At 75.7% G+C, this 114364-nt stretch carries 105 protein-coding genes and 1 pseudogene (1 of these 106 only partly in view); 44 read left to right on the top strand and 62 right to left on the bottom strand.

From position 1 onward, the window contains the following. Nucleotides 1–3 precede the first annotated feature (3 nt). From WJX68_RS02055 to WJX68_RS02035, 5 genes are all read right to left on the bottom strand, one after another. Complete coding sequence (locus WJX68_RS02055; protein ID WP_340285812.1) at nucleotides 4–846, bottom strand: SGNH/GDSL hydrolase family protein; 843 nt, start codon at nucleotides 844–846, stop codon at nucleotides 4–6. Between the two features lie 88 nt (nucleotides 847–934). Beyond that, a complete protein-coding gene (locus WJX68_RS02050; protein ID WP_340285811.1) occupies nucleotides 935–2131 on the bottom strand; it encodes a hypothetical protein in 1197 nt (398 codons plus the stop codon). An 11-nt stretch (nucleotides 2132–2142) separates the two neighbouring features. Further along, nucleotides 2143–3084 carry a DUF389 domain-containing protein gene (locus WJX68_RS02045; protein WP_340285809.1) on the bottom strand — a complete coding sequence of 314 codons (942 nt, stop codon included), beginning with the start codon at nucleotides 3082–3084 and terminating at the stop codon, nucleotides 2143–2145. 2 nt (nucleotides 3085–3086) lie between these two features. Continuing rightward, a complete protein-coding gene (gene aspS / locus WJX68_RS02040) occupies nucleotides 3087–4931 on the bottom strand; it encodes an aspartate--tRNA ligase (RefSeq protein ID WP_340285807.1) in 1845 nt (614 codons plus the stop codon). Nucleotides 4932–4989: 58 nt separating this feature from the next. After that, the gene (locus tag WJX68_RS02035) at nucleotides 4990–7044 is read right to left on the bottom strand and encodes an intein-containing Rv2578c family radical SAM protein (RefSeq protein WP_340285806.1); all 2055 of its coding nucleotides are present in this window, start codon (nucleotides 7042–7044) and stop codon (nucleotides 4990–4992) included. A gap of 541 nt (nucleotides 7045–7585) precedes the next feature. Here WJX68_RS02035 and WJX68_RS02030 point away from each other — a divergent pair. Then, on the top strand, nucleotides 7586–9034 hold the full coding sequence (locus WJX68_RS02030) for a YibE/F family protein (protein WP_340285804.1): 1449 nt from the start codon (nucleotides 7586–7588) through the stop codon (nucleotides 9032–9034). A 32-nt stretch (nucleotides 9035–9066) separates the two neighbouring features. Here WJX68_RS02030 and WJX68_RS02025 read toward each other — a convergent pair whose 3' ends face one another. From WJX68_RS02025 to WJX68_RS02005, 5 genes are all read right to left on the bottom strand, one after another. Next, nucleotides 9067–10008 (bottom strand): zinc-binding dehydrogenase, encoded by a 942-nt coding sequence (locus WJX68_RS02025; RefSeq protein WP_340285802.1) that lies wholly within the window; start codon nucleotides 10006–10008, stop codon nucleotides 9067–9069. Beyond that, nucleotides 10008–10910, bottom strand: a complete 903-nt coding sequence (locus tag WJX68_RS02020) for a dioxygenase family protein (RefSeq protein ID WP_340285800.1) — start codon at nucleotides 10908–10910, stop codon at nucleotides 10008–10010. The genes WJX68_RS02025 and WJX68_RS02020 overlap by 1 nt, the downstream gene beginning before the upstream one ends. After that, the gene (locus WJX68_RS02015) at nucleotides 10907–11701 is read right to left on the bottom strand and encodes a citryl-CoA lyase (protein ID WP_340285797.1); all 795 of its coding nucleotides are present in this window, start codon (nucleotides 11699–11701) and stop codon (nucleotides 10907–10909) included. The genes WJX68_RS02020 and WJX68_RS02015 overlap by 4 nt, the downstream gene beginning before the upstream one ends. Further along, nucleotides 11698–12849 (bottom strand): CaiB/BaiF CoA transferase family protein, encoded by a 1152-nt coding sequence (locus WJX68_RS02010; RefSeq protein WP_340285795.1) that lies wholly within the window; start codon nucleotides 12847–12849, stop codon nucleotides 11698–11700. The genes WJX68_RS02015 and WJX68_RS02010 overlap by 4 nt, the downstream gene beginning before the upstream one ends. Nucleotides 12850–12921: 72 nt before the next feature. After that, nucleotides 12922–13731 carry an IclR family transcriptional regulator domain-containing protein gene (locus WJX68_RS02005; protein ID WP_340285792.1) on the bottom strand — a complete coding sequence of 270 codons (810 nt, stop codon included), beginning with the start codon at nucleotides 13729–13731 and terminating at the stop codon, nucleotides 12922–12924. Nucleotides 13732–13909: 178 nt separating this feature from the next. On the opposite strand from WJX68_RS02005, the gene WJX68_RS02000 reads away from it, so the two are divergent. Next, nucleotides 13910–15337 carry an amidohydrolase family protein gene (locus WJX68_RS02000; RefSeq protein ID WP_340285790.1) on the top strand — a complete coding sequence of 476 codons (1428 nt, stop codon included), beginning with the start codon at nucleotides 13910–13912 and terminating at the stop codon, nucleotides 15335–15337. 23 nt (nucleotides 15338–15360) lie between these two features. Here WJX68_RS02000 and WJX68_RS01995 read toward each other — a convergent pair whose 3' ends face one another. Both WJX68_RS01995 and hisS read right to left on the bottom strand, forming a co-directional pair. Next, on the bottom strand, nucleotides 15361–15918 hold the full coding sequence (locus WJX68_RS01995; protein WP_340285788.1) for a class I SAM-dependent methyltransferase: 558 nt from the start codon (nucleotides 15916–15918) through the stop codon (nucleotides 15361–15363). A gap of 4 nt (nucleotides 15919–15922) precedes the next feature. After that, nucleotides 15923–17224, bottom strand: a complete 1302-nt coding sequence (hisS, locus tag WJX68_RS01990; RefSeq protein ID WP_340285785.1) for a histidine--tRNA ligase — start codon at nucleotides 17222–17224, stop codon at nucleotides 15923–15925. 126 nt (nucleotides 17225–17350) lie between these two features. On the opposite strand from hisS, the gene WJX68_RS01985 reads away from it, so the two are divergent. Next, on the top strand, nucleotides 17351–18190 hold the full coding sequence (locus WJX68_RS01985; protein ID WP_340285784.1) for a peptidylprolyl isomerase: 840 nt from the start codon (nucleotides 17351–17353) through the stop codon (nucleotides 18188–18190). Nucleotides 18191–18239: 49 nt separating this feature from the next. On the opposite strand, the gene WJX68_RS01980 is transcribed toward WJX68_RS01985, so the two are convergent. The 8 genes from WJX68_RS01980 to ruvC form a co-directional block, all read right to left on the bottom strand. Then, complete coding sequence (locus WJX68_RS01980) at nucleotides 18240–20528, bottom strand: RelA/SpoT family protein (RefSeq protein ID WP_340285882.1); 2289 nt, start codon at nucleotides 20526–20528, stop codon at nucleotides 18240–18242. Nucleotides 20529–20651: 123 nt separating this feature from the next. Beyond that, complete coding sequence (locus WJX68_RS01975; RefSeq protein WP_422785636.1) at nucleotides 20652–21185, bottom strand: adenine phosphoribosyltransferase; 534 nt, start codon at nucleotides 21183–21185, stop codon at nucleotides 20652–20654. Nucleotides 21186–21232: 47 nt separating this feature from the next. Then, on the bottom strand, nucleotides 21233–22393 hold the full coding sequence (gene secF / locus WJX68_RS01970) for a protein translocase subunit SecF (protein WP_340285783.1): 1161 nt from the start codon (nucleotides 22391–22393) through the stop codon (nucleotides 21233–21235). Next, entirely contained in the window at nucleotides 22390–24156 is a 1767-nt protein-coding gene (secD, locus tag WJX68_RS01965; RefSeq protein ID WP_340285782.1) for a protein translocase subunit SecD, read from the bottom strand. The genes secF and secD overlap by 4 nt, the downstream gene beginning before the upstream one ends. 164 nt (nucleotides 24157–24320) lie before the next feature. Beyond that, nucleotides 24321–24701, bottom strand: a complete 381-nt coding sequence (gene yajC / locus WJX68_RS01960) for a preprotein translocase subunit YajC (protein ID WP_340285781.1) — start codon at nucleotides 24699–24701, stop codon at nucleotides 24321–24323. A gap of 364 nt (nucleotides 24702–25065) precedes the next feature. After that, nucleotides 25066–26154, bottom strand: coding sequence for a Holliday junction branch migration DNA helicase RuvB (gene ruvB / locus WJX68_RS01955; RefSeq protein WP_340285780.1), 1089 nt, complete (start codon nucleotides 26152–26154; stop codon nucleotides 25066–25068). Beyond that, nucleotides 26151–26759, bottom strand: a complete 609-nt coding sequence (gene ruvA / locus WJX68_RS01950; RefSeq protein WP_340285880.1) for a Holliday junction branch migration protein RuvA — start codon at nucleotides 26757–26759, stop codon at nucleotides 26151–26153. Before ruvA ends, ruvB begins: the two co-directional genes overlap by 4 nt. Nucleotides 26760–26921: 162 nt before the next feature. Continuing rightward, nucleotides 26922–27596, bottom strand: a complete 675-nt coding sequence (ruvC, locus tag WJX68_RS01945; protein WP_340285779.1) for a crossover junction endodeoxyribonuclease RuvC — start codon at nucleotides 27594–27596, stop codon at nucleotides 26922–26924. 167 nt (nucleotides 27597–27763) lie between these two features. Here ruvC and WJX68_RS01940 point away from each other — a divergent pair, with 167 nt between their 5' ends. From WJX68_RS01940 to WJX68_RS01930, 3 genes are all read left to right on the top strand, one after another. Next, a complete protein-coding gene (locus WJX68_RS01940) occupies nucleotides 27764–28918 on the top strand; it encodes an alpha/beta hydrolase (RefSeq protein WP_340285778.1) in 1155 nt (384 codons plus the stop codon). 3 nt (nucleotides 28919–28921) lie between these two features. Continuing rightward, nucleotides 28922–29479: a molybdenum cofactor biosysynthesis protein gene (locus WJX68_RS01935; RefSeq protein ID WP_340285775.1), complete on the top strand. Its 558-nt coding sequence runs from the start codon at nucleotides 28922–28924 to the stop codon at nucleotides 29477–29479. Between the two features lie 137 nt (nucleotides 29480–29616). After that, nucleotides 29617–30177, top strand: coding sequence for a hypothetical protein (locus WJX68_RS01930; protein ID WP_340285773.1), 561 nt, complete (start codon nucleotides 29617–29619; stop codon nucleotides 30175–30177). An 18-nt stretch (nucleotides 30178–30195) separates the two neighbouring features. Here the strand turns inward: WJX68_RS01930 and polA are convergent, their stop codons facing one another. Together polA and WJX68_RS01920 are read right to left on the bottom strand one after the other, a co-directional pair. Beyond that, nucleotides 30196–32997: a DNA polymerase I gene (gene polA / locus WJX68_RS01925; RefSeq protein ID WP_340285772.1), complete on the bottom strand. Its 2802-nt coding sequence runs from the start codon at nucleotides 32995–32997 to the stop codon at nucleotides 30196–30198. A 99-nt stretch (nucleotides 32998–33096) separates the two neighbouring features. Next, complete coding sequence (locus WJX68_RS01920) at nucleotides 33097–33846, bottom strand: YebC/PmpR family DNA-binding transcriptional regulator (RefSeq protein ID WP_340285771.1); 750 nt, start codon at nucleotides 33844–33846, stop codon at nucleotides 33097–33099. Nucleotides 33847–34145: 299 nt separating this feature from the next. Here WJX68_RS01920 and WJX68_RS01915 point away from each other — a divergent pair, with 299 nt between their 5' ends. Further along, on the top strand, nucleotides 34146–34412 hold the full coding sequence (locus WJX68_RS01915; protein WP_340285770.1) for a DUF1490 family protein: 267 nt from the start codon (nucleotides 34146–34148) through the stop codon (nucleotides 34410–34412). A gap of 97 nt (nucleotides 34413–34509) precedes the next feature. After that, nucleotides 34510–36738, top strand: a complete 2229-nt coding sequence (locus WJX68_RS01910; RefSeq protein ID WP_340285769.1) for a heavy metal translocating P-type ATPase — start codon at nucleotides 34510–34512, stop codon at nucleotides 36736–36738. Nucleotides 36739–36777: 39 nt separating this feature from the next. Here WJX68_RS01910 and WJX68_RS01905 read toward each other — a convergent pair whose 3' ends face one another. The 4 genes from WJX68_RS01905 to pdxT form a co-directional block, all read right to left on the bottom strand. Then, nucleotides 36778–37851: a WD40 repeat domain-containing protein gene (locus WJX68_RS01905; protein ID WP_340285767.1), complete on the bottom strand. Its 1074-nt coding sequence runs from the start codon at nucleotides 37849–37851 to the stop codon at nucleotides 36778–36780. Continuing rightward, nucleotides 37848–38867 (bottom strand): CobW family GTP-binding protein, encoded by a 1020-nt coding sequence (locus WJX68_RS01900; RefSeq protein WP_340285766.1) that lies wholly within the window; start codon nucleotides 38865–38867, stop codon nucleotides 37848–37850. The genes WJX68_RS01905 and WJX68_RS01900 overlap by 4 nt, the downstream gene beginning before the upstream one ends. 52 nt (nucleotides 38868–38919) lie before the next feature. Continuing rightward, on the bottom strand, nucleotides 38920–39396 hold the full coding sequence (locus WJX68_RS01895) for a hypothetical protein (RefSeq protein ID WP_340285765.1): 477 nt from the start codon (nucleotides 39394–39396) through the stop codon (nucleotides 38920–38922). A 99-nt stretch (nucleotides 39397–39495) separates the two neighbouring features. Next, the gene (gene pdxT, locus WJX68_RS01890) at nucleotides 39496–40119 is read right to left on the bottom strand and encodes a pyridoxal 5'-phosphate synthase glutaminase subunit PdxT (RefSeq protein ID WP_340285764.1); all 624 of its coding nucleotides are present in this window, start codon (nucleotides 40117–40119) and stop codon (nucleotides 39496–39498) included. A 123-nt stretch (nucleotides 40120–40242) separates the two neighbouring features. Here pdxT and WJX68_RS01885 point away from each other — a divergent pair, with 123 nt between their 5' ends. Then, the gene (locus WJX68_RS01885; protein ID WP_340285763.1) at nucleotides 40243–40407 is read left to right on the top strand and encodes a hypothetical protein; all 165 of its coding nucleotides are present in this window, start codon (nucleotides 40243–40245) and stop codon (nucleotides 40405–40407) included. Continuing rightward, complete coding sequence (locus tag WJX68_RS01880; RefSeq protein WP_340285762.1) at nucleotides 40392–41114, top strand: hypothetical protein; 723 nt, start codon at nucleotides 40392–40394, stop codon at nucleotides 41112–41114. The genes WJX68_RS01885 and WJX68_RS01880 overlap by 16 nt, the downstream gene beginning before the upstream one ends. A 5-nt stretch (nucleotides 41115–41119) precedes the next feature. Here WJX68_RS01880 and WJX68_RS01875 read toward each other — a convergent pair whose 3' ends face one another. The 3 genes from WJX68_RS01875 to WJX68_RS01865 form a co-directional block, all read right to left on the bottom strand. Next, nucleotides 41120–42526 carry an NAD-dependent malic enzyme gene (locus tag WJX68_RS01875; protein WP_340285760.1) on the bottom strand — a complete coding sequence of 469 codons (1407 nt, stop codon included), beginning with the start codon at nucleotides 42524–42526 and terminating at the stop codon, nucleotides 41120–41122. A 61-nt stretch (nucleotides 42527–42587) separates the two neighbouring features. After that, nucleotides 42588–43853, bottom strand: coding sequence for a DUF4032 domain-containing protein (locus WJX68_RS01870; RefSeq protein ID WP_340285759.1), 1266 nt, complete (start codon nucleotides 43851–43853; stop codon nucleotides 42588–42590). Beyond that, nucleotides 43854–44879, bottom strand: coding sequence for a LacI family DNA-binding transcriptional regulator (locus WJX68_RS01865; protein WP_340285758.1), 1026 nt, complete (start codon nucleotides 44877–44879; stop codon nucleotides 43854–43856). It lies immediately after the preceding gene. Between the two features lie 223 nt (nucleotides 44880–45102). Between WJX68_RS01865 and WJX68_RS01860 the strand changes: the two genes are divergently transcribed. Genes WJX68_RS01860 through WJX68_RS01845 form a run of 4 tightly spaced genes read left to right on the top strand, consistent with a single transcriptional unit; the run spans nucleotide 45103 to nucleotide 49471 of the window. Next, entirely contained in the window at nucleotides 45103–46398 is a 1296-nt protein-coding gene (locus WJX68_RS01860) for an extracellular solute-binding protein (RefSeq protein WP_340285757.1), read from the top strand. Next, nucleotides 46395–47363, top strand: a complete 969-nt coding sequence (locus WJX68_RS01855; protein ID WP_340285756.1) for a carbohydrate ABC transporter permease — start codon at nucleotides 46395–46397, stop codon at nucleotides 47361–47363. The genes WJX68_RS01860 and WJX68_RS01855 overlap by 4 nt, the downstream gene beginning before the upstream one ends. Continuing rightward, nucleotides 47363–48196, top strand: a complete 834-nt coding sequence (locus WJX68_RS01850; RefSeq protein WP_340285755.1) for a carbohydrate ABC transporter permease — start codon at nucleotides 47363–47365, stop codon at nucleotides 48194–48196. Before WJX68_RS01855 ends, WJX68_RS01850 begins: the two co-directional genes overlap by 1 nt. Before the next feature lie 36 nt (nucleotides 48197–48232). Continuing rightward, nucleotides 48233–49471, top strand: a complete 1239-nt coding sequence (locus WJX68_RS01845) for an ABC transporter ATP-binding protein (RefSeq protein WP_340285753.1) — start codon at nucleotides 48233–48235, stop codon at nucleotides 49469–49471. A gap of 74 nt (nucleotides 49472–49545) precedes the next feature. On the opposite strand, the gene WJX68_RS01840 is transcribed toward WJX68_RS01845, so the two are convergent. From WJX68_RS01840 to WJX68_RS01830, 3 genes are read right to left on the bottom strand one after another with little or no spacing between them, the layout of a single operon-like run. Then, on the bottom strand, nucleotides 49546–51009 hold the full coding sequence (locus tag WJX68_RS01840) for a DUF2867 domain-containing protein (protein WP_340285751.1): 1464 nt from the start codon (nucleotides 51007–51009) through the stop codon (nucleotides 49546–49548). A 50-nt stretch (nucleotides 51010–51059) separates the two neighbouring features. After that, complete coding sequence (locus WJX68_RS01835; RefSeq protein WP_340285748.1) at nucleotides 51060–51368, bottom strand: AzlD domain-containing protein; 309 nt, start codon at nucleotides 51366–51368, stop codon at nucleotides 51060–51062. Further along, nucleotides 51365–52051, bottom strand: coding sequence for an AzlC family ABC transporter permease (locus tag WJX68_RS01830; protein ID WP_340285746.1), 687 nt, complete (start codon nucleotides 52049–52051; stop codon nucleotides 51365–51367). The genes WJX68_RS01835 and WJX68_RS01830 overlap by 4 nt, the downstream gene beginning before the upstream one ends. A gap of 54 nt (nucleotides 52052–52105) precedes the next feature. On the opposite strand from WJX68_RS01830, the gene WJX68_RS01825 reads away from it, so the two are divergent. Further along, nucleotides 52106–52672: a helix-turn-helix domain-containing protein gene (locus WJX68_RS01825; RefSeq protein WP_340285743.1), complete on the top strand. Its 567-nt coding sequence runs from the start codon at nucleotides 52106–52108 to the stop codon at nucleotides 52670–52672. Here WJX68_RS01825 and WJX68_RS01820 read toward each other — a convergent pair. The 8 genes from WJX68_RS01820 to thrS all read right to left on the bottom strand — a co-directional run bounded on the left by WJX68_RS01820 (nucleotide 52669) and on the right by thrS (nucleotide 61728). Further along, nucleotides 52669–54240: a glycoside hydrolase family 16 protein gene (locus tag WJX68_RS01820; RefSeq protein ID WP_340285742.1), complete on the bottom strand. Its 1572-nt coding sequence runs from the start codon at nucleotides 54238–54240 to the stop codon at nucleotides 52669–52671. The two genes, WJX68_RS01825 and WJX68_RS01820, sit on opposite strands and share 4 nt — an antisense overlap. 558 nt (nucleotides 54241–54798) lie before the next feature. After that, complete coding sequence (gene pdxS / locus WJX68_RS01815; protein ID WP_340285740.1) at nucleotides 54799–55716, bottom strand: pyridoxal 5'-phosphate synthase lyase subunit PdxS; 918 nt, start codon at nucleotides 55714–55716, stop codon at nucleotides 54799–54801. A 16-nt stretch (nucleotides 55717–55732) separates the two neighbouring features. Next, complete coding sequence (locus WJX68_RS01810) at nucleotides 55733–56317, bottom strand: NUDIX hydrolase (RefSeq protein WP_340285738.1); 585 nt, start codon at nucleotides 56315–56317, stop codon at nucleotides 55733–55735. Beyond that, entirely contained in the window at nucleotides 56314–57426 is a 1113-nt protein-coding gene (locus WJX68_RS01805) for a glycosyltransferase family 4 protein (protein WP_340285737.1), read from the bottom strand. Before WJX68_RS01805 ends, WJX68_RS01810 begins: the two co-directional genes overlap by 4 nt. Then, the gene (locus WJX68_RS01800) at nucleotides 57423–58409 is read right to left on the bottom strand and encodes a phosphatidylinositol mannoside acyltransferase (protein WP_340285736.1); all 987 of its coding nucleotides are present in this window, start codon (nucleotides 58407–58409) and stop codon (nucleotides 57423–57425) included. Before WJX68_RS01800 ends, WJX68_RS01805 begins: the two co-directional genes overlap by 4 nt. Further along, nucleotides 58402–59016 (bottom strand): phosphatidylinositol phosphate synthase, encoded by a 615-nt coding sequence (gene pgsA / locus WJX68_RS01795; protein WP_340285735.1) that lies wholly within the window; start codon nucleotides 59014–59016, stop codon nucleotides 58402–58404. The genes WJX68_RS01800 and pgsA overlap by 8 nt, the downstream gene beginning before the upstream one ends. Before the next feature lie 90 nt (nucleotides 59017–59106). Further along, nucleotides 59107–59664 carry an HIT family protein gene (locus WJX68_RS01790; RefSeq protein WP_340285734.1) on the bottom strand — a complete coding sequence of 186 codons (558 nt, stop codon included), beginning with the start codon at nucleotides 59662–59664 and terminating at the stop codon, nucleotides 59107–59109. Nucleotides 59665–59673: 9 nt separating this feature from the next. Then, nucleotides 59674–61728 carry a threonine--tRNA ligase gene (gene thrS, locus WJX68_RS01785; protein WP_340285733.1) on the bottom strand — a complete coding sequence of 685 codons (2055 nt, stop codon included), beginning with the start codon at nucleotides 61726–61728 and terminating at the stop codon, nucleotides 59674–59676. A gap of 126 nt (nucleotides 61729–61854) precedes the next feature. Here thrS and WJX68_RS01780 point away from each other — a divergent pair, with 126 nt between their 5' ends. The 3 genes from WJX68_RS01780 (at nucleotide 61855) to WJX68_RS01770 (ending at nucleotide 66358) form a co-directional block, all read left to right on the top strand. Continuing rightward, entirely contained in the window at nucleotides 61855–62250 is a 396-nt protein-coding gene (locus WJX68_RS01780; protein WP_340285732.1) for a nuclear transport factor 2 family protein, read from the top strand. A gap of 1440 nt (nucleotides 62251–63690) precedes the next feature. Further along, nucleotides 63691–66054 (top strand): transglycosylase domain-containing protein, encoded by a 2364-nt coding sequence (locus tag WJX68_RS01775; RefSeq protein WP_340285731.1) that lies wholly within the window; start codon nucleotides 63691–63693, stop codon nucleotides 66052–66054. A 91-nt stretch (nucleotides 66055–66145) separates the two neighbouring features. Further along, nucleotides 66146–66358 carry a hypothetical protein gene (locus WJX68_RS01770; RefSeq protein WP_340285729.1) on the top strand — a complete coding sequence of 71 codons (213 nt, stop codon included), beginning with the start codon at nucleotides 66146–66148 and terminating at the stop codon, nucleotides 66356–66358. A gap of 9 nt (nucleotides 66359–66367) precedes the next feature. Here the strand turns inward: WJX68_RS01770 and WJX68_RS01765 are convergent, their stop codons facing one another. After that, a complete protein-coding gene (locus tag WJX68_RS01765; protein WP_340285727.1) occupies nucleotides 66368–67261 on the bottom strand; it encodes a LysR family transcriptional regulator ArgP in 894 nt (297 codons plus the stop codon). Nucleotides 67262–67335: 74 nt separating this feature from the next. Between WJX68_RS01765 and WJX68_RS01760 the strand changes: the two genes are divergently transcribed. From WJX68_RS01760 to WJX68_RS01740, 5 genes are read left to right on the top strand one after another with little or no spacing between them, the layout of a single operon-like run. Beyond that, nucleotides 67336–67932 (top strand): LysE/ArgO family amino acid transporter, encoded by a 597-nt coding sequence (locus tag WJX68_RS01760; RefSeq protein ID WP_340285725.1) that lies wholly within the window; start codon nucleotides 67336–67338, stop codon nucleotides 67930–67932. A gap of 43 nt (nucleotides 67933–67975) precedes the next feature. Continuing rightward, the gene (locus WJX68_RS01755; protein WP_340285723.1) at nucleotides 67976–68812 is read left to right on the top strand and encodes a helix-turn-helix domain-containing protein; all 837 of its coding nucleotides are present in this window, start codon (nucleotides 67976–67978) and stop codon (nucleotides 68810–68812) included. Then, nucleotides 68809–69195 (top strand): VOC family protein, encoded by a 387-nt coding sequence (locus tag WJX68_RS01750; protein WP_340285721.1) that lies wholly within the window; start codon nucleotides 68809–68811, stop codon nucleotides 69193–69195. Before WJX68_RS01755 ends, WJX68_RS01750 begins: the two co-directional genes overlap by 4 nt. Continuing rightward, on the top strand, nucleotides 69192–69587 hold the full coding sequence (locus tag WJX68_RS01745) for an MmcQ/YjbR family DNA-binding protein (protein WP_340285720.1): 396 nt from the start codon (nucleotides 69192–69194) through the stop codon (nucleotides 69585–69587). Before WJX68_RS01750 ends, WJX68_RS01745 begins: the two co-directional genes overlap by 4 nt. Nucleotides 69588–69596: 9 nt before the next feature. Further along, nucleotides 69597–70373, top strand: coding sequence for an alpha/beta fold hydrolase (locus WJX68_RS01740; protein WP_340285719.1), 777 nt, complete (start codon nucleotides 69597–69599; stop codon nucleotides 70371–70373). A 28-nt stretch (nucleotides 70374–70401) separates the two neighbouring features. Here WJX68_RS01740 and WJX68_RS01735 read toward each other — a convergent pair whose 3' ends face one another. Together WJX68_RS01735 and WJX68_RS01730 are read right to left on the bottom strand one after the other, a co-directional pair. Then, on the bottom strand, nucleotides 70402–70827 hold the full coding sequence (locus tag WJX68_RS01735) for a TIGR03668 family PPOX class F420-dependent oxidoreductase (protein ID WP_340285718.1): 426 nt from the start codon (nucleotides 70825–70827) through the stop codon (nucleotides 70402–70404). Continuing rightward, entirely contained in the window at nucleotides 70827–71711 is an 885-nt protein-coding gene (locus WJX68_RS01730; protein ID WP_340285717.1) for an SMP-30/gluconolactonase/LRE family protein, read from the bottom strand. Before WJX68_RS01730 ends, WJX68_RS01735 begins: the two co-directional genes overlap by 1 nt. 81 nt (nucleotides 71712–71792) lie before the next feature. On the opposite strand from WJX68_RS01730, the gene WJX68_RS01725 reads away from it, so the two are divergent. Genes WJX68_RS01725 through WJX68_RS01715 form a run of 3 tightly spaced genes read left to right on the top strand, consistent with a single transcriptional unit; the run spans nucleotide 71793 to nucleotide 73659 of the window. Next, nucleotides 71793–72779 (top strand): pirin family protein, encoded by a 987-nt coding sequence (locus WJX68_RS01725; RefSeq protein WP_340285716.1) that lies wholly within the window; start codon nucleotides 71793–71795, stop codon nucleotides 72777–72779. A 47-nt stretch (nucleotides 72780–72826) separates the two neighbouring features. Beyond that, nucleotides 72827–73180 (top strand): ArsR/SmtB family transcription factor, encoded by a 354-nt coding sequence (locus WJX68_RS01720; RefSeq protein ID WP_340285879.1) that lies wholly within the window; start codon nucleotides 72827–72829, stop codon nucleotides 73178–73180. After that, a complete protein-coding gene (locus WJX68_RS01715; protein WP_340285715.1) occupies nucleotides 73177–73659 on the top strand; it encodes an SRPBCC family protein in 483 nt (160 codons plus the stop codon). Before WJX68_RS01720 ends, WJX68_RS01715 begins: the two co-directional genes overlap by 4 nt. On the opposite strand, the gene WJX68_RS01710 is transcribed toward WJX68_RS01715, so the two are convergent. Continuing rightward, the gene (locus WJX68_RS01710) at nucleotides 73623–74435 is read right to left on the bottom strand and encodes a helix-turn-helix domain-containing protein (protein WP_340285714.1); all 813 of its coding nucleotides are present in this window, start codon (nucleotides 74433–74435) and stop codon (nucleotides 73623–73625) included. The genes WJX68_RS01715 and WJX68_RS01710 overlap by 37 nt on opposite strands. A 132-nt stretch (nucleotides 74436–74567) precedes the next feature. Between WJX68_RS01710 and WJX68_RS01705 the strand changes: the two genes are divergently transcribed. Genes WJX68_RS01705 through WJX68_RS01690 form a run of 4 tightly spaced genes read left to right on the top strand, consistent with a single transcriptional unit; the run spans nucleotide 74568 to nucleotide 80034 of the window. Next, nucleotides 74568–75521 (top strand): VOC family protein, encoded by a 954-nt coding sequence (locus WJX68_RS01705; RefSeq protein WP_340285712.1) that lies wholly within the window; start codon nucleotides 74568–74570, stop codon nucleotides 75519–75521. Beyond that, on the top strand, nucleotides 75518–76141 hold the full coding sequence (locus tag WJX68_RS01700; RefSeq protein ID WP_340285710.1) for an alpha/beta hydrolase: 624 nt from the start codon (nucleotides 75518–75520) through the stop codon (nucleotides 76139–76141). Before WJX68_RS01705 ends, WJX68_RS01700 begins: the two co-directional genes overlap by 4 nt. Before the next feature lie 10 nt (nucleotides 76142–76151). Further along, on the top strand, nucleotides 76152–79223 hold the full coding sequence (locus tag WJX68_RS01695; RefSeq protein ID WP_340285708.1) for an SNF2-related protein: 3072 nt from the start codon (nucleotides 76152–76154) through the stop codon (nucleotides 79221–79223). After that, on the top strand, nucleotides 79216–80034 hold the full coding sequence (locus tag WJX68_RS01690; RefSeq protein WP_340285707.1) for an SWIM zinc finger family protein: 819 nt from the start codon (nucleotides 79216–79218) through the stop codon (nucleotides 80032–80034). The genes WJX68_RS01695 and WJX68_RS01690 overlap by 8 nt, the downstream gene beginning before the upstream one ends. Before the next feature lie 177 nt (nucleotides 80035–80211). On the opposite strand, the gene WJX68_RS01685 is transcribed toward WJX68_RS01690, so the two are convergent. Continuing rightward, nucleotides 80212–80544 carry a DUF3817 domain-containing protein gene (locus WJX68_RS01685; protein WP_340285705.1) on the bottom strand — a complete coding sequence of 111 codons (333 nt, stop codon included), beginning with the start codon at nucleotides 80542–80544 and terminating at the stop codon, nucleotides 80212–80214. Between the two features lie 149 nt (nucleotides 80545–80693). Here WJX68_RS01685 and WJX68_RS01680 point away from each other — a divergent pair, with 149 nt between their 5' ends. Genes WJX68_RS01680 through WJX68_RS01670 form a run of 3 tightly spaced genes read left to right on the top strand, consistent with a single transcriptional unit; the run spans nucleotide 80694 to nucleotide 83209 of the window. Continuing rightward, nucleotides 80694–81305 carry a TIGR03086 family metal-binding protein gene (locus WJX68_RS01680; RefSeq protein ID WP_340285702.1) on the top strand — a complete coding sequence of 204 codons (612 nt, stop codon included), beginning with the start codon at nucleotides 80694–80696 and terminating at the stop codon, nucleotides 81303–81305. 21 nt (nucleotides 81306–81326) lie between these two features. Further along, complete coding sequence (locus tag WJX68_RS01675) at nucleotides 81327–82241, top strand: TIGR03854 family LLM class F420-dependent oxidoreductase (protein ID WP_340285701.1); 915 nt, start codon at nucleotides 81327–81329, stop codon at nucleotides 82239–82241. Nucleotides 82242–82294: 53 nt separating this feature from the next. Then, nucleotides 82295–83209, top strand: a complete 915-nt coding sequence (locus WJX68_RS01670; protein ID WP_340285700.1) for a TIGR03854 family LLM class F420-dependent oxidoreductase — start codon at nucleotides 82295–82297, stop codon at nucleotides 83207–83209. A gap of 9 nt (nucleotides 83210–83218) precedes the next feature. On the opposite strand, the gene WJX68_RS01665 is transcribed toward WJX68_RS01670, so the two are convergent. Together WJX68_RS01665 and WJX68_RS01660 are read right to left on the bottom strand one after the other, a co-directional pair. Then, the gene (locus tag WJX68_RS01665) at nucleotides 83219–84934 is read right to left on the bottom strand and encodes a hypothetical protein (protein ID WP_340285699.1); all 1716 of its coding nucleotides are present in this window, start codon (nucleotides 84932–84934) and stop codon (nucleotides 83219–83221) included. Nucleotides 84935–84978: 44 nt separating this feature from the next. After that, nucleotides 84979–85740, bottom strand: a complete 762-nt coding sequence (locus tag WJX68_RS01660; protein WP_340285698.1) for an SDR family oxidoreductase — start codon at nucleotides 85738–85740, stop codon at nucleotides 84979–84981. 38 nt (nucleotides 85741–85778) lie between these two features. On the opposite strand from WJX68_RS01660, the gene WJX68_RS01655 reads away from it, so the two are divergent. Next, complete coding sequence (locus tag WJX68_RS01655) at nucleotides 85779–86270, top strand: DUF309 domain-containing protein (RefSeq protein WP_340285697.1); 492 nt, start codon at nucleotides 85779–85781, stop codon at nucleotides 86268–86270. A 70-nt stretch (nucleotides 86271–86340) separates the two neighbouring features. Beyond that, complete coding sequence (locus WJX68_RS01650) at nucleotides 86341–87873, top strand: GDSL-type esterase/lipase family protein (RefSeq protein WP_340285695.1); 1533 nt, start codon at nucleotides 86341–86343, stop codon at nucleotides 87871–87873. Between the two features lie 4 nt (nucleotides 87874–87877). Here the strand turns inward: WJX68_RS01650 and WJX68_RS01645 are convergent, their stop codons facing one another. The 3 genes from WJX68_RS01645 to WJX68_RS01635 form a co-directional block, all read right to left on the bottom strand. Beyond that, complete coding sequence (locus WJX68_RS01645) at nucleotides 87878–88957, bottom strand: dipeptidase (RefSeq protein ID WP_340285694.1); 1080 nt, start codon at nucleotides 88955–88957, stop codon at nucleotides 87878–87880. Nucleotides 88958–88964: 7 nt separating this feature from the next. Then, nucleotides 88965–90086 (bottom strand): NDMA-dependent alcohol dehydrogenase, encoded by a 1122-nt coding sequence (locus tag WJX68_RS01640; RefSeq protein WP_340285693.1) that lies wholly within the window; start codon nucleotides 90084–90086, stop codon nucleotides 88965–88967. 119 nt (nucleotides 90087–90205) lie between these two features. After that, nucleotides 90206–90988 (bottom strand): decaprenylphospho-beta-D-erythro-pentofuranosid-2-ulose 2-reductase, encoded by a 783-nt coding sequence (locus tag WJX68_RS01635; RefSeq protein WP_340285692.1) that lies wholly within the window; start codon nucleotides 90986–90988, stop codon nucleotides 90206–90208. Between the two features lie 128 nt (nucleotides 90989–91116). Here WJX68_RS01635 and WJX68_RS01630 point away from each other — a divergent pair, with 128 nt between their 5' ends. The 4 genes from WJX68_RS01630 (at nucleotide 91117) to WJX68_RS01615 (ending at nucleotide 94221) form a co-directional block, all read left to right on the top strand. Next, the gene (locus tag WJX68_RS01630; RefSeq protein ID WP_340285691.1) at nucleotides 91117–91755 is read left to right on the top strand and encodes a nicotinamide mononucleotide transporter family protein; all 639 of its coding nucleotides are present in this window, start codon (nucleotides 91117–91119) and stop codon (nucleotides 91753–91755) included. A gap of 23 nt (nucleotides 91756–91778) precedes the next feature. Continuing rightward, on the top strand, nucleotides 91779–92621 hold the full coding sequence (locus tag WJX68_RS01625; RefSeq protein WP_340285689.1) for a shikimate dehydrogenase: 843 nt from the start codon (nucleotides 91779–91781) through the stop codon (nucleotides 92619–92621). A 324-nt stretch (nucleotides 92622–92945) separates the two neighbouring features. Beyond that, a complete protein-coding gene (locus WJX68_RS01620; RefSeq protein WP_340285687.1) occupies nucleotides 92946–93332 on the top strand; it encodes a DUF3253 domain-containing protein in 387 nt (128 codons plus the stop codon). 40 nt (nucleotides 93333–93372) lie between these two features. Beyond that, complete coding sequence (locus WJX68_RS01615) at nucleotides 93373–94221, top strand: methyltransferase domain-containing protein (RefSeq protein WP_340285686.1); 849 nt, start codon at nucleotides 93373–93375, stop codon at nucleotides 94219–94221. Here WJX68_RS01615 and WJX68_RS01610 read toward each other — a convergent pair. The 5 genes and pseudogenes from WJX68_RS01610 to WJX68_RS01590 all read right to left on the bottom strand — a co-directional run bounded on the left by WJX68_RS01610 (nucleotide 94191) and on the right by WJX68_RS01590 (nucleotide 100044). Then, nucleotides 94191–94793, bottom strand: coding sequence for a class I SAM-dependent methyltransferase (locus WJX68_RS01610; RefSeq protein ID WP_340285684.1), 603 nt, complete (start codon nucleotides 94791–94793; stop codon nucleotides 94191–94193). The genes WJX68_RS01615 and WJX68_RS01610 overlap by 31 nt on opposite strands. Nucleotides 94794–95715: 922 nt before the next feature. Continuing rightward, a pseudogene (locus WJX68_RS25285) lies at nucleotides 95716–96441 on the bottom strand (maleate cis-trans isomerase family protein); the annotation flags it as partial. Between the two features lie 164 nt (nucleotides 96442–96605). Then, entirely contained in the window at nucleotides 96606–97157 is a 552-nt protein-coding gene (locus WJX68_RS01600; RefSeq protein ID WP_340285683.1) for an ACT domain-containing protein, read from the bottom strand. A gap of 83 nt (nucleotides 97158–97240) precedes the next feature. Beyond that, complete coding sequence (locus WJX68_RS01595) at nucleotides 97241–97885, bottom strand: response regulator (protein ID WP_340285681.1); 645 nt, start codon at nucleotides 97883–97885, stop codon at nucleotides 97241–97243. Beyond that, nucleotides 97873–100044 carry a sensor histidine kinase gene (locus WJX68_RS01590; RefSeq protein WP_340285680.1) on the bottom strand — a complete coding sequence of 724 codons (2172 nt, stop codon included), beginning with the start codon at nucleotides 100042–100044 and terminating at the stop codon, nucleotides 97873–97875. Before WJX68_RS01590 ends, WJX68_RS01595 begins: the two co-directional genes overlap by 13 nt. A 138-nt stretch (nucleotides 100045–100182) precedes the next feature. Here WJX68_RS01590 and WJX68_RS01585 point away from each other — a divergent pair, with 138 nt between their 5' ends. Next, on the top strand, nucleotides 100183–100557 hold the full coding sequence (locus WJX68_RS01585) for a hypothetical protein (protein WP_340285678.1): 375 nt from the start codon (nucleotides 100183–100185) through the stop codon (nucleotides 100555–100557). Nucleotides 100558–100618: 61 nt separating this feature from the next. Here WJX68_RS01585 and ilvD read toward each other — a convergent pair whose 3' ends face one another. Next, nucleotides 100619–102289 carry a dihydroxy-acid dehydratase gene (gene ilvD / locus WJX68_RS01580; protein WP_340285677.1) on the bottom strand — a complete coding sequence of 557 codons (1671 nt, stop codon included), beginning with the start codon at nucleotides 102287–102289 and terminating at the stop codon, nucleotides 100619–100621. Between the two features lie 178 nt (nucleotides 102290–102467). Here ilvD and WJX68_RS01575 point away from each other — a divergent pair, with 178 nt between their 5' ends. Next, nucleotides 102468–102953, top strand: a complete 486-nt coding sequence (locus tag WJX68_RS01575; RefSeq protein WP_340285676.1) for a L,D-transpeptidase — start codon at nucleotides 102468–102470, stop codon at nucleotides 102951–102953. A gap of 73 nt (nucleotides 102954–103026) precedes the next feature. Here WJX68_RS01575 and WJX68_RS01570 read toward each other — a convergent pair whose 3' ends face one another. The 3 genes from WJX68_RS01570 to WJX68_RS01560 all read right to left on the bottom strand — a co-directional run bounded on the left by WJX68_RS01570 (nucleotide 103027) and on the right by WJX68_RS01560 (nucleotide 108379). Next, a complete protein-coding gene (locus tag WJX68_RS01570) occupies nucleotides 103027–104838 on the bottom strand; it encodes a DEAD/DEAH box helicase (RefSeq protein ID WP_340285674.1) in 1812 nt (603 codons plus the stop codon). A gap of 283 nt (nucleotides 104839–105121) precedes the next feature. Beyond that, nucleotides 105122–107650 (bottom strand): Tex family protein, encoded by a 2529-nt coding sequence (locus WJX68_RS01565; RefSeq protein ID WP_340285672.1) that lies wholly within the window; start codon nucleotides 107648–107650, stop codon nucleotides 105122–105124. 66 nt (nucleotides 107651–107716) lie between these two features. Further along, a complete protein-coding gene (locus WJX68_RS01560; RefSeq protein ID WP_340285671.1) occupies nucleotides 107717–108379 on the bottom strand; it encodes a TetR/AcrR family transcriptional regulator in 663 nt (220 codons plus the stop codon). A 302-nt stretch (nucleotides 108380–108681) separates the two neighbouring features. On the opposite strand from WJX68_RS01560, the gene WJX68_RS01555 reads away from it, so the two are divergent. Next, the gene (locus WJX68_RS01555; protein ID WP_340285670.1) at nucleotides 108682–109362 is read left to right on the top strand and encodes an MmpS family transport accessory protein; all 681 of its coding nucleotides are present in this window, start codon (nucleotides 108682–108684) and stop codon (nucleotides 109360–109362) included. A 6-nt stretch (nucleotides 109363–109368) separates the two neighbouring features. Here the strand turns inward: WJX68_RS01555 and WJX68_RS01550 are convergent, their stop codons facing one another. Beyond that, a complete protein-coding gene (locus tag WJX68_RS01550) occupies nucleotides 109369–110580 on the bottom strand; it encodes a cytochrome P450 (RefSeq protein WP_340285669.1) in 1212 nt (403 codons plus the stop codon). Between the two features lie 129 nt (nucleotides 110581–110709). Here WJX68_RS01550 and WJX68_RS01545 point away from each other — a divergent pair, with 129 nt between their 5' ends. Beyond that, a complete protein-coding gene (locus tag WJX68_RS01545; protein WP_340285667.1) occupies nucleotides 110710–111759 on the top strand; it encodes a YncE family protein in 1050 nt (349 codons plus the stop codon). On the opposite strand, the gene WJX68_RS01540 is transcribed toward WJX68_RS01545, so the two are convergent. Together WJX68_RS01540 and WJX68_RS01535 are read right to left on the bottom strand one after the other, a co-directional pair. Then, complete coding sequence (locus WJX68_RS01540) at nucleotides 111743–112318, bottom strand: TetR/AcrR family transcriptional regulator (protein WP_340285666.1); 576 nt, start codon at nucleotides 112316–112318, stop codon at nucleotides 111743–111745. The genes WJX68_RS01545 and WJX68_RS01540 overlap by 17 nt on opposite strands. Further along, complete coding sequence (locus WJX68_RS01535) at nucleotides 112315–112860, bottom strand: DUF4334 domain-containing protein (RefSeq protein ID WP_340285664.1); 546 nt, start codon at nucleotides 112858–112860, stop codon at nucleotides 112315–112317. Before WJX68_RS01535 ends, WJX68_RS01540 begins: the two co-directional genes overlap by 4 nt. A gap of 215 nt (nucleotides 112861–113075) precedes the next feature. Here WJX68_RS01535 and WJX68_RS01530 point away from each other — a divergent pair, with 215 nt between their 5' ends. Next, a protein-coding gene (locus tag WJX68_RS01530; protein ID WP_340285663.1) for a serine/threonine-protein kinase crosses the window boundary here: on the top strand, nucleotides 113076–114364 show its 5' portion. Its footprint extends 88 nt past the window's final position; only the first 1289 of its 1377 coding nucleotides appear in the window; its start codon is at nucleotides 113076–113078; its stop codon lies off the right edge, out of view.

Raw genomic sequence — 114364 nt, 5'->3', positions numbered from 1 at the left:
TGCTCAGGCGGCGGCCCGGCGGGTCCGGGCGCCGTCGACGAGCCCGCGCACCATGACCGGCCCGAGGTCGCGGCCGCGGCGCACCAGCCACGGGACGCCCTGCACCACCAGCCAGGCGCCGCGCTGCCAGGCGGTGGTCTCGCGGCCGCCGGCGGCGTCGAGCCCGACCTCGGCGGGCACGGCGAACCCGGCGTCGGCGAGCAGCGCGGCGAAGCCGCGGGCGAGCAGCCGGTGCCCGAGCTCGGAGGGGTGCAGCCGGTCGACGCTCCACGCGGCCGGGTCGTAGCTGCCCGCCGAGTCGAGGTCGAGCACGCCGACGCACGCCCGCCCGGTCCGCGCGACGGCGTCGGCGACCGCGCCGTCGACGGCCGCGTTGAGCGCGGCGATCCGCCCGGCCAGTGCGCGCTGCAGCGGGCCGGGCAGCGGCCACATCCGGGTGTGGTCGTGGAAGCGCAGCAGCAGCACGGTCGTCCCGCCACCGAGCAGCGGCTCCAGCACCGCGGCGGCGTCGCGGCGCAGGGCGCGGGGGTCGAAGTCCGAACGCAGCGTGTCGTTCATCCCGGCGCACAGCACGACGACGTCGGGCCGGCCGGTCACCGCGGGCAGCTGGTGCACCCGCACGTCGGCCATCCGGGCGCCGGTGCGGGCGTGGTTGGACAGCAGGACCGGACCGGGGCGGCGGGGGTCGCCGAGGGCGTCGCGCAGCAGCGGGCCGAACCCGCGCCAGCCGCCCCCGGGCACCGGGTCGCCGAGACCGACGGCGGTCGAGTCCCCCAGCAGCACGAGGTGGCGGACCCGCCGGCGGACGGGGTCGGCGACGGGACGGGACGCGGTCGTCGGGCGCACGACCCCACCGTCGCCCGCCGTGGTGGCCGCGCCCGTGTGCCCCCGGTGACGGCTCCCGTACCGGTACGGGAACTCTCGGGGACGCCGCTCAGCCCGCGCCGCCCCGGAACGCGGGGAACACCGGCAGCGTCGAGGGTGCGTCGGGGAACCGCGCGTCCAGGGCCGCGACGACGGCGTCGGCCAGCGCCGCGGTCGCGGGCCGGGCGCTCGCCGCGGCGGTGTCGTGCAGGCGTCGCCAGTAGTGGCGCAGCGCGGTCGAGATCCGCGGCGAGCGCCCCGCGTCGGGCCCGATGGGGCCGTCGCGGCGCTGCACCCGCGGCAGCAGCATCCAGGTCGACCACCACACCCACAGCAGCTGTGCGTCGGCGAGGCGGGACTCCAGGACCTCCGGGTCGTCGAGCTCGGGCCACACCGGTGCCACCTCGGCGCGCCAGGCGTCGAGCATGGCCGCGGCGACGGCGTCGGGCAGCGCGAAGCTCGACGAGCAGGCCGGGAACGGGACGCGCACGTAGGCGGCGTCGAGGACGACGTCGCGGAAGCAGCCCCACTCGAAGTCGACGAACCGGACCCCGCGGCTGGTGACCAGGTTGTTGTCCGGGCAGGTGTCGGACGGGCTGAACGCCCGGAACCCGGTGCCGCCGAGCAGGCGCACCCCACCGTGCGCCTCCAGCGCGGCCAGCTCCCCCACCTCGACGCCGAGGGTCTCGCCGAGCAGCCGGGGCAGCCCGGCGAGCGCGGCACGGGCCTGGTCGGCGATCGGGTCGCGGCGGGCCCGCTCCCCCAGCCGCCGCAGCAGCGCACCGAAGTCGCCCTCGCGCCCGGCGGTGGCGGCCTGCATGCGGCCGAGCCCGCGGGCCCAGCCGAGCAGGCAGGAGCGGGCGCCGGCGGGGTCGGGGGCGAAGAGCTTGTCGGCCAGCGTCAGGCTGCGGCCCAGGTCCTCCAGCACGAGCAGCCGCTGGTCGGGGTCGTGGGCGATGATCACCGGGCTGGGCCGGACGTCGGTCGGCAGCGCCGTGAACAGCTGGCAGGACGCGACCTCGTAGCGGAACGGGTCGGTCGCCGGGTCGGTGCCGGGCTCCGGCGGCGCGTAGTGCTTGACCACCACGCTGCGCCGGTCGGAGAACGGGTTCTGCGCCATCCGGGCCCGGGCGACGACGGAGCGGCCGCTGCCGCCGAGGTCCTCCGGCTCGAAGAGCTCCACCTCCGACCCGGCCCGCCGCGACAGCAGCCGGGCGGCCCCGGCGACCGCCACGACCGCGCCCGGAGTCGCCTGCCGATCGCTCATCGCCCGCGACCCTACCCGTCGGAGAGCGCCCGGTCCGCGCCCCGACGACGCGACCGCGACCGCGCCAGCAGCAGCACGAGCGCGGCCGCGACGACGACCCCGACGACGTTCACGCCCAGCTGCAGCACCGACTGCCCGGCCTCCGACCAGCGTCCCTCGATCGCCGCGACCGAGGCGAACGCGGCCGCGGGCACGGTGGTGACCGAGATGAACACGCCCACCAGCACCGAGGACTTCGCCGAGGTGAGCGACAGCATCCCGGCGGCACCGGCGAGCAGCGCGACGAGCAGCGAGAACGGCCCCACCTCGTAGATGAAGTCGACCTGGTCCAGCGCGTCGAGCGCGTCGGCGGTGAGCCAGCCCGCCGCGTCGAACAGCAGGGTGGCGAGGGCGGTGACCAGCATCGCGAGCGGGAACCCGGCCGCGAGCGCGACCGCCCCGCGGGTGACGAGGTCACGGCGGCGCAGGACGAGCCCGACCGCGACGGCCGCCATCGGCCCGAACTCCGGCCCGAGCACCATCGCCCCGACCACGGTCACCGGGGAGTCGGTGACGGCGCCGATCGCGGCGAGCAGGCAGGCGATCGTGAGGAAGGTGAGGAAGCTCAGCGACAGCCGCGACTCCTCGCCGGTCCGGTTGATGAGCTCGTCCCAGACGACGGCGTCGGCGCCGTCGCCGGGGGCGGCCTCCTCGGCGGCGTCGGCCCGGTCGGACAGCACGGTGTCGAGCTGTTCGAGGGTGATGCCGCCGTCGTGGTCGATGCCGAGGTCGGCGAGCCGGCCGAGCAGGTCGTCGGCGCACTCGCGGGCCACGTCGGCCTCCACGAGGTCGCCGGCCGGGTGCACCGCGACGCCGGGGTGGACCACCAGGTGGGCCACCCCGGGCTCGTCGCGCAGCACCCCGGTGACGTCGGCGGTCCGCCCCTGCGGGCAGACCACGCGCAGGTGCAGCACCGCTACGCGGCCGGGCCGGGCTTCTCCGGCGCACCGCCGCCGGTGGTGGCCGGCTTCCCGGGCGCGGCGCCGCCGGGCGCGGCGGCGGCCGGCTTCGCGTCGACGCCGGCCTCCTTGCGCTGGGCGGCGGTGATCGGCGCGGGCGCGCTGGTCAGCGGGTCGAACCCGCCGCCGGTCTTCGGGAAGGCGATGACCTCGCGGATCGAGTCGACGCCGGCGAGCAGCGCGGTGATCCGGTCCCAGCCGAAGGCGATGCCGCCGTGCGGCGGCGGGCCGTAGGCGAAGGCGTCGAGCAGGAAGCCGAACTTCTCCTGCGCCTCGTCCTCGGTCAGGCCCATGACCTCGAAGACGCGCTTCTGCACCTCGGCGGAGTGGATACGGATCGAGCCGCCGCCGATCTCGTTGCCGTTGCAGACGATGTCGTAGGCGTAGGCCAGTGCGTTGCCCGGGTCCTTCTCGAAGGTGTCGATCCACTCCGGGGTGGGCGAGGTGAACGCGTGGTGCAGCGCGGTCCACGCGCCCGCGCCGACGGCGACGTCGTCGGTGTCGGCGGCCGACTCGAACAGCGGCGCGTCGACGATCCAGACGAACGACCAGGCGGACTCGTCGATCGCGCCGGTGCGCCGCGCGATCTCGCCGCGGGCGGCGCCGAGCAGGGCGCGGGCCTCCGACGGTGTGCCGGCGGCGAAGAAGATGCAGTCGCCGGGGTTCGCGCCGACGGCCTCGGCCAGCCCGGCGCGCTCGGTCTCGGACAGGTTCTTGACGACCGGTCCGCGCTCGTCGACCCGGCCGTCCTCGCCGATGAGCACGTAGGCCAGCCCGCGGGCGCCGCGCTGCTTGGCCCACTCCTGCCAGCCGTCGAGCACCTTGCGGGGCTGGGAGGCCCCACCGGGCATGACGACGGCGCCGACGTAGGGGTTCTGGAAGACGCGGAAGCCGGTGCCGGCGAAGTAGGACGTGAGCTCGGTCAGCTCGATGTCGAAGCGCAGGTCGGGCTTGTCCGAGCCGTAGCGGGCCATCGCCTCGGCGTAGGGCATCCGCCGGATCGGGGTCTCGATCTCGTGGCCGACCAGGCGCCAGAGCGCGACGAGCACCTTCTCCGCGAGCGCGATGACGTCGTCCTGCTCGACGAAGCTCATCTCGATGTCGAGCTGGGTGAACTCCGGCTGACGGTCGGCGCGGAAGTCCTCGTCGCGGTAGCAGCGCGCGATCTGGTAGTACCGCTCGAGCCCGCCGACCATGAGCAGCTGCTTGAACAGCTGCGGGCTCTGCGGCAGCGCGTACCAGGAGCCGGGGCGCAGCCGGGCGGGCACGAGGAAGTCGCGCGCGCCCTCGGGCGTCGAGCGGGTCAGGGTCGGCGTCTCGACCTCGATGAAGTCCTCGCCGGCCAGGACGTCGCGGGCGGCCTTGCTGACGTCGCTGCGCAGCCTCATCGCCGCGGCGGGGCCGGGGCGGCGCAGGTCGAGGTAGCGGTGGGTCAGGCGGATCTCCTCGCCGACCCCGGTGTGCTCGTCGACCGGGAAGGGCAGCGGCGCGGACTCCGACAGCACGGTCAGCCCGGTGACGGTGACCTCGATGGCGCCGGTCGGCAGGTCCGGGTTCTCGTTGCCCTCGGGACGCCGGACGACCTCGCCGACGACCTGCACGCAGAACTCCGACCGCAGCCGGTGCGCCCGCTCGGCCATCTCGCCCTCGCGGAACACGACCTGCGCCGATCCGGAGCGGTCACGCAGGTCGATGAAGATCACGCCGCCGTGATCGCGGCGGCGAGCCACCCATCCGGCGAGGGTCACGGTCTGGCCGGCGTGCTCGGCACGGAGGGTGCCGACGGGGTGGGTTCGCATCACGGCGGACAAGGCTATCCGCAGCCCCCCGGGCACCCGCGAGCAGGTTTCCGGCGGGTACTCACAGCAGGCTCAGCTGCCCGCCGGCCGGGCCGGGGGCGGCGGGCGGCGGCGCCTGCTGCCGGGTCCGTCCCGGGTCGCGCGGGTTCGGTTCCGGGCGGTCCAGCCCGTGCCGGGCCAGCAGCGGTGCGACGCGGCGGGCCAGCGCCTCCCGGTACCCGCGGCCGGCGTACGCCCCGCCGCGGTAGAGCCGGGCGTAGCGCTCCACCAGGTCCGGGTACTCGCGGCCGAGCCAGGCCAGGAACCACTCCCGGGTGCCGGGCCGCAGGTGCAGGGCCAGCACCGTGGCGCGCGCGGCCCCGGCGGCGGCCACCTCGGCCAGCAGCGCGTCGAGCGCCTCCTCGGAGTCGGTGAGCCAGGGCAGCACCGGGGCGAGCATCACCCCGCAGGGCAGCCCGGCGTCGGTGATCCGCCGGACGAGGTCGAGCCGGGCCCGCGGGCTCGGCGTCCCGGGTTCCAGCCGGGCCTGCAGCTCCCGGTCGAGCAGCGCGACCGACACCCCCGTCCCGACCCGGACGTCGCGGTGCGCGGCGGCGAGGTCGGGCAGGTCACGGGTCAGGACGGTGCCCTTGGTGAGCACCGAGAACGGCGTGCCCGAGCGGGCCAGCGCGCCGATCACGCCCGGCATCAGCCGGTAGCGGCCCTCCGCGCGCTGGTAGGGGTCGGTGTTGGTGCCCATCGCGACGTGCTCGCGCCGCCACGACGGCCGGGCCAGCTCGCGCTCCAGGACCCGCGCGACGTTCACCTTCACCACGATCTGCGAGTCGAAGTCCGCGCCCGCGTCGAGGTCCAGGTAGGTGTGGGTGTTGCGGGCGAAGCAGTTGTGGCTGACCACCCCGGCGGCGACGAAGTCCCCGGTGCCGGTGGTGATGTCGAACATCGGCCGGATCGTGCCGGTGTCGCGCACCGACAGCACGCGCGGCGCCCCGGCGGGCGGTTCCTCGACGCGGGCGCCCCCGACGTCGCGCACCCGGGCCACCGCCGGGTCGGTGACGGCGACCAGGCGCAGCTGCTCGGCGGCCCCGCCCAGCACCCGCAGCGCCCGCACACCGGGCCGCGCCGACGGCTCGGAGGCGACCCGGAACCCGAGCCGGCGCAGGGCGGCGACGCAGGCGCGGGCGAGCTCCTCGCAGCCGGGGACGATCCGCAGCACGCCCGCGCCGACCTCGCCGCACGCGTCGACGATCCCGCCGACGAAGCCCGCCGACCAGCCCGGGCCGGGCCGCTCGGGCCACGCCGCGGGCGACGCGGCCGCACCGGGGACACCGGCCGGCCCGGGGACACCGGCCGCCCCCGGGACACCGGTGACCGCGGGCCGGGCACCGGCGCCGACCGGCCGGGCCACGGTCAGCAGGTGGTGGGCACGGGCGAGCGCCTCCATCTCGACCCAGCCGGTCGGGAACGGCTCGGCCCGCACGCGGCCGCGCACCGCGTCGGCCCGGACGAGCCCGCAGAGCCACCCCTCGGCCCAGCCGGCGGGCCGTGGGCCGTGCCCGGGCATCGCGGCCGCCCCGGGTCCGACCAGGGCGGCGCCGGGCCGCAGGTGCGGGCGTGCGGCCGAGGCACGGCAGCGGCCCGGCCGGACGTGGGCCCAGCCGTCGGTGGTGAGGAAGCGGTGCTCGGCGGAGGTGACCAGCACCGTGCCGTCGTCGAGGGACACCTCCTGGGCGCGGCGCCGGGTCGACCAGTGCGCGAGCACCGGGGTGCGGACGAAGCGCCGCCGGCCCCGCCCGTCGGTGACGGTGCCGACGACCTCGTCACCGGGGCGCAGCGCGGCGATCGGGCGGGAGCGCCCGTCGGCGGTGAGGACCGGGGTCTCGCCCGCGAGGCAGTACGTGCAGGCGTGGGAGCAGCCGCGGTACGGGTTGAGCGTCCACCCGAAGGGCACCGGCGACGACGACGGCACCCGATTCAGCGCCGACCGCGCCTCGACCTCGTGGAAGACCGCGCCCGCGAACTCGGGCGTGCGCACCGAGCGCAGCAGCCCCTGCATGCCGGGCAGCGCCGCGGCGCCGCCGATCCCGTCCGCACCTACCTGCTGTCCGCTCCACCGCACCCCGTCATTCGAACATGGGTTCGATGCCCGGGCAACCGGTCGTCGCCGGGCGGTCGCGTCCCGGCGAACGGCGAGCCGGACAGGCAAGATCGTTTGCGAGGATGCGGGGGTGCCGTACCCGCCCGACCCGCGCGATCCCGCCGCCCCGACCGGCGGGCGCCGCGCCGTCCCCCGCACCGGCGGGCGACGGCGCGCCGAGGACCGGCCGGGGGCGCAGGACCGGCCGGACGACCGCGCGGAGCCCCCTGCGGCCGGAGGGCCCCGGGGCGGGCCGGCCGCCGGTCGGGCCGACGACGCCCGCACCGGCGGGCACCGGACGCCCGGGCCCCCGCACCTGCGCGGACCGCACGGCACCCCACCGGCCGGCCCGCCGCCCCCCGCGCCGCCCACGGCACGGGCAGGCGCACCGACCACGGCGCCGGCCACCGGACCGGCCACCGGACCGGCCGGCCCGCCGACGGGCCGGTCCCCCGCCGCCCACCGCGCCGGCCGGGGCGGCGCCCCCGAGGGCCGGCCCGCAGCCGTCGGTCGTCCGGCCCCGGTGCCGCGGACCGGGGAGCGGACCGGGGAGCGGACCGGGGAGGGGACCGCTGCCCGCCGGCGGGCCGAGCGCCGGGAGCAGGCCCGGGACCGGCCCGACCCCACCGACCGGCGCGACGACGCCGTCCACCCGGGCCACCCCGGCGGCTGGGGCGACTGCCCGGGCGAGACCGACCTGGGCACCCCCACCGGCCCCCCGCAGGACGCGCCGGACGCCACCACGGGACCGCGCCGCACCCGGCGGGGCCGTGCGCGGCCGCCGTCCCCCGGCGGCGACGGTGGCGGTGGGCACGGCCACGGGCACGGGCACGGGCACGGCGCCGCCACCCCGGCCGGGCGCCGCGTCCGGAACCTGCTCGTCGCCCTGCTGGTCCCGTGCGCGCTCGCGACGCTGGCCGGGGTGGTGCTGCTGTGGCCCGGCCCCACCCCGACCCCGGACGTCCCGCCGACCCGCCAGGTGCACGGCACCGTCACCGCGACGCAGGTCGCCGACTGCTCCCCCGGCTCCGGGGACCGCCGGTGCACCGGGGTGACCGTCGCGCTGTCCGACGGCCCGCGCGCCGGCCGCGACCTGGTCCAGCTCGTGCCGGACGAGCCGTCGACGCCCCGGTTCGCGGTGGGCGACCCGGTGACGCTGGCCTGGTCGGGCGCCGACCCCGACGACGCCGGCGCGTACCAGATCGTCGACTTCCAGCGCGGCGCACCGCTGGTGTGGCTGGCGGTGGTCTTCGCGCTCGCGGTCGTCGTCCTGGGGCGGCTCAGCGGGTTCGCGGCGCTGGTGAGCCTGGCGCTGAGCTTCGTGATCCTGCTGCTGTTCGTGCTGCCGGCGATCCTGTCCGGCGGCCCGCCGCTGGCCGTCGCGGTGACCGGCGCCTGCCTGATCATGTTCGTGGTGCTGTACCTGACCCACGGGTTCACCGCGCGCACGTCCTGCGCGGTGCTCGGCACGCTGGCGTCGCTGGCCCTGATCGGTGTGCTGGGCTACCTGTTCACGGCGGCGTCGCGGCTCACCGGCCTCGACGACACCACGGCCAGCCTGATCGGCACGCTCGGCCCGGGCGTCCCGATCGACCCGCGCGGGCTGGTGCTCGCCGGGCTGGTGATCGGCGCGCTCGGGGCGCTCGACGACGTCACCGTCACCCAGGCGTCGGCGGTGTGGGAGCTGGGCGCGGCCAACCCCGATCTCGGTGTGCGCGAGCTGTTCGCGGCCGGCATGCGGATCGGGCGCGACCACGTCGCGTCGGCGGTGAACACCCTCGTGCTGGCCTACGCCGGCGCCGCCCTGCCGTTGCTGCTGCTGTTCACCGTCGCGGCGGGCGGGGTGGGGCAGGTGCTGACCAGCCAGGACGTGGCGACCGAGATCGTCCGGACGCTCGTGGGCAGCATCGGGCTGGTCGCCGCGGTCCCGGTGACGACCGGCCTCGCGGCCCTGGTCGCGGCCCGGCACTGAGCGCCCGCGCGGCGGCCCGGTGCCCGGCCCGGTCAGGGGACGAGCACGATCCGGCCCCGCGCCCGTCCGGCGGCCTGGCGCGCCCAGGCCGCGGCGCCGTCGGCCAGCGCGACGCTCTCGTGGTCGACCCGCAGGGCCCCGTCGACGACCGCGCGGGCGACCGCGACCAGGTGCGCGGCCCGCTCGTCGCGGGTCAGGGCCGCGTTGGTGTAGCCGAGGACCCGCAGCGAACGGCTGCGCAGCGTGCCGGAGTCCAGCGACGTCCGCTCCCCCGCCGAGGAGCCCAGGTTGACCAGCCGGCCGCCGTCGCGCAGCGCGCGGGCGGCCGCGGCGGCGGGCTCACCGTAGAGCGGGTCGACGACGAGGTCGGCCGGTCCGCCCGCGTCGAGCAGCGCCGCGGTCAGCGCCGCCGGGTCAGCGGTGATCGCGACGACGGCGTCGGCGCCCGCCGCACGGGCACGTGCCCGTGCCCCGGCGGAGCGGGCCGCGGCGACCACCCGGCCGGCGCCGCGCAGGCGGGCGAGCTGTACCGCGGCCTGGCCCACGACCCCGCCGGCGCCGAGCACGACCACCGTCTCCCCCGCGGCGAGCCCGCCGGTGTCCAGCGCCCCGGCGGCGGCGACCGCGGACAGTCCGGCCGCCGCGACGGCGACCGGGTCGGCGCCCGCGGGCAGCGCGACCAGGTCCTCGGCGGGCACCGCCGCGACGGCGGCCATGCTGCCGTCGCCGGGCGCGGTCCCGGCCGGGGTCGGGAACCACACCGGGCGCCCACCGGCCAGGCCCACGCCCGCGACACCGGGCACGTACGGCGTCGCGGGCACCCCGAAGTAGGACCGTCCGCCCGCGCACAGCAGGTCCAGCGGGGTGATCGGGGCGGCGAGCACCGTGACCCGCACCCGGTCGCCGGCGTCGGGCTCGGGGACCTCCACGACCGACGGCGCCGCGCCGGCGGTGTGCACCCGCAGGGCGCGCACTACCCGGCCGGCTGCAGCACGAAGTCGTAGCGGGCCTCCAGCCACGGCGTCCCGCAGTGGCCGCCGTCCGGGGTGGGTCCGGGCTCGTGGCGGGTGAAGCCGACGACCAGCTCGCGCTTGACGCCGAACACGACGTCGGAGTCGAGGTACTCGGTGCCCTCCCGGAACAGGTGGGTGATCAGCGGCTCGAACCCGGGCACCGCCAGCAGGAAGTGGATGTGCGCCGGCCGCATGTGGCTGATGTCGGTGCGCCCGATCAGCTCGCCGACCGGGCCGTCCGTCGGGATGGCGTAGCCGAGCGGGGCGATGGTGCGCAGGCAGTAGCGGCCCTGGTCGTCGGTGGTGTACTTCGCGCGCAGCCGGGCCTCGTCGACGTCGAGCTGGGCCTCGTAGGTGCCGTCCGCGTCGGACTGCCACACGTCGAGGACGGCGCCGGGCACCGGGGAGCCGTCCAGGGCGGTCACCGTGCCGTGCACCCAGAGCGGCTCGCCGGGCAGGCCGTCGGACATGTCGGCGCCGGACCCCAGCTCCGGCGAGCCGTCGATGTGGAACGGGCCGAGCACCGTCGCCGGCGTCGCGGCCGGGTCGAGACGGTGGTTCTGCTGCACGACGAGCATCGACAGGCCCAGCACGTCGGAGGCGAGGATGAACTCCTCGCGCTTGTCGTCGGAGATCTGCCCGGTGGCGGTCAGCCAGCGCACCGCGGCCATCCACTCGTCCTCGGTGAGGCGGGTCTCGCGCGCGAAGTCGTGCAGGTGGCGCACCAGCGCGGTCAGCAGCTCCGCGGTGCGCGGGTCGTGCGCGGTGGCCCACCGCGCGACGGCGGCGTCGGTGATCGTGTCCTCGGTGACCGTGACCGGTTGCGTCGTTCCTGTCGTCGTTCCTGTCGTCGTTCCTGTCACTGCTGCTCCTCCGGTGAGTAGGGCGTCGGCTCGACGGACCGGTTGTGCAGGTCCACCGACAGGAAGATCTCGTTCGCGACGGGGTTGCGCAGCTCCTCCGCGAGCTGCCCGATCAGCCCGGCGGTGCGGGCGAGCAGCGCGAAGCCGCGCAGCAGCTCCAACGGCAGGCCCAGGTCGGCCAGCGCGGCGCCGCAGACCCCGGCGCCGTTGAGCGGCAGCGTCCGGCCCAGCACCTGCGGGTGGACGCGGCCGATCGCGGCGAACAGCTGCAGGTGCGGCCCGAGCTGCCCCTCGTCCGCCGCGATCGCGAACAGTCTCGGGGTACGCGGGTCGCCGTCCTTGTGCACGTGGTGGCCGAGCCCGGGGACGAAGCGCCGCGCGGCGCGCTGCGCGGTCACGACGTCGAGGGCGACGGCGTCCCAGCCGGCGTCGTCTGCGGGGTGCTCGGCGGGCAGGTGCTCGTGCAGGAACCGGCCGCAGTCCTCGGTGACGCCCAGGAAGCGCGACCCGCCGCCGAGCAGCCCGGCGGCCAGCGCGCCCTGCACCGAGTCCGGCGCGGACAGGTGGGTGAGCCGGGTGACGATCGCGGTGGGGGTGAAGCCGTGGTCGGCGAGCGCGGCGAGCACCGCCTCGAACACCCGGGTCTGCCCCGGGGTGGGACGGCGCTGGGTGGCGAGCCAGAACGCGAGCTCGCCGAACCCGACCTCGCCCATCACGTCGCGCGCGAGGTCGTGGCCGAGCAGGGTGATGGTGTCGCGGCTGGACGCGCCCAGCGCGGTCGGATAGGTCATGAGTCGAGCCACTTCCGCAGGTCGGCGCCGTGCTCGTCGAGCTGCGGCGGGGGGAGCCGGTAGACGGCGGGGGTGGCGGAGAACCGCACCGGGTGCCGGGTGGTGGGCACGGCGCGCCCGCCCTCGCCGACGGTGACGACCGGGTCGAGCCCGAACCGCTCGGCCATGGCGAACCCGCCGTCGATGGTCTGGATCGGCCCGGACGGCACGCCCGCCTCGGTGAGCAGCTCGAACCACTCGACCGCACCGCGGCCCGCGAGCCGCTCGACGAGCAGCGGGCGCAGCTCCGCGCGGTGCACCGTGCGGTCGGCGTTGCGGGCGAAGCGCTCGTCGTCGGCGAGCTCGGGGACGCCGAGCACCGCGCACAGCTTGCGGAACTGGCCGTCGTTGCCGGCGGCGACGATCAGGTCGTCGTCGGCGGTGGGCATCGGCTCGTAGGGGAACACCGAGGGGTGCGCGTTGCCCATCCGGTAGGGCACGGTGCCCGCCGCGACCCAGGCCGCGCTGTGGTTGACCAGCCCGGTCAGCGCGGAGGACAGCAGGTTGACCTCGACGTGCTGGCCCTGCCCCGTCCGGTCGCGGTGGCGCAGGGCGGCGAGCACGCCGATCGCGGCGTGGTTGCCCGCCATCACGTCGAACACCGAGATCCCCGCCCGGTACGGCGGCCCGTCCGGGTCGCCGGTCAGGCTCATCAGCCCCGACACGGCCTGCACCATGAGGTCGTAGCCGGGCACGTGCGCGCCGGCGCCGGAGCCGAACCCGGAGATCGAGGCGTAGACGACGCCCGGGTTGGTCGCGGCGACGGTGTCGAAGTCCAGCCCGAAGCGGGCCATCCCCCCGGGACGCAGGTTCTCGACCACGACGTCGGCGCGCCGCGCCAGCTCCGCGGCGGCCGCGCGGTCGCCCTCGTCGCGCAGGTCGAGCGCGATGGAGCGCTTCCCGCGGTTGATGCCGAGGTAGTAGGTGGCCTCGCCGTCGCGCTCGGGCGGGCTCCAGGTCCGGGTGTCGTCCCCGGCGGGGCCCTCGACCTTCACGACGTCGGCGCCCATGTCGGCCAGCAGCATCGTCGCGTACGGACCGGCCAGGACGCGGGAGAAGTCGGCCACGAGGACGCCCGCCAGGGGCCCGCCCGTTCCGGGATCCGTCATCGATCCTCCAGATCGAATCGCGATACGGACGACTGTCCGCCTGACGATCGTGGCCCGCCGGCGGAGTGGCGGTCAAGCCGACGCCGGCACCGTCACGTGCGGCACGGCGGCGAGGCGGGCGAAGTCGGCGCTGATGTCGCCCGCGGTCTGCAGCAGCAGCGGCAGGTGGTGCTCGAGCAACGTCTCGAGCGAGGTCTCCGCGGCGTGGCAGTTGACGTTGACCCCGGCGATCACCCGGCCCTCGCCGTCGCGCAGCGGGGCGGCGACCGAACGGATCCCGGCCGCGAGCTGCTCGTCGGTCAGCGCCCAGCCCCGGGCCCGCACCTCGCGCAGCTCCGCCTCGCGCTCGGCCCGCGACGGCGAGCACCGCGGGGTCAGACCGGAGCGCGTCGGCTCGGCCAGCACCCGCTCGCACTCCGCCGGGTCGAGCGCGGCCAGCTGGACCTTGCCCAGCGACGTCGACGCCGCGGGGAACCGGGTGCCGATCTGCACCGACAGCGCGACGATCTTCGGCACGGCGACCCGGGCCACGTAGACGATGTCGCTGCCGTCGAGCTGGGCGATCGAGCACGACTCGCGGGTCCGCCCGACCAGGCGCTCCAGGTGCGGGCGCGCCACGTCCCACAGTCCGGTGGAGCGGACGTAGGTCACCCCGAGGTCGAGCACCCGCGGGGTCAGCGCCCAGCCGCGCGCGCACGACCGGACGTAGCCGAGCTCGGTCAGCGTCAGCAGCACCCGGCGCACCGTGGGCCGGGCCAGGCCGGTGGCCGCGGCCAGGTCGGCGAGGGTCTCCTCCGGGTACCCGGGCCGGAACGCGGTGATCACCTCCAGCCCGCGGGCGAGTGCGGTGATGAAGTCCGGGCCGGTCCCGTCGCGTGGCATGGGCCCACGGTAGCGCCTGGCGTCCGCGGTGCGGACGCTCCGATCGTGGCCGGTCGACGACGGGCCGGCGAGGGGGCCGTACGGCCGTTGACACCGCAAGGAGGGTGCGCGACAGTGACCGCCTTCCCCCGTCCGACCGCAGAGCGGACGCATGTCCGGCAATCGAAGGAGAGCGCCGATGAGCGGGTCGACCGTCTTCCGCAACGCGACCGTCCTGACCGTGGACGCCCGGCGGAGCGTGCTGCCCGGCCACGACGTGCTGGTCGTCGGGGACCGGATCGCCGCCGTCGGGGCCGGCCTCGACGTCCCGGAGGGCACCGAGGAGATCGACGCGACCGGCGGGATCGTCATGCCGGGGATGATCGACACCCACCGGCACATGTGGCAGACCTCGCTGCGCGGCTACGGCGCCGACTGGACGCTGACCCAGTACTTCGTGTGGAACTACCTGGAGTGGGGGAAGATCTTCCGCCCCCAGGACGTGTACGCCGGCAACCTGCTCGCCGCCCTGGAGGCCCTCGAGGCCGGGGTCACCACCACCGTCGACTGGTCGCACGGGCTGCAGACCCCGCAGCACGCCGACGCCGCCGTCGACGCGCTGCGGGCCACGGCGGGCCGGTTCGTGCTGGCCTACGGCAACATCCAGGACGCCCCGGCGGGCTGGACCGCCGACCCCGGCTTCCGCGAGTTCGTGTCACGCCGGATCACCCCCGGCGACGACATGCTCGGCTTCCAGCTCGCCTTCGACGTGACCGGCGACCCCGCGTTCCCCGAGCGGCCGGCGTTCGAGGTCGCCCGCGAGCTCGGGGTGCCGGTCACCACGCACGCCGGGGTGTGGGGCGCCACCAACGACGACGGCATCCGGCTCATGCACGAGCACGGCTTCATGACCCCCGAGACCGTCTACGTCCACGCCGCGACCCTGTCCACCGACTCCTACCAGCGGATCGCCGCGACCGGCGGCTCGGTGTCGGTGTCCACCGAGAGCGAGCAGAGCGCCGGGCAGGGCTACCCGCCCACCTGGGCGCTGCGCGAGCACGGCATCGACGTCTCCCTGTCGATGGACACCTCGATGTGGTGGAGCGCGGACCTGTTCTCCGCCATGCGCGCCACCCTGGGGGCGGACCGCTCCCGCGAGCACCTGGAGGCGCACGGGCGCGGGGACACCGTGACCCACTCCGCGCTGCGCGCCGAGCAGGTCGTGGAGTGGGCGACCCGGGGCGGGGCGCGGGCGATCGGGCGCGAGGCCGACCTCGGCTCGGTGGAGGTCGGGAAGAAGGCGGACCTGGTGCTGCTGCGCAACGACCACTCGCCGGTGTCGTTCCCGCTGCTGAACCCGCACGGCCACGTGGCGTTCCAGGCCCAGCGCGCCGACGTGCACACCGTGCTGGTCGACGGCCGGGTCGTGAAGCGCGACCACCGGCTCGTCGGCGTCGACCTCCCGGCGGCCCGGGCCGCGGTGGAGGCCACCGTGTCGCACCTGCGCTCCACGATGGGCGAGGACGCGTGGACCGCGGGGATGAACCCGGAGATCCCCGAGACGACGGTGCTGGACAACCCCTACACCTACACCGACTACCGAAGCGCGGCCACGCACGGCGGCTGAGCCGGCGCGCGGGAGGGCGCGGGTCAGCGGCGTCGGGCCAGCAGGTGCGCCTCGCCGGCGCCCTCGTGGTGGGCGATCACCTCGAGCTCCCCGGCGAACGCGGTGGTCAGCTCGCCCGGCGGGGCACGGAACGGGCCGCCGGCGTCGCCGACCTCGGACAAGACGGTGACGGCCAGCAGCCCGCCCGGGGCGACGGCGTCGGCCAGCGCCGGGTAGAGCGCCGGGTCGCGGAAGCGCTGGCAGACCACGACGTCGTACGGGCCGGTCTCGTCGGGGAAGCCGTCGGCGAAGCCGCGGTCGAGGTCGGCCTCCACCCAGCGGACCCGCCCGGGCGGCTGCGACGACGCGACCAGCGCGGCGCCCGCGGCCAGCCCGGCCGGGGACACGTCGACGGCGACGACGTCCAGACCGCGCCCGGCCAGCCAGGCGGCGACCGTCCCGCGCCCGCAGGCGACGTCGAGCGCCTTCCCGGACGGCGGCAGCAGCTGCTCGTGCCCGCGCAGCGCGTCCGGCGGGGCCGGGACCCCCGCCCCCGCCGCGCGGTGCCGGTCGTCCCAGCGCTCGCGGTCGGCGACGGCCACCGGATCAGCCGGCCAGCGCGGTCACGACGGCGTCGGTGACCGCGTCGAGCGGGACGTCCTGCTGCTCGCCGGAGGCGAGGTCCTTGAGCCCGACGGTGCCGTTGCCGAGGTCCCGCTCCCCCAGGACCAGCGCGAACCGCGCGCCGGACCGGTCGGCGGACTTCATCGCGCCCTTGAGGCCACGCCCGCCGTAGGACAGGTCGACGCGCACCCCGCGGGCCCGCAGCGCCGCGGCGACGGTCACCAGGCGGCGCTGCGCCGTGTCGCCGAGCGCCACGCCGAAGACCTCGACGCGGGCGTCGCTCCACGGCTGCACGCCCTCGGCCCGGCACGCGAGCAGCGTGCGGTCGACCCCGATGCCGAACCCGACGCCGGACAGCTCCGGGCCGCCCAGGGTGGCCATCAGGCCGTCGTAGCGGCCGCCGCCGCCGATCCCGGACTGGGCGCCGAGCCCGTCGTGGACGAACTCGAACGTCGTCTTGGTGTAGTAGTCCAGGCCGCGCACCATCCGCGGGTTCGCCGTCCAGGCGACGCCCAGGTCGTCGAGGTGGCCCAGCACGCGGGCGTGGTGCTCGGCGGAGGCGTCGGACAGGTGGTCCATGAGCAGCGGCGCGTCGGCCATCGCGGCGCGGACCTCGGGGCGCTTGTCGTCGAGCACGCGCAGCGGGTTGATCGCCGCGCGGGCCCGGGTCGCCTCGTCGAGGTCGAGCCCGGCCAGGAACGCCTGCAGCCGCTCGCGGTAGGCGGGCCGGCAGTCGGCGTCGCCGAGGGAGGTGATCTCCAGCCGGTAGCCGGTGAGCCCGAGCGCCCGGAAGCCCTCGTCCGCGATCGCGATGACCTCGGCGTCCAGCGCGGGGTCGTCGACGCCGATCGCCTCGACCCCGACCTGCTGCAGCTGGCGGTAGCGCCCGGCCTGCGGGCGCTCGTAGCGGAAGAAGGGGCCCGCGTAGCGCAGCTTGACCGGCAGCCCCTGCTTGTCGAGGTTGTGCTCGATCACCGCGCGGACGACGCCCGCGGTGCCCTCGGGACGCAGGGTCACCGACCGGTCGCCGCGGTCGGCGAAGGTGTACATCTCCTTGGAGACGACGTCGGTGGACTCCCCCACCCCGCGGGCGTAGAGCCCGGTGTCCTCGAACACCGGGAGCTCGATGTGGCCGTACCCGGCGCGGGCCGCGGCGCCGGCGAGGGTGTCCCGGACGTGGACGAACCCGGCCGACTCCGCCGGGTAGTACTCCGGGACGCCCTTCGGCGCGGCGAACGGCTCCGGTCTGCGTGCCCGGGTCGCCTGCGGCTCGGTCGCGGTCACTGCGGCGGTTCCTCCCTGTAGTCCAACCGGCCACCAGCCTAGAACCGGCGTCTCTCAGCTTTCGTCGCAGGGCGCCCCGATACCCTCGCCGCGCGTACGAGTGATCAAGTCAGGGAGTAGGGCGACGTGGCGACGAACGAGCAGCGCCGGGAGGCGGCCAAGCGCAAGCTGGCGGCACAGCAGGTCCACCGGGCCGAGCGGGACCAGAAGCGCAAGCGCAACACGGTCGTCGCGGCCGTGACGACGGTCGTGGTCGTCGCGCTGGCCGCGGTCGGCATCTACCTGGTCACCACCGCGTGGGACGGGTCCGGCGACACCGCGCCGAGCGCCGCCCCCGCGGCGACCGGCCCGGACACCGCGGGGCGGCCGACGGTGCCGCTGCCGCAGCGGCCCACCGCGCTGCCCGCCTCGGTGAACTGCACCTACCCGCCGGACGGCGCGCCGTCCAAGCCCGTGTCCCCGCCCGCGGACGGGCCGGTGTCCGCGCAGGGACAGGTCGCCGCGACGCTCGACACCGGCGCCGGCCCGATCGACCTCACGCTGGACCGGGCGCTCGCCCCGTGCACCGTGAACAGCTTCGTGCACCTCGTGCAGGCCGGGTACTTCAACGGCACCAGCTGCCACCGCCTCACCACCGACCCGGGCCTGCAGGTGCTGCAGTGCGGCGACCCGACCGGGCAGGGCACCGGCGGGCCCGGCTACTCCTTCGCCGACGAGGTGTTCGACGGCCTGACCTACGGCCGCGGCCTGCTCGCGATGGCCAACGCCGGGCCGAACACCAACGGCAGCCAGTTCTTCATGATCTACGGCGACGCGCAGCTCCCGCCGAGCTACACCGTGTTCGGCTCGATCGGGACGCAGGGCCTCGCGACGGTCGACGCGGTCGCGAAGGCGGGCGTCGCCGGCGGCGGTGGCGACGGCACCCCGGCCACCCCGGTGGAGATCCGCACCGCCACCGCGGGCTGACCCGCACGCGAGGCGGTGCCGGGACCCCCCGGCACCGCCCCGCGGCCGGTCAGGCGGCCGAGGTGACCCGGTAGACGTCGTAGACGCCCTCGATGTTGCGCACGGCCTGCAGCAGGTGCCCGAGGTGCTTGGGGTCGCCCATCTCGAAGGAGAACCGGGAGATCGCGACCCGGTCGCGCGACGTCGTCGTCGTCGCGGACAGGATGTTGACCTTCTCGTCGGCGAGCACCTTCGTGACGTCGGAGAGCAGGCGGTGCCGATCCAGCGCCTCCACCTGGATCGCGACGAGGAACACCGACTCCGGCGACACCGACCACATGACGTCGACCAGGCGCTCGTCGCGGGCGGTGAGGTCACCGGCGTTGGTGCAGTCGGTGCGGTGCACGCTGATCCCGCCGCCGCGGGTGACGAACCCGAGGATCTCGTCGCCGGGGACCGGGGTGCAGCACCGGGCGAGCTTCACGTAGAGGTCGGCCATGGCCTCGCCGTCCGCGCCGGTGACGACGACACCGGCGTTGCCCGACGGGCGGCGGTGGCGGACCGTCGAGGGCGTCGCGCGCTCGGCGAGCTCCTCCTCGGCCTCCTCCTCGCCGCCGAACCACGCCACGAGGCGCTGCACGACGTGCTGGGCGCTGGCCTGGTGCTCGCCGACCGCGGCGTAGAGCGCGGAGACGTCGGAGAAGTGCATCTCCCGCGCGATCGCCGACATCGCGTCGCCGGAGATGAGGCGCTGCAGCGGCATCCCGGTGCGCCGCGCCTCGCGGGTGATGGCCTCCTTGCCCTCCTCGACGGCCTCCTCGCGCCGCTCCTTGGCGAACCACTGCTTGATCTTGGCCTTGGCCCGCGGGGACTTCGCGATCTGCAGCCAGTCGCGGCTCGGCCCGGCGTCCTCGGCCTTGGAGGTGAAGATCTCCACGACGTCGCCGGAGGACAGCTGCCGCTCCAGCGCGACGAGCTTGCCGTTGACCCGCGAGCCGATGCAGCGGTGCCCGACCTCGGTGTGCACCGCGTAGGCGAGGTCGATCGGGGTGGACCCGGTGGGCAGGGTGACGACGTCGCCCTTGGGGGTGAAGACGAAGATCTCCCGCGCGGCGAGGTCGAAGCGCAGCGAGTCGAGGAACTCGCCCGGGTCGGCGGCCTCGCGCTGCCAGTCGAGCAGCTGGCGCATCCACGCCATCTCCTCGACCTCGACCTCCTTGTTGCCGCCGCCCTTGACCTCCTTGTACCGCCAGTGCGCGGCGATGCCGTACTCGGCGGTGCGGTGCATCGCGTGGGTGCGGATCTGCACCTCCAGCGGCTTGCCGTCCGGCCCGATGACGGTGGTGTGCAGCGACTGGTAGACCCCGAAGCGGGGCTGGGCGATGTAGTCCTTGAACCGGCCGGGCATCGGCTGCCACAGCGCGTGCACCATGCCGATCGCGGCGTAGCAGTCGCGCACCTCGTCGACGAGCACGCGGACGCCGACGAGGTCGTGGATGTCGTCGAAGTCGCGGCCCTTGACGATCATCTTGCGGTAGATCGAGTAGTAGTGCTTGGGCCGTCCCTCGACCTTGGCCGGGATCCGCGCCGAGTCCAGCTGCGCGGACACCTCGTCGATGACCTGGCGCAGGTAGGTGTCGCGCGACGGCGCCCGGTCCGCGACCAGCCGCACGATCTCCTGGTACTTCTTCGGCTGCAGGATCGCGAAGGACAGGTCCTCCAGCTCCAGCTTCACCGTCGCCATCCCGAGGCGGTGCGCCAGCGGGGCGAACACCTCGAGGGTCTCGTTGGCCTTCTTGACCTGCTTCTCCGGGCGCAGGAAGCGCATCGTGCGCATGTTGTGCAGCCGGTCGGAGAGCTTGATGACCAGCACCCGGGGGTCGCGGGCCATCGCGACGACCATCTTGCGGATGGTCTCGGCCTCCGCGGCCGTGCCGAACTCGACCTTGTCGAGCTTGGTGACGCCGTCGACCAGGTGCGCGACCTCGTCGCCGAAGTCGGCGCGCAGCCGCTCCAGGGAGTAGTCGGTGTCCTCGACGGTGTCGTGCAGCAGCGCGGCGACCAGCGTCGTGGTGTCCATGCCCAGCTCGGCCAGGATCGTGGCGACCGCCAGCGGGTGGGTGATGTAGGGGTCCCCGGACTTGCGGGTCTGGCCGTCGTGCTTGTCCTCGGCGACGTCGTAGGCGCGCTGCAGCAGCACCAGGTCGGCCTTGGGGTGCAGCGACCGGTGGACCGCGGCCAGCGGTTCCAGGACCGGGGTGACGATCGCGACCCGCTGCGGTGTCATCCGGCGCGCGATGCGCGCGCGGACGCGGCGGGTCGCGGACGGGCGGGGCGGCTCGTCGTCGGCAGGCGTCAGCGGCCGCGTGGCCGGGTGGGTGCTCGTCCGGTCGACCTCGGTCACCGCACCTCCTGCTCGTGCTCCGGTGGTGGGGAGGGGCCCCGACGCCGAGGATAGTCCGCGATCGGGGCCCCGTCGTCGTCAGGCGTTCAGCAGGGCGTCGATCCGCAGGTCACCGAGCTTCGCCCGGCCGTGCAGCGCGGTCAGCTCCAGCAGCGTCCCGAAGCCGACGACCTCGGCCCCGGCGTCGGCCAGCAGGGCGCAGGTCGCGGCCGCCGTGCCGCCGGTGGCGAGCACGTCGTCGACGACGTAGACCCGGGTCCCCGGCTCGACGACGCCCGCGGGCAGCTCCAGGGTGGCGCTGCCGTACTCCAGGTCGTAGCTGCGCGAGGCGGCCACCGACGGCAGCTTGCCCGCCTTGCGGACCGGGACCGTGCCGACGCCGGCGACGATCGCGACGGCCGCGCCCAGCAGGAACCCGCGGGCCTCGACGCCGACGACGAGCTCGGCGTCGCCGGTGGCCGCGGCCAGCTCGGTGGTGACGGTCGCGAAGGACTCCCCGTGGGCCAGGATCGGCGTGATGTCGCGGAACAGGACGCCGGCCTGCGGGTAGCCCGGGACCGAGCGCACCCGCTCGGCGACGCGCAGCAGGTCCTCGGCGGAGTCGCCGGTGATGCCGGGACCGACCCGGATGCCGCCCGCGACGGCGGGCTCGCCCGCGCTCACCGCCGCTTCCTGCCCGTCTTGCCGGTGGGACGGGCGCCGGGGCGCGGCGCGGCGGGTGCGGACGAGGAGCTCACGGCGGCGAGGGTATCCGTGGCCGGATCGTCCTCGTCGCCCGGTGCGGCGTCCCCGGACGGCGACGCGGAGCGGGCCCGGCGCGCGGCGACCCGCGCGGCCTGGTCGCGGATCCGCTTGTCCCGCAGCTTGATGTCGACCAGCACCGGGGTCGCGAGCAGCAGCGAGGAGATGACGCCGGAGATCATGCCGACCAGCTGGACGAGCGCGAGGTCGGCCAGCGTGCCGACACCGAGCAGGCCGACGCCGATCACGAGCAGGCCGAGCACCGGCAGGATCGCGATGAGCGAGGTGTTCATCGACCGCATCAGGGTCTGGTTCAGCGCCAGGTTCGCGGCCTCGGCGTAGGTCCGGCGGGTCAGCGTGAGCAGGCCGCGGGTGTTCTCCCGGACCTTGTCGAACACGACGACGGTGTCGTAGAGCGAGAAGCCGAGGATGGTCAGCAGGCCGATCACGGTTGCCGGGGTGACCTCGAGCCCGATGATCGAGTACACGCCCGCGGTCACGACGATGTCGTTGACCAGCGCCACCAGCGCGGCGGCGGCCATCGCCCGCTCGAAGTAGAACGCCAGGAACAGCGTGACGAGCACGATGAACACCGCGAGCGCGATGAGCGCCTGGGTGGTCACCTCCCCGCCCCAGGTGCCGGAGACCTGCGAGTCGCTGATCGCGGCGGCGCTCGGGGTGCCGTCGGCGCCGAGCGGCCGGAGCTGGGTGAACAGCGCCTCGCGCAGCGGCACGAGCTGCTCGGCGCTCAGCGGGACCGACTGCACGACGATCGACGCCGACCCGCCGGTGCCGACGGACTGGGTGACCTCCGGCGCGGTGCCGATGACGCCCTCGTAGACGCGGTCGACCTGCTCGGTGGTGATGGTGCCGTTCGCGCCGGCGGCGGGCAGCTGGATCTGCGAGCCGCCGGTGAAGTCGATGCCGAGGTTGAAGCCCCGGATCAGCAGCGACAGCACGCACACCGCGACGAGCACCGCGAAGCCGATGTACCAGACCTTGCGGCGGCCGATGATGTCGACGCTCGCGGTGCCGGTGGTGAGCCGGGTCCAGCCCGACAGACGCTCGGGGGCCGTCACGCGCCCGCTCCCTTCGAGGTGGTGCTGCTCCTGCGGTCCCCGGCCCGTTGCCCGACCGCGGGTGTGGACCGCCGGTGGCGGGCCCCGATCCGGTCGACCGCGGCCAGCCCGGACAGCCCGGGGCGGCCCAGCGACCGCGACCGGGAGATGATCACGACCAGCGGGAACGTCACCAGGAACACCACCACGAGGTCGAGCACGGTGGACATGCCGAGGGTGAAGGCGAAGCCGCGGACCTCGCCCACGGCGAGGACGTAGAGCACCGCGGCGGCCAGGAAGCTGACCGCGTCGGCGGTGAGGATCGTGCGCCGCGCCCGCTCCCAGGACCGCGGGACGGCCGAGCGGAACGTGCGGCCCTCGCGCATCTCGTCCTTGAGGCGTTCGAAGAAGATCACGAACGAGTCGGCCGTGATGCCGATCGCGATGATGAACCCGGCGACGCCGGCGAGGTCGAGGGTGAACCCGATCCAGCGCCCGAGCAGGATCAGCACCGCGTAGACGACCAGGCCCGACAGCGCCAGCGACAGGATCGTCAGGATGCCGAGCAGCCGGTAGTAGAACAGGCAGTAGGCGAAGACCAGGGCCAGGCCGACGGCGCCGGCGATCAGGCCGGCCTCCAGCGAGGCGAGCCCGAGGCTGGCCGAGACGGTCTGGGCGTTGCCGGAGTCGAACGACAGCGGCAGCGAGCCGTAGCGCAGCACCTGCGCGAGCTGCTGGGCGCGGTCCTGGTTGAACTGCCCGGAGATCTGCGTCTGACCGAAGATCGGCTGGTTGATCGTGGGCGCGGAGACGACGTCGCCGTCGAGGACGAACGCGACGTTCTTGCCGACGTTGTTCGTCGTGTACTGGCCCCAGGTGTCGGCGCCCTGCGGCTTGAAGGTCAGCCCGACCACCCAGCCGACGCCCTGCTGGTTCTGCTGGGCCTGGGCCGAGGCGATCTCGGTGCCCTCCAGGAACGACGGGCCGAGCAGGTACTTGGTCTGCTTGTCCTCGCTGCAGGCGACCAGCGGCCTGGTCGGGTCGTCGTAGCCCTGCAGCGGGTCGGGGGCGTTGCAGTCCAGGGTCAGCAGCGCCTGCAGCTGGGTGGCCTGGTCGGTGCTCTGGCGGGTCGCGCGCAGCGCGGTGACCTCGGCGGCGACCCGGGGGTCGTCCGGGGAGAGCCCTGCCGGGTTCGGCGTGGCCGACGGCGCGGGGGCCGGGGACGGCTCGGGGCTCGGCGGCGGGTCCTGCAGCGGCGAGGTCTGCGCGAGCGGCGCGACGGCGCGGCTCTGCTCCCCCATGCCCTGCGGCTGCGCCGGGGCGGGGCTCGCGGGCGCCGGGCTCGCCGGGGCCTGGCCGGCCTGTCCCGGCTGCTGCTGCCCGGCCGCCTGGTTCGCCGGGACCGGGCCCTGCAGGACCTCGCGGAAGCGCAGCTGCGCGGTCTGGCCGAGCGAACGTGCCTGCTCGCCCTCGTCGCCGGGGACGGTGATGACGATGTTGGTGCCGTCGAGCTGCACCTCGGCGCCGCTGACGCCGAGGCCGTTGACCCGCTGCTCGATGATCTCCTGGGCCTGGACCAGCTGGTCACGCGGCGGCGGCTGCCCGTCGGTGGTGCGGGCGGTGAGCGTGACGCGGGTGCCGCCCTGCAGGTCGATGCCCAGCTTCGGGGTGAGGTTGCCGCCCCCGGTGAGGAACACCAGTGCGTACAGCACCACGACGACGCCCGCGAAGGCCGTCAGGTAGCGCCAGGGGCGCACGTGCTGCTGCCCCGACGACGTTGCCACGTGATCGTTCTCCTGATCCGACTCGTGCGGCCGCGGCCGGCCTCACGGTCGGTCGCCGCCCCGCCGGGCCGGCGCGGCGCACCCGACGTGGTCGGTGCCGCCGAGCCGGGCCCGGCGCGGGCGCCGCGGCCACCGGAGCGGGCCCCGTGGCCCGCCCGGTGCGCTCAGTGGATGGTCGGCTTGTTCTCCGACTGCTCCGGCTGGTCCTGCTTCTCCGGCTCGGTGGCCTCCTCGGCCGCCTCGTCGGTGCTGACCTTCTCCCGGACCGCCGCACGCAGCCACGTGGTGACCACGCCGTCGGCGATCTCGAGGTCGATCGTGTCCTCGTACGAGGCGTCGACGATGGTGCCCCGCAGCCCGGACGTGGTGACGACGACGTCGCCGTCCTCCAGCGCCTGCTGCATGGCCTGGGTCTCCGCCATCTGCCGGCGCTGCTTGCGGCCGTTCAGGAACAGCGGCACGAACAGCAGCAGGATGATGAGGAAGGGCAGCAGCGAAAAAATGCTCGAGCCGCCACCGGCCTCCTGGGCGAGGATGTCAGTCATCGTGCGGGGTCTCCGTCTCGTCTCGTAATCGTGAGTGTGCCAGCCGGGACCGGCGCCTCCGGTCGGCCCCCTCCCGGCGGCCGACCGTTCGTCGCAGTGCGGCAGGTCGAACGGGTGCGACCGGGTGCCGCCGGGTCACCCGGAGGTCCACCGGCCCGCCCCGGAACGACCCGGACGCCCGGATCGTTCCGGACCCGGCGCCCGGACCGGCCGCCGGACCGCGCGGTGTCCGGACGGCCCCGCGCGGTGTGCGGGCACCAGGGTGCCCGCCGACCCGGCCGCGGGGTGCCCGATCCGTGCGGTCCGTCCGGATCCTCCCATGTGTCACCCGGACGCCCGCGCCCGCGTCACCGGGGCCGCGCGCTCAGAACAGCGGGTCCACCCGGTGCCCGGCCGGGGCGTCGGCGGGCGGGGTCAGCCCGAGGTGGGTCCAGGCGAGCGGGGTGGCGACGCGCCCGCGCGGGGTGCGGGCGATCATCCCGGCCCGCACCAGGTACGGCTCGCAGACCTCCTCCACCGTGCCCGGCTCCTCCCCCACCGCGACGGCGAGGGTGGACACCCCGACCGGCCCGCCGTGGAAGGAGCGGACCAGGGCGCCGAGCACCGCGCGGTCGAGGCGGTCGAGACCGAGCTCGTCGACGTCGTAGACGGCGAGCGCGTCGCGCGCGACGTGCCGGTCGACGATCCCGTCCGCGCGGACCTCGGCGAAGTCGCGGACCCGGCGCAGCAGCCGGTTCGCCACGCGCGGGGTGCCGCGGCAGCGCCCGGCGATCTCCGCGGCGCCGTCGGCGCGCAGGTCGATGCCGAGGATGCCGGCGGCACGGTGCAGGACGCGCTCGAGCTCGGCGTCGTCGTAGAACTCCATCTGGCCGGTGAAGCCGAACCGGTCGCGCAGCGGCCCGGTCAGCGACCCGGCCCGGGTGGTCGCCCCGACCAGGGTGAACGGCGCGACGTCGAGCGGGATGGAGGTCGCGCCCGGGCCCTTGCCGACCACCACGTCGACCCGGAAGTCCTCCATCGCCAGGTAGAGCATCTCCTCCGCGGGGCGGGCGGTGCGGTGGATCTCGTCGATGAACAGCACGTCGCCGGGCACCAGGTTCGACAGCATCGCCGCGAGGTCCCCGGCGCGTTCCAGCGCGGGCCCGGAGGTGAGCCGGATCGCGGCGCCCATCTCCTGGGCGATGATCATCGCGAGGCTGGTCTTGCCGAGCCCGGGCGGGCCGGCGAGCAGGATGTGGTCGGGCGGGTCACCGCGGCGGCGCGCCCCCTCCAGCACCAGCTGCAGCTGTTCGCGCACCCGGGGCTGGCCGACGAACTCGTCGAGCGAGCGGGGCCGCAGCGACGCCTCGACGTCGGTGTCGCCGTCCTGGACGGCCCCGTCGACGGCGCGCGCCTCGACGCCGAGGATCTCCTCGGTCGCCGCGTCGTACGGGTCGCCCGGCCCGGCGGTCATCGCGCGCGGCCCAGGCTCGACAGCGCGGTGCGCAGCAGCGCACGGGCGTCGGTGCCGGGAGCCTGGGCCAGCACCGCGTCGACCGCCTGCTCGGCGGGGCGCTGGGTGAACCCGAGCCCGAGCAGCGCCTCGACGACCTGCTCGCGCACCCCGAGGACGGGGGCCGGCGCCGCCGGGGTGACGGCGCCGGCGGGCACCGCGGCTGGCACGGTCACCTTGTCGCGCAGCTCGACCACCAGGCGTTCGGCGCTCTTGCGCCCCACGCCGGGGATGCGGGTCAGCACGGCGAGGTCGCCGTCGGCCAGCGCCCGGCGCAGGGTGTCGGGCTCGAGCACCGCGATCGTGGCCAGCGCGAGCCGCGGCCCGATCCCGGACACCGTCTGCAGCAGCAGGAACAGCTCGCGCTCCTCGGCGTCGGCGAACCCGAACAGGGTCAGCGACTCCTCGCGCACGACCAGCGTCGTGGCGAGCCGGGTCTCCTCGCCGCGGCGCAGGCCGCCGAGCGTCACCGGCGTCGCGTACACCGCGAGCCCCACCCCGCCGACCTCGACGACGGCGTGGTCCAGCCCGATCTCCAGCACCGGCCCGCGCACCGAGTGGATCACCGGCGTGCCCCCTTCCACGAACGACCGTTCGAGACGCTACCGGGCGGGACCGGTGCCGCCGCACCCGACACACGCGTCGGGCCCGGGCGGTCCGCCGGGGGCCGCACCATGCCGGCGGACGGTGCGGCGACGGACCGGCGGGGACGGACCGGCGGGGACGGATCAGCGGAAGCGGGGCCGGGCGCCGCCGACCGCTCCCCAGCCGCCCGCGGAGCGCGCCTGCGCGCCGGCACGGGCCGCGGCCCACTGCTCGGCCGCGCTCGGGCGGTCCCCGCCGGCGTCGCGGCGGGCCTGCTCCAGCCGGGCGCGGTGGGTCGCGGCGAGCTCCTCGGCGCGGGCCTGCGCGGCGGCCATCCGGTCGATCATCGGCGAGCGCCAGCAGTGGCAGATGGCCAGCGCCAGCGCGTCGGCCGCGTCGGCGGGCCGCGGGGGCGCGTCGAGCCCGAGGACCTTGGTCACCATCGCGGTGACCTGCGCCTTCCCCGCGCGCCCCTCGCCGGTGACGGCGGCCTTGACCTCGCTGGGGGTGTGGAAGGCGACGGGCAGCCCCGCCCGCGCGGCGACCAGCGCGACGACCCCGCTGGCCTGCGCGGTGCCCATCACGGTGCGCACGTTGTGCTGGCTGAACACCCGCTCGACGGCGACGACGTCGGGCCGGTGCCGCTCCACCCAGCGCTCGACCTCGTCGGCGACGGCGAGCAGCCGCCGTTCCAGGGGCTCGTCGGGGCCGCTGCGGGCCACGCCGACGGCGACGAACCCGACCGACCGGCCCCCGCCCGCCTCGACGACGCCGATGCCGCACCGCGTCAGTCCGGGGTCGACCCCGAGCACCCGCACCGCGCCCCCCGCTCCGCCGCCGCTCCGCCGCGCGTGCCGCACAGCTGTTCGAGCACCGTACCGGCGGGCGCGCCGGCGACCGCGCGGGCACGCCGCGACGGGTGATCCTCCGCCGGCGCGCGGCGGGCCCCGCCGGGCGCCGGCGCGCGGGATGACAGGGTGCGCGGGTGACGTCGTTCCTCCGGGTCCTCGCGTGGGTGTGGGCCGCGCTGCTGCTGGTCGTGCTGGTCGGCACGTTCCGCCCGCAGACCCCGGTGCTCGGGTTCGCGGGCTCGTTCGTCAGCGGGCAGTACCCGCTGCACGTCGCGCTGGCCGGGGTGCTGGGGATCGCGTTCGGGCTGGCCGCGCGGGCCGCCGGCGCCCGCTGGAGCGGCTGGGCGACGGCGGTGCTGGCGCTGACCGCCGTGGTCGGCTCGGTGACCGTGCTCGCCGCGCAGGGCCGCGCCGCGTCCGACGAGGGCGTCCGGCTGGACTGGACGGCGGCGCTGACCGAGCTGGGGCAGCCCTCGGGCGCACCGGACCGCTCGGTCGAGTTCGCCCCCGGCCGCACCCTGGACCTCTACCTGCCCGGCGGCGCCGGCCCGCACCCGACGATGGTCTGGGTGCACGGCGGCTCGTGGACCGGGGGCGACCGCACGGACCGCACCGCGCTCGCCCGGTGGCTCGCCGAGCGCGGGTGGGCCGTCGCGGCGATCGACTACCGGCTGCCCCCGCCCGAGCCGGTCGGCCGCGACCAGCAGCGCGACGTCGCCTGCGCGGTGGAGTGGGTGCGCGCGCACGGCGGCGCCGCGTCCCTCGACCCGGCCCGGCTCGTGCTGGCCGGGCAGTCCGCGGGCGCGACGCTCGCGCTCAGCACCGCCTCGGGGCTGCTCGACGGCACGCTGGCCTGCTCCGGGGCGCCCGCCGCGTACGGGGGCACCGGCCCCGCCGGAGCGCCGCCGCCCACCCCCGGGCCGCCGCCGGTCGGGGTCGTCGCCTTCTACCCGCCGGTGGACCTCACCCTGGTCGACCCCGACCTGCAGCGCACCCTGTTCGGCGGCACCGCGGACAGCGCGCCGGGCCTGCTGCGGCTGCTCTCCCCCGCCGAGCAGGTCCGCCCCGGCCTGCCGCCGACACTGCTGCTGCTCGGCTCCGCCGACCACTACGTGGTCCCCGACCGCGTCACCGCCTACGACCGGTCGCTGCGCGCCGCCGGAGTCGACGGCCGCCTGCTGACCGTCCCCTACGCCGACCACGTCTTCGACCGGCCCTTCGGCAGCCCGGGCGCCCAGCTGACCCGCGAGGCCGTCATCCGGTTCCTGACCGGCCTGAACCCGGGCTGAGCGGTGCGCGTCACGGTCACCGCGCTGGTGGTCTCCCCGCAGCACGCCTACGAGGGGCGGCCCGCCGACGGTCCCCGGCCCGACCCGGTGGCGCCGCTGCGCACCGAGATCGAGATCCGCGCCGGGTACGGCGTCGTCGGCGACCGGTACGCCGGCCGGGCCGCGCACGCCCGCGCCGCCGTCACCGTCCTCGCCGCCGAGTCGCTGGACCACGTCGAGCGGGTCCTCGGCCGCCCCGCGACCGCGGAGGCGGCCCGGCGCACCATCGTGCTGCGCGGCGCCGACGTCGACGCCCTGGCCGCGCCCGGGCGCGGCGGCACCGGCGCGCTGTTCAGCCTCGACGGCGGCGCGGGCCCGGTCCGGTTCCGCGCCCACCGGGCGGCCGCGCCCTGCCGGTGGATGGACGCCGTGATCGGCGACGGCGCGTGGGCGGCGCTGCGCGGACGCGGCGGCATCCGCTGCGCCCCGCTCGACGACGGCGTGCTCCGCCTCGGCCCGGCCGAGCTCACCGTGCTGGAGCCGGCCGCGCCCGCGCCGCCGCGGGCCCGGCCCCGCCCCTGACGCCCGGCTCTCCTGGTACCGCCGACCGCCCGCCCGCGACCGCCCACCGGGGCGGTCGCACCGTCCGTCGTCACGACGTAACAGCAGGTCGGAGCCCTGCGACCTCCCGGGCATCGGCCGCACGGGAGGTGACGCCGATGTCCTACGTGCCCCATCCCCGCGAGCCCCTGGACCACCGGCCCGCCGACGCGGTCCCCACCGGCGCGGCCGGCGCTGTCGTCGTGCACCGCGGGCTGCCCGGTGACCGGGCGACCTGGGCGCGCCGCGCCGCGGTCGTCGCCGGGCTCCTGGTCGCGCTCGCCGACGCCGAGGGCGGCGGGCTCGTGCTGCCCGCCCCGCTGGCCGGGCGCCGGACGCTGCGGGCCTGGTCGCGGGCCGCGGAGCGGGCGGTCGCCGCGGCCGGGGACGCCGACGCCGTGGTCGTCGTGCACCTCGCCGACGCCGACGTCCTCGCCGCGGCCGGCGGGGAGCTGGCCGCGGTGCTGCGCCGCGAACGCGAGGCCCGCCGCGGCGGGACACCCGCCGGGCCCCCGGTGACGGAGCTGGCCGCCGTCCTGCACGGCCAGGCCCGCCGCCAGGACCTCCCGGTCGAGCAGCTCGTCGCCGAGCTCGGCCGGGCCGCCCGCGTGCTGGCGCCGGCCCACCTGCGCCACGGCGTGCCCGCGACGGCGCCCGCGACCCGGGCCGCCGCGGGCTGACCCGCGACGGCGCCGGGCTCAGTGCGCGGCGGCGTCCCAGCTGCGCCCGGACCCGACGGAGACCTCCAGCGGCACCGACAGGTCCGCGGCGGCGGCCATCTCCCGGCGCACCAGCGCCTCCAGTGCCTCGCGCTCGCCGTCGGCGACCTCGAGGACGAGCTCGTCGTGGACCTGCAGCAGCATCCGGCTCGCCAGTCCCTCGGCCCGCAGCGCCCGGTGCACCCCGAGCATCGCGACCTTGATGATGTCCGCGGCGCTGCCCTGGATGGGGGCGTTGAGCGCCATGCGCTCGGCCATCTCGCGGCGCTGCCGGTTGTCGCTGGTCAGGTCGGGCAGGTAACGCCGCCGGCCCAGGATGGTGGCGGTGTAGCCGTCCTTGCGGGCCTGGTCGACGACACCGGCGAGGTAGTCGCGGACCCCGCCGAAGCCGGCGAAGTAGTCGTCCATGAGGCCCTTGGCCTCGTCGGTGGAGATCCGCAGCTGCCCGGACAGCCCGTAGGCCGACAGGCCGTACGCCAGGCCGTAGTTCATCGCCTTGATCTTGGCGCGCTGCTCGACCGACACGTCGGACGCCTCGACCCCGAACACCCGGGCGGCAGTCTCGGCGTGGAAGTCGTGGCGGGAGCGGAACGCCTCGATCAGCGCCGCGTCCTCGGACAGGTGCGCCATGATCCGCATCTCGATCTGGCTGTAGTCAGCGGTGAGCAGCTCCGTCCAGCCGTCGCCGACGACGAAGGCGTCGCGGATCCGGCGCCCGGCCGCGGTGCGGATCGGCACGTTCTGCAGGTTCGGGTCGGTCGAGGACAGCCGGCCGGTCGCGGCGATCGTCTGCGAGTAGGTGGTGTGGATCCGGCCGTCCTCGGCGACGGACTTCATCAGCCCGTCGACGGTGACCTTGAGCCGGGTCGCGTCGCGGTGCTGCAGCAGGAACTGCAGGAAGGGGTGCCCGGTCTGCTCGTAGAGGCTCGCCAGCGCGTCGGCGTCGGTGGTCCAGCCGGTCTTGGTGCGCTTGGTCTTCGGCATCTCCAGCTCGTCGAAGAGCACGACCTGCAGCTGCTTGGGCGAGCCGAGGTTGATCTCCTTGCCGATCACCTCGTAGGCCTGCCGGGCGGCCTCGCGGACCTGCCCGCCGAAGTCGGACTCCAGGTCCGACAGCGTCTCGCCGTCGACGGCGATGCCCGCGGCCTCGCAGTCGGCCAGCACGAACGCCAGCGGCAGCTCCAGGTCGGCCAGCAGCTCGCTGCCGCCGCGCTCGGCCAGGTCGGCGTCGAGGGCGTCGGCCAGCTCGGCGATCGCGGAGGCGGCGAGCATCTCCTGGGCCGCGGCCTGCGCGTCGGCCTCCTCCTCGCCGCCCAGCAGCGAGAGCTGGCCGTCGGCGGGCTCCTCGGTGCGCAGCTCGCGGCGCAGGTAGCGCAGCGCGAGGTCGGCCAGGTCGAAGGTGCGCTGCCCGGGCCGGGCCAGGTACGCCGCGAGCGCGGTGTCGCTGCTCAGCCCGGCCAGGCTCCACCCGCGCGCACGCAGGGCGTGCAGCACCGGCTTGACGTCGTGCGCGGCCTTCGGCACGTCCGGGTCGGCCAGCCACTCGCCGAGGGCGGCCTCGTCGTCGGGGGTGAGCCCGGTCAGCGTCAGGTAGCCGGCGGCCGGGACGCCCGCCGCGGCGCCCGCGGCGCGCTGCTCGACGGTCGGCTCGCCGGTGGCCAGCGCGATGCCCGTCAGGTCGCGCCCGGCGACGGGGCCGCTCACCCCGGCGAAGGCGAGCGCGACGCGACGGCCGTCGCGGGCGTGGGTGTCGAGCCAGGAGCGCACCGCGCCCGGCGCGACGACCTCGCCGGAGACCTCGAACCCGGACTCGGCCTCCGGCTCGGCGGAGGACAGGGTCGAGAACAGGCGCTCACGCAGCACCCGGAACTCCAGCTCGTCGAACAGCCGGTGCACGGCGTCGCGGTCCCAGGGGCGGACCTCGAGCTGCTCGGGGCCCGCGCCGAGGTCGACGTCGCGCACCAGCTCGGTGAGCTGGCGGTTGAGCAGCACGTTCGCCAGGTTCGCGCGCAGGTTGTCCCCGGCCTTGCCCTTGACCTCGTCGACCCGGTCGGTCAGCTCCGACAGCGACCCGAACTCCCGCACCCACTTGGCCGCGGTCTTCTCCCCCACCCCGGGGATGGAGGGCAGGTTGTCCGAGGGGTCCCCGCGCAGGGCGGCGAAGTCCGGGTACTGGGTCGGGGTCAGGCCGTAGCGCCGGTCGACCTCGGCCGGGTCGATGCGGCCCAGGTCGGACACGCCGCGCTTGGGGTAGAGGACGGTGACGTCGTCGGTGACGAGCTGGAAGGCGTCCCGGTCGCCGGTGGTGATGAGCACCTGGAAGTTCTGCGCCTCGGCCTGCGTGGCGAGGGTGGCGATGAGGTCGTCGGCCTCGTAGCCCTCGACGGCGAACACCGGGATGTTGAGCGCGGCCAGGACCTCCTTGATGAGGTCGATCTGGCCGCGGAAGTCGTCCGGCGTGGACGAGCGGTTGGCCTTGTACTCGGCGTAGCGCTCCGAGCGGAAGGTCGTGCGGGACACGTCGAAGGCCACCGCGAGGTGGGTCGGCTCCTCGTCGCGCAGCAGGTTGATCAGCATCGAGGTGAAGCCGTAGACCGCGTTGGTGGTCTGGCCGGTGCCGGTGCGGAAGTTCTCCGCGGGCAGGGCGAAGAACGCCCGGTAGGCCAGGGAGTGACCGTCGAGCAGCAGCAGGCGCGGCCGCTCGGGCGCGTTCTTCCCCGCCGCGGCCGAGGGCTTCTTCGCCGTGGCCGATGACCCTGTGCTCTGCGTCGCGGTGCTCATCGGCGGCGAGTCTAGAACCGACCCCCGACAGCGAACGCGGCCGCGCCCCGGGTCGGGACGCGGCCGCGTGCGGACCGTGCGGGTGCGGCCCCGCCGGGCTCAGCCGACCTCGGCCATGACCTCGTCGGACACGTCGAAGTTGGCGTAGACGTTCTGGACCTCGTCGGAGTCCTCGAGCGCCTCGATCAGCTTGAAGACCTTCCGGGCGCCCTCGGCGTCCAGCTCGACCTGCATCGACGGCACGAAGACCGCCTCGGCGGAGTCGTAGTCGATCCCGTCCTGCTGCAGCGCCGTGCGCACGGCGACCACGTCGCCGGGCTCGGAGACGACCTCCCAGCTCTCGCCGAGGTCGTTCACCTCCTCCGCGCCGGCGTCGAGGACGGTCGTCAGCACGTCGTCCTCGGACAGGCCGGCCTTCGGCAGCACGACGACACCCTTGCGGGTGAACAGGTACGCGACCGACCCGGGGTCGGCCATGGTCCCGCCGTTGCGGGTCATCGCCGTCCGGACCTCGGTCGCCGCGCGGTTGCGGTTGTCGGACAGGCACTCGACGAGCACCGCGACACCGTTGGGCCCGTAGCCCTCGTAGGTGATCGACTGGTACTCGGCGCCACCGGCGTCGGCACCGGACCCGCGCTTGACGGCGCGGTCGATGTTGTCGTTCGGCACCGAGCTCTTCTTCGCCTTCTGGATGGCGTCGTAGAGCGTCGGGTTGCCGTCGGGGTCACCGCCGCCGGTCCGGGCCGCGACCTCGATGTTCTTGATCAGCTTGGCGAACATCTTGCCGCGGCGGGCGTCGATCACGGCCTTCTTGTGCTTGGTCGTCGCCCACTTGGAGTGACCGCTCATCGGCTCGTCTGCCCACCTCTCGTGACTCGGGTCGCACGCGCGGCGCGCGACCGGGGCAGGCCTGTCGCCCCCGCAGCACGGGCTGCGGACGGGCGGACCTGCGGGAACCCCGGCGATGCTACCGACGATCCGCACCCGCGCCGGTGCGGGCCCGCCGCCACCCCCGTCCACCTGACGCATGCGTGATCGACTATGGTTCGACACCGGAGGGCCCCGGGCACCCCGGGAGGACTACTCTGACAACCGTTTTCGATGCCCGCCGGGCGTCGGGCGAGAGGAGCGGGACCGTGTTCGGAGCAGTGGCAGGCAGGGCGGTCGGGCTGGTCGTGAGCGGCCTGGCCGGTGCCGTCGCCTACGACGGTGTCAAGAAGGTCGCGCGCTCCGGCGCCGTCCGCGAGGCCGCCGTGTCGGTCACCACCTGGGGTCTCAAGGGCGCCCGCGCCGCCGAGGTCGGCGCCGAGAAGGCCCGCCTCGCGACCGCCGACATCGTCAGCGAGGCCCGCGGCCGCATCGGCGAGGAGGCCCCCGCGCCCGGCAACGGCCACGGGCACGGCCACGAGCACTGAGCCCACCCCGCCCCACCGCGCCCCCCGCAGCGTCCCCGCGCGCGGCCCCGGCGCGGCGGCGCACCGACTCCTCCGGCAGCAGACGAGGCGAGCACCCGTGAGCACCGACACCGCCGGTACCGGCGTCACCGTCCTGAGCGACGCGGCCGGCCGCGTCCGGTTCGCCGTCCCGGCCCTGCGCGGGCGCACGGCGCTCGCGGTCGCCGTCGAGGACGAGGTCGACCACGTCGGCGGGGTGCGCCAGGTGCACGCCTACCCGCGCACCGGCAACGTCGTCGTCTGGTACCGGCCCGGCTGCGACCGCGTCGAGCTCACCGAGGCGATCGGCAAGGGCGTCGGCGCCGACCCGGGCGCCACCGCGGCCCGCACCCCGCGCTCGGCCGACCAGCACAACGGGGAGCTGGCCCGGCTCGTCGTCGGCGGGGTCGCGCTGGCCGCGCTCGGCTTCCGCCGCTACGCGCTCGGACGCCCGCCGCTGCTCGGCCCGACCAGCCGCACCGTCGCCACCGGCGTCACCATCTTCACCGGCTACCCGTTCCTGCGCGGTGCCCTGCGCTCGCTGGCCGGGGGCCGCGGCGCGGGGACCGACGCGCTGGTGTCCGCCGCGACCGTGGCGAGCCTGGTGCTGCGGGAGAACGTCGTCGCCCTCACCGTCCTGTGGCTGCTCAACATCGGCGAGTACCTGCAGGACCTCACACTGCGCCGCTCCCGGCGCGCCATCTCCGAGCTGCTCACCGGCGCCACCACCCGCACCTGGACCCGGCTGGCCGACGGCACCGAGGTCGAGGTCGACATCAGCGACCTCGTCGTCGGCGACGAGGTCGTGGTGCACGAGCGGATCGTGCTGCCGGTCGACGGCGAGGTCGTCGACGGCGACGGCGTCGTCGACCAGGCCGCGATCACCGGCGAGCAGCTGCCGGTCACCGTCACCGCGGGCGACACGCTGCACGCCGGCTCGGTGCTGCTGCGCGGCCGGATCGTCGTGCGGGCGACGGCGGTCGGCCAGGACACCGCGATCGGCCGGATCATCGACCGGGTCGAGCAGGCCCAGGGCGACCGGGCGCCGATCCAGACCGTCGGAGAGAACTTCTCCCGCCGCTTCGTCCCGGCGTCGTTCCTGCTGTCCGCACTGACCCTGGTCGCGACCCGCGACGTGCGGCGCGCGATGACGATGCTGCTCATCGCCTGCCCGTGCGCGGTCGGGCTCTCCACCCCGACGGCGATCTCGGCGGCGATCGGCAACGGCGCGCGCCGCGGCATCCTCATCAAGGGCGGCGCCCACCTGGAGGCCGCGGGCCGGGTCGACGCCGTCGTGTTCGACAAGACCGGCACCCTGACCCAGGGCCGTCCGGTCGTCACCAACGTCATCTCCTTCCAGGACGCCTGGACCCCCGAGCAGGTCCTGGCCTACGCCGCGTCCTCGGAGATCCACTCCCGCCACCCGCTGGCCCAGGCCGTCATCCGCTCCACCGAGGAGCGGCGCATCGAGATCCCGCCGCACGAGGAGTGCGAGGTCCTGCTCGGGCAGGGCATGCGGGTGCAGGCCGACGGCCGGGTGCTGCTGATCGGCTCGCGCGACCTGCTGCGCGCCCAGGGGGTGTCCGTCCCGCGCAAGGCCGCGGACTGGGTGCGCAGGCTGCAGAAGGCCTCGGAGACCCCGCTGCTGCTGGCCGTGAACGGCGAGCTGGTCGGGCTGGTCTCGCTGCGCGACACGGTGCGGCCCGAGGCGCGCGCGGTGCTGGAGAAGCTGCGGGCCGACGGCGTCGCCCGGATCGTCATGCTGACCGGCGACCACCCGCAGACCGCACGGGCGGTGGCCGAGGAGCTCGGGATCACCGAGTACCGCGCCGAGGTCATGCCCGAGCAGAAGCAGGACGTGGTCCGCGCGCTGCAGGAGCAGGGCCACACCGTCGCGATGATCGGTGACGGCACGAACGACGCCCCCGCGCTGGCGCTGGCCGACATCGGCATCGCGATGGGTGTGTCCGGCACCGACGTGGCGGTGGAGACCGCCGACGTCGCGCTGGCCGCCGACGACCTGGACGCGCTGCTGGACCTGCGCGACCTGGGCCGGCGCTCGATCACCCTGATCCGGCAGAACTACGGCATGTCGATCGCGGTCAACGCGGCCGGGCTGCTGGTGTCCGCCGCCGGGGCGATGTCGCCGGTGGTCGCGGCGATCCTGCACAACGCCTCCAGCGTCGCCGTCGTCGCCAACAGCTCCCGGCTGATCCGCTACCGGATCCCGGCCGGCGACCCCCGGGGCACCGGGACCCCCACGGTCGTCGACGGCGAGGTCGTCGCCGTGGCCGCCCCGGGCGCCTGACACCGCGGGGCGCCCCCGCGCGCCACCGGGTGGGACCGCTCAGGCCGGGGCCAGGGTGTCGACGCGCCCGCACCGGCGCCCGACGTGCACCACGGGTGCGGTCCGGGTGCCGGACACCGTCAGCGCCGTGACCGCCTCCCCCGGGTCGGCCGCGTCGCCCGGGTCGCCCGGGTCGCCGGCGGCGCCGCGCAGCCCGCCGACCGGCTGCGGCCGCGCACCGGGCCGGACCGTCGCGTCCAGGCGCCAGAGCAGCACCGTGCCCGCCTCGTCCCCGCTGACGAGCAGGTGCCGGTCCCCCGGCGCCCACGCCAGTCCGGTGACCGGTGCGCCGTGCCCGTTCAGCACGGCGGCCTCGCGGCCGGTGGGGCCGGCCCCGGAGAAGTCCCAGCAGGTCACGACGTCGCCGGAGCAGCACGCCAGCCACCGCCCGGTCCCGGCGAACGTCGGCAGCGACACCGTCGTCGGGAAGCCGGACATACGGAAGTCGCTCCCGTCGTCGACCTTCCAGCCGTGCAGGGTGGCGTCCTGGCTGCCGCCCACGACCCACCTCCCGCTCGGGCTCGCCGCCAGCCCGGAGATCGACCCGGGCGCGGCGAGCGTCGCGGTGACCCGGTCGGTCGACGGCTCCAGGATCGTCACCCCGCGGTAGGCGGCGGCCGCGACCCGCAGCCGGCCCCGCGGCCAGACCACCGCGGTGACCGTGCTGGACAGCCGCGGCGAGCTCCACCGGACCACGCCGTCGCGGTCGAGGAGCCGGACGTGGCGCCCGTCGCCGACCGCGAGCGCCCCGGACCGGTCGTCCCAGGCCGCGGTGGCCGACCAGCCGCAGTCCGCGGACGCCACCCGCGCGCCGTCGTCGTCCCAGAGCCGGCGCGAGGCCATGCCGTGCGCCCCGACGCGGCGGCCGTCCGGGCTCGCCGACACCGTGAGCAGGGCGTCGTCGAGCCGGTCGGCCCACCGCGGCGTGCCGTCGGCACCGAGCACGCGCAGCTCGCCCTCCGAGCCGCCGGCGGCGATCCCGCCGCCGGGCAGCGCGGCGAGCGCGACGACGGGCTCCCCGGCGGCGCTGCGCCACAGCGGCCGCAGGCCGGCCCGGCGCAGGATCGCGCTCACGCCGGCACCCCGGCGCGCAGGCAGGCCCGGAAGTCGCGCTCGAGCGCGGCGCGGTCGAGGTCGCGGCCGATGAAGACCATCCGGTTGCGCCGGGACTCCCCCGGCCGCCACGGCGCGCCCAGCTCGCCGTCGTGGAGCATGTGCACGCCCTGGAACACGTAGCGGCGCTCGGAGCCCGCGAGGTTGAGGATGCCCTTGCTGCGGAACAGGTCGGTGCCGCGGCGGGCGAGCAGGTCGCCGAGCCACTCGTTCAGCCGGGCCACCTCGACCTCGCCGTCGGCCTCGATGCCGACGCTGGTGACGCTCAGGTCGTGCTGGTGCTCGGCGTCGGGGTCGAGGAACTCCGGCTCGTCGGCGAGCACGGCGTCGAGGTCGAACGCGCGGACGTCGAGGATCTCGCCGAGGTCGACGTCGCCGTGCCGGGCGGGCAGGATCCGGACGCCGGCGTTGATCGCCCGGATCCGCCTGGTCACCTCGGCCAGCCCGGCCTCGTCGCTCAGGTCGGTCTTGTTCAGCACGATCCGGTCGGCGAAGGCGATCTGCTCGACGGCCTCGTTCTCCACGCCCTCGGGCTTGACCTCGTCGAGGTGGGACACGACGTGCCGGGCGTCGACGACGGTGACGATCGCGTCGAGCCGCAGCCGGGCCCGCAGCACGTCGTCGACGAAGAAGGTCTGGGCGACCGGTGCGGGGTCGGCGAGCCCGGTGGTCTCGACGAGCACGGCGTCGAACCGGTCGCGGCGCTGCAGCAGGGCGCCGAGGATGCGGATGAGGTCGCCGCGCACGGTGCAGCAGATGCAGCCGTTGTTCATCTCGAACACCTCCTCCTCCGCGTCGAGGACGAGCCCGTCGTCGATGCCCACCTCACCGAACTCGTTCTCGATCACGGCGATGCGGCGCCCGTGCTGCTCGGTGAGGATGCGGTTGAGCAGGGTGGTCTTGCCCGCTCCGAGGAAGCCGGTGAGGACGGTGACCGGGATCCGGTCGTCCCCCCGCGGGCCGGTGGTGGTGGACATGCGCGCTCCCGTCGTCGTGGCGAGAGCGCAGCCTAAGCGATAATGATTGTCGTTATGAGTACTGGGTGGCCGTGCCGCCGAAGAACGCCCGCGCCGCCGGACCGAAGAGCAGCCCCACCGCGGCGAGCACCTCCGCGACGTGCAACGTCCGCAGCCCGGCCGCGACGACCTCGGGTCCGGTCGCCGTCGCCAGGAACGCCGTCGCCGACCCGCCCGCCGCCAGCGCGCGCAGCGGGCCGACCACGAGCGACGCCGTCCCGAGCACGCCGAGCACCCCGACGACGGTCCAGCGGTAGGTGTCGCGGCCGGTGCGCAGCTGCAGCACGAGCACGCCGAGGACGAGGTAGACCACCGCACGCCCGGCGAGCTCCGCCCCACCGGGCGGCAGCGGCCCCGCCAGCCGCACCAGGGCCTCGGTGAACCCGGCGAGGATCGCGCCGATCCACAGCGCGGTGCTGAGCACGACCGCCTGCGGGACGGGCGGGGCGCCCGTGCGCGCGGCCGGGACGACGTGCAGACGGGTGCTCACGGGTGGACCTCCTCGGTCGGCACCCCGAGCCTGCCCGCCGTGGGGCGTCCGGCCCACACGGCGCTCCCCCGGCCGCGGGTCGGGACAGCCCCACCCGGCTCAGGCGGAGCGCACCATGTCCACGAACAGCGCGTGCACCCGCCGGTCCCCGGTCAGCTCGGGGTGGAACGAGGTCGCGAGCACCGGGCCCTGGCGCACCGCCACAGCCCGCCCGGCCGCCTCACCGGCGTCGAGCCCGCTGCTGGTGACGGCCGGGACGGAGGCGAGGACCTCGACCTCGCCGCCGGTCTTCTCCACCCAGGGGGCGCGGATGAACACGGCGTGCACCGGGTCGGCGCCGAGACCGGCGAACTCCAGGTCGGTCTCGAAGGAGTCGACCTGGCGGCCGAAGGCGTTGCGCCGCACGACGACGTCGAGCCCGCCGAGCTGGTGCTGGTCGGAGCGCCCGTCGAGGATCTCGTCGGCGAGCAGGATCATCCCGGCGCAGGAGCCGTAGGCGGGCAGGCCCGCGCGCAGCCGCTCGCGCAGCGGGTCGAGCAGTTCGAACGCGTCGAGCAGCGTGGACATGGTCGTCGACTCCCCGCCGGGCAGGACGATGCCGTCCACCGCGGCGAGCTCGCCGGCCCGCCGGACCGGTACGGCCTCGGCACCCGCCGCGGTCAGCGCCGCCAGGTGCTCGCGGACGTTGCCCTGCAGGGCCAGCACACCGATCCTCACCGCCATGGCGACCAGCCTAGACCCCTGCGACCTGCGGTAACCGCCCGTCCGGGGGTGAGCCGCGGCACCGTCCGGCGGTGCCGTCACCGGCGGCGGAGCCGGATCCTCGGGACGCGGAGGTGAGGCGTCATGGACATCGGTGCCACGGTGCGGGTCCTGCGTGTCGAGCCCCTGGCCGTACCGGGCGGGGTGGACACGGCACCGGCCGGAGGGCCGCTGCGGCCCGAGCCGGACGGCCCGGGGACCCCGCCCGCCCGCGAGCCGGCCGGGGAGCCGGCGTGCAGCCCGGGCTGACCGGCCCCGCCGAGCGCGCGCCGGACGTCGCGGGGGTCGTCGTCGGCTGGCGGTGCTGGCGCGTCGACGACACCGCCGCCGCGCCGCTGCTGCGCTCCCCCGTGCACGTACGGACCGCGTGGCCGGCCGGCGGGGCGCTGACGGCGCGCTGCGAGCTGCGCGGGCACCCGGCGCCGGACCCCTCCTGCACCTGCGGGGTGTACGCGGCCCGCGAGCCCGGCCGGGTCGGCGGGGCCGGTTTCGGGCCGGGCACGGTGCTGGGGTGCGTCGCGCTGTGGGGCACGGTCGTCGAGGGCGAGCACGGCTGGCGGGCGGGGGCCGCGGCGCCGCTGGTGCTGTTCTGCGGGCCGTCGCTCGGGGAGGCCGGCCGCGCCGGGCTGGCCGCGGCCTACCGGGTCGGGGTGCACCGGCTGGCGGCTCCGGTCGTCGCCGCCGTCGACGCGCCGCCCCCGGCGGGGACGGCGGACGCGGTGCTGGCCGCCGCGGTGTCGGGACGCGGGCTCGGCGAGGCCGTGACCGCGTTCGCCGCGGCCGCACGACCCGCCCCGGCACCGGCGCCCCGACGGTCGCCCGCGCGGCGGCGCCGCTTCGCGCTGGGCACCGCCGCGGTGCTGGCCGTCCTCGCCGCCGCGGCGACCGGGCCGGAGCCGGAGTCCTCGCCCGCCGCCCCGCCCGGGACCCCCACCGCGGGGCCGGTCGCCCGCTGAGCGGGTCAGCCCGCCGCGACCTCGCCCCGCTTCGCCTGCTTCGCGGCGGCGGCGCGCAGCGCCTCCGCGACGGCCGGCGCGACGCTCTGGTCGAACACGCTCGGCACGATGAACGACGGGTTCGGCTCGGCGACGACGTCGGCGATCGCGGCCGAGGCGGCCAGCATCATCTCGTCGGTGATGTCGTGGGCCTGCGCGTCGAGCAGACCGCGGAACACGCCCGGGAACGCCAGCACGTTGTTGATCTGGTTCGGGTAGTCCGACCGCCCCGTCGCGACGACGGCCGCGTGCCGCATCGCCAGCGTCGGGTCGACCTCCGGGTCGGGGTTGGCCAGCGCGAACACGATCGCGTCGTCGTTCATCGTGCGCAGCTCGGTCTCCCCGAACAGGTTGGGCGCGCTGACCCCGATGAACACGTCGGCGCCGACGAGGGCGTCGGCGAGCGTGCCCTGCTTGCCGTCCTTGTTGGTCTGCGCGGCGATCGAGGCGAGGTTGTCGTCCATCCCCTCGCGTCCGGTGTGGACGATGCCGTCGACGTCGACCGCGACGACGTCGGCGGTCTCCTCCGACCCGAGCAGGCGGATGATCGCCGATCCGGCAGCGCCGACTCCGCAGACCACGACACGGACGTCGGAGAACTTCTTGCCGACCACCCGCAGCGCGTTGCGCAGCGCACCGAGCACGACGACCGCGGTGCCGTGCTGGTCGTCGTGGAACACCGGGATGTCGAGCAGCTCGCGCAGCCGGCGCTCGATCTCGAAGCAGCGCGGCGCGGCGATGTCCTCCAGGTTGATGCCGCCGTAGCCGGGCGCGATCAGCTGGACGGTGCGGATGATCTCCTCGGTGTCCTGGGTGTCGAGACAGACCGGCCAGGCGTCGACGCCGGCGAACTGCTTGAACAGCGCCGCCTTGCCCTCCATCACCGGCATCGCCGCGGCGGCGCCGATGTTGCCCAGGCCGAGCACGGCCGAGCCGTCGGTGACCACGGCGACGGTGTTGCGCTTGATCGTCAGCCGGCGGGCGTCGGACGGGTTCTCCGCGATCGCCATCGACACCCGGGCGACGCCCGGGGTGTAGGCGCGCGAGAGGTCGTCACGGGTGCGGAGGTTGACCTTGGACCGCACCTCGATCTTGCCGCCCAGGTGGAGCAGGAAGGTCCGGTCCGAGACCTTGCGGACGGAGAAGCCGTCGAGCTGCTCGATCGCGGCCTTGATCTCCTCGACGTGCTCGGTGTTGCGGGCGTTGACCGAGATGTCGACGACGAGGCTCTCGGTGCGCGCCTCCACGACGTCGAAGGCGGTGACGACGCCGCCGACCTGGCCGACGGCGGCGGTCAGGTCCCCCGCGGAGGTCGGGTGGGCGGGGGCGTCGACGCGGGCGGTGATGGCATAACCGGGACCTGGGATGGACACGGCCCGGAACAGTACCGCCGGGTGCCGGGTTACCGGTCGGTCAACGATGTGACGCCGCGCGTCACGGGGCGTCGGTGATGCGCGGCAGCTGCCCGGTCGGGGTGTCCGCGACGGCCATCTTCGCCGCGGAGTCGGTCGGCGCGCGACCGCCGAGCGCGGCGAGCGCGGACTCGGTGCCGACGTCGGCCCCGGCCCGCTCGGACAGCAGCCAGCGCACCTCGAGCAGGTCGCAGTAGGCCTGCACCGGGTCGCCCACGCCACCGAGCGCGGCGTGCGCCCGGGCGCTGCCGGGGTCGAGGCAGTGCGCGAGCCAGCTGCGCGCGGCGGCCCGCTCGGCGACCTCCTGCCCGGTGCGGCGCTGCATCCAGTCGCGGTGCGCGGCGAGGTCGCCGAGCAGGATCCGGGCCTGCCCCTCGCCGACGTCCAGCCCGGTCAGCCTCCGCAGGTTCTCCGAGTGGTAGTTGCGGTCGCCGACGGCGATGTGCAGCCGCGACCGGCCGTCGCCGACGGGCAGCAGCGACACCTCGTCGACGGCGAAGCCCAGCTCGTTGAGCTCCCGGATGGCGCCCTCGACGCGGTAGCGGTCGCCGAAGGCGAACACCGGCGAGGTGTGCAGGGCGTCCCAGAGCTCGCGGTAGCGCTCGGGCAGCGCGGTCGCCTCGTCGATCAGCTGCGGGATGATCTCCGGTGGGCGTTCCAGCGCGGTCGCCAGGTCGATCATCCCGGCGGCGACGTTCTCGACCAGGATGGACACGTCGTGCTCGCGCTGGCCGTCGGACAGCCCGTCGGTGTGGACCTCGCTGGTCTCGGCGTCGACGAGGAAGGCCTGCAGGGTCTGGCCGTCGCGGGTGAACAGCGTGTTGTTGAGCGAGCAGTCGCCCCAGAACACGCCGTGCCGGTGCAGCTCCACGAGCAGCGAGATCATCGCGTCGAACAGGCGCGCGCGCTGGCGGGGCCGGTTGGGGGGCAGCCGCTGGAAGAGCCTGCGGTACTGCCAGGACCCGGCGAGGTAGCGGGTCACGAGGATGGCGGTCTCGTGCGCGGGCTGGTTCACGAACCCGGCGGGGCGGACGGCGGGCAGGCACTGGTGCTCGAGACGGCGCAGCACGTCGTACTCGCGGCGGGCGATGCGCTCGGGCATGTCCTTGAGCGCCCACAGCGCGCCGTCGACCTCGACGAACCGCACGAGGTGGCGGCTCGGCCCGACGGGCAGCTCGCGCAGCGGCACGCGGGCGGGGTCCCAGTCGGCCAGCGGCTCGGTCCACGGCAGCGCGATCAGCCCGGGGCCCGGGTTGCGCAGCACCAGCTCCGGCGGTGTGGCCTCCACTCAGGACACCCCCCGCTCCGCGCGCGCCGGCGGGGCGGTCGACCCGCGGATCACCAGCCGGGTGGGCAGCGTGACGACCGGGTCGACCGGCTCGCCGGCCAGCGCGGCGAGTGCCATCCGGCCCGCCGCGGCGCCCTGCTCGGCGGCCGGCTGCGCCACCGTGGACAGGTCGGTGAGCGCGGCGAGGGGGTGGTCGTCGATGCCGATCACCGACACGTCCCCGGGCACCTTCAGCCCGGCCCGTCGCAGCGTGCCGACGGCACCGAGGGCCACCTCGTCGGTGTGGGCGTAGACGGCGGTGGGCGGGTCGGACAGCCCCAGCAGCTGACCCATGGCGCGGGCGCCGCCCTCCGGGCTCCACGGCACGGTCACCGTCAGCGCGGGGTCGTGCGCGACGCCGGCGTCGGCGAGCGCGGCGCGGTAGGCCGCGGCGCGGCCCTCGGGCTGGCCCGGGTCCAGCTCGGGGTCGGTCGTGACGATCATCCCGATCCTCCGGTGCCCCAGGTGCAGCAGGTGGTCGACCGCCTGGCGGCCGGCGACGTGCTCGTCGATCGAGACCGACGGATGACGGCCGATCCGCGTGCCGGCCGAGACGATACCGACCCCGATCCGCTCCAGGCGGGCCCGCTCGGCGTCGTCGACGCCGAAGCCGAGCAGCACGACGGCGTCGGCGCGGCGGCGGGCGGGCAGCTCGGCGAAGAAGGCCCGCCGGGCCTCGGCGTCGCCGAGCCGGTAGAGCAGCAGGTCGCGCCCGGCCTCGCGCAGCACCGCGGACAGCCCCTCCAGGGCGGCCCCGAACCACCACCGCGCCAGGTGCGGCACGACGACGGCGATCCGCCCGGTGGTCCCGCGCGCCAGCCCCGACGCGTCCGGGCTGGCCACGTACTCCAGGGCACGCGCCGCCTCCCACACCCGCGCGCGGGTGGCCGCGGCGACGTGCGGGTGGTCGCTGAGTGCCCGCGACGCGGTGGCCGGCGACACCTTGGCCAGCCGGGCCACGTCGGCCAGGTTGACCGCTTCGTGCACGGCACATGTATGCCCGAAATCTGCAAGCGATTGCAAGAGCGGATGTTATCGGTCCGCGCTGGACCCGGACCGATGGATCAGTGAGGATCGTCGCCTGGCAGCGCGACGCGTGTGAGCCTTGACACGGTCGAGTGAAAGCCTCACAGTCTCGCCTGGAAACGCTTCCAACGCCGTTGGGCGTGGTCGCGGCAGCGGTATCGGACACGGGAGTTCGGAGTTGACCATGCGTCGCACACGGTGGAGGAGGACGCTGGCCGCCGGCGCGGCCGCCGTCACCCTCGCCCTGCTGGCCGGCTGCGGGGGCGCCCCCGCGGGCCCGCCGGTCCTCAACTGGTACATCAACCCCGACGACGGCGGGCAGGCGGAGATCGCCCAGCGCTGCTCGGCGGCGTCGAACGGCGAGTACACGATCGCGGTGTCGGTGCTGCCGCGCCAGTCCGCGGAACAGCGCCAGCAGCTGATCCGCCGGCTCGCGGCCAACGACAGCTCGATCGACATCATGTCGATCGACCCGCCCTACATCCCCGAGTTCGCCGAGGCGAAGTTCCTGGCCCCGGTGCCCGAGGACGTCGCGCAGCGGACCACGGCCGGCATCGTGAACTCCGCGAAGGAGGGCGCGAGCTGGAACGGCACGCTGGTCACGGTGCCGTTCTGGGCCAACACCCAGCTGCTCTGGTACCGCAAGTCGCAGGTCGCCGGCACCGGGCTGAACATGTCGCGCCCGGTCACCTGGGACCAGATCGTCGCGGCCGCGCAGAGCAAGAACTCGACGATCGCCGCTCAGGGCATCCGCGCCGAGTCCCTCACCGTGTGGCTGAACGCGCTGGTCGAGGGCGGTGGCGGGCAAATCGTCACCAACGCCTCGCCGCAGGACCCGGAGGGCGTGCAGCTCGGCCTGGACTCGCCGGCCGCCACCAAGGCCGCCGAGATCATGAAGGCCGTCTCCGCGGTGGGCGGGCCGGGCTTCTCGACCAACTCCGAGGACGAGAACTCCAACTCCTTCCAGTCCGGTGACTCGATGTTCCAGGTGAACTGGCCGTTCGTCTGGGGCAAGGTCAACAGCGCGGTCGAGGAGGGCACCGTCGAGCAGTCGACCAAGGACGACTTCGGCTGGGCGCTCTACCCGCAGACCGAGGCCGGCAAGCCCTCGGCCCCGCCCTACGGCGGCATCAACCTCGGCGTCGGCGCCTTCAGCAACCACGTCGACCTGGCCTACAAGGCCACCGAGTGCATCGTCTCCACCGAGAACCAGAAGCAGTACTTCCTCTCCAACGGCAACCCGGCGGCGCGGATCTCGGTCTTCACCGACCCCGACGTCGTGAAGAAGTTCCCGATGGCCCCGGTGATCGCGCAGTCGCTGCAGCAGGCCAAGCCGCGCCCGCAGACGGCGTACTACAGCGAGGTCTCCGAGTCGATCCAGCGCAACTACCACCCGACCGCCGGGATCGACCCGCCGACCGTCGGGCCCGCGACCGCCGCGCTCATCAAGGCGGTCCTGGCGAAGAAGGAGCTCCTGTGACGACCACGGAGACGACGCCGGAGCGGTCCGGCGCCGCGGCCGGGTCCGCACCGGCCGCGCGCGGGGCCAGCGACCGCAGCCGGGCCGAGCAGAAGCTCGGCTGGTACCTCGCCGGGCCGGCGTTCGCGGTGATGCTGCTGGTCACCGCGTACCCGATCGCCCAGGCGGTCTACTACTCGCTGTTCGACTACCGGCTCACCGACCCGGAGAACATCTCCTTCGTCGGGCTGCAGAACTACGGCGTCATCCTCACCGACTCGATCTGGTGGACCTCGTTCGGCGTCACCGTGCTGATCACGGTGGTGACCGTCTCGATCGAGCTGGTGCTCGGCTTCCTGCTGGCGCTGGTCATGATGAACGCGCTCAAGGCGATCCGGCCGGTGCTGCGCGCGGCGATCCTCATCCCCTACGCGGTGATCACGGTCGTCTCGGCGTTCTCCTGGCAGTACGCCTTCTCCCTCGACTCGGGCTTCGTGAACTCCTGGTTCGACTGGGTGCCCGGGGTCGCGGCGGACACCGACTGGTTCGGGTCGACCGGGCTGTCGCTGTTCGTGATCTGCCTGGCCGAGATCTGGAAGACCACGCCGTTCATCTCGCTGCTGCTGCTCGCGGGCCTGGCCCAGGTCCCCGACGTGCTGCAGGAGGCCGCCCGCGTCGACGGCGCCACCTGGTGGCAGCGGATGTCGAGGGTGACGATCCCGAACATGAAGGCGGCCATCATGGTCGCCCTGCTGTTCCGCACGCTCGACGCGTTCCGGGTCTTCGACTCCGTCTTCGTGATGACGGCCGGTGCGAACAGCACCGAGACGGTGTCGTTCCTGGCCTACCGCCAGACCATCGCCCGCGTCGAGATCGGGCTCGGGTCCGCGGTGTCGGTGCTGCTGTTCCTGTCCGTCGTGATCATCTGCATCGGGTTCATCAAGGGGTTCAAGGTCGACCTGTCCCAGGCCCGGGGGGAGAAGTGATGTCCAGCCGCGAGAAGGTCCTGTGGATCGTCGCCGGCGTCGCGATCGTGGTCTACGCCCTGTTCCCGGTGGGCTGGATCGTGTCGCTGTCGCTCAAGTCCAGCGACGACATCGCGAACAAGCAGTTCCTGCCGACCTCGGTGTCCTGGAGCAACTACGAGCAGATCCTCGTCGGTGACGCGGCCGGGCTGTTCCTGCCCGCGCTGCGCAACTCCTTCGGCATCTGCATCATCGCGACGTTCCTGGCGTGCGTGCTGTCGATGTTCGCCGCCTACGCGATCGCCCGGCTCGACTTCCGGGGCAAGAAGCTGATCCTGTCCACCGCGCTCGCGGTGGCGATCTTCCCGGTCATCTCGATCGTCACGCCGCTGTTCAACCTGTGGCGCCAGATCGGGCTCTACGACACCTGGCCCGGCCTGATCATCCCCTACCTGTCGCTGACCCTGCCGCTGTCGATCTGGACCATGTCGGCGTTCTTCCGCGAGATCCCGTGGGAGATGGAGCAGGCCGCACAGGTCGACGGCGCGACGACCTGGCAGGCGTTCCGCAAGGTGATCGTCCCGCTGGCGACGCCCGGGGTGTTCACCACCGCGATCCTGGCGTTCTTCATCGCCTGGAACGACTTCGCCTACGGCATCTCGCTCACCTCGACCGGCGCGTCGCGCCCGGTCCCCGCCGCGCTGGGCCTGTTCTCCGGCGCGTCGCAGTTCGAGTCGCCGAACGGCCCGATCGCCGCGGCCGCGGTGATCGTCACGATCCCGGTCGTCGTGCTCGTCCTGCTGTTCCAGCGGCGCATCGTCGCCGGTCTGACCAACGGCGCCGTCAAGGGCTGAGAACCCCCCGTACAGAGAGAAAGGAACCGACCGGCCATGGCGTCGATCGAGATGAAGAACATCGTCAAGAAGTACGGGGACGGCTACCCGGCCGTGAACGACGTGAGCATGGACATCGCCGACGGCGAGTTCATGATCCTCGTCGGCCCGTCCGGCTGCGGGAAGTCCACGCTGCTGCGGATGATCGTCGGCCTGGAGGACATCTCCTCCGGCGACATGGTCATCGGCGGCTCGCGGGTCAACGACAAGGCCCCCCGCGACCGCAACCTGTCGATGGTGTTCCAGAACTACGCGCTCTACCCGCACCTGTCGGTCTTCGAGAACATCGCGTTCCCGCTGCGCCTGGCCAAGGCGCCCGAGGACGAGGTCACGCGCAAGGTCGAGGCCGCGGCGCAGGTGCTGGAGCTGAACGAGCACCTGCAGCGCAAGCCGGCCAACCTGTCCGGCGGCCAGCGCCAGCGCGTCGCGATGGGCCGCGCGATCGTGCGCGACGCCGACGCGTTCCTGTTCGACGAGCCGCTGTCCAACCTGGACGCCAAGCTGCGCGGGCAGATGCGCACCGAGATCGCCCGGCTGCAGCGCCGGCTCGGCATCACCACCGTGTACGTCACCCACGACCAGACCGAGGCGATGACCCTCGGCGACCGGGTCTGTGTGCTGCGCAAGGGCGTCATCCAGCAGGTCGCCTCGCCTCGTGAGCTCTACGAGCAGCCGGTCAACCTGTTCGTCGCCGGGTTCATCGGCTCGCCGCCGATGAACTTCCTGCCCGCCACGGTGAAGGGCAGCTCCCTGGAGACGCCCTTCGGCACCATCGAGCTCGACGCCGCGCGCGCGGAGAAGGTCGCCGGGCGCGACCTGGTGCTGGTCGGCATCCGCCCGGAGTACTTCGAGGACGCGTCGCTGGTCGACGACGCCAAGAAGCACGTCGGCTCCACCTTCACCGCCAAGGTCGACGTGACCGAGTGGCTGGGTGACTCGCAGTTCGCCTACATCCCCTACGACGCCCCGGCGGAGGTGGAGACCAAGCTCAAGGAGCTCTCCGCCGAGCTCGACGCGGACCAGCTGCGCACGCAGGCGATCGTCTCGATCGACTCGACCAGCCGGATCCGCGAGGGCCGCGAGGCCGAGTTCTGGCTCGACGCGCGCAAGATCCACGTGTTCGACCCGGAGTCCGGCGAGAACCTCACCCGCGACCCCGAGGCCGGCGCCGAGCTGACCCGGATCGCGGCCGAGGACCGCGCCGAGCAGGTGGCCCAGGCGCGCGGCGACGCCTGACCCGGGGTGCTCCGAGGGGCACTCTCGTGGCTTCCCACGCCACGAGGGTGCCCCTCGGGCGTCTCCGGGCCGGGCTACAGCGCGCTGACGTCGCGGCGGTAGCGGGTCTCGGCGACCCCGGCCAGCGTGCGCGCCATCACCGCGAACACGAACCGCTGCGACGGGTAGGCCGCCAGCCACGCCAGCCGTCCGGCCAGCCCGCGCGGGGTGAAGTGCAGGGTCTGGGTGTAGCGGCTGGTGAGGCGCTCGTCCGGCTCGACGGCGAGTTCCAGGCGGACGTCGCCGGGCAGCCGCCCGGCCGCGCGCAGGACCAGCCGCCGTCCGGGGTCGACGCTCTCGATCGTCCAGCCGTCCAGCGGCTCGCCGGGGACCAGCCGGGGCGGGCCGTCGCCGTGCCGGCGCGGGACGACGCCCGGGCCGCCGGCCAGGACGTCGAGGTGCCCGGTCAGCGTCGCCGCGCCCGGCACGGTGTACCAGCCGTGCGCGCCGCCGAGGGTCTCGATCACCGACCAGACCGCGCGGGCGGGGGCGGCGACGGCGTGGGTGTCGGTCGTCGTCCACCGCAGGGGGCCGCTGCCCGGCGGATCGGCCGGCCCGGGGCCTGCGGCGCCGACGCCGTCGAGGGCGCGGCGGACCGCGGTGCGGTACGGCGTGCGGCCGCCGGGCGGCGGGCCGATGAGCGCATCGAGGGCCGCGAGGTCCTCGGGATCGCACACCAGCTCGTGGCGCATCGACTCGACCAGCGGCTCGGCCAGGCCGCGCTGGACGGGGGTGAGCGCCGCGACCGCGCGGGCGGTGAGCCGGGGCGCGGACAGCGGGACCGGCACCGGGAACGGGCGCAGGAGGCCGGCCTCGGCGGCGTACTCGCTGAGCAGGGAGCGGTAGGTGTGGACGTCGGGTCCACCGACGTCGAAGGCGCGGTCCACCTCGGACGGCAGCTCCAGGCAGCCGAGCACGGCGTGCAGGACGTCGTCGACGGCGATCGGCTGAATCCGGTTCCAGGCGCGGTCGGGCAGCGGCAGGACCGGCGGGCCGCCCATCGCCGTCTCGGCGAGGTGGCGGATCATCTCGAAGCTGGCCGAGCCGGTACCGACGACGATCCCCGCGCGCAGGACGGCGGTGGGCACGGGCCCGGCGAGCAGGATGTCGCCGACCTCCCGGCGCGAGGCCAGGTGCCCCGAGACGCGGCCGCCGTCGTCGTCGGGCTGCAGGCCGCCCAGGTAGACGATGCGGCGCACCCCGGCCGCGGCGGCGCCGTCGGCGAGTGCGTGCGCGGCGACGCGGTCGCGCTCGGCGTAGCCCGGCCCGTCCATGGCGTGCACCAGGTGGACGACGGCGTCGGCCCCGTCGCAGGCGTCGCGCACGTCGTCGGGCTCGCGGGCGTCGCCCTGCACCGCCTCGACCTCCTCGGCCCACGGGTGCGCGGCGAGCCGGGCCGGGGTGCGGACGAGCGCCCGCACGTCGTGTCCGGCGTCGAGCAGGCGCGGGACGAGCCGGGAGCCGATGTAGCCGGTCGCGCCGAGGACGAGCACGTGCATGCCGGTGATCCTCGCCGTCGCGGGCCCGCGGCGCACCCCGGACCGGCCGCTCAGGGGATCCCGGCCAGGCGCAGGGCCGCCGTCACCGCGGCGGCGAGCACCACGACCAGCACGAACGGCACCCGCACGGCCAGCGCGGCGGCGGCCACGGCGACGCCGGCCGGCCGGGCCCAGCCCGCGAACCCGCCGCCCTCGAACCAGGTTCCGGTGGCGACCAGGGCGACGAGCAGCGCGACCGCGCCGAGCTCGACCAGGCGGACCGTGCGGGCCGACGGCGCGACGCGGCCGTGCAGCGCCAGCGGGAGCAGCCGCATGAGGTAGGTCCCGGCAGCCAGGACGGCGAGCGCGGCGACGGTCACGACGCCGGTCCCGTCTCGCCCGTGCCCCGCCCGGCGGCGCCGACCCCGAGCAGCCCGGCCAGCACCGGGACACCGGCGGGCAGGAACGGCGCGCAGGCGAGCGACACCGCGGCGGCCGCCGTCGCGACCCGGCGGGCGTCGATCCGGCGCAGCATCGGGACGAGCATGGCGAGCAGCGCGGCGGGGAACGCCGCGTCCAGCCCGAACGCGGCGGGATCGGGCACGCTCGCGCCCAGCACGATCCCGCCGGCGGTGCCGAGCTGCCAGCAGAGGTACTTGGCGACGCCGAGGGTCCAGAACGCCCGGCGCGCCCGGCCCGGCGTCCCCGTGCGGGCCAGGACGAACGCCGTCGACTCGTCGGTCACCACGTGCGCGGCGGGCAGCCGCGACCAGCCGCCGCCGAGGTGGCGGGCCAGCGCGAGCCCGAACGGGAGGTGGCGCAGGTTCAGCACCAGCCCCGCCGCGACCGCCGCCCAGACCCCGCCGCCGGCCGCGAGCACCCCGGTGACCAGCAGCTGGGCACCGCCCGCGAACACGAGCAGGGACATCGCCATCGTCATGGCCGGGGACAGGCCGGCCGCGGGGGCCAGTGCGCCGAAGGAGATCCCGACGACGCCGACGGCCACCGCGACCGTCAGCGCGTCGCGCAGATCGGCCCGCCCCGTTCGCTGTGTCGAACGCATGCCCGTTACAGTGAACGCAGCACCAGCTGTTCGTCAAGCCGAACGAGGAGACCGATGCAGCGAACGCCTCCGGGTGGGCCGCCCCTCGCGACCATCGCCGCCGCGATCCGGCGGGAACGCGAGCGGCTGGGCATCTCCTCCGCGGAGCTCGCCCGCCGCGCCGGGATCGCGAAGTCGACGTTGTCGCAGCTCGAGGCGGGCACCGGCAACCCGAGCGTCGAGACGCTGTGGGCGATCGCCGTCGTCGCGGGGGTGCCGTTCAGCGCGCTGGTGGAGCCCGCGGCGTCGCCGGTCCGGGTCGTCCGGTTCGACGAGCGTCCCGCGATCCGCTCCGAGGAGGCGGCCTACACCGGTGCACTCCTGTCGCCCTGCCCACCCGGCGCCCGGCGCGACCTGCACGTCATCACCTGCGAGCCGGGCGCCGCGCGGGCCGCGGACGCCCACTCCCCCGGCACCGTCGAGCACGTCGTGGCCTCGGCGGGCCGGTGGAGCATCGGCCCGGACGGTGAGCAGGTCGAGCTCGGCCCGGGCGACTACGTCGTCTTCCCCGCCGACCGGCCGCACACCTACCGGGCGCTCGACCCGGGCGCGGTCGCGCTGCTGGTGATGGAGTACCGCTAGGAGCCGCTCGGCCCGCGGGTCGCCGAGCCGGGCCCGCGGTCGGGACCGCCCTCGGTGAGGCCGGTGACGCGGTGCACCAGGCCGTCGAGCAGTCCCTCGTCGTTCCCGCCGCCCCCGCCCTTCTCCGACTCGGGCAGGGCGTACTGACGCACCCAGTCCACCTGCATCTCCGAGGGCTTCACCCCGCCGCCGCCCTTGGGGAACCAGTCGAGCTGGATCGTCAGGTGCATCGGCCCCGGCGGCAGCACCGAGGTGTCGTCGGTGTGCCACCACTGCCTGCCGTCGACGAACGCCGTCACACCCTTCGGCGTCCACTCGACGGCCCAGTTGTGCCACTGCGTCGCGTCGATCTCGACCTCGCCGTGCACCTGGTTGTTGTCCTCGCCGTAGTGCAGGAACATGTTGGTCTTCTGCCGCGTGTGGTCGGTCATCTCCATGAAGTCGATCTCGCCGCCGACCGGGAAGTTCTCGGCGGTCGGCCAGAGCAGCAGCAACGCGTTGTACGACGGGTCCGACGCCGGGGCCCGCACCCGGCCCTCCCAGCGACCGTACTTCTGGCTGCCGTCGGACCAGGCCATGCCGCCGGTGATGCCGTCGGCGTCGCCGGCGATGGTGAGCAGGCCGTTCCCGACCGAGATGGCGCCCGGCGAGCGGGTGCCCTTGCCGGCGTGGCCGGGCCCGTCGTAGGGGCTCCAGCCCTGCAGCGACGTGCCGTCGAAGTCGTCGACCTTGGTGGGCTCGCCCCAGCCGTGTGCGACGGCCGCCGAGGTCGCCGCACCCGGGTACGCCGGTGCCCCCGTGGTCGCGCAGTCCGACGGCGCAGGGGCCGGATTCGCCGGGGAGTCGGCCGGGGACGCGGCGGGTGGGGCGTCGCCGGGGCCCGCGTCGCCGGTGGGAGCGGGGGCGTCCGTCGGAGTGTCGCCCGCGCCCGCGTCGCCCGCGCCCGCGTCGCCCGTGGGGTCGTCGCCCGAACCGGAGCCGTTGCCGCCCTGGTCACCGGAGCCCTGGTCACCGGAGCCCTGGTCACCGCCGCCCTGACCACCGTCACCCTGCTTGTCGCCACCCTGGCTGTCGCCACCCTGGCCGGTGCCGTCCTGATCGCCGGAGTTCTGGCCGCTTCCGCCCTGACCGTCGTCGCCCTGGCCGCTGCCGCCGTGGTCGTCGCCACCCTGACCGTCGCCGCCCTGACCGCTGCCGCCGTGGTCGTCGCCGCCCTGACCGGTGCCGCCCTGGTCGCCGGAGCCGCCGTCCCCGGAGCCGCCGTGGCCCGAGCCGTCGCCACCGGAACCTCGGCCGTCCGAGCCGTGGTCGCCGGGACCGTCACCGCCGGAGCCGTCGTCCGGGCCGGCGGCCTGCGGGGTGCCCGCGGCGTCCCCGGTCCCGGCGGCGCCGGCGCTCGACCCGGAGCCAGGCCCGGTGTCCCCCGGGGTCGCACTCGTTCCGGCGGTACCGGGCTTCCCCGACCCGGCACCACCCGTACCGGCGGCAGCACCGGCCCCCGGAGCGGCCGCGCCGCCCGCCGACCCGGCGCCGGGAGCGGCTCCCGGGCAGACGGCCGTCGTCGTCACACCTGGTCCGCCCGACCCGGTGTCCGCGAACGCCGCAGCCGGAAAGCTGATCAGCATCGCGGCCGCGATCGCCACGGCTCGTACAGAGCGTCCCATCAGGCTCCTCCGTCACAGTGGTCTCCTGATCCACTCGGGACGCTAGATGCCACACAGTCACCATGGGCACCGGAGTCACCACATCGGGTAGGCAACCCTCCGCCGGGCGACCGCGGAGCGTGGGGAAATCGGACACCTCCCCCGCGTCGGGGACCGATCGGGTCACCGAGCCGTGGCGCACGGCCGGGTGATCGTCGGCTCGCGCGCGTCCGCCGCCCCCGCTCGCGACACAGCACGCGCGGACCCGGAACCGGCGAGCGGACACCGGATCACCGCGCGGCGGCGCGTCAGTGCGGCCCGATGCGGTGCGGCGCGACGGCGCCGCAGTCCGACCCGGCGCGGCAGCGCGACCCGGTACGGCAGTGCGGCGGCACGGCGCGGCGGCCACGAGAGAGCGGAACGACGAGGGCCCCGCCCGGCTGCTGCCGGACGGGGCCCTCGTCGAGTGCGGGAGCGGTGCGGTCACCACCCGCGGGCGGCGTAGCGCTGCTCCTCGGGGATGTCGCCGATGTTGATGCCGACCATCGCCTCGCCCAGGCCGCGGGAGACCTTGGCGATCATCTCGGGGTCGTCGTGGAAGGTGGTCGCCTTCACGATCGCCGACGCGCGCTGGGCCGGGTCGCCGGACTTGAAGATGCCCGAGCCGACGAACACGCCCTCGGCGCCGAGCTGCATCATCATCGCGGCGTCGGCCGGGGTCGCGATACCACCGGCGGTGAACAGCACGACCGGGAGCTTCCCGGCGCGCGCCACCTCGGCGACCAGCTCGACCGGGGCGCGCAGCTCCTTGGCCGCGACGTAGAGCTCCGCGGCGTCGAGCGAGGCGAGCCGGCCGATCTCCGCGCGGATCGAGCGCATGTGCCGGGTCGCCTCGACGACGTTGCCGGTACCGGCCTCACCCTTGGAGCGGATCATCGCCGCGCCCTCGGAGATGCGGCGCAGGGCCTCGCCGAGGTTGGTGGCACCGCAGACGAACGGGGCGGTGAACGCCCACTTGTCGATGTGGTGGGCCTCGTCGGCCGGGGTCAGGACCTCGGACTCGTCGATGTAGTCGACACCGAGGGACTGCAGCACCTGGGCCTCGACGAAGTGCCCGATGCGGGCCTTGGCCATGACCGGGATCGAGACGGCCTCGACGATGCCGGTGATCATGTCCGGGTCCGACATGCGGGCGACGCCGCCGTTGGCGCGGATGTCGGCGGGCACGCGCTCGAGCGCCATGACGGCGACGGCGCCGGCGTCCTCGGCGATCTTCGCCTGCTCCGGCGTGACGACGTCCATGATCACGCCGCCCTTGAGCATCTCGGCCATCCCGCGCTTCACCCGCGCGGTGCCGTGCTGCGGACCGGCGGTCTCGGGGGTGTTATCGGCTGCGGACACGGGTGATCGGAGCTCCTCACGTGGCGGTCGGACTGCGATCCGATTCTACGTGAGGTCCGGCGGGTGAACCCGCGGGTTCCGGATCGGCGATCTCGACGTACACCGGTTCGGGTGCGGTGCCGTGCAGACGCAGCCATCGGACCAGCCGGCGGGAGCGCAGCGCGCGGGTGTCGCGGACGGCGTCGTTGTGCACCCGGCGGGCCAGCACGACGAGCTGCTGGGCGTCGGTGAGCTCCGCGTGCAGCGCCGTCGGCAGCAGCCGGCCGTCGACGGCGGCGAGTTGCCTGGTCAGCGCGTTCTCGGCGGTCTCGCGCGCGACTCGGTCCGCGGCGGTGTCGCGCCCGTCCGGGGCCGGTGCGGGCTCGGCGAGGACGGCGGCCGCGGCCGCGCTCAGCCCGGCCGGCGCGTCGCGGCCCGCGGCGTCGGCGACGGCCAGCGCGAGGCGGGCGCGGCCGTCGAGCGCGGCGGCGAGCCCGGCCCGCGCGGCGTCGACCCGGATGTGCAGCCGGTGCAGGCGCCGCACCCGTGTCACGCACCACAGCGTGAGCGCCGCCACCACGCACACCGCGACGGCGACGGCGAGCACGGCCGGACCGCTCACCGGACACCGACCGGCGGGGCCGCCGCGACCGCGGCCCGGTAGACGCGCAGCACGTCCCGGGCGACGACCGGCAGGTCGTAGCGCTGCACCCGCGCGCGGCCCGCGGCGGCGAGGGCGGCGCGGGCGGCGCCGTCGTCGAGCAGCCCGGCCAGCGACGCGGCCAGCGCCGCGTCGTCGCCGGGCGGGAACAGGGCACCGGCGCGGCCGTCGTCGAGCACGGCGCGGAAGGACTCCAGGTCCGCGGCCAGCACCGGTGTCCCGGCGGCCATCGCCTCGGTCAGCACGATCCCGAAGCTCTCCGCGCCGCGGTGCGGCGCGCAGAACACCTCGGCCGAGCGCAGCGCGGCGGCCTTGCCTGCCTCGTCGAGCGGGCCCAGCAGGTCGATGCGCCCGGCCAGACCGGGGCCCGCCGTGCGGCGCAGCCGGTCGCCGTCGCCCCGGCCCACGACGAGCAGCCGCAGGTCCGGCCGGTCACCGGCGATCCGGCGCAGCGCCGCGAGCAGCACCGGCATGCCCTTGCGCGGCTCGTCGAAGCGGCCGACGAACGCGACCCGCCGGGCGGGCGGCAGGGCCAGTGCCGGGCCGTGGGCGAAGCGGGCGACGTCGACGCCGTTGGGGATCTCGACGGCGTCACCGCCCAGGTGCTCGACCTGCACGCGCCGCGCGGTGGCCGAGACCGCGATCCGGGCCGTCACCTTCTCCATGAGCGGGCGCACCACCCCGCCGAACGCGGCGAGCGCCCGCGAGCGCCCGATGCTCGTGTGGAAGGTGGCGACGACCGGGCCGCGGGCGGCGAGCAGGGCCAGCACCGAGACCGACAGCGTCGTCGGCTCGTGCAGGTGCAGCACGTCGAACTCGTGCTCGGCGAGCCAGCGTCGCGCGCGCTGGTAGGTCAGCGGCCCGAACGCGACCCGCGCGACCGAGCCGTTCCACGGTACGCCGACGGCCCGCCCGGCGGGGGTGACGAACTCGGTGGCGGCGCCCGTCGCGGGGGCGAGCACCTCCACCCGGTGCCCGAGCCCGCGCAGCGCCGCGGCGAGGTCGAGGACGTGGCGCTGCACTCCCCCGGCGACGTCGAGGGAGTACGGGCAGACGAGCCCGATCCTCATCCGTCCCCGATCGGCTGCAGCATGTGCCAGTCCTGGGGGCGCCGGGCGATCATGTCGCCGAAGTGGTCGGCCAGGCGCTGCACCGCGTGCGGCTCGGCGGCCCGGTCCGGGACGGCGACCGCGGGACCGACCTCCACCCCCCAGGCGTCGTCGGTGAAGTACGGGTACGCCGGGTACAGCGCGGCGCCGGTCAGCCGGGCGAGCCGCGCCGGCCCGGACGGCAGCCGCGCCGGCCCGCCGAGGAACGTGACGCCGGTCCCGGTGCCGGCGAGGTCGCGGTCGGCGACCAGGCACACCACGCCACCGCGGCGCAGCCGCCCGGTCAGCGCGCGGTGCGCCGCCCGCGGCTCGTCGGCGGTGACGACCTCGAACCCCAGTGCGCGGCGGTAGGCGAGGAAGCGGCGGAAGACCGCGTCGGGGCGCAGGCGCTGCGCGACCGTCGTCAGGACCGGGTCGAGTCCCATCCGGTCGAGCTCGCGCAGCAGGTAGAGCCCGGCGAGGTCCCAGTTGCCGCTGTGCGGCAGCGCGAACACGACCCCGCGGTCCGGGCGGGCCGCCGCCAGCGCCGCCGCGACGCCGTCGGAGTGCGGGTGCATGGCGGCGTGCACGGCGGCCGGGTCGAGGCGGGGCAGTGTGAAGGCCTCCCGCCAGTAGCGGGCGTAGCTGCGCATCCCGGCCGTGACCAGCGCGTCGAGCTCGGCCGGGGTCGCTGCGGGCCGGGCGCGGGCGAGGTGGGCGCGCAGCCGCCGGACGCCGGTGCCGTCGCGGCGCACCGTCAGGTCGGCGCCGAGGTCGGACAGCCGGGCCAGCACGGGTGTGGGGACGCGGCCGGCGACGGCCCAGCCCGCGGCGTAGCCGGCCACCGCCAGCGCGTCGGCGACCGCGGCGCGGGCGCCGGTGCGACGCGGTGGGGCGGTCCGGGCCGGGACCGGCCCGCCGGGCGCGGTGGACGCGGTGGACGCGGTGTCGCGCAGGTCAGGCACGCGGGGCCTCGCGCGAGCTGTGCCGTACCGCGAGGATCCGCTGGCCGAGGGTCACCGCCGTCCCGATCGCCAGCACGACCAGCGCGACGGTCAGCGCCCACGGCACGCCGATCCCGGACAGGAACGCGCCGAGCAGGCCGAGGATCAGCCGTTCGGCGCGTTCGACCAGGCCGCCCTCCGCGGTGAGCCCGACGGACTCGGCGCGCGCCTTGACGTAGGACACGATCTGCCCGCCGACCAGCGCGACCAGGGCGGCCGCCCCGGCGAGCGGCTCGGCGCCGCCGGTGAGCGCCCACCAGGCGAGCGCGGCGAACAGGGCGCCGTCGACCATGCGGTCGCAGGTGGAGTCCAGGACTGCGCCGAACGGCGTGCCGTGCCCCCGGGCGCGCGCCATCGCGCCGTCGATCAGGTCGGTCAGGACGAACGCGGTGACCAGCACCGCGCCGAGCCCGAGCCACCCGATCGGCAGGAACACCACCGAGCAGACGACCGCGCCGACCGTGCCGAGCACGGTCACGGTGTCGGGGCTGACACCGCGGTCGATCAGGGCGCGCCCGACGGGGTCGGTGAGCTTGTTGACGTGCGCGCGGGCGAACAGGTTCAGCATCGTGGGCTGCGCGCTCCCGGTCCGGTGCGGTACGAGGGGACGGCCCCAGCCTAGTCCGGTGACCGGTGCCGCGGCCGTCGGCGCGGCCGGTCAGCGGCGTGGCGGTTCCCACGCGCGCGCCAGCTGGTCGCGGGTCTCGGCGAGCAGCTGCGGGATCACCTTGGTCTGCCCGACGACGGCGATGAAGTTCGCGTCGCCGCCCCACCGCGGCACGACGTGCTGGTGCAGGTGCTCGGCCAGCGACCCGCCCGCGACGTGGCCCAGGTTCAGCCCCACGTTGAACGCGTGCGGCGCCGCGACCTTCTTCATCGTCACCACGGCCTGACGGGTGAACGCCATCAGCTCGCCCGCCTCGGAGTCGGTGAGGTCCTCGAGGTCCGCGACGTGCCGGTAGGGCAGCACCATGAGGTGCCCCGGGTTGTACGGATGCAGGTTGAGCAGGGCGAACACCTCGTCGCCGCGGGCGACGACGAGGTTGTCCGCGTCCGCGTCGGCGGACTCGGTCAGGGTCTCGCCGCGGGCGATCCGGCAGAACGGGCACCCGGTGTCACCGGCCGCCTTGATGTAGGCGAGCCGGTGCGGGGTCCAGAGCCGGGCGAAGCCGTCGGGTGTCCCGGTGCCCTCCTGCGGGACCCACTCCTGCTCCATGCGCCGATCCTAGGCGCCGGTCCCGAAGCTCTCCGCGGTCGGCGAGGTGTTGGTGCGCGACCGCACCCACTCGATGATCGAGGTGACCGCCTGCTCGACCGGCACCGCGTTGGTCTGCGAGCCGTCGCGGAAGCGGAAGCTGACCGCGCCCGCCTCGACGTCGCGCCCGCCGGCGAGCAGCAGGAACGGCACCTTCTGCAGGGTGTGGGTGCGGATCTTCTTCTGCATGCGGTCGTCGCCGGAGTCGACGTCGATCCGGATGCCCGCGGCGCGCAGCCGGGCCGCGATGTCGCGGACGTAGTCGTCCTGGGCCTCGGTGACCGGGATCCCCACCACCTGGACGGGCGCCAGCCAGGCCGGGAAGGCGCCGGCGTAGTGCTCGGTCAGCACGCCGAAGAAGCGCTCGATCGAGCCGAACAGCGCACGGTGGATCATGACCGGGCGCTGCCGGGAGCCGTCGGAGGAGGTGTACTCCAGCTCGAAGCGGTCCGGCAGCATCAGGTCGACCTGGATGGTCGACATCTGCCAGTAGCGGCCGATCGCGTCGCGGGCCTGCACCGAGATCTTCGGGGCATAGAACGCGGCGCCGCCCGGGTCGTCGCGCAGCTCCAGCCCGAAGCTCTCCGCGGCGTCGCGCAGCGCCTGGGTGGCCTCGGCCCAGGACTCGTCGGAGCCGATGGACTTCTCCGGGTTGCGGGTGGAGAGCTCGAGGTAGAAGTCATCGAGGCCGTAGTCGCGCAGCAGGTCGAGCACGAACTGCAGCAGCGAGCGGATCTCGTCGCCCATCTGCTCGCGGGTGCAGTAGATGTGCGCGTCGTCCTGGGTGAAGCCGCGGGCCCGGGTCAGGCCGTGCACGACGCCGGACTTCTCGTAGCGGTAGACGGTGCCGAACTCGAACAGCCGCAGCGGCAGCTCGCGGTAGGACCGCCCGCGCGAGGCGAAGATCAGGTTGTGCATCGGGCAGTTCATCGGCTTGAGGTAGTAGTCCACCGCGGGCCGCTTGAGCTCGCCCTCGGCGGTGTACTCCGCGTCGAGCTGCATCGGCGGGTACATGCCCTCGGCGTACCACTCCAGGTGCCCGGACTTCTCGAACAGTGCGCCCTTGGTCGCGTGCGGGCTGTAGACGAACTCGTACCCGGCCGCGGCGTGCCGCTCGCGCGACAGGTCCTCCAGCTCCTTGCGGACGACACCGCCCTTGGGGTGGAAGACCGGCAGGCCCGACCCGATCTCGTCGGGGAAGCTGAACAGGTCCAGCTCGCTGCCCAGGCGGCGGTGGTCGCGGCGCTCGGCCTCGGCGATGCGCTCCAGGTGGGCGTCGTGCGCCTCCTGCGACTCCCAGGCGGTGCCGTAGATCCGCTGCAGCTGCGCGTTGCGCTGGTCGCCGCGCCAGTACGCGGCGGCCGAGCGGGTCAGCGAGAACGCCGGGACGAACTTGGTGGTCGGCAGGTGCGGGCCGCGGCACAGGTCCGACCAGACGGTCGCGCCGGTGTGGGCGTGCACGTTGTCGTAGACGGTGAGCTCGCCGGAGGAGTCGACCTCCATGACCTCGCCGTCGTCGGCGCCGCCCTTGAGGTCGATCAGCTCCAGCTTGTACGGCTCGTCGGCCAGCTCGGCGCGGGCCTCGTCCTGCGAGGCGTAGCGACGGCGCTCGAAGCGCTGCCCCGCCTTCACGATCTTCTTCATCGCCGACTCGATCTTCTTCAGATCCTCGGGGGTGAAGGGGGTGTCGACGTCGAAGTCGTAGTAGAAGCCGTCGGTGACCGGCGGGCCGATGCCCAGCCGGGCCTTCGGGAACAGCTGCTGGACGGCCTGGGCGAGCACGTGCGCGGCCGAGTGCCGGATGACGCTGCGGCCGTCCTCGGTGTTCGCCGGGACGGGCACGACCTCGGCGTCGGCCTCGGGGGCCCAGGCCAGGTCGCGCAGGACGCCGTCGGCGTCGCGCACGACGACGATCGCCTCCGGCCCGCTGGTCGGCAGGCCCCCTTCCCGGACGCGCGCGCCGGCGGTCGTCCCGGCCGGCACCCGGATCGGGGCGGACGCGGGCGGGGCGGGCGGTGCGGACACGGGGGTGCCTCCTCAGGCGGTACGGATGTGTGTCCGGTCGATGCTAGTAGGGCCGCGCGAGCGGGTTCCGACCGCCGGGACGCCGGGTCGCGCCCGACGGCGCCCCGGTGCGGCATGATCGCCGCCGTGACCGACGCCGCCGCCCGTTTCCGGGCCGCGATCGAGGCCGGCGACCTCGACGCGGCCGTCGCCCTGTGCTCCGAGGACGTCGTGTTCCGCTCGCCCGTCGTGCACCGCCCCTACCGGGGCCGCGCCGCGCTGCGCCCGGTCCTCGACGCGGTGTTCACCGTGTTCACCGGGTTCCGCTACGTCGCCGAGTACGCCGGGCCCGACGGTCACGTGCTGGAGTTCACCGCCGGTGTGGACGGTCGCGACGTGCAGGGTGTCGACATCCTGCGCACCGGCGACGACGGCGCCGTCCGCGAGCTCACCGTGCTGGTGCGGCCGCTGTCGGCGGCGACGGCGCTGCGCGAACGCATGGGCCCGCTGCTCGCCGCACCCGGGTCCGGCGGCGACGGCTGACACCCCGCGCCCGCCCCGCCCGCCGCCCCGCGGCCGCCGGTCGTCGGCGGCGGGTGGGCCGTCCGGCCGCCCGGCGACGCACCCGGCGCGCGTCGTCGCACGCAACCGCCCGTTGCGCGACGCGTGGATCTCCGCGGCCGGTCCGCCCCTCGGCCGCGGGCACGATGGACCACGTGGCGCACCATGATCGGGCGATCCGGTCACCGTGCGCCGCATCACCCCGCTGACGTGCCGACATTCGAGTGACGTCGATCGTGTCCGCACAACGCCGGCCCCCGCCCGGTCGTTGTGCCGTGCGAACCGATGTCCACCCGTCCGGTCCCCCGGCCGTCGACCCGAGAGGAGAGCCGGTTGCCCGCAGGCCCGCCCCCACCGCCGCGGTCGCGCCGCCCTTCCGGGTCCGGTTCCTCCGGTCCGTCCGATCCGTACGCCCGCAGCGGGCGCGGGGTCGACGTCGACGAGCGCCCGTCCGGGCGGCACGGCAGCGACGAGATCGCCCGCGGCGACTCCGGCCGCGCGCCGCGCCACGGCGCGCCCGCCGGTGAGCGCCGCGGCGGGCGGCGGGCGGCCCCCGAGGAGCCGCGCTCGTTCGAGGACGTCGTGCGGGGCTCGGCGGACCGGCCGTCCGGGTCCGTCTCCGGTGGGCGGGGTGCGGCCCGCGGGCGCGACGCCGCCGCGGCCTCCCCCGGCTCCCGTCCGGCCCCTGCCGGCTCCGCGTCCTCCTCCGGGACCACCGGCACGGCGTCCGGGACCACCGGCACGACGAAGGTCGGCCTGCGGGTGCGCGGCGGCACGGTGCCCCGGGACCCCGGCACGGCACCGCCGCCGCGGACGACCGGGGCGACACCGCGGCCCGCCGCACCGGACGCGCACCGCTCCCCCGCCGGGGCCTCGCCCGCCCCGCCCCGGCCGGGCACCGGAGGGCAGCCCCGGCCCGGCACCGGACCGCAGCCCCGCCCGGCAACCGACCGCGGCCCCCGGCCGGGCTCCGGGCCGCAGGACCGCCCGGAGCCGGGAGCGCAGGCACCGCAGGCACCGCCGTCCGGGGCCGCACGCGCCCGCCGTGACACCGGACCGCAGCCGCGGTCCGCACCGGCACGGGGCGGGCGCCGCCGCCGTCCGGAGCCGGAGGGCGCACCGGCCGCGACCACACCCACCGGCACCCCGGCCCGTCCGGCCGGCCCGCCGGCGGCGGACCCGGCCGGGGCGGCACGGTCCGCCGCCACGCCCCCCACGGCTCCGGCTGCTCCGGCTGCTCCGGCTGCTCCGGCTGCTCCGGCTGCTCCGGCTGCTCCGGCTGCTCCGGCACCGTCGACCGCGACACGGTCCGCCGCGACACGGTCGTCCGCGATCCCGACGACCGCGACCCCGACGACCGCGACCCCGACCGGCGCGACCCCGACCGGCGCGACCGGCGCGACGGGGGCCGCGACCCGCGCCGTGCCCCGCCCCGGCGGGCGGCGCCGCCGTCCGGAGCCCGACGAGTCGCCGACCGCGCTCGCCCCCCTCACCCCCGACGACGCCACCGCACTGGTCCCCGGCACCGGGCGGCCCGGCGACCACCCCGGCGACGCCGGCGACGCCGGCGACGCCACGGCCCTCGTCCCCGGGCCGCGGCGGCGCCGCCGCGCCGAGCCGGACGGACCGCTCGACCGGGTCGTCGCGCTCGTCGGCCCCGGCGTCGAGGTCGTCCGCCGACGCCTGGGGATCCTCGACGCCGAGCAGAAGGCCGCGCTCACCCCCGAGCAGCGGGCCCGCCGCCGGCGCAGCCAGGTGAAGTACTCGCTGATCGGGACCGCGGCCTCGGTCGTGCTGCTGCCGCTGCTGCTGTTCGGGATCGGCTGGCTGCTGTTCCCCATCCCCAGCCCCGACGACGCCGTGCAGAACCAGATCGCCACCGTCTCCTACGCCGACGGCGGCCAGCTCGCCCGGCTGGTGCCCGAGCAGGGCAACCGGATCCGGGTGGGGATGGACGCGATCCCGGTCCACGTGCGCGAGGCCGTCCTCGCCGCGGAGGACCGCTCGTTCTACTCCAACCCCGGCTTCGACTTCACCGGCATCCTGCGGGCGGCGTTCAACCAGCTCACCGGTGGTGTCGGCGGCGGGTCGACGATCACCCAGCAGTACGTGAAGAACACCCTGGTCGGCAACGACGCCACGTACTGGCGCAAGTACAAGGAACTGATCGTCTCGCTGAAGGTCTCCGGGCAGAAGTCCAAGGACGAGATCCTCAACGACTACCTGAACGCGATCTACTTCGGCCGCGGCGCCTACGGCATCGAGTCCGCGAGCCTGGCCTACTACGGCAAGCCGGCCGCGCAGCTGACCCCCAGCGAGGGCGCGCTGCTGGCCGGGATCATCCAGTCGCCGTCGAACTGGGACCCGGCGAACTCGCCGGACCGCGCCCGGCAGCGCTGGAGCTTCGTGCTCGACGGCATGGCGCAGCAGGGCTGGATCAGCCGCGCCGACCGCGAGGCGGCCCAGTTCCCCTCGACGATCCCGCCGCAGAACACCTCGCGCTCGTCGTCGCTGACCGACGCGCGCGGCCACATCCTCAACGCCGTCCGCTCCGAGCTGGGCTCGCTGGGCATCTCCGAGCAGGCCTTCGCCCAGGGCGGCCTGCAGGTCACCACCACCATCGACCCGCAGCGACAGCAGGAGCTGACCGACTCCGTCGAGCAGAAGCTCAGGGGCGAGCCCGACGTGCTGCGCACCGGCGCCGTCGCGATCGACCCGCGCACCGGCGGCATCCTCGGCTACTACGGCGGCGCCAACGGCACCGGCCTGGACTACGCCCAGGTGATGAAGCAGCCGGGGTCGACGTTCAAGCCGTTCGCGGTGCTCGCCGGGCTGCTGCAGGACCCGCCGGTCGGCCTCGGCACCACCTTCGACGGGTCCGAGCGGCCCGGCCTGCGCAACGCCGAGGGCGCCAACTGCCCGCGCTGCGACCTCAAGCAGGCGATGACGATCTCCAACAACGTCGTGTTCACCAAGCTGGCGGCGCAGGTCGGCCCGCAGAAGGTGGCCGACGCCGCGCGCCTGGCCGGCATCACCGCACCGCTGGAGAACCCGGACGCCCGGCTGCCGCTGGGCAACAAGGAGGTCACGCCGGCCCAGCTGGCGTCGGCGTACGCGACGATCGCCGCGGGCGGGGTGTGGCACGCACCGCACCTGGTGTCCAAGGTGGTCGACTCCGAGGGACGGGTGCTCTACGAGTACCAGCCCGGCGAGGGCGAGCAGCGCTTCCCCGAGCAGGTGGCCCGCAACGTCGCCGAGGCGATGATGAACGTCGTCGCCAACGACGGGCTGCAGCTGCCCGGCGGTCAGGAGGCCGCCGGCAAGACCGGCACCGTGCAGTCCCGCTTCGAGGGCCAGAACAACGACGCCTGGTTCGCCGGCTTCACCCCCGACGTCGCGACCGCGGTGTGGGTCGGCACCGACCGCAACGACCCCATCCAGGACGCCACGGGGCGACCGATCAACGGCTCGGACCTGCCCGGAGACATGTGGCAGGAGTTCATGTCGACGACCGTGCGCTCCACCGGCACCACCGAGTTCCCGCCGTTCCGCCCGATCGGCGAGTCCCCGTCGAGCCTGGCGCCGAACGAGCCGACCGCGACGCCGACGCCCAGCGCCACGCCGACGCCCGAGCCCACCCCGGAGCCGGCCGCTCCCGACCAGGAGGCGCCGGTCGACCCCACCGGCACCCCCGAGCCGACCGACGGCGCCGCGCCGGCCCAGCAGGACGAGCCGCAGCCCGGCGGCGACGCCGGCCGCGCGGCGGCGGACCCGACCGTCGGCTGAGGCGACCGCGCCCACGGCGAGACCCACGGCCTGGCTCACGGCGTGGCTCACGGCGCTGCCGCGAGCCGTGCCGCCGGGCTACCGTGGGGTCGTGACCGGACACCATCACTTCGAGGTGGTGGCCTGGCGGGCCGACCGCAGGCTCACCCTCTACGTGCCCGGCATCGAGGCGTCGACGACCGTCGACGACCCCCGGACCGCCGAGGACGCCGTGCGCGACCTCATCGCCGACCTCACCGGGGTCGACCGCGGCGAGATCACCTGCGACATCCGGCTCGGACGGCCCTGGCGACCGGGGATCTGACCCGCCTCGTCAGCCGCCCGGCGCGACCAGGACGGTCGCCGCGGCCGCGCACACCGCCTCGGTGAGCGCGTCGAGGACGGTCGTGGACAGCTTCCAGTGCTGCCAGTACAGCGGCACGTCGAGGTGGCGCTCGGCGTCGAGCAGCACGATCCGGCCGGTCCCGGCCGAGGCGTGCGCCGGGCCGTCGGTGAACATCCCCCAGCCGAGGCCGGCCCGCACGGCGTCGTGGTAGCCGTCGGCGGCCGGGACCCGGTGCGCCGGCCCGGTGCACGGCCGGTGGGTGAGCCCGCGGACGAAGCGGGTCTGCAGCCGGTCCTTCGGGCCGAAGTCGACCCGCGGGGCGACCGGGAACGCCTCGGCGGGGTCGCGCCCGGCGAACCACCGGTCGTACACCGGGCGGGCGGCGACGGGCCGGTAGCGGGTGGCGCCCAGCGGGCGGACCGCGCAGCCCTGCACCGGGGTGGACGACGTCGTCACCGCGCCGAGCACCGCGCCCTCGCGCAGCAGGGCCGCGGTGTGCGCCTCGTCGTCCACGTGCAGGTCCAGGCGCACCCCGAACCGGGCGGCGAGCGGGACGACCGCGGTGAGGAACCAGTGGGTCACCGAGTCGGCGTTGACCGCGATCGGCAGGTGGGTGCCCGCCGGGTCGGTGTCGCCGAACCCGGCCGCCACCTCCCCCTCCAGGACGGCGATCTGGCGGGCCAGGCGCAGCAGCGCCGCCCCGGCCTCGGTCGGCACGCACGGGCGCGTCCGGCGGACCAGGACCTGGCGGGCCTGGCGCTCGAGGGCCTTGATCCGCTGCGAGACCGCCGACGGGGTGATCGAGAGCCGGGCGGCGGCGGCGTCGAACCCGCCCTCCTCCACGACGGCGCTGAGCGTGGCCAGACGGTCCCGGTCGTACATGAAGTGAATCTACACTTGATGAGCGATGTTCAGCCGGTGCGCGTTCCGGGGGGCACCGTGCCTACGGTCGGGACGTGAGCGTGCTGGCGGGGTTCGGGACGGGTATGTCGCTGATCGCGGCGATCGGGGCGCAGAACACGTTCGTGCTGCGCCAGGGGCTGCGCCGCGAGCACGTCTCGGCGGTGGTCGTGTTCTGCGTGCTGGCCGACCTCGTGCTGGTGACGGCGGCCGTCGCCGGGGTGGGCCTGCTCCTCGACCGGGTGCCGGGGCTGGTCGAGGTCGTGCGCTGGGGCGGGGTGGCCTGGCTGACCGGCTACGGGCTGCTCGCGCTGCGCCGCGCGTTCCGGCCCGGTGCGCTGGCCGCCGACACCCGCGGCTCGGCCCGCCCGCTCGCCCCGGTGCTGAGCAGCGCGGCCGCGCTGACGTTCCTCAACCCGCACATGGCCCTCGACCTGGTCGTGCTGGGGTCGCTGGCCGCCGCGCACGGCGACGACGGCCGCTGGGCGTTCGGCGCCGGGGTGGTCGCGGCCAGCCTGACCTGGTTCTCCGGCCTCGGCTACGGCGCCACCCGGCTGGCCGGGGTGTTCGCCCGCCCCGCCGCCTGGCGGGTGCTCGACGGCGTCGTCGCGGCCGTCGTGCTCGGGCTGGCCGCCGGGCTCGCACTCGGCTGAGGAACGGTGGACGCGGCGGGCACGACGGAGTAGACCTCGATGAGTGTCCGCCGAGTACGTACCGGCACGCCCGCCCGCGGCGCTGCGCGGACACGTGCTGCGCTACCTCGGCTACCGGGAGCACTCCCCCGATCCCGTGCGGCGCCGCCAGCCCCCGGCCGCCGGGGTCGCGCTGATCCTGGGGGCGCACCCGATCGCGCTGTCCGGCCCCGGCGTCGGGACGGCGAGCGCGACCGCGTTCGCCGGCGGGCTCGGCGACACCTGGGTGCTGACCGAGTTCACCGGCCCGCAGGCCGGGGTGCAGGTCGACCTGACCCCGGCGGCGGCGTTCACCCTGCTCGGCGGGCGCGCGCTGCCCGGCGGCGCGGTCCCCCGCCTCGACGAGCTCGACGACACCGCGCTGGCCGCCCTCCCGGACCGCCTCGCCGCCGCCCCCACCTGGTCGCACCGGTTCGCCCTGGTCACCGACCTGCTGGCGACCCGGTTGCTGGACGCGCGGGCACGCCGTCCCGACCCGGAGGTGCTGCACGCCTGGTCCCGGTTCGAGGCCTCCGGCGGGACGGTGCCGGTGGGCGTGGTCGCCGCGGAGACCGGGTGGAGCCGTCGCCACCTGCAGGACCGCTTCCGCACCCAGACCGGGATCGCGCCGGTGACGGCGCGGCGGGTGCTGCGCTTCGGCCGCGCCGCCGCGCTCGTCGGCGCCGGCACGCCGCTGGCGGGGGTGGCCGCCGGCTGCGGCTACACCGACCAGGCGCACCTGACGCGGGAGTTCCGCGCGCTCGCCGGGATCACCCCGGGCGCGTTCCGCGCCGAGCGGGCGGCCGGGTTCCCGTCCGTACAAGACCTCACGCCGCCGACCGGCCAGGATCGTGCGTCATGAGCCTGCATCCCACCCTCCGATACGACGACCCCCGCGCCGCCATCGCGTTCCTCACCACGGCCCTGGGCCTGCGCGAGGTGGCCGTGCACACCGACGGCGACGGCGCCGTCGCGCACGCCGAGCTGGCCTGGGACGACGGCGACGACACCGGCATCGTCCTGCTCGGACCGCGGCGCGGCGACGACGACCGCTTCGGCACCGGCCGCGCCGTCCTCTACCTGACCTGCGACGACCCCGACGCCCGGCACGCCCGCGCGGTCGCCGCCGGTGCCGGGATCAGCATGGCGCCCGTCGACCAGGACTACGGGTCACGCGAGTTCGCCGTCACCGATCCGGAGGGCAACGTCTGGAGCGTCGGCACCTACCGGCCGGGACGCGCGTGACCGCCCGCCGGCCCGACCCCGCCGACCCGCTGCCCTGGCTGCGGGAGATCTGCCTCGGCCTGCCCGGGGTGACCGAGCGGGTGAGCCACGGGTCGCCGTCGTGGTTCGTCCGCGCGATGTTCGTGTCCTACGCGCCGCACCACCACGGCCACCCGCACCTGGCGTTCTGGTGCGCGGCGCCGCCGGGCGTGCAGGAGGAGCTGGTCGCCGAGGACCCGGCACGCTTCTTCCGGCCCGCCTACGTCGGCCACCGCGGCTGGCTCGGCGTCGTGCTCGACGGGACCGGCGACGCCGCGGCCGACCGCGACGAGGTCACCGAGATCGTCACCGACGCGTGGCGGTGCGTGGCACCGGCGGGTCTGCGGGCCGGGTTCGACGCCGGGGCGCACTAGGCTGCGCCCGTGACGGTGCCGACCCCGGACCTCCCGCTGCTGCTCACCCTCGACGGGCTGGCGCACGAGTACGAGGACGTGCCCGGCGACCCGGGCCGGGCCCCGCTGCTGTTCCTGCACGAGGGGCTCGGCTCGACCGGGCTCTGGCGCGGCTTCCACCGCCGCATCGCCGGCGCGACCGGCCGGCGCGCCGTCGCCTACTCCCGGCTCGGCCACGGCCGCTCCGCCCGGCCCCGCGCCCCGCGCACCCCGGAGTTCATGGCGGTCGAGGCGGCGTCGACGGTCCCGGCGCTGTGCACCGCGCTGCGGCTGGACCGCCCGGTGCTGGTCGGGCACTCCGACGGCGGCACGATCGCGCTGCTGGCGGCCACGTCCCTGCCGGTGACCGGGGTGGTCGTGCTGGCCCCGCACGTGCTGGTGGAGGAGTTCGCGCTCACCGCGATCCGCGACGCGCGCACCGCGTTCGAGTCCGGGGACCTGCGCACCCGGATGGCCCGCCACCACGACGACCCCGACGCCGCCTTCCGCGGCTGGAACGACATGTGGCTCGACCCGGCCTTCCGCGACTGGGACGTGCGCGACGCGCTGGCCGGGATCACCGCGCCGGTGCTCGGGATCCAGGGCGAGGACGACCCCTACGGCAGCACCGTGCACGTCCGCTCCGTCGCGGAGCGGGCGGCCGGGCCGGTGACGGTGACCGAGCTGCCCTGCGGCCACGCGCCGCACCTCGAGCTGCCCGAGGAGACCACGGCCGCGGTCACCGGGTTCCTGCGGTCCCTGCCCTGACCCGCCCCGCCCGCCGGCCGCGACCGCGTCAGCGCGCCGACCAGGCGGTCCAGCGCACGGGGGTCAGGGCCAGCACCGGGCCCTCGGGGGGCTGCGCGGCGTAGGGCGGGTACCTCGCGACGAGCGCGGCGACGGCGGCGGCGTGCAGCTCGCCGTCGTCGTGGACGGCCGCGGTGGCGTCGAGCCGGACCCACCACAGCCGGGACCAGTCGTCGTCGTAGTGGTCGGCCAGCAGCGCGACGCGCGGGTCGGCCTCGACGTCGCGCAGCCGGGCCAGACGCCGGTGCCGCTTGGGCTTGACGTCGTCGACGGCGGACACGACCAGCCCGTCGAGCAGCGCGAACGTGATCGGGACCAGGCGCGGGGTGCCGTCGGAGGCGCGGATCGTGGCCAGCCGCGCCACCCGCGCGCCGGCCAGGAGGGCACGGGCGGCGGCGTCGTCGAGGGCGGGCATCAGGCCGCCGGGACCGCCACCCGCACGGCGAGCAGCTCACCGAGGCGGGTGTCGCGGCGCTCGTGCTCGGCGAAGCCGGGGGCGGTGCACAGGAACAGGGTCCGGCCGTCGTCGCCGCCCAGCGCGCAGGCGAAGGTCCCGACCTGCGCGGTGGACACCTCGCCGTCGATCAGGCCGCCGGGCCGGACCCGGATCGCGCGGTTGCCGATCGCGTCGGCGACCCAGATCGCCCCCTCCGCGTCGGGCGCGGAGATGCCGTCGGGGGCGACGGTGAGCTCGGCGATCGCGTCGAAGGGGTCCTCGGCCGCCGCGAGCGGTCCGAAGGCCGCCCAGTCCCGGCGCGGACCGAGGGTGCCGTCCTCGCCGATCGCGAAGGCCGACAGCCGGTTGCCGAAGGTCTCGGCGACGACGAGGTCGCCGCCGGTCAGGGCGGGTCCGTTGGCGAAGTGCAGCGGCTCGCTCGCGACCGACACCGCGCCGTCGGGCGCGACGCGCAGCAGCGGCGCCGCGGCGCGCGGGGCGCCGTTCATCAGGTCGAAGCCGAAGCTGCCCACCCAGAGCCCGCCGCCACCGTCGACGACCATGTCGTTGAGCACGTGCTCGGCGTGCCCGGACAGGTCGGCGTGGGTGACCAGGGAGCCGTCGGGCTCGCGGCGCAGGATCCGCCGGTCGCGCATGGACACCACGAGCAGCCTGCCGTCGGGCAGCCAGCCCAGCCCGGACGGCTGCTGCGGCACCTCGGCCTCGGTGCGCAGGTCGGAGCCGTCGGCGCGTGCGGACAGCACCCGGTGGGTGTAGAAGTCGCTCACCCAGATCCGGCCGTCGCGCCAGCGCGGCCCCTCCAGGAACGACATACCGGACAACACCGTCGACAGCTCCGTCATGGTGCCCAGTCTTGCGCACCGGGAATCCCGGCGCCGGTCCGATGGTTGACTGTGCAACAACCACCACCACGGGAGGTCCCGATGCCCGCCGTCACCGTCTCCGACGTCAGCGCCCTGCCCCGCGTCCCGCAGGCCGGTCCGACCGACCTCGACCGCGGGGTCCGCAGCGTCACCACCGCACCCCGGGGCGTCGAGGGCGAGGGCTTCCCCGTCCGCCGCGCCTTCCAGGGCGTGGACCTGCGCGACCTCGACCCGTTCCTGCACATGGACCAGATGGGCGAGGTCGAGTACGCGCCCGGCGAGCCGAAGGGCACGTCCTGGCACCCGCACCGCGGCTTCGAGACCGTCACCTACATCATCGACGGCACCTTCGAGCACGGCGACAGCCACGGCGGCGGCGGGACCATCACCGACGGCGACACCCAGTGGATGACGGCCGGCTCCGGGCTGCTGCACATCGAGCGACCGCCGGAGGCCCTGGTCCGCAGCGGCGGGCTGTTCCACGGCCTGCAGCTGTGGGTGAACCTGCCGAGGGCCGACAAGTGGCTGCCCCCGAAGTACCAGGACCTGCGCGGCGGGGAGTCCGCCCTGGTCGCCACGCCCGACGGCGGCGCCCTGCTGCGGGTGATCGCCGGGGACGTCGCGGGCGTGTCCGGCCCGGGGTCGACGCACACCCCGATGGCGATGGTGCACGCCACCGTCTCCCCCGGCGCCCGGCTGCGGCTGCCGTGGCCCCGGGCGTACAACGCGCTGGTCTACGTGCTGAGCGGGGCGGGGACCGTGGGCGCGGACCGGCGTCCCGTCCGGACCGGCCAGCTCGCGGTGTTCGGGCCGGGGGACGTGGTCACCGTCGACGGCAACACCGCGCAGGAGTCGCGCCACCCCGGCCTCGACGTCGTCGTGCTGGGCGGACAGCCGATCCGCGAGCCCGTCGCATGGGCCGGTCCGTTCGTCATGAACACCGAGGCCGAGGTGTACCAGGCGTTCGAGGACTACCAGCGCGGCCGCCTCGGCGTCGTCCCGTCCGACCACGTCCCGCACGGGTCGCTGCCCGGCTCCTTCAACTGAGCGGTTGAGTACGGTACGCTCATTCAACCGCACGGTTGAACGAGGAGATGGTCGTGGAGGACCGGCTGACCAAGGTGTTCGCCGCGCTGGCGGACCCGACCCGGCGCGACATGGTGGCGCGCCTGGCCGCCGCCGACGCGACGGTGAACGAGCTCGCCGAGCCCTACGACGTCTCCGTGCAGGCCGTCTCGAAGCACATCCGGGTACTGGAGGACGCGGGGCTGGTCCGGCGCAGCCGCGTCGCCCAGCGCCGTCCGGTGCACCTGGAGGCGGAGGTCTTCGACCTGCTGACGGCCTGGATCGAGCGGTACCGGCGGCAGGTGGAGGCGCGCTACGCGCGGCTCGACGCCCTGCTGGCGGAGGAGATGACCACACCCGCCACGGACGAGGAGACGGCATGAGCACCGGTACCCGCGAGACCATCATCGAGGCCGTGGACGGTCTGCCCGCGGTCCGCATCACCCGTGAGTTCGACGCCCCGCCCGAGCGGGTCTTCGACGCCCACGTCGACGTCGACAAGGTCGTGCGCTGGCTCGGCCCGCGCGGACTGACGATGACCGTGCAGCGCTGGGACGCCGAGACCGGCGGCGGGTACCGCTACGTCCACGCCGACGACCGGGGCGAGTACCGCTTCTTCGGCTCGTTCCACGAGGTTCGCTCCCCGGACCGGATCGTGCAGACCTTCACCTTCGAGGGCTTCGGCGACAGCGTCTGCCTCGAGACGATGACGCTGACGGAGCTGCCCGGTGGGCGCGCCCGGCTGGTCGCGACGTCGCTGTTCGACTCGTTCGAGGGGCGCGACGCGATGCTCGCCTCCGGCATGGAGACCGGGGTGGAGGAGGGCTACGAGAAGCTCGACGAGCTGCTCGCCTCCCGGTAGGCCGCCGGGGTCAGCCCGGTCGCCCGCTTGAACACCTGCCCGAAGTGCGAGGGCCCGCGGAACCCCCAGCGCGATCCGATGGCGGCGGCCGGGACGTCGGCCAGGCCGGCGTCGGCCAGGTCGCGCCGGCACATCTCGACGCGCCGGGAGCGGATCCACGCCGCCGCGCTGGTCCCGGTCCCGGCGAACAGGCCGTGCAGGTGGCGGGCGGACACGAAGTGCGCGGCGGCGATCCCGGCCGGGGACAGATCGGGATCCCCCAGGTGCGCGTCGACGTGCGCCTTGATCCGGTCGAGCAGGTCGCAGCGCGGCGCGGGCTCGACCCCCGCGGTCGTGCGCAGGAGCACCCCGACCAGGTCGACGGCGTGCCGGACGGCGATCGCGGCGTGCGCACCCATCGTGTCCCGGTGCGCGTCCAGCGCGAGCAGGGTGTCGCGGACGTAGCCGCCGAGTCCGGGGCCCGCGTCGACGGCCGTCCCGGCGACGCCGTGCAGACCGTCGCCGCGCGGCTCGACCCGGTCGCGGGGGAACCGCACGCACAGCGCACCGAACCCCGGCCCCGGGACCGGGACGTCCGGGCGGTCCGGGTCCAGCAGCGCCCAGCGGTCGGGGGTGAGGGTGCTGCCGTCGCCGAGCAGGGCGCGGCCGGTCAGCGGCAGGACCAGCACCAGCCGGTCGTCGCCGGGCAACGGCCCGACCGCGCCGGCGACGGTCTCGAACCCGACCCCGTCCGTGTCGACCGGGACGGCGAGCGGACGGTCGGCGACGGAGGTCATCGGCGGCTCCTTCGGCGGTCGGGTACGGCCACCGTAGCCATCCGCTCACCCCTGGGGGACGTGCACGGCCACGACAGCTGTCTGCGCCCACGGGCGATGCGGGCCGGCGACGGCGTTCCTAGCGTCGGTGCCGTGGCTCACGTCGAAGGCTCGCACCACGTCACCCTGTCCGTCGCCGGCGCCCAGGAGGACGTCGACTTCCACACCCGGATCCTCGGCCTGCGCTTCATCAAGCGCACCGTGCTGTTCGACGGCACCCTGCCGATCTACCACCTGTACTACTCCAACGCCGACGGCGACCCGTCCAGCGTGGTCACCACGTTCCCGTGGGCGCAGGCCGGGCAGTTCGGCACGCGCGGCACCAACCAGGCCCGCGAGGTGCTGCTCTCGGTGCCGGACGGCTCGCTGGACTACTGGTCGCGACGGCTGCGCTCCCACGACGTCGAGGTCGCCGACCTCGAGCGGTTCGACCAGCGGCGGCTGGCGTTCCGCCACCCGTCGGGCATCGAGTACCAGCTCGTCGCCAACGCGGGCGACCCGCGTCGCGGGTACGAGGGCAACGGGGTGTCCGCCGAGCACGCGGTGCACGGCATCCACGGCGTCGGCGTGCACATGACCACCCCGGACCGGATGGTCGAGTTCGCCGACACCTCGTTCTTCGCCCGGGGTGCCCCCGCCGAGGACGGCGACGTCGTCGGCCTGCGGATCGGCGACGCGAAGGTCGGCAACCACCTCGAGATCACCGTCAACCGCCGCGACGACCAGGGCACCTGGCGCTACGGCGCGGGCACCTACCACCACTTCGCGTGGAACGTGTCCGACCTGGCGAACCAGGACGCGGTGAAGTTCGACATCGAGGGCGCCGGCTACACCGACGTCTCCGAGCTGAAGGACCGCAAGTACTTCAAGAGCGTCTACGTCCGGACGCCGTCGGGCGCGCTGTTCGAACTCGCCGTGACCCACGACGAGGGCGGCTGGACCTGCGACGAGTCCCCGCACGAGCTGGGCACCCGGTTCCAGCTGCCCGAGCAGTTCGAGCACCGCCGCGAGGAGATCTTCGCGAAGCTGGAGCCGATCGAGGCGTGACGCTCACCTGGGGTGATCCGGCCGCGCCGCTCGTCGTGCTCGCGCTGCACGGGCGCGGGCGCGACCCGGCGGACATGGCGGCGACCGCGGCCCGGTTCGGCGACGTCCCGGCCCGGTTCGTGGCGCCGCGGGCGGCCGGGGACAGCTGGTACCCGAAACCGTTCCTGGAGCCGTTCGACGAGAACCGGGACGCGCTGCTGCGCGCGCTCGACGTCGTCGACGACCAGCTGGCCCGGCTGGCGGACGAGGGGGCCGGCCGGGACCGGGTGGTGCTGTGGGGGTTCTCCCAGGGTGCCTGCCTGGCCGCGCACCACGTGCTGGTGCGCGACCCGCGCCCGTGCGCCGGGCTCGTGCTGCACACCGGCGGGTTCGTCGGGCCGGACCCGGTACCCGGCCCGCCCGCCGGGTCGCTGGCGCCGACACCGGCGGTGCTGCGGTCGGTCTCGCGGGACCCGTGGGTGCCGGCGCACCGGGTCCGCGAGACCGCGTCGCTGCTGGCCGGCGCGGGTGCGCGGGTGGACCTGCGGATCGACGACGGCGGCGAGCACGTGATCACCGACGAGGCGTGCGCGGCCGCCGCGGGGCTCCTGCACGCGGTCGCTGTCGGGGGTCGGGCCTAGATTCGGCGGCGTGTTCGTCGTCCACGCCCTGCACTCCCCCGCCCGCGGCGTCCTGCTGTGGGCGGAGGACGGCGAGCGTTCCGCGCGGACCGACCGCCGGTCGCTGCGCACGGCCCGGCCGCACCCGTTCGCGGTGCCGTCGGACGAGCTGGCCGCGGTCCACCCCGGCAAGCCCGCGTCGGTGACGGTGCTGCTGCCGTCCTCGGCGTCGGGGCCGCTGGACTCCCCCGGCCTGGTCCGCGCCCGGCCGCGGACCCGGGGGCGCAGCGCCCCGCGGCTCGCGCCGTGGACGGTGCCGGCCGTGCTGGTGGCCCCCTCGGAGCTGACCGACCCGTCCGAGGAGGTGCGCTACGGCGCCGGGTTCACCCACCTCGCGGACCTGGCACGCTTCGCCGAGGAGCTCGCCGCCCGCGGGCGGGTGCTGCCGGTGCTGCTCACCGAGTCCGGGCGCCCGGCGGCCCGCTGGCGCCCGGTCGTGCAGGGGCTCGACGCGGTGGCCCGCGCCGAGAAGGTGCGGCGGCTGCCGCCGGTGGCACGGGCCGAGCAGCGGCGCCCCGGCGACGTCGCGGGCCAGGACCCGGACGAGCTCGTCGACGCCGCGCTGGCCCGTTTCACCGACGCCGCGGTCCGCGAGCGGCTGGGCCGCAGCGCCGCGATGCCGGTCGCGCTGCCCGCGCGCGCCGACGCCCCGGCCGCGCTGCTGCACGCGCTGACCGGGCCGTCGGCCGACCTCGCCGCGACCGGTGCCGGGCTGCGCGTGCTGCGCGAGGCGCTGGCCGTGTGGGACGACGTGGGCCGCGAGCAGCCCGGCGCGGGCACCGCGCTGTTCCGGCTCGCCGAGGTCTCGACGCTGCACGACCCGGCCGACCCCGGCCCCGACCTGGACGACCAGACCGGTGACGGCACGCGCTGGGAGCTGCAGTTCGCGCTGCGCTCCACCGAGGACCCGAGCCTGCTGTTCGACGCCGCCGGGGTGTGGGCCGGGGAGGCCGACGCGCTGGTGTCCGGCGCGCAGGACGTGCTGCTGGCCGAGCTGGGCCGGGCCGCGCAGGTGCTGCCGGCGCTGGTCCCGGCGCTGCGCCGGGCCCGCCCGTCCGAGCTCCGGCTCGACGTCGCGGGCGCGCACCGGTTCCTGACCCGCGACGCCCCGGCGCTGCTCGCCGCGGGGTTCGGGGTGGCGCTGCCGCGCGGCTGGGACGGGCGGCGCCCGCTGGGGCTGAAGCTGTCGGCGTCCTCGGCGGCGGCGCCCGGGGTCGTCACCCGGGGTGGGCTCGGGCGCGACGAGCTGGCCCGGTTCCGCTGGTCGCTGGCCGTCGGCGACGACGAGCTCGGCGAGTCCGAGATCGCCGCGCTGGTCGCGGCGAAGGCGCCGCTGGTACGGCTGCGCGGGCGGTGGGTGTCGGTCGACGCCGAGGCGCTCGCGCAGGGCCTGGACTTCCTGCGCCGCCACCGCGACCGGCCGCCCACCGTCGGCGAGGTGCTGGCCGCCGCACGCGGCGACGCGGACGCCCCGCTGCCGGTCACCGACGTGTCCGCGCGCGGGCGCCTCGGTGCGCTGCTCGACGGCACCGCCGACCGCGAGCTGTCGCCGCTCCCGGCGCCGCCGGGCTTCACCGCGACCCTGCGCCCGTACCAGGAGCGGGGCCTGGCGTGGCTGGCGTTCCTGGGCTCGCTCGGGCTGGGGGCCTGCCTGGCCGACGACATGGGTCTGGGCAAGACCGTGCAGCTGCTGGCGCTGGAGGCACACGACCGCACCGACGGTCCCACCGGCGCGCCGACGCTGATCGTGTGCCCGATGTCGATGGTCGGCACCTGGCAGCGCGAGGCCGCCGCGTTCGCCCCCGGCCTGCGGGTGCACGCCCACCACGGCGCCGCCCGCCCGCGGGGCGAGGCGCTGCACGCCCGGCTCCGCGCGGCCGACCTGGTCGTCACCACCTACGCGACCGCCGTCCGCGACGCGGAGGACCTGCGGGCGTGGCGGTACCACCGGCTGGTGCTCGACGAGGCGCAGATGATCAAGAACTCGTACGCGGCGGCGTCGCGGACGATGCGCTCGTTCGACGCCGGGCACCGGGTCGCGCTCACCGGCACGCCGATGGAGAACCGGCTCGCCGAGCTCTGGTCGGTCATGGACTTCCTCAACCCCGGGGTGCTCGGGGTCCCGGAGGTGTTCCGCCAGCGCTTCGCGGTGCCGATCGAGCGCCACGGCGACGCCGGCGCCGCCCGCACGCTGCGCCGGATCACCCGGCCCTACCTGCTGCGGCGGGTCAAGACCGACCCGACGGTCATCGACGACCTGCCCGAGAAGATCGAGATGGTCACCGACCACCGGCTCACCCGCGAGCAGGCCTCGCTGTACCGCACGGTCGTCGACGACATGATGGAGCGGATCGAGGACAGCCAGGGCATCGAGCGGCGCGGCAACGTGCTGGCCGCGATGAGCAAGCTCAAGCAGATCTGCAACCACCCGGCGCAGCTGCTGCACGACGGTTCGCCGATCCACCGCGCCGGTGGGCGGCACCGCTCGGGCAAGGTCGCGCGGCTGGAGGAGCTGCTGGAGCCGGTGCTGGCCGCCGGGGACCGGGCGCTGCTGTTCACCCAGTACACCGAGTTCGCGGCGATGCTGCGCCCGCACCTGTCGGCCCGGTTCGACACCGAGGTGCTGTACCTGCACGGCGGGACACCGAAGAAGCGCCGCGACGAGATGGTGGCCCGCTTCCAGTCCGGCGACGGCCCGTCGCTGTTCCTGCTGTCGCTGCGGGCCGGCGGCACGGGCCTCACCCTGACCGCGGCCAACCACGTGATCCACCTCGACCGCTGGTGGAACCCGGCGGTGGAGGACCAGGCCACCGACCGGGCGTTCCGGATCGGGCAACGACGCGCGGTGCAGGTGCGCCGGTTCGTGTGCCCGGGGACGGTCGAGGAGCGGATCGAGGCGCTGGTGTCGGCGAAACGGTCGTTGTCGGACATGGTCGTCACCGCCGGGGAGGACTGGCTGACGTCGCAGTCCACGACCGAGCTGCGCGAGGTGTTCGCGCTCGGGTCCGACGCGGTGGCCGAGGAGGGCGACGGCGATGAGTGACCGGCCGTTCTGGGCGCAGGAGGACTTCACCGGCGGGCCGCCGCGCCGGGTCGAGGGCGGGATCCGCATCCACGCCACGACGGGCGCCCGGGCCCGCACCTGGTGGTCGGCGCGCTTCCTGGCCGTGCTGGAGCAGCTCGGGGTGGGCGGCCGGCTCTCGCGCGGGCGCAGCTACGCGCGGGCCGGGCAGATCGTGTCCCTCGACGTCGACGCGGGCGCGGTGGTCGCGCTGGTGCAGGGCACGCGGCCGCAGCCGTACCGGGTCCGGATCGGGCTGCGGGTGTGGGACAAGACCGAGTGGCGCCGCGTGGAGCGGGCGCTGGCCGCCGACGCCTGGTACGCCGCCGCGCTGCTCGCCGGGACGGTGCCGCCCGAGATCGAGGAGCTGCTCGACGGCGCCGGGCTGTCGCTGTTCCCGGCCGCGGCCGGCGACCTGTCGCAGGACTGCACCTGCCCGGACGCGACGGTGCCGTGCAAGCACCTCGCCGCGGTGTTCTACGTGCTGGCCGAGCGGTGCGACACCGACCCGTTCACGCTGCTCACGCTGCGCGGGCGCGACCGCGACACGCTCCTGGAGCGGCTGCGCACGGAGCGGGACGGTGCCGCCGCCCCGGCCGGGCCGGCACCGCTGTCGGACCTGCTGGAGCAGTTCTGGACCGGCGGGGACGGTCCCGCTCCCCCGCGGCCGCCGGACACCGAGCCGGGTGCGGTGCTCGACCAGGTGCCCGAGCCGCCGTTGCGGGCCGGCGGGGAGCCGCTGACCAGCGCTCTCCGGCCGGTGTACGAGGCGTTGGCCCGGCCGGACGCGTGAGTGCCGAGCGGAGACGGGACGCCCCGGCCCGGCCGGTGCGGCGAGGGCGTCCGCACGACCCCCGCACGACCCCCGCACTGTGTCCCGAACTGACGCGCCGCTCCCACCACGAAGCGACACCATGAAATTAGCGTAGGCTTACCTCATCGTCAAGCGGCGCGGACCGGGAGATCCGGCTCAGCCCAGGACGGGCCGCGCACGGTCGGCGTCGAGGCGGCCGGTGGCGGCGACGTGGCGCTCGAACCAGAGCGTCGTCAGCGGCGGGATGCTGGCGACCAGCCCGATCACCGTCGTGCGCAGGTCCCAGCGGAACAGCCGCGCCGTCCACAGCGTCACGACCACGTACGCCACGAACAGTGCCCCGTGGATCGGCCCCATGACCTGCACGCCGACCTCGGTCGTCGCCAGCACCCACTTGAAGAACATGCCGATCAGCAGGCCGGTCCACGACAGGGCCTCGGCGATCGCGACGACGCGGAAGGCCTTCGCGACGGTGCTCGGGTCGTTCATGACGGGTGCGTCCTCCTGGCGCTCGCGGCCCGTCCGCCGCGGACGGGCTCGACTCCCGTCCACTCTGCCGCATCCCGCCGACGACCTTCTACCGGGTGTCGAATTACACGTCGGGCGATGAGCCCGGCCCGGCCGGGCGGTCACACCCGATGACCGTCACGCCCACCGCCCCGGAGGCTCCCGTGCTCGACCTCGCCCCCACCGCCCGTGCCGTCGCCGACGTCGTCACCGCCGTCGGGGAGGACCAGCTCGGCCTGCCGACCCCCTGCGCGGACATGACCGTCGCCGCTCTGCTCGACCACCTGCACGGGCTGGCGTGGGCGTTCACCCACGCCGCGCGCAAGAGCCCGGAGGCGGCGGGCACGGCGCCGCACGCCGACGCGGCGCACCTCGTGGCGGACTGGCGCAGCGCGGTGCCCGCCCGCCTCGACGAGCTCGCCGAGGCCTGGCGCGACCCGGCCGCCTGGGAGGGCGTCACCGCGGCGGGCGGTGTGGAGATGCCCGGCGAGGTCGGCGGGGTCATCGCCCTGGACGAGCTCGTCCTGCACGGCTGGGACCTCGCCGTCGCGACCGGCAGGCCCTTCGCCCCCGACGACGACGCCGTCGCCGCCGTCCTGGAGTTCACCACCGCGATGTCGGTGCCCGGCGAGGAGGCCTCGCGCGAGGGCCTGTTCGGCCCCGTCGTCCCGGTCCCCGCCGACGCCCCCGCGTTCGACCGGGCGCTGGGCAACAGCGGTCGCGACCCGCGCCGGGGTCGCTGACGCGGCGTAACGTCGCCGTACGTGGTGAGCTCCCCGCACGGCAAGGTCCGCATCGGCGTCGGCTCGGTGGGGCTGCGTGCCACCGACCCGGGCGCCGAGTTCGACGAGTTCGTCGACGCCCTCGAACGGTCCGGCGTGGACTCGCTGTGGCTGCCGGACTTCGTGTCCGCCCCCGGTGTCGACGCGCTCGTCGGGACGACCTGGGCGGCCGCCCGGACCCGCACCCTGAAGGTCGGCACCGGCGTCACCGTGCTGCCCGGCCGCAACCCGATGCTGCTGGCCGCCGAGCTCGCGTCGCTGGCCGTGCTGGCGCCGAAGCGGATCCTGCCCGCGTTCGGGCTGCGCGCCGCGACGCCGTCGGAGCGCCAGCACTTCCCCGTCCCCGGCCCGCGCGCGGCGGTGTTCGAGGAGTCGCTGGTCGTCCTGCGGCGGCTGCTCACCGAGGACTCGGTCACCCACCACGGCGAGTTCTTCACCCTCGACGACGCCACCGTCCTGCCCCGCCCGGCCCGCCCGCTCGACCTGTGGCTGGGTGGGCGTGCCGAGGCCGGGCTGCGCCGCGTCGGACGCCTGGCCGACGGCTGGCTGGGCAGCTTCCTCACCCCCGCCGAGTCCGCGCACGCGCGCACCGTGATCGAGGCCGCCGCCCGCGACGCCGGCCGCCACGTCGACGACGACCACTACGGCACGAACGTCACCGTCGTCCTGCCCGGCACGGACGCCGCCCACGCGCTGCACCGGGCCGCGCAGCAGCGCCCGGACACCGACCCCGAGCAGCTGATCGCCCGCGGGTGGGACGGCGCGGCCGAGCAGATCCGCCGCCACGTCGAGGGCGGGCTGACCAAGTTCGTCGTGCGGCCCGCACGGCCGGTCGCGGACTGGGCGGGGTTCCTCGACGAGTTCACCGCCGAGCTGGGCCCGCTCGAGTCCGGTTGAGACGCCGGGCTCGCCCTGGCCGGCGGCCCGCCGTGCGCCGTAGCGTGCGGGGAGTGCCCACCTCCCCGCACGGCGCGATCCGCATCGGACTCGGTCTGGTGGGGGCCCGCGACCTGCCCGGATTCGCCGCCGAGTTCGACGAGCTGCTCGGCGCGCTCGACGCGTCCGGCATCGACTCGCTGTGGCTGTCGGACATCGCGTCGAAGACCGTCGTCGACCCCACCGTCGGCAGCGCCTGGGCGGCGGCCCGCACCCGGACGCTGAAGGTCGGTACCGGCGTCACCGTGCTGCCCGGCCGCAACCCGATGCTCCACGCCGCGGGGCTGGCGTCGCTGGCGGTGCTCGCCCCGGGGCGGATCCTGCCGGTGTTCGGGCTGCGCGCGGCGCAGCCGTGCGACCGGCAGCTGCACCCCGTCCCGGGCCCGCTCGCCGCCGTGTTCGAGGAGTCGCTGGTGGTGCTGCGCCGGCTGCTCACCGAGGACTCGGTCACCCACCACGGCGAGTTCTTCACCCTCGACGACGCCACCGTCACCCCACGCCCGGCCCGCCCGCCGGACCTCTGGCTCGGCGGGCGCGCCGACGCCGGGCTGCGCCGGGCCGGCCGGCTCGGCGACGGCTGGCTCGCCAGCTTCCTCACCCCTGCCGAGACCGCGCGCGCCCGCACCGTGATCGAGACGGCCGCCCGCGACGCCGGCCGTCGCATCGACGACGACCACTACGGCACCAACCTGTGGGTGGCCCCGCCCGGCGCCGACCTCGGCCGGGCCCGCGCGCTCGCCGCGGCCCAGCGTCCCGACGCGGACTGGCGCGACATCGTCGGCGACGGCTGGGACGGCGTGGCCGGGCTCGTGCGGCGCCACGTCGACGGCGGGCTGACCAAGTTCGTCGTGCGCTCGACCGAGCCGGTGGCGGACTGGCCGTCGTTCCTCGACCGGTTCACCGCCGAGCTGGAGCCGCTGGAGGGCTAGATCACCGGCTCAGTCCGAGGCTACGGCGTCGGTCGATCCCGGACGCAGCGAGCCGCAGCTGGACCGAGGCCCGATCGATTCGCGGCGGGGCTGTAGGACCTGCTCCGCAAATCTGGTGGCCTGGTCGAGTACGGCAGGATCGGGCACTAGGTCGCGCCGCACGAAGTAGCCGCTACCGGGACGTTCCATGTAGATCGGCAGGTACCGCTCCGACATGCGCGGATCCTCGAGCAGGCCGGTCGCCCGCGTCCACGCGCCGTGAATCTCGATCATTTCCGGCCGGACCTCGTCCAGGACGAAGTTCCGAAGCCCGGCCATGTCGCCGTCGGCGTGGAAGCGAGCGATCGGGCCGGACGCCAAGCCGACCAGATCGACGATCTCGTACCGGCTGACCAACGCTGCACCACCGATGTCGGGGGTCGCCAGTCGCCCGGTCCTGATGCCGAGGATGTCACCCAGGACGTTGGGGCCGGCTCCCATCGCGACCGCGACCCCACACAGTCGCACGGTAGGCGCCTCGCGGAACGTTCGGGCGGTCTGCCACCAGGATGTCCCGGATACCGTGAGCGCAACGCCGACGAGCACGACCGCGACCAAACGACCACGAATCGTTGCAAGCCGCAGTGCGCGGTCCATCGACACGACTCCGATGAGCGCAGCGAGCGCCCACACCGGTGTCGCGAAACGCTGCAGCCCCATCCAGTCGGGTTCGAGGACCGCATAGGCTCCGAGCGCCAGGCCGAGCAGAACGAGCATGACGACGAGGGGGCGGTGGCGCCCAGGCCGCAACGACGCGGCTCCGAGCGCGGCCACCACGACGCAGACCAGCAGCCATCCTGCGACCGAGACGAGCTCGGCGGGACGGTTGAGCGCCGTCATTCCGGGCAGTCCCTGAGACTTCGCGACGGCAGTATTCGGAATCAGCAACCCGAACGTCGACCATCTCCAAGCGAGATAGGTGCCTACCGGGACGACGAACGCGAGCATGGACAGCCCGGCCGCTCTGACGGACCGACCGGGCTCGCCACCCCTGACAAGCAGCAGGAGAACCGTGGGCAGGCCCAGCATGTAGACGAGACCGTCGGGGCGGGTCAGCGCCGCCACGGCCGCAAGCAGTCCGGCGACGATCGCCGTCGTCGGTGTCGTGAGCCGCCCCCGCGCCTCCGCCCTGACGAGGAGAGCCGTCAGCGCGATCACGGTTACCGTGAGAAGCGGGTTCTCCAGACCTGATGCGAGCCACACCGCATAGGACGGGACGAGTCCGACCAGCGACCCGGCCGTCGCCGCAAGCACAGCGGCCCGCCACCGGTCGCCGACGACTTCCCGCATGACGACGTGAAAGCCCGCCGCGACCCCCGCTCCGCACACCAGGGCGAGCGCCTTCGGAAACATGACGAGATCGGGGACGCCGAACCACGATCCGTGATCGAACAATCCGAACCCGATCGCGACAGTCAGCAGAGCGAGCCAGGTCGGGTTGGACCAGCCCTCCACAGGGGTTGTACCTGCCTGCAACACCGGGCCGGCACCCTCTGCCAGCGAGCGGGCGTACGCGAACGTGATGGCTGCGTCGTCGACGAGCCATCGTCCGTACAGCGCCATGTGCGCAGCCAGGACGACGGTCGGGACGCCGACCGCCATCGACCACCGGAGAGCGGGGATCACCCGGCCCGGCCGCGCGCCGAATTCGGGTCGGACAGACGGACTCTCCGGTGCCTGCACCACCGCGAGATTGTGGCGCAGGCCCGGAGCCGGCGCCGCGGCGGCCCTCAGCGCGTCGTCCAGATCCCCCCGTCGACGGGCAGCACCGCCCCGGTGACGTAGGACCCCGCCGCCCCGGCCAGGAACAGGGTCGCCCCCACCACGTCCGACGCCCGCCCGATCCGGCCCAGCGGCGTGGCGTCGGCGATCGAGTCGCCGGCCGCCTCCAGGGTCGCGCGCATCATCCGCGACGGGAACGGACCCGGCGCGATCGCGTTCACCGTGATCCGCTTCTCCGCCAGGTCGCGGGCCAGCACCCGGGTGAGCTGGTGGACCCCGGCCTTGCTCGCCGAGTAGCTGTAGTTCGGCAGCTCGGGCACCCGCAGCCCGTCGATGCTGCCGACGTTGACCACCCGGGCCGGGTCCTCGTGCGACGCGGCGGCCTCCAGCAGCGGCAGGAACGCGCGGGTCAGGAAGAACGGGGCCTTCAGGTTGAGGTCGAGCACCTTGTCCCACGCGTGGGCCGGGAACTCCTCCAGCGGCGCGCCCCAGGTGGCGCCCGCGTTGTTGACCAGCAGGTGCACGCGTTCCTCGCGGGCGCCGACCTCGGCGGCCAGGCGCCGGCACTCGTCCTCCGACGACAGGTCGGCCGCGATGCCGGTCGCCCCGATCTCGGCGGCGGTCTCCGCGCAGGCGTCGGCCTTGCGGCTCGACACGTACACCCGCGCGCCGGCCTCGGCGAGCCCGCCGGCGATCATCCGCCCGATGCCGCTGGTGCCGCCGGTGACCACGGCGACGCGGCCGCTGACGTCGAACAGTCCCTCGATCATGACCCACGTTAACCCGCAGACCTGGCACCCTCGCCCGCATGACCCGCTCCCGTGACCGCGACGAGAGGGGCCGGGCCCGCAACGCCCGCCCGCGCGACGCCGCCGGACGCCCGCTGCCCCGCGGCGCCACCGGGGTCGAGCGGGTGCCCGAGGACCTCCGGCGCTCCCCCGCCGAGGCCGTCACCGAGGCCCAGCGGCTGCTCGACGCGGGCCTGCCGTTCGGCGCGCACGAGGTCCTGGAGGGCGCCTGGAAGGACGCCGGCGACGACACCCGCGAGCTGTGGCGCGCGCTGGCCCAGCTCGCCGTCGGGCTGACCCACGCCCAGCGCGGCAACGCCCGCGGCACGGTGTCGCTGCTGCGCCGCGGCGCCGACGGCGTCCGGCGGTGGCGGGTGCACGACGTCGGCGTCCCGGCCGGGCTGGACCTCGCCGGGCTCGCGGAGCACGCCGACCGGCTCGCCGACGACGTCGAACGCGACGGCACCGCCGCCGTCGCCGGGCACCGGCTGGCCCCGCGGCTGCGGGGGTGACCCGCGGGGAGGCGTACACCACCGGCCCGCATCCGTGACTCCGGCGACGGCGGCGGGTCACCATGGGCCCGTGGCCGCCCGACCCGCCCCCCGTTCCCGGCCGCGCACCCTGCTGCGCGAGGCGCGCTCCCCGGCCACCCTGCTTCTGCTCGCGCTGATCGCGGTCGTCGGAGTCCCGCTGGTGATCGTGCTGACCCCGGAGAACCACGTCGCGGTGTTCGGCCAGGACGTCGGCGTCGGCGCCCGGGTGCCGCCGCTGTCGCTGTCCGGGCCCGCCCAGATCGCCCAGATCGGCAACGCCGAGTTCGACCTCACCGGGGTACAGGTGTGGGGCCCGATCCGGCCGCGGCTGTCGATCGGCCCGCTCACGCGCCCCGCCGACAACAGCCCGCTGCTCGGCCCGCACACCGTCGACGGCGCCGACACCGCCGTGCGGACCCTCGGGGAGGGCTTCGCGACCTGGTACCTGTGGGGTGCCGCCGGGATCGTGCTCGTCGCGCTGCTCGGCAGCGCGCTGACCGCGACCGCCCGGCTGCTGCTGGCGATGCACCGGGCCCGCTCACGCGGCCGGCGCGGCGTGCACTGGGACGACCTCGCCGGCCCGATCGGGCGGATGACCGTCGTCGCGGTGACCGCGTCGGTGCTGCTGTGGGCCGGTGCGGGGGTCGCGGCGCTGCACGGCACGCTGACCGGGCTCGGGCGCGTCACCTCGCTGACCGACCTCGTCGGCGCGGCGACGATCACGCCGTCACCGGTCGGGCCGCCGGTCACCGGCGTCGCCGGCGCGGTGATCGGGGACTCGCGGGCCGCCCGGGTCGGCGGCCCGGTGCTGCGCGGCGACGACGGCACCGTCGACCCCGACGACCGGGCGTGCGACCGCAGCACCGACTCCACCGCCGCCCAGCTGGGCCAGCTGCGCGGCGAGGGCGTCGTCAACCTGGCCTGTGCCGGGGCGAGCGTGACCGCAGGACTGCGCGGCCCGCAGCTGCGCGCGGGCCGCACGATCGACCCGCAGGTCGGGCGGCTCAAGCAGGTCCGGGGGCTGCAGTGGGTCGTCGTCGCGATCGGTCCGAACGACCTGGCCTGGCAGGACTTCCTGCTGTACTGCTACGGCCTCGCCACCTGCGACGACCGGCTCTCCGACGGCGAGTTCGAGGCCCGGCTCGCGACGTTCGCCCGCGACGTGGGCGCCCTGTTCGGCGACCTCGACGCGCTGCCGGGGCGCCCGCGCGTCGTCGTCGCGCTGTCCTACGACCCGTTCCCGGCGCGCGTCGACCCGGGCTGCCCGGACATGCGCGGTCCGGCCGGCGCCCCCGGGCTGGACCAGGAGAAGATCGACCTGCTCGCCGAGCGGAACCGGCGGCTCAACGACGTCCTGTCCGACGGCGCCGCGCGCGTCGGGTTCGACACCGCCGCCCCGCACCTGACGCCGCTGTGCGCCCCGGACCGCGCCCGCACCGCGCCCGACCTCATGGGCCTGGACACCCCGGACCCGTTCCACCCGACGGCGATCGGCTCGCTGCGGATGGCGGCCGCGGTGGCGGCGGCGCTCGCGTCGCCCCGCCCCGACACCACGGCCGCTCCCCCGACGGGCGGCGGCTGAGCGCTCAGGCGTCGGCGTCGCGCAGCACCCGCAGGGCGTTGCGGTGGGCCAGCTTCGCGAGGTCCCCGGCGCTCCAGCCGCGGTCGGCGAGCGCGTCGAGCAGCCGCGGGTAGGTCGAGACGTCGGACAGCTCGTCGGGCAGCTCGGAGGTGCCGTCGAAGTCCCCGCCGATCCCGACGTGGTCGATCCCGGCGGCCTCGCGCAGGTGCTCGACGTGCGCGACGACGTCGGCGAGCGTCGCGCGCGGTGCCGGCGGGCCGTCCCAGGACGCGGCGAACCGGGTCCGGGCGGCGAGGTCGCGGTGGTCGGCTCCGGCCGCGGACATCGCCGCGCGCAGCCGGTCGTCCCAGGTGGTGACGGCGGTGGAGACGAATCGCGGCACGAACGTCGCCATGACCACGCCGCCGTTGCCCGGCAGCGCCTCCAGCACGTCGGCGGGCACGTTGCGCGGGTGGTCGGTGACCGCGCGGGCCCCGGAGTGGGTGAACAGCACCGGCCGGGTGGTGCGGGCCAGCGCGTCGCGCATCGTCGACGGTGCGACGTGGGACAGGTCGACGATCATGCCGATCCGGTTCATCTCGGCGACGACGTCACGCCCGAACGGCGCCAGCCCACCGTGCCGCGCGGTGTCGGTGGCCGAGTCGGCCCAGTTGTTGTTCAGGTTGTGGGTCAGCGTCAGGTAGCGGACGCCGAGCCCGCGCAGGACGCGCAGCACCGCCAGCGAGTCGGCGATGCAGTGCCCGCCCTCGGCACCCATCATAGACGCGACCCGCCCCGACGCGACGGCGGCGTCCACGTCGTCGGCGGTGTCGGCGGCGGCGAGGGCGTCCGGGTGGGCGGCGAGCAGCCGCCGCACCCGGTCGACCTGGTCGAGCACGGCGGTGACCGCCTCGTCGTGACCGAGCTCGCCCGGCACGTAGACCGACCAGAACTGCGCACCGACCCGCCCGGCGCGCAGCCGGGGCAGGTCGGTGTGCAGCCGCGGGTCGCCGGCGGCGACGTCCGGCTCGGCGGCCGGGTCACCCCCGGACAGCTCGCGCAGGGCCCAGGGGAGGTCGTTGTGGCCGTCGAGGACGAACGTCATGCCTCCATCAGTAGCGGATGACGCCGCGGACGTTCTTACCGGCGTGCATGTCCTCGTAGGCCTCGGCGACCTGGTCCAGGGTGTAGGTGGTGGTGACCAGCTCGTCGAGCTTCAGCGCACCGGCCCGGTAGAGCTCCAGCTGGCGCAGGATGTCCCAGTTCGGGTTGGACATGCCGAACATCGCGCCCTGGATCCGCTTCTGGAACAGGGTGACGTCGGCCAGCGACACCGGCAGCGGCTCGGTGGAGTTGATGTCGCCCAGCGCCGTGACGACGACCGTGCCCGCCTTGCGGATCGAGGCCATCGCCTGCCCGACGTGGTCGGGCTTGACCACGCCGACGGTCACGATCGTCTGGTCGGCGCCCTGGCCGTTGGTGAACTGCTTGGCGATCTCGGTGGCCTCCTCCATCGACTCCACCGCGTGGGTGGCGCCGAGCTGCTGGGCCTTCTCCCGCTTCAGCGCGACCGGGTCGACGGCGATGACGTTCGCCGCGCCCGCGTGCACCGCGCCCTGCACCGCGTTGATGCCGATGCCGCCGATGCCCATGACGATGGTGGTGTGGCCCGGCTGCACGCCGCCGGCGTTGACCGCGGAGCCCCACCCGGTGCCGACGCCGCAGCCGACGAGGCAGGCGACCTCGAGCGGGATGTCGTCGGGCACCTTCACGCACGAGTCCTCCGAGACCAGGGTGGTCTCGCAGAAGGTCGAGATGCCGCACATCTGGCCGACCGGGGTGCCGTCCTCCAGCCGCAGGCGGGTGGTGTTCTCCTCCCACCGGGTCCCGGCGAGCAGGCCCGCGCCGAGGTCGCACAGGTTCTGCATGCCGCTGGCGCACCACCGGCAGTGCCCGCAGGAGGGCAGGAACGAGAAGACGACGTGGTCGCCCTCCTTCAGCCCCTTCTTGTTCTTGCCGGCCCGGGTGACGATGCCGGAGCCCTCGTGGCCGCCGGCGAACGGGTAGGTGCCGACCGGGATGTCCCCGGTCGCGATGTGGTCGTCGGAATGGCAGAGACCCGAGGCCACCATCTTGACCTCGATCTCACCGTCGCGCGGCTCGTCGAGCTCGAGGTCGACGACCTCGTACTTGCCCGGAGCGCTGCGGACGATGGCTCCACGGGTGTGTCCCACGGTGGTACTCCTCAGACGTCGTCGTCACTGGGATGCGCACGCGACGATAGGAGCCGGGTCACGTGAGGGGAAGTGCCACACACAGATCGCGTCCGACCGTTCACCTGTAGACGGACTCGCTAACGCGGCATCCGGCGCCACACCGCACGGGGAAGCAGCCGCAGGGCGAGGAACAGCAGCCGCAGGGCGCCCGGGACCCACACGTCGGCGTTGCCGCTCCCGCGCCGCACCGCCCGCACGGTCGCGTCGGCGACCCGGTCCGGGGTGGACGACAGCGGCGCCGGGCTCATCCCCTCGGTCATCCGCCCGACCACGAACCCGGGGCGGATCAGCACCAGCCGCACCCCGCTGCCGTGCAGCGCGTCGGCCAGCCCGGAGGCGAAACCGTCGAGACCCGCCTTGGCGCTGCCGTAGACGTAGTTGGCGCGCCGCACCCGCACCCCGGCCACCGAGGAGTAGACGACGATCGTCCCGCCGCCCTGCGCCCGCAGCACCTGCGCGAGCTCGGTGAGCAGGTGGACCTGGGCGAGGTAGTCGGTGTGCACGATCGCGGCCGCGTGCGCGGCGTCGGTCTCGGCGCGGGCCTGGTCGCCCAGGATCCCGAACGCGACGACGGCGACGTCGATCCGCCCGTGCCGGGCCGCCACGTCGTCGAGCAGCGGGCGGTGCCCGGCGAGGTCGTCGGCGTCGAAGGCGACGGTGTCCACCACCGTGCCGCCACCGGGGCCGCCACCGGGGCCGCCACCCGCCCCGGCGGCCGCCACCCGGGCGGCCTCGGCGGCCAGCTCGTCCGGGCGCCGCGCGGCCAGCACCACCGTCGAGGCGCCCCCGGCGGCGAGCCGCTGCGCCACCCCCACACCGATCTCGCTGCGCCCGCCCAGGACCAGGACCGTCTCGCTCACGCCGCGCAGCCTCCCATCCGGCGCGATGTGCGTCCGCTCACACCGGGGGCGGCCGGGATGGGCGCGGGCGGCTCCGCCGTTGTCTGCTGTCACGGGGTGCGCACGCCGCACCCGGGAAGGGGACGGCCGTGGACCTCCTGCTGCACCACGGGCTGACCGTGTTCGGCCAGTTCGTCTCGTGGGCCGAGCTGATCGGCCAGATCGGCGCGCTCGCCGTCGTGTTCCTCGCCCGGCGCCGCAGCCTCGCGACCTGGCCGGTGCAGATGGCCGCCTGCGCGCTGCTGTTCGCCGTCTACGCCTCCGCCCACCTGGGTGGGCTCGCGTTCCGGCAGGTCATCGTGTTCGCGATCTCGGTGTTCGGGATGTGGGCCTGGCTGCGCCGCCGCGACCCCGTCTACGGGCTCGCGGTGCGGCACGGCACCGCCCGCCAGCGCCTCGCGCTGGCCGGGCTGCTGGCCGGGGGCACCGTCGTCATGGCGCTGGTCCTCGACGCCCTCGGTGCGAGCTGGGCGCCCTGGCCGGACGCGGCGATCTTCGTCGGCACCGCGGTCGCCTTCCTCGCCCAGGGCCTGCGGCTGATCGAGTTCTGGGCGATCTGGCTGCTGGTCGACGCCGTCGGCGTGCCCCTGCAGCTGGCGTCGGGGCTGTGGTTCTCCGCCGCGGTCTACGTCGTCTTCGCCGGGCTGGTGGTCCACGGCTGGTGGAGCTGGGCGCGGGCGCGGCGGCAGGTGGGCACCGCGTCGCGGGAGCCGTCGCGGGTGGCCTGAGCGCCACCGGCGATACTGCCCGGATGAGCACGACCCCCGTCCGCCGCGCCGCCGTCCTCGGCTCGCCGATCGCGCACTCGCTGTCCCCCGCGCTGCACAACGCCGCCTACGCCGCGCTCGGCCTCACCGGCTGGCACTACGACCGGCACGAGGTCGACGAGGCCGGGCTCGCCCGGTTCGTCGCCGCGCTGGGCCCGGAGTGGGCGGGGCTGTCGCTGACGATGCCGCTCAAACGCGTGCTGCTCGAGGTCGCCGACCACGTGGCGCCCGGGGCGGCCGCGATCGGCGCGGGCAACACGCTGGTCTTCGAGGCCACCGGCACCACCGCGCACAACACCGACGTGACCGGGATCGTCCGCTCGCTGCGCGCCGCGGGGGCCGGGACCGGCCGCGCGGTCGTGCTCGGTGCCGGCGGGACCGCGCAGGCCGCGGTGGCCGCGCTGCACGACGTGGAGGTCGACGCCGTCGACGTCGCCGTCCGCGACGCCGGGCGCACCGCGGACCTGCGGGCCACCGCCGAGCGGCTCGGCACCGACGTCACCGTGCACGCCGTGCTGGGCGACCCGGCGGCCGCCGCGCGGCTGCTGGAGGGCGCCGACGTCGTCGTGTCGACGCTGCCCGCCGGGGCCGCCGACGCGCTCGCCGGGGCCCGCTGGCGGCCCGCGACGGTGCTGCTCGACGCCGTCTACGCGCCGTGGCCGACGGTCGTCGCGGGCGGCGCCGCGGCCGCCGGGGCGACGATCGTGTCCGGCCTGGAGATGCTGCTGCAGCAGGCCGTCGCCCAGGTCGAGCTCATGACCGGACGGCCGGGGCCGGAGTCGGCGATGCGCTCCGCCCTCGACGCGGCCGTGCTCGCCCGCCGCTGACCCGGCCCGCGCGCCGCACCCCCGCCCACGGTGTGCGTCCCCAGGGGGTCGCGACCGAGGCCCACGTCATGAACAGGAACGCGACGACGTTCGCCGCCGCGCCGGCCACCAGCGCCTCGCCGACCGGGCTCGCGTCCGCGCCCGCGGCGAACGCGACCACGCTGCGCCCCACCCACGCCCCCACGGCCAGGATGCTCCACACGATCACCGCCACCGTCAGGACGGGCGTGACCAGGACCCCCGGTGCCGGGCCAGGCCCACGACGGCAGGGAACCCGATCCCCGTCGGCGAGCGGAACCGTGCCGCGCGGACGACGATGAGCGGGTGGAGGACAGGAGCTGCGCGGTCTGCGGACGCCGGATCGAGTGGCGCCGCAAGTGGGCCGACGACTGGGAGCACGTCCGCTACTGCTCGAAGGGCTGCCGCCGGCGCGGGATCCGTCCCGTCGACGGCGAGCTGGAGTCCGCGATCACCGGCCTGCTCGACCGGCGCCGGGGCGGGGCCACGATCTGCCCGTCCGAGGCCGCCCGCGCCGTCGACCCCGAGGGCTGGCGCGAGCTGATGGAGCCCGCCCGGATGGCGGCGCGGCGCCTCGTGGACGCCGGGCGGGTCGAGATCGTCCAGAAGGGCGCCGTGGTGGACCCGTCGACGGCGAAGGGTCCCGTCCGGATCCGCCGCGCGACGCGGGGCCGGGCGGCGCCGGCCGGGTGAGGCCGTGCGGCGCGACCGGTCCGTGGGGCAGGCTGGGCCCGTGCCCCGTGACACCTACACCCACGGCCACCCGGGCGTCGTCGTCGCCTCGCACGCCGCCCGCACCGCGCAGGACTCGTGCGGCTACCTGCTGCCGCGCCTCGCGGCCGGCACCAGCCTGCTCGACGTCGGCTGCGGGCCGGGCAGCATCACCGCCGACCTCGCGGCGCGGGTCGCGCCCGGGCGGGTCCGCGGCGTCGAGGTGGTGCCCGGGCCGCTGGAACGGGCCCGCGCCACGGCCGCCGCCCGCGGGCTGGACGTCGAGTTCGCCGTCGACGACGGCTACGCCCTGTCCGATCCGGACGGCACCTGGGACGTCGTGCACGCCCACCAGGTGCTCCAGCACGTGTCCGACCCGGTCGCGGTGCTGCGCGAGATGGGCCGCGTCGCGCGCCCCGGCGGCCTGGTCGCCGCCCGCGACGCCGACTACGCGGGCTTCCACTGGTGGCCGCAGGACCCGCGGCTGGACCGGTGGCTGGAGCTCTACCGCGCGGTCGCCCGCGGCAACGACGCGGAGCCCGACGCCGGGCGGCGCCTGCTCGGCTGGGCGCACGCCGCCGGGTTCACCGAGGTCACCCCGTCGGCGTCGGTCTGGTGCCACGCCACCCCCGCCGCGCGCGACGCCTGGGGCGGCATGTGGGCCGAGCGCATCCACACCGGCATCGGGCGGATGGCGGTGGAGCGCGGCCTCGCCGACGCGGGCGAGCTGGACGGGATCTCCGCCGCCTGGCGGGAGTGGGCCGCCCACCCCGACGGCTGGATCGTGATACCGCACGGCGAGATCCTCTGCCGGGTGCCCGGCCGAGGGCCCGCGCCGGTTCAGGCGCGGCGGTGCAGCGCCACGACGTAGTCGCCGCCGGCGTAGGGGTCCCGGTCCCAGGTCGACCAGTGCGCCAGCGGGGTGAGCCCGGCCGCGGCGCACCAGCCGTCGTGGTCGGCGACGGTGGGCCAGCCGGGCCGCAGGGCGAACCCGGCGAGCAGCAGCCCGCCCGGGGCCAGGTGCCGCGCGCAGCCGGCGACGACCCCGGCGCGGTCGGTCGCGTAGGGGATCACGTTGCCCGCCAGCACGACCAGCCCGAACCGCTCGGGCAGGTCGAGGGCCTCCAGCCCGGTGGTCTCCCACCGCAGGCGCGGCGCCTTCGCGCGGGCCGCGGCGATCATGTCGGGGTCGGGGTCGGCGCCGACGACGCCGATCCCCCGGCGGTCCAGCTCGATCGCGACCCGCCCGGTGCCGCAGCCGCCGTCGAGCACCGGGCCGGCCGCGAGCAGCGCCTGCACCAGGTCGGCCTCGCCGTGCGGGTTCTGCCCCGCCTCGGCCATCGCGGCCCAGGTGCGGTCGTAGTCCTCGAGGTCGACCCGGTCCCGCCAGGCGTCCCAGTCGTCGGGGAGCTCCCCCGGGTTCAGCGCGAGATCGTCGGGCACACCGGACAGGTTAGGCGGCCACACCGGAGCCGAGGCGCCCGCGCAGCCATCCCCCGAGTCCCCGGCCGCGGTAGGACGGATGGACCACGACGACCGGCTCCGGCCCGCCGGTGCCCGGCTCGGGGTCGAGCAGCGCGGCCAGGCCGACCAGCTCCCCGGCCGCGGTGTGCAGCGTGAGCGCCGGTCCGGCCGCGGGCAGCAGCACCGCGCGCAGGTCGTCGGCGCTCCAGCCGGCACCGGCGTCACCGGCCAGGCAGGTGCGCAGCAGCACGTCGAGCTCGACGAGCTCCTCCCCGCTCGCCCCGGCCGCGCGCAGCTCCTCCCCGCCGGGCAGCAGCACCGCGTACGACGGCTGCGCCGCGGCCGTGGCGGCGCGCAGGAACGCCTCGCCGCGGGCCCGCTCGGTGACGGTGAACGGCGCCCACTCCCGGCGCGCCACGACCCACCCGGCGGGCGACCCGAGCTCCAGGCGGTACCCGCCTGCGGACACCGGGCCCGCGGGGCGGACCTCGTCGGCGTCGAGCAGCGCGGCGAGCCCGTCGCGCACGGCGTCGCGGCCCCGGGCCAGCGCCAGCAGGTCGAGCGCCCGGGTCGGGGCGTCGACGAGCTCGTGCGGGTCGGCCGGGGTGACGCGCACGGCGTCCGGCCCGGTCCCGCGGACCCGGCGGCGGATCACCCGCGACAGCCGCTCGGCGGTGACCGCCCCGCCGACCAGCAGCTCGTCGAGCACCGAGCCCCCGTCCTGGGCGTGCACGGTCAGCGACAGGATGTTGCCGCCCACCTCGGCGACGGCGGCGGTGAGCCGGGCCAGCGCGCCGGCCTCGTCGGGCAGCCGGACGCGGACCTTGTGCAGCTCCGCGGGTGCGGCGGGCGTGGCGAGGTCGCCGACGACGCGCAGCACCGGCGCCGCGGCGGGGCCGTCCACCAGGGACTGCCCGGGCCCGACGGCGCGGTGCCCGACCGCGCGCAGCGCCGCCCACATCGTGACCTGGTTCGCGGTGAGGACGGGCTTGCCCAGCTCGCGCTCCAGACCGGCGATCGCGTCGTAGGTGGGCAGGTTGGTGCAGGAGACGAACACCGCCTGCGCGTCGGGGTGGTCGGCGGCGCGCACGGCGGCGACCACCTGCTCCGGCGACACCGTCCAGATGCGGCCGAGCAGGCCGAGGCCGTGCCGGGCGACCGTGGTGACACCGCCCTCGGCGAGGAAGGCGGCCAGCAGGCCGGTGAGGTCGTCGACATAGGGCGTGGCGACGGCGAGCCGGGTCACGCCCAGCTCCGCGCAGGCCTCGACCAGCGCGCCGGACGTCGTGACCGCCCGCGGGGCACCGGCCTCCAGCACCGCCGCACGCAGCGCGGCCTCCCCCGCCGCGCCGCCGACGAAGCTGCCCGAGGTGCACGAGTACGCGACCACCCCCGGTCCGGGGGTGAGCACGTCGGCCGCGGCACGGCGCACCGTGTCCGGGTCGGAGATGAGCCGGGCCTGCGCGGCGTCGGCCGGCGTCGCGGCGAACGGGGTGCGGGTGACGTGCAGGGTCACCTGCTCGGGTACCCAGCGCCACATCTCGCGGTCCAACGCGAAGTCGTAGGGGACGACGACACCCACCCGTGCATCCATAGCGGCCTCCATGACGCAACGATCACCGTCCATCGTTTCGGCCGCGGGTCGCCGCGGTATCGCGATGGTGAGGACGCCCGCCGGAGGCCTGTGGGTAGTGCCCGTTCTCGATCGTCCCGCTGCGCGCAGGATGCCAGCGCTTGCCGACGCTCCACATCGGTGCTACGCCGACCGGCGCCTGCGGTGCGCCGAGTGCGCTACGCGCCGGGCCACCCGTGCGGGTCGGTCCGCGGGCGCGCCGCCACCGCGCGCAGGAACGCCTCGGCGCGGGCCACCTCGGTGACGGTGAACGGCGCCGCCCGTCCGGCGACGATGCGGGTGCCGTCCGGCGCGGCCAGTTCCAGCTCGTGCTCGTCGCGTGCCCCGGGCTCGCCCGGGCCCGGGGTCCGCACGGACGATGCGCCGAGCAGCACGGCGACCCCCTCGGCGGGCGACGGACCGGCCGCGACGAGGTCCAGCGCCCGGGTCGGCGGGTCGACCAGGTCGTGCGGGTCGGCCGGGAGCACCAGCACCCCGCCCCCGGGGGCCGCACCGCACACCGCCACCGACAGCGCCCCGACGCTGCACGGCCCGGAGACCAGCAGCTCGTCGACGACCGAGCGGGCGTCCTGGCCGTGCACCGACAGGGCGAGGATGTTGCAGCCCAGCTGCGCCAGGGCCGCGGTCAGCCCGGCCAGGGCGCCCGGCTCGTCGGGCAGCCGGACGCGGACCCGGTAGAGGGCGTGCGCGGTCCCGGGGTCGGTACTCATCACCGTCCAGCGTGCGCCGCGGATGTTGCGGTCCCGTGTCGGCGCGGTGTCGGATGCGTCCCGCTCCGGGCCCGGGCGGGTCGTCACGGGCGGGCGTCGAGGTGCGCCAGTACGGCGAGGACGCGGATGTGGTCGTCGTCGGAGGCGGCGAGACCGAGCTTGCCCATGATCGAGCCGGTGTGGGTCTCGACGGTGCGTTCGGTCAGGTGCAGGCGTCGCGCGATGCCGCGGTTCGTGCGGCCCTCGGCCATCAGCGCCAGCACCTCGCGTTCGCGCGGGGTGAGCCGGGCGAGGCGGTCGGTCTCGCGGCGGTGCCCGATCAGCCGGGCGACGACCTCGGGGTCGAGCGCCGACCCCCCGGCCGCGACCCGGGTGAGCGCGTCGAGGAACTCGGCGACGTCGAGCACCCGGTCCTTGAGCAGGTAGCCGAACGCGCCGGTCCCGACGAGCTCGACCGAGTGCCGGGACTCCACGTGCTGGGAGAGCAGCACGACGGGGCGGCCGGGGTCGGCCTCGCGGATGGCACGGGCGGCGCGGGCGCCGTCGTCGGTGTGCCCGGGCGGCATCCGGACGTCGATGACGGCCAGGTCCGGCCGGTGGGCCAGCACCGCCTCCACGGTGGCCGGCGCGTCGCCCGCGGCCGCGACGACGTCGTGCCCGTCGGCGGTGAGGATGCGGACCAGACCCTCCCGGAACAGCGCCGAGTCCTCGCCGATCACGATCCGCACGGCAGCTCCGCGGTGACCTCGGTGCCGTCGTCGTCGCTGCGCACGGCCAGGGTGCCCCCGGCCGCGGCGACGCGGTCGGCCAGGCCGCCGAGCCCGTGCCCGGGGCGGACCGCGGCGCCGCCGGAGCCGTCGTCGCGGACCCGCACGCGCAGACCGGCGGCGCAGCGGGTGGCGCGGACCTCGACGCGGGTCGCGCCGGCGTGGCGCACGGTGTTGGTCAGGGCCTCGCCGACCACGTAGTAGGCGGTGAGGGCGACCGGGTCGGGCACGTCGAGCCAGTCCGGGTCGGCCCGCTCCGCCGTGCCGGGCGCGCCCGCCGGGCCGCGGGCGGCCGGGCCCGCCGTCGCCGGGACCGCGGCGGCCGGGACCGTCGCGGCCGCGGGCCGCGCGGCCGCGGCGGCCCCGTCCCGGGGCGACGGGACCGGCGCGACCGGCCGGAGCGCCGGCGCGGGCGGCTGCTCGTCGACGATCTCCAGCCGCACCGGCAGCGGCAGCCGCGCGGTGAGCCCGCGCAGGGCGGCGGGCAGCCCGTCGTCGAGCCCGGACGGGCGCAGGCCGTGGGCGATGCGGCGCAGCTCGGCCACCGCGGCCGCCAGCTCCGCGACGGCCTCGTCCAGCACCGCGTCCAGGGCCGACACCGGGTCGGTGTCGAGGCGGCGCTGCGCCAGCCGCAGGGTCATCCCGAGCGAGACCAGCCGCTGCTGGGCGCCGTCGTGCAGGTCGCGCTCCAGGCGGCGGCGCTCCGCGTCGCCGACCTCCAGCAGCCGCGCGCGGCCCGCCTCGGCCTCGGCCTGCGCCCGGCTCGCCTCCTGGCGCAGGCACACCACCTCGACCAGCAGCGCGGCGCCCTCGGCGACCTCCCGCAGCAGCGAGCGGGACACCCCGGCGGCCGCGACGACACCGACCCGGCGGCCGTCGCGGACCACCGGCACGACCCGGCCGCCGTCCGGGACGAGCGGGCGGCCCTCGGCGTCGACCAGGGTGTCGGCGTCCCCGCCCGGCGGCCGGTGCCCGACGACGAGCGTCGGGTCCCCGAGCGCGGCGCGCAGCCGCCCGGCCAGCTCCTCGGGCCGCGCGCGGCCGTCGCGGCTCTCCCGGGTCAGGGCGGCGACGGCGTCGAGCGCGGCCCGCCGGTGCGGGTCGATCCGGGCGTCGACGACACGGCGCAGCCGCACCCGCAGCGGCGCGAGCGCGGCCGCGCAGACCGCGGTGGCCGCGGCGGCGGTCGGCGCCGAGCCCTGGCCGGCCAGGGAGCCGACGGCGAACGCGACGGTGCTGTGCACGGCCAGCAGAGCGGCCGCCACGGCGGTCCAGGTGAGGGTGGCCGCGTACGCGCGGTCCACGTCGTAGAGCCCGTGACGCAGGACGGCGACCACGGTCGCGGCGGGGATCCCGACGTAGAGCCCCACCAGGCCGGCGACGACGAGGTCGGGTCCGTCGAGCAGCAGGTAGCTCGCCCAGCAGAGCAGCAGGGTGACCGGGATCCCCAGCCCGGCCAGCCCCAGCCAGCGCAGCTGCGCCCGCTCGACCGGGTCGGTGGTGCGGCGCCGGCGCAGCACCGGCGCCGTCCCCGCGGCGAGCAGGAGGACCCAGAACAGCCCGACCAGCACGACCGCAACCCCGGTCAGGGCGTCCGGGCCGGTGCCCAGGGTGTGCGGGAAACCCGCCGCCGGGTCGCGGTAGCCGCCGGGGGCCACGGCAACGGCCACCGCCGCCAGGACCGGGACGGCCGGCAGCCCGGCGGCGACCGCGCGGCCCCACCCCCGGGGCGGGCGCCCGTCGGGGAACACCAGCGCGAGCAGCGCGAACGGGACGAAGAACAGCATCCAGCTCATCTGCAGCACCAGCGGCACCACCCACCAGGCGCCCGGCGGCGACGCCCCGGCGGCGACGAGGTCCAGATAGCGGTCCCCCGCCCCGTTCAGCGCGGCCCCGGCCCCCGCGGCGGCCAGCAGCGGCGCGACCGCGAGCTGCGGGCGCCGCGCGGCGAGCAGCAGGGCGGGCGCGAGGGGGAGCACCGACAGCCCGCTCCACAGCAGCGGCTCGGCGAGCCCGGTCCCGGCCCGCGCCGCGAGCAGCGGACCGGCCACCGCGAGGACGCCGGTGACGGCGGCGAGCAGCAGCGTCGCCGCGCGGGGCCACGGTGTCGGCGCGGTCATCGTCGCAGGGTAGGACGGCGCGCGGGCCCGCGGAATCCGTGCGGGCACGGAGGTGCGGACCCGCCGTCGCCCCGATGCGGCGGGCGGTGTGCGCGCCGCATCGTGTCCGGCGTCCGACACCACCCACCGGAGGTCCTCGTGCACTCCTCACGTGTCATCGCCGGAGCCGTGCTCCTCGCCGTGTTCGGCGGGGTCCTGTCGCTGCTCGGCAACGTCATCGGCCCGCCGCCGTCGTCCGCGCCCGCCGTCGCCGCCTACGTCGGCCCCGTCACCGGGGTGCTCACCCTGGTGGGGCTGGGCCTGTGGTGGTGGCGGGGCAGCCGGGCCGCCCTGTGGGTGGCCGTCGTGGTGTCGGCGGTGTCGAACCTGCTGCCGCTGCTCGACGCGGCGAACCTGCCGGCCACGCTGCTCGTCACCGTGGCGGCGTCGCTGGCCCTGACCACGGTCGCGATCGCGCTGATCGCCCCGGCCCTGGTCGGGCCGCGCGCCGGGCGTACCGCACCCACGGGCTGACCGGGGTCGCGCCGCGTGCCCCGGCCGGGGGGCGGGGCACGCGGCGGGCGTCCGGCGCGGGTCAGCCGCAGACCGCGCCGTCGGCGGCCGAGGACACCAGCTTGGCGTACTTGCCCAGCACCCCGCGCCGGTTGGTCGGCTCCGGGCACACCCACTCCTCGCGGCGCCGCCGCAGCTCCGCCGGCTCGACGCCGATGTCGATGGTGCGGGCCTTCATGTCCAGGGTGACGGTGTCGCCGTCGCGCACCAGGGCGATCGGGCCGCCGTCGGCGGCCTCGGGCGCGACGTGCCCGACGCACAGCCCGGTCGTCGCACCGGAGAACCGGCCGTCGGTCACGAGCAGCACGTCCTTGCCGAGCCCGGCGCCCTTGATCCGGCCGGTGACGGCGAGCATCTCCCGCATCCCCGGCCCGCCGCGCGGGCCCTCGTAGCGGATGACCACGATCGTGCCGGGGGCGATCTCCCCGGCGTCGACGGCGTCGAGCGCGCCCTGCTCGCCGTCGAACACGCGGGCGGTGCCGGTGAAGGTGGCCGCGTCGAAGCCCGCGGACTTGACCACGGCGCCGTCGGGGGCCAGCGAGCCGCGCAGGATCGTCAGCCCGCCGGTGGGGTGGATGGGGTCGGCGAGGTCGTGGATGACGGCGCCGTCGAGCCCCGGCGGGTCCAGTTCGGCCAGGTTCTCCGCGACCGTGCGCCCGGTGACGGTCGGCGCGTCGCCGTGGATCAGCCCGGCGTCGAGCAGCGCCTTCATCACCACCGGCACCCCGCCGACCTGGTCGACGGCGTACATCAGGTGCCGGCCGAACGGCTTGACGTCGGCCAGGTGCGGGATCCGGTCGCCGACGGTGTTGAAGTCGTCCAGGGTCAGCGGGACCTCGGCCTCGCGGGCGATCGCGAGCAGGTGCAGGACCGCGTTGGTGGACCCGCCGAAGGCCATGACCACCGCGATCGCGTTCTCGAACGCCTCGCGGGTGAGCACCGTGCGTGCGGTCAGCCCCTTCGCGATCATCCCGACCGCGGCCTCCCCGGAGGCGCGGGCGACGCCGTCGCGGCGCCGGTCGACCGCGGGCGGGCTGGCCGAGCCGGGCAGCGCCATCCCCAGCGCCTCGGCGGCGGCGGCCATCGTGTTGGCGGTGTAGAAGCCGCCGCACGCGCCCTCGCCCGGGCACATGGCGCGCTCCAGTGCGTCGAGCTCGTCGGGGGTGATGAGCCCGCGGGCGCACGCGCCGATGCCCTCGAAGGCGTCGCCGATGTTGACCTCCCGGTCCCCGACCCGCCCGGGCATGATCGACCCGGCGTAGACGAACACGCCCGCGAGATCGAGCCGGGCGGCGGCCATGAGCATCCCGGGCAGCGACTTGTCGCAGCCGGCGAGCAGCACGGTGCCGTCGAGCCGCTCGGCCTCGACGACGGTCTCCACCGAGTCGGCGATGATCTCGCGGCTGACCAGCGAGTAGTGCATCCCCCGGTGGCCCATGGAGATCGCGTCGGACACCGAGATCGTGCCGAACTCCATCGGGTAGCCGCCCGCGGCGTGCACGCCCTCCTTCGCCGCCATCGCCAGGCGCTGCAGCGAGAGGTTGCACGGGGTGATCTCGTTCCAGGACGACGCGATGCCGATCTGCGGCTTGGCGAAGTCGTCGTCGCGCATCCCGACCGCGCGCAGCATGCTGCGGGCGGCGGTGGCGCCGATGCCGTCGGTGACCTGGTGGCTGCGGGGCTTGCTGGTCATGCGCGCTCCTGAGGGTGGCGGGCGTGGCTCGTCGCGGGGGCGATCCTCCCGCAGATCGTCGCGGGCAGCCCGTTTCCCGCCGCAACCCGTCGCTCGTCCGGGCGTATCCGTTGCCGTCCGTGATCGTTGGGCTGGTCGGCAGCACTGTCATTCACCCGAGAGGACCCGAGCGACACTCATGGCGCACACGAACGAACCCACTCCGCGACTCACCCGCCGTACCCGCGCGCTCGTCGTCGCTGCCGCCGGCCTGGTGATCGGTCTGGGGGCCGCCGGGACCGCGCTCGCGGCCGGCGAGGACGAGGGCGTCGGCGGCACCCCGTGCTCGGCCGCCGCGAAGGCCTGTGTGGACCTGGAGACCCAGCAGGCCTGGCTGATGAAGAACGGCGTCGTGACCTACGGCCCGGTCGACGTCGCCACCGGCGGGCAGGGCCGGGAGACCCCGACCGGCGACTTCGCGGTCTACGACAAGGACCGCGACCACCACTCCGCCGAGTTCGACGGCGCCCCGATGCCATGGTCGACCTTCTTCGCGCCCGGCGGCATCGCCTTCCACGAGGGCGACCGCGACTCCGGCTCGGCCGGCTGCGTGAAGATGACCAACCAGAACGCGACGGTGTTCTTCTCCAAGCTGGACAAGGGCGACCGCGTCGAGGTGCGCTGACACCTCCCGCCCGTACGCCGAAGGGCCCGCCGGAACTGTCCGGCGGGCCCTTCGGCGTGTGACGGTCGGTGCGTCAGCGGGCGCCGGCGGCGTCCCGGTCGCGACGCACGTTGGCCTTGCGGCCCTTCAGCGTCGTCGCACCGCGCAGCGAGCGCAGCACGTCGTCGGCGGCGTGCTCGGGCACCTCGACCAGCGAGTGACGCTCGTGGATCTGGATGGCGCCGATGTCGCGGCCCGACAGCCGGGACTCGTTGGCCAGCGCGCCCACGATGTCCTGCGGGCGCACGCCGGAGGCACGGCCCGCGGAGACGAACAGACGGGTCGCGCCGGCCTTCGGGGGCCGGGCACCCTGGCCGCGGGCGCCGCCGGGGCGGCCGTCGCGGTCGCGGCGCGGGCCCCGGTCACCGGGCGCGCCCGGGCGCCCGCCGCGGGCGCGGACCTCGGGGATCTCGATCTCGTCGTCGGGCACCGAGGTGCCGGCGCGGGCGAGGCGGATGGCCGCCGCGGCGACCGAGGCGAGGTCGTGGTCGCGGGCCAGTTCGACGACGAGCTGCTCCACACCGTCCTGCGGCTCGGCGTCGGCGTCCTGCCCGGCCTGCTCGCGCAGGGCCAGCGCGGTGCGGGCGAGCCGCACGGTGCGCAGGTCCTCCGGCGAGGGCACCGGCGCGCCGGGCACCGAGGAGCCGATCAGCCGCTCGATGTTGCGCAGGTGACGCACCGACCCCGGGGTCACCAGGGTGATCGCGACGCCCTCGCGCCCGGCGCGGCCGACCCGGCCGATGCGGTGCACGTAGGACTCCGGCGACGACGGCACGTCGTGGTTGACCACGTGGGTCAGCGAGTCGATGTCGAGACCGCGGGCCGCGACGTCGGTGGCGACCAGCAGCTCGGTGCGCCCGGCACGCAGGCGCTCGACGACGCGGGTGCGGTGCTCCTGGTCCATGCCGCCGTGCAGGGCCTCGGCGCGCAGCCCGCGCGCGGTGAGGGTCTCGGTGACGGCGTCGACGTCGGCGCGGGTGCGGCAGAACACGATGGCCGCGGTCGGCTGCTCCATCTCGAGCACCCGGCCCAGCGCGACGGTGACGTGGCTGCGCGGCACGTGGTACGCGGTCTGGCGGACCCGCGGGGCCTCGCCCTCGGGCGTGGCCTCCTTCTTGATCCGGATGTCGGCCGGGTCGGTCAGGTGCTCGCGGGCCAGGCTCTGGATGCGGCCGGGCATGGTCGCGGAGAACAGCACCGTCTGGCGGTCCGCCGGGGTGGCCCCGAGGATCGTCTCGATGTCCTCGACGAAGCCCATGTCGAGCATCTCGTCGGCCTCGTCCAGGACGGCGACCTCGATCGCGTCCAGCGCGAGCGCGCCACGGTTGATCAGGTCGATCGCGCGGCCCGGGGTGGCGACGACGACGTCGACGCCGCGGCGCAGCCGGCCCAGCTGCGGGCCGATCGGGGCGCCGCCGTAGACGGTGGCGACGCTCGCGCCCAGCACGGAGCCGTACTTGGTGATCGCGTCGCCGACCTGCATGGCCAGCTCGCGGGTCGGCGCCAGCACCAGGCCGAACGGCTTGGCGCCGCGGCCGGGGGCGGTGCGGCCGTCGGCCAGGCGCTGCAGCATCGGCAGCGAGAACGCCGCCGTCTTGCCGGTGCCGGTGGCGGCCTGGCCGAGCAGGTCGCGTCCGTCGATCAGCGTGCCGATCGCGGCGGCCTGGATCGGGCTCGGGGTCTCGTAGCCGAGCTCGTCGAGCGCGCTCAGCAGCTGGGGCGCCAGGCCCAGGTCGGCGAAGGTGGGGCCGGTCGGGGCGTCGGCCGTGTCGGTGTCCGCGGTCGCGGTGGTGATCTCGTCTCCGGAGTCGGTCAGGTCGGGGTGCTGTTCCAGCAGGGTGCTCACTCGGTCCTCAAGGCTCGCGCAGGGGGGTGCGCTGTGTCGTCGGGCGGCTCTCGCCCGCTCTCCCAGCCCGCCAGGCCCGCGCTCGGCATCTCGATGAGTGATGTGCCGGTGAACCCAGACCTCCGGGGCTCGCGGCCGTGCGTCGTCGCCGACGGCCGTCGATCGACCAGTGTGCCATGTCCCGGTACGCCCCGTCCGTCCGGGCCTGCGTGATCGAGGCCACCGATGCCGCTGGTCACGGCACCGGCGCGGGACGAGGGGGTGATCACCGGGCCGTGTCGCGTCAGCCCTTGCCGAACCCGGCCTTGCGCAGCGCCTCGGCCATCGCGTCGTTGACCGGGCCGCGGTCGGCCGGACGGCCGCCACCGGCCTTCTGCCCGCCGCGGGCGCCCCCGCCGCCCCCTGCGCCGCCGCGCCCGCCCCGGTCGCCGCCACGGCCGCGGTCGCCACCTCGCGGCCCGCCGCGGTCGCCACCTCGCGGCCCGCCGCGGTCACCGCCGCGGTCACCGCCGCCCCGCGGGCGCCCGCCGCCGCGCTCACCGCGGTCGGTGCGCTCGCCCCGCTCGCCGCCGCGCTCGCCGCCCCGGCCGCGGCCGCCGCCCTGCCCGCCGGCGCCGGGCTCGTCGTCGAGGCGCAGGGTCAGCGAGATCCGCTTGCGGGCCTCGTCGACCTCCAGCACCTTGACCTTGACCACGTCACCGGACTTGGCGACGTCGCGGGGGTCGGACACGAAGTCCTTGCTCATCGCGCTGACGTGCACCAGCCCGTCCTGGTGGACCCCGACGTCGACGAACGCGCCGAACGCGGCCACGTTGGTCACCACGCCCTCGAGCAGCATGCCGGGGCGCAGGTCGGAGATCCGGTGGACGCCGTCGGCGAAGGTCGCGGTGCGGAACGCCGGGCGCGGGTCGCGGCCGGGCTTCTCCAGCTCGGCGAGGATGTCGGTGACGGTCGGCAGGCCGACGGCGTCGTCGACGTACTCCTTGGGCTTGATCTGGTGCAGCCGCGCCGCGTTGCCCAGCAGGGCGGACACGTCGAGCTTCGTGCGCTCCACCATCCGGCGCACCACGGGGTAGGACTCGGGGTGCACGCCGGTGACGTCGAGCGGCTCCTCGCCGTCGCGGATGCGCAGGAAGCCCGCGCACTGCTCGAACGCCTTCGGCCCGAGCCGCGGGACCCCGCTCAGCGCGGTCCGGTTGCGGAACGGGCCGTTCTCGTCGCGGTGCGCGACGATCGCCCCGGCCAGGGACTCCGAGATCCCCGACACCCGGCGCAGCAGCGGCGCCGAGGCGGAGTTGACGTCCACCCCGACCGCGTTCACGCAGTCCTCGACGACCGCGTCGAGCGAGCGCGACAGCGAGGACTCGGGCAGGTCGTGCTGGTACTGGCCGACCCCGATCGACTTCGGGTCGATCTTCACCAGCTCCGCCAGCGGGTCCTGCAGCCGGCGCGCGATCGACACCGCGCCGCGCAGCGAGACGTCCATGTCGGGCAGCTCGGCCGAGGCGTAGGCCGACGCCGAGTACACCGAGGCGCCGGCCTCGGACACCATCACCTTGGTCAGCTTCAGGCCCGGGTTCGCGGCGATCAGCTCGCCGGCCAGGGCGTCGGTCTCGCGCGATGCGGTGCCGTTGCCGATCGCGACCAGCTCGACGGCGTGCTTCGCGCACAGCGCGGCCAGCGTCCGCAGCGACCCGGCGCGGTCGTTGCGGGGCTCGTGCGGGTAGATCACCGCGGTGTCGACGACCTTGCCGGTGCCGTCGACGACGGCGACCTTCACCCCGGTGCGCAGGCCCGGGTCGAGCCCGAGCGTGGCGCGGGTGCCGGCCGGTGCGGCGAGCAGCAGGTCGCGCAGGTTCGCCGCGAAGACGCCGATCGCGCCCTCCTCGGCGGCGGTGCGCAGCCGCACCCGGATGTCGATGCCCAGCGCGGTGAGCAGCCGCGTCCGCCACGCCCAGCGGACGACCCCGAGCAGCCACGCGTCGGCCGGGCGGCCCCGGTCGGCGACGCCGTACTCGGCGGCGATCATCCGCTCGTAGGCGGTGGGGGTGTCGTCGTCGCCGGCGTCGAGGGTGACGTCGAGCGCCTCCTCGGTCTCCCCGCGGAACGCCGCGAGGATCCGGTGCGACGGCAGCGTCGTGAACGCCTCGGAGAAGTCGAAGTAGTCGGAGAACTTGGCGGCGGCGGGGTCGTTCTCCTTGCCCGGGCGCACGGTGGTGACCAGCCGGCCGCGGCTCCACATGCGCTCGCGCAGGCCGCCGACGAGGTCGGCGTTCTCCCCGATCCGCTCGACCAGGATCGACCGGGCGCCCTCCAGGGCGGCACCGGCGTCGGCGACGTCGCCGCCCACGTGGCCCGACGCCGTCTCGTGCGGGTCGAGCGACGGGTCGGCCAGCAGCGCGTCGGCCAGCGGCTCCAGGCCCTGCTCGCGCGCGATCATCGCCTTGGTGCGGCGCTTGGGCTTGTAGGGCAGGTAGATGTCCTCGAGCCGGGCCTTGGACTCGGCGGCGAGGATCGTGGCCTCGAGCGCGGGGTCGAGCTTGCCCTGGGTCCGGATCGAGTCGAGGACGACCGCGCGCCGCTCCTCCAGCTCGCGCAGGTAGCGCAGCCGCTCCTCCAGGGTGCGGAGCTGGGCGTCGTCGAGCCCGCCGGTCGCCTCCTTGCGGTAGCGGGCGACGAACGGGACCGTCGAGCCCTCGTCCAGCAGGGCCACCGCGGCCCCGACCTGGTCCGGCCGGGCGCCGAGCTCGTCGGCGATGCGCTGGTTGATCGAGCGGAGCTGCTGGGTGTTCGGGGGTGCCGTGCCTGTCACCCGACCATCGTCGCGAACGGTGTCCGGGCCGCCACCGCCGGGTGGGGGCCGGCGCCGCGCGGCCGGTCAGGGCTGACCTGGGGTTTCCCCGTGCGGCGCCGCGGCGGCCGCGGCGGCGAGCCCGGCCGTCAGTGCCAGCACCATCCGGCTGTAGAGGTCCGGGGCGACGGCGCCCGGCGACCCCAGCCGGTACTCGCGCTGCAGGCCGTGGAACAGCGCGATCATCGCGGTGGCGACCTCCTCGTCGGGCACGCCCAGGTCGACCCCGCCGGCCAGACGGCCGCGTGCGACCAGCTCGGTCGCCTCGGCACGCACCCGGCTGTGGTGCCCGGCCAGTGCGGTGTGCAGCTCGGGGGTGCGCATCGCCGCGGCCCAGGTCTCGGCGTCGAGCAGGGTCGCGGGCCGCGAGCGCGCGGTCTCGAGCAACATCGCCTCCAGCTCGAGCAGGCCCTGCTCGGGAGCGACGTCGACGCCGGCGCGCACCCGGCCGAGGTCGCTGTCGAGGTAGGCGCTCATCAGCGCCCGGAACAGGTCCTGCTTGCTGCCGAACCGGCTGTAGATCGACCCGACCGAGACCCCCGCGACCCGGGCGATCTCGTCGACCGAGGCGCCGTCGTAGCCCCGCTCGGCGAAGACGTCGGCGGCCGCGTCCAGCAGCGCCGCCCGGGTGCGTGCCACCGCGTCGTCGCGGCTCTCCCGGCGGCGGCCCCCGCCCCTGTCTCCCCGCATGCCGTCCCCCTCGTCCGCTCCCCCGTGCCACCGGAGGGCCCCTGTGCGGCGGCCCGGCGCCCCGTCCGCGCGCGCTCCGGCCCCGATCATCGCCGTCGCGGGCGCCGGTGTCGCGTCCGCCGGGCCCGTGACCACACCCGCAGTGTGGCCGACGACCGGGCCGGGGACCGAGCCCGTGCCCGCCCACCTGCCGCCGGGACGGACCGCCGTACCCGATCCTGATGATCCGGCACCGGAGGGACGTAACGGACTATCCGGATCCTCCCGACTCACCGCACGTCAGGACGGCGCGGGGAGGACACATGGGCGACGACGACCGGAGCGGGATCGAGGCGCGGTGGGCGGCGATGCGGGCCGACGCCCGCGCGACGGCCCCGGGCGGGGCACGGACGGCGGATCCGGCGGCCCTGGCGGACCCGGCGGCCCCCGGGCACCCGCAGCCCTCGCGCGTGCGGCGGTGGGCCCGGGCCGCGGTCGCGCTGACGGCCGTCGCCGCCGCGGCGTTCGCCGCCGGCTGGGTCACCGGCATCGGGGGCGTGGAGGTCCTGACGTCCTCGGTGGCCGCGCACCGCGACGTCGCGGCGCCGCCGGCCACCCGGCCGGCGGTCCCCGTGGGCGGGCCCGCACCGACCCCGGCACCCACCACGGCACCCACCACGGCACCGGCCTCGGACCCCGCCCCGGCCGGCGGGTACCACCCCGCGCACTACGTGTACGAGGTCACCGCCAACCACCCGGTCGCGCTGTCCTACCTGGACGCGCAGGGCGAGCACACCGAGGTGGCGAGCACGGTGGCGCCGTGGCGGCTGGAGGTCCCGACCGGACGGTGGGGCCGGGACGCGGAGCCGCAGCTGATCGTGCGCAGCACGTCCGGGCGCGGCGACGCGCAGGTGTCCTGCCGCGTCACCGACCCGACGGGGCGGGTGGTCGCCACCGACGACACCGCCGAGGCCGACGCCATCGCGTGGTGCTGGGTGTTCTGACCGGCCTCACCAGGTGACGGGCAGCGCCCGCACACCCCCGGTGAACTGCTCGGACCGCACGTCCAGCTCGTCGGGCCCGACGGCGAGGCGCAGGCCGGGCAGGCGCCGGAACAGCCGGGAGAACACCGTCGCCAGCTCGGTGCGGGCCAGGCTGGCGCCGATGCAGAAGTGCCCGCCGTAGCCGAAGGACACGTGCGGGTTCGGCCGCCGGGTGGGGTCGAAGGCGTCGGCGTCGTCGAACACCTCGGCGTCCCGGTTCGCCGACGCGGTCGAGATCATCACCGCGTCGCCGCGCCGGATCACGACCTCGCCGACCTCGACGTCGTCGTGGGCGTAGCGCAGCAGCCCGAGCCCGCCGGGGGCGGACAGGCGCAGCACCTCCTCGACGGTGCCGTGCAGCCGGCCCTCGATGTCGGCGACGAACGCGTCGCGGCGCGCGGGGTCGGTGACCAGCAGCAGCACGCCCAGGTCGATCCGCCCGACGGTCGTCTCGTGCCCGGCGAACAGCAGACCGGCCGCGAGCCGGGTCATCTCGGCCTCCCCGAAGGAGGGGTCGGCCTCCTGCGCCCGGACCAGGTCGGTCACGACGTCCTCGCCGGGCTGCGCGCGCTTGAGCGCGGCGAGACGGCCCATGTAGGCGCGGAACTCGGTCATCGCGGTCTCGGCGTCGCCGCCGGAGCGGATCGTCGCGACCCGCTCGGACAGTCCGTTGAAGTAGCCTCGGTCGGCGAAGGGCACCCCGAGCAGCTCGCAGATCACCAGCACCGGCAGCGGGAACGCGAGGTGGGCGTGCAGGTCGGCGACGCCGTCCGGCGCGGCCTCCTTCGCGGCGACGAGGTCGTCGAGGCAGCCGTCGACGAGCTCGGCGACGTGGTCGCCCAGCAGCCGCATCCGCTTCGCCGAGAACGCGGGGACCAGCAGCGAGCGCAGCCGGTCGTGCTCGGCCTTCTCGGTCTCGTAGGAGCCGCTGGGGCCGTTGAGGATCGCCGCCTCCGACACCTTCGCGGCCTGCTCGGGTGCGGGGTGCGAGCGCCCGAGGCGGGGGTCGGCGAACAGCGCGCGGGCCTCGGCGTGCCGGGTGACCAGCCACGCCGGGTCGCCGACCGGCGTGCGCACCGGCACGATCGGGCCCTCGCGCCGCAGCACCGCGTACAGCGGCGCGACGTCGATGACGTTCGGACGGTCGAAGGGCAGCTGCGGAGCCTCGGCGGTCGTCACGCAGATAACGGTAGCCAACTATCGGATGACCCCGCAACCGGCGATGTTGTCGCCGGCAACGATCGTTCCCGACGTCCTGTTCGTCCCCGCCGACGGGCGGTGGGCGCGCCCGCGCGCGATGCTGGGGCGGTGCTGAGAGGCCTGGTGACGGCGTCCGCCGCCGCGATCGTGCTGATCCTTCCCGGCTGCGCCGCCGCCCCCGGCGGGGACACCCCGGCCGCGCCGGGCCGCGCCGGGGCGCCGGTGCGCTTCGCCGAGCCGCTCCCGCCACCGGCCGAGCCCGGCGTCGCTCCCCCGGTGGCCACGGCCCCGGCGGGCCGGACGGTCGCGGTCGGCGCCGTCCCCGAGGGCATCGTCGCCGACGGGCCGACCCGCCGCGTCGCGGTCGGGGTGCGGCAGCCGGACCGGCTGGTGCTGCTCGACGCCGACACCGCCGCGGTGACCGCGCGGGTGCCGCTGCCCGGCGTGCTGCGCCACCTGCAGCTCGCGGCCCCCGGCGGACCGGTGCTGGTCCCGAGCGAGAGCGCGAACGGGCTGCTGCGGGTGACCCTGCCCGAGGGCCGCGTGTCCTCGGAGGTCATGACCGGCCCGATGGCCCACGACGCCACGGAGACCGCGGCGGGCACCGTGTTCGTCGCGAACGAGGCGGGCGGCAGCGTCTCGGTGGTCCGCGGGAACGAGGTGGTCCGGCAGCTGACCGACGTCACGCAGCCGGCCGGGCTCGCCCCCGTCGGCGGCCGGGTCGGGCTGATCGACGTCCGCGAGAACAGCCTGACCGTCTACGACGCCGCGACCGGCGACGGCATCCGCGAGCTCCCCGCCGGCGACGGGCCCACCCACCTGGTCGCCGACCGGCACGGGCGGATGATCGCCACCGACACGCGCGGCGGCCACGTCATCGTGTTCGACCCGTCGGGCACGCCGTCGGAGGTCGGGCGGGTGGACCTGGCGGGCGAGCCGTACGGCATCACCTACGACCCGGTGCGCGACCGGGTCTGGGTCACCGCGAGCGGGGCGAACCTGCTGGTCGGCTACGACATGACCGCGCCGACCCCGCGGGAGGTCGCCCGGATCCCGACCGTGCGCCAGCCCAACACCGTCGCCGTCGACCCGGAGACCGGGCGCCTGTTCGTCACCGGCACCGCCGAGGGTGTCGTGCAGGTCATCGACGGGCCCTGAGCGCGGGCAGCAGCACGTCCTCGCACACCGCCCGCAGGTACCCCGCCCCCGCGACGGCGGCCGGCCCGTCGAGCAGCGACGGGGCCACCACCGCCCCCGCGAGCAGGTGGGGCAGGTGCCGTGCCGCCGGCGGCACGGCGGGCAGCTCGCCGCGCTCCACCGCCCGCCCGACGAGTGCCCGCACGGCCTCGACCTGGGGCAGCAGCCGCGTCGACAGGGCCGCGAGCAGCGCCGGGTCGCGCCGGCCGGCATCGGCGAGCCCGAGCACGATCGGCACGTCGATGCGCGCCCGCGCCGCCAGCAGGTCGGCGACCGCGGCGAGGTCGCCCGCCAGCGACCCGGTGTCGATCCGGTCGATCGCGAGCGGCCCGCCCGCCGTGACCGCCTCGACGACGAGCGCCGCCTTGTCACCCCACTGCCGGTAGAGCGTCGCCTTGCTGGTGCGGGTCGCGGCCGCGACGGCCTCGACCGTCGTCGACTCGTAGCCGCGCTCGGCGACCAGGTCGCTGGTGGCGGCGAGCACCGCCCGGCGCCGCTCCGGCGGGAACCGGCCGGTCACTCGCGGCGCAGGAAGAACAGGAACGGGTGGGTCAGCCCGCGCATGTCCATCGCGCCGAGCACGGTGGCGTCGTCGACGCGGCGGAAGACGTCGTGGATCGGCAGGTCGTCGTAGCACATGGTGGCGCTGGCGACCCCGCGGTACTCGGTGGTGCGCAGCCGGGCCTTCGGCGCGCGGGTCGCGAGCGCGGGCCCGGCGGTGCGGGCGATCCGGGCGACCGCGGCGTGGCGCAGCGCGGCCGGGTAGCGCAGCAGCGCGGGCAGCGGGACGAGCGCGGGGTTGAGGCTGAAGCGGCCGCCGCGCGGGTGGTCCATGACGAGCGGGTGGACCTCGTCGACGCCGTCGAACCGCTTGCCGTGCCAGCCGAACCGGCCCAGCAGCCCGTCCATCGGGTTCCCGGTCGGGACCTCGCCGCCCGACCAGTCACCGAGCATCTCCTCCACGCGCACAGCGGGCAGCGCGTCGAAGAAGGACAGGCCCTCCTCGAGCGTGGCACCGTGCGCGAGGTGGCGCAGCGTGTCGGCCGGGGCGGTGCTGGTCATGGCGGTCTCCATCGAAACGGCGTCGTTTCGATGGAGACTACCGGCCCGCTCGGGGAGAAGTCCCGGTCGGCCGTCGGCCCAGGTCGTCGCGGGACCGCCGGCTCGCCCGGACGACACACGCGCACTCGGACATCCTCCGGGGCGTAACGGACCAAGCGGGCGCGCCGAAAGTTCCAGGGCGGGCGATCGCGCTCGGGACGTGGGGGCGGAAGCAGATGATCGACGACGGACGTCTGGGGGACTACCGGCTCGTCGGGCTGCTCGGGCGCGGCGGGATGGGTGAGGTCCATCGTGCTGTGGACACCCGGCGCGCGCGGCCGGTCGCGTTGAAGGTCCTCCGGCCCGATGTGGCGGATGACCCGGAGTTCCGCGAGCGGTTCCGTCGTGAGGCCGGCGCCACAGCGGCCATGCAGAGTCCCCACATCGTCCCCATCCACGACTTCGGCGAGATCGACGGACATCTCTTCATCGACATGCCGCTGATCCACGGCATGGGCCTCGACGCCGTACTCGGCCACGGGCCGCTCGCGCCGCACAGGGCGGTCACCGTCATCGGCCAGGTCGCCGAGGGACTCGTCCACGCCCACGGACACGGAGTGCTGCACCGCGACGTGAAACCGTCGAACATCCTCCTGACTCCGGCCGACTTCGTGTACCTCGTCGATTTCGGCATCGCCTACCGTGCGGGCGGCACCGATCCCCACCTGACCGCGACCGGGACGGCCATCGGGACCTGGGCCTACATGGCGCCCGAGCGGTTCGACGCCGGCGCCGTCGACGCCCGATCGGACGTCTACTCACTCGCGTGCGTTCTCGCGGAGTGCCTGCTCGGTCGACGCCCATTCGACGGCACGGGCCCGGCGTCGCTCATGAAGGCGCACCTCGCGGCCGAGCCACCGAGGCCGTCCCGGGAGCGACCGGACATCCCGCCCGCGCTCGACGAGGTCATCGCGCGCGGCATGGCCAAAGATCCCGCGCACCGCTTCGGCTCGGCACGGGAGCTTGCGGCGGCCGCGGCGGCCGCCCTGTCCGCGCCCGCTTCCACCCGGGTCCGGCCGACGACGCACGACGCTGCGAGACCTGCCGCGGCGACGTCTCGGCGGCGCCTCGTCCTCGCCGGTGTCGGCGCCGCGGCCCTGGCGATGACGCTCGCTGCCGGGATCGGGCTCGGACGGATGACCGACGGGGCCACCGCCGCGACGCCGTCGCCCGTCGCGGACACCGGAGCCGCGGCCACGGGCAGTTCCGTGGCCCGGCCGCCGACCACTCCCGAAGCTCGGAGCGGCACCGTCTTCGGAGCAGGTCAGTCGGACGGCTACACCTACACCGTCGACGCGAACTACCCGGTGCATCTGATCTACACCGACGCTGCTGGAGATCAGGTCACCGCAGGCGAGACGCCCGCACCGTGGTCGCTGGTCTTCGACACGAGCCGATGGGGTTCCGACGCCCGCCCGCAAGTCTCGGCCTACACGATGTCGAACCGCGGCGACAGCTACGTCGA

The sequence above is a fragment of the Pseudonocardia spirodelae genome, assembly GCF_037727765.1.
Taxonomy (GTDB): Bacteria; Actinomycetota; Actinomycetes; order Mycobacteriales; family Pseudonocardiaceae; genus Pseudonocardia; species Pseudonocardia spirodelae.
The sequence above is the reverse complement of the archived record's forward strand: the minus strand, read 5'-3'. Positions and strand labels throughout refer to the sequence as shown.

Bases quoted from the DNA above. Each gene is read 5' to 3' on its own strand.
- WJX68_RS01710 (WP_340285714.1), bottom strand. From the start codon at position 74,435: ATGACCTCCGTCGCCGACCGTCCGCTCGCCGTCCCGGTCGACACGGAC.
- WJX68_RS02015 (WP_340285797.1), bottom strand. From the start codon at position 11,701: ATGACCTATCCGACCGCGCTGGGCGCGTCCAGCCGCGACACCATCACC.
- WJX68_RS01735 (WP_340285718.1), bottom strand. From the start codon at position 70,827: ATGCCCGCCCTCGACGACGCCGCCGCCCGTGCCCTCCTGGCCGGCGCG.
- WJX68_RS01720 (WP_340285879.1), top strand. From the start codon at position 72,827: ATGGTCGTGGAGGACCGGCTGACCAAGGTGTTCGCCGCGCTGGCGGAC.
- WJX68_RS01655 (WP_340285697.1), top strand. From the start codon at position 85,779: ATGACCCGCTCCCGTGACCGCGACGAGAGGGGCCGGGCCCGCAACGCC.
- WJX68_RS01685 (WP_340285705.1), bottom strand. From the start codon at position 80,544: ATGAACGACCCGAGCACCGTCGCGAAGGCCTTCCGCGTCGTCGCGATC.
- WJX68_RS02010 (WP_340285795.1), bottom strand. From the start codon at position 12,849: ATGACGGATCCCGGAACGGGCGGGCCCCTGGCGGGCGTCCTCGTGGCC.
- WJX68_RS01555 (WP_340285670.1), top strand. From the start codon at position 108,682: ATGGGCGACGACGACCGGAGCGGGATCGAGGCGCGGTGGGCGGCGATG.
- WJX68_RS01625 (WP_340285689.1), top strand. From the start codon at position 91,779: ATGAGCACGACCCCCGTCCGCCGCGCCGCCGTCCTCGGCTCGCCGATC.
- WJX68_RS01900 (WP_340285766.1), bottom strand. From the start codon at position 38,867: ATGTCCACCACCACCGGCCCGCGGGGGGACGACCGGATCCCGGTCACC.
- WJX68_RS01645 (WP_340285694.1), bottom strand. From the start codon at position 88,957: ATGACGTTCGTCCTCGACGGCCACAACGACCTCCCCTGGGCCCTGCGC.
- yajC (WP_340285781.1), bottom strand. From the start codon at position 24,701: ATGACTGACATCCTCGCCCAGGAGGCCGGTGGCGGCTCGAGCATTTTT.
- WJX68_RS01930 (WP_340285773.1), top strand. From the start codon at position 29,617: ATGTCCTACGTGCCCCATCCCCGCGAGCCCCTGGACCACCGGCCCGCC.
- WJX68_RS01830 (WP_340285746.1), bottom strand. From the start codon at position 52,051: ATGCGTTCGACACAGCGAACGGGGCGGGCCGATCTGCGCGACGCGCTG.
- WJX68_RS01590 (WP_340285680.1), bottom strand. From the start codon at position 100,044: ATGACCGCGCCGACACCGTGGCCCCGCGCGGCGACGCTGCTGCTCGCC.
- WJX68_RS02050 (WP_340285811.1), bottom strand. From the start codon at position 2,131: ATGAGCGATCGGCAGGCGACTCCGGGCGCGGTCGTGGCGGTCGCCGGG.
- WJX68_RS01825 (WP_340285743.1), top strand. From the start codon at position 52,106: ATGCAGCGAACGCCTCCGGGTGGGCCGCCCCTCGCGACCATCGCCGCC.
- ilvD (WP_340285677.1), bottom strand. From the start codon at position 102,289: ATGACCAGCAAGCCCCGCAGCCACCAGGTCACCGACGGCATCGGCGCC.
- WJX68_RS02005 (WP_340285792.1), bottom strand. From the start codon at position 13,731: ATGCCACGCGACGGGACCGGCCCGGACTTCATCACCGCACTCGCCCGC.
- WJX68_RS01725 (WP_340285716.1), top strand. From the start codon at position 71,793: ATGCCCGCCGTCACCGTCTCCGACGTCAGCGCCCTGCCCCGCGTCCCG.
- WJX68_RS01920 (WP_340285771.1), bottom strand. From the start codon at position 33,846: ATGAGCGGTCACTCCAAGTGGGCGACGACCAAGCACAAGAAGGCCGTG.
- WJX68_RS02000 (WP_340285790.1), top strand. From the start codon at position 13,910: ATGAGCGGGTCGACCGTCTTCCGCAACGCGACCGTCCTGACCGTGGAC.
- ruvB (WP_340285780.1), bottom strand. From the start codon at position 26,154: ATGACCGCCGGGCCGGGCGACCCGTACGACGCGGCGACCGAGGAGATC.
- WJX68_RS01790 (WP_340285734.1), bottom strand. From the start codon at position 59,664: ATGGAGCAGGAGTGGGTCCCGCAGGAGGGCACCGGGACACCCGACGGC.
- WJX68_RS01535 (WP_340285664.1), bottom strand. From the start codon at position 112,860: ATGACCAGCACCGCCCCGGCCGACACGCTGCGCCACCTCGCGCACGGT.
- polA (WP_340285772.1), bottom strand. From the start codon at position 32,997: ATGAGCACCGCGACGCAGAGCACAGGGTCATCGGCCACGGCGAAGAAG.
- WJX68_RS01765 (WP_340285727.1), bottom strand. From the start codon at position 67,261: ATGTACGACCGGGACCGTCTGGCCACGCTCAGCGCCGTCGTGGAGGAG.
- WJX68_RS01850 (WP_340285755.1), top strand. From the start codon at position 47,363: ATGTCCAGCCGCGAGAAGGTCCTGTGGATCGTCGCCGGCGTCGCGATC.
- WJX68_RS01575 (WP_340285676.1), top strand. From the start codon at position 102,468: ATGGCGCACACGAACGAACCCACTCCGCGACTCACCCGCCGTACCCGC.
- WJX68_RS01885 (WP_340285763.1), top strand. From the start codon at position 40,243: ATGGACATCGGTGCCACGGTGCGGGTCCTGCGTGTCGAGCCCCTGGCC.
- WJX68_RS01730 (WP_340285717.1), bottom strand. From the start codon at position 71,711: ATGACGGAGCTGTCGACGGTGTTGTCCGGTATGTCGTTCCTGGAGGGG.
- WJX68_RS01690 (WP_340285707.1), top strand. From the start codon at position 79,216: ATGAGTGACCGGCCGTTCTGGGCGCAGGAGGACTTCACCGGCGGGCCG.
- WJX68_RS01680 (WP_340285702.1), top strand. From the start codon at position 80,694: ATGACCGTCACGCCCACCGCCCCGGAGGCTCCCGTGCTCGACCTCGCC.
- WJX68_RS01840 (WP_340285751.1), bottom strand. From the start codon at position 51,009: ATGCACGTGCTCGTCCTCGGCGCGACCGGCTACATCGGCTCCCGGCTC.
- pdxT (WP_340285764.1), bottom strand. From the start codon at position 40,119: ATGGCGGTGAGGATCGGTGTGCTGGCCCTGCAGGGCAACGTCCGCGAG.
- WJX68_RS01660 (WP_340285698.1), bottom strand. From the start codon at position 85,740: ATGATCGAGGGACTGTTCGACGTCAGCGGCCGCGTCGCCGTGGTCACC.
- WJX68_RS01845 (WP_340285753.1), top strand. From the start codon at position 48,233: ATGGCGTCGATCGAGATGAAGAACATCGTCAAGAAGTACGGGGACGGC.
- WJX68_RS01560 (WP_340285671.1), bottom strand. From the start codon at position 108,379: ATGCGGGGAGACAGGGGCGGGGGCCGCCGCCGGGAGAGCCGCGACGAC.
- WJX68_RS01715 (WP_340285715.1), top strand. From the start codon at position 73,177: ATGAGCACCGGTACCCGCGAGACCATCATCGAGGCCGTGGACGGTCTG.
- pgsA (WP_340285735.1), bottom strand. From the start codon at position 59,016: ATGCTGAACCTGTTCGCCCGCGCGCACGTCAACAAGCTCACCGACCCC.
- WJX68_RS01860 (WP_340285757.1), top strand. From the start codon at position 45,103: ATGCGTCGCACACGGTGGAGGAGGACGCTGGCCGCCGGCGCGGCCGCC.
- WJX68_RS01805 (WP_340285737.1), bottom strand. From the start codon at position 57,426: ATGAGGATCGGGCTCGTCTGCCCGTACTCCCTCGACGTCGCCGGGGGA.
- WJX68_RS01750 (WP_340285721.1), top strand. From the start codon at position 68,809: ATGAGCCTGCATCCCACCCTCCGATACGACGACCCCCGCGCCGCCATC.
- WJX68_RS01600 (WP_340285683.1), bottom strand. From the start codon at position 97,157: ATGAGTACCGACCCCGGGACCGCGCACGCCCTCTACCGGGTCCGCGTC.